This window comes from Blastococcus xanthinilyticus (assembly GCF_008124835.1).
In the GTDB taxonomy this organism is placed as follows: Bacteria; Actinomycetota; Actinomycetes; order Mycobacteriales; family Geodermatophilaceae; genus Blastococcus; species Blastococcus xanthinilyticus.
This window is the reverse complement of sequence record NZ_VNHW01000003.1, coordinates 1-115,343: the sequence shown is the minus strand read 5'-3', so window position 1 is coordinate 115,343 and position 115,343 is coordinate 1. Positions and strand designations below refer to the sequence as shown.

The window sequence follows — 115,343 nt, the reverse complement described above, 5'->3', positions numbered from 1 at the left end:
CCGACCGCGGGCGCGGGCCCGGCCGTGAGCGGCCCGCTGGTCAGCGGCGCGGGATTCCTCGTCCTGCTCGCCGCCGCCGCCGTCCTCGAGCTGCGCGCGCGCCGGAGCGGGAGCCCGGCACGCGCGGCCGAGGCCCTGGGTGCCGCGATGCGCACGACCGGCGGCCGGCTGACCGTCCTGGCGGTGTGGTTCTGGCTGGGCGTGCACTTCCTGGCGCGCTGATCCCCGCTCCGGCGACCCGGCGGCCGGGTTCCTACGAATCGATGACATCGCGCGGCCGGGCCGGTCCGGGTCCACCTCCGTCGTCGGTCGCAGCGTAGACAAGGGCTGCCGACGACGAGGAGGACCATGCCGTCCCAGGAGCTGCCGCCCCAGGAGCTGCCGTCCCAGGAGCTGCCGCCCCAGGAGCTGCCGTCCCAGGAGCTGCCGCCACGCCGCCCGCAGCGACGCCGCGGCCCGCGCGCCCTGGCCGGCGCCGTGCTGAGCCGCCTCCTGGCCCGGCGGATCCGCCGGAAGGGCATCGACCTGGCCGCGCTGGCGCTGCTGCCGGAGGCTGCCCGGCTGCCGCTGCTGCGCTCCGGCACCGATCCGGTGCCCGAGCTCGCCGCCGTGCGCGCCGCCGCGCCCGTGCACCGGCTCGACGTGCCGTTCGGGTTCGGGGTGCACCTCGTCACCGGCTACGAGCAGGTCCGCACGGTGCTCGCCGACCGCATCTCCTACAGCAACGACGTGCGGCACCTGTTCCGGGACGCCGGCCCCGGCACGGTCGCCGACGTCGGCGGGCTGGGCCAGACCGATCCGCCGCTGCACACCCGGCTGCGCGCGCTGGTGGCCCCGGAGTTCACCCGGGCCCGGGTGGAGCGGCTGCGGCCGGCCGTCGAGGCGATCGTGGACCAGCGGCTGGACGAGCTGGCCGCGGCCGGCTCACCGGCGGATCTCGCCGAGCACGTCTCCGCGCGGGTGCCCATGGACGCCATCTGCGGCCTGCTCGGCCTCGAGGATTCCGACCACGACGCCTTCCTGCGCCTGGGCACCCAGCGGTTCGACGCGACCGGTGGCGTCGCCGCCGCGTTCGGCGCGGTCTCCGCGCAGAAGGAGATCCTCACCGACGTGGTGGCCCGCCAGCGCCGCTCCCCCGGCCCCGGTCTCATCGGCCGGATCCTCCGGGCCGAGGGCGACGCGATTCCCGACGACGAGCTCGCCGGCCTGGTCGACGGCATCGTCACCGGCGGCTACGAGACGACGGCCAGCACGATCTCCCTGGGCACCGCGGTGCTGCTGCGCGACCCGGCGCACGTCGCGCTCGCCCGGGACGGGTCGCCGGCCGACCTCGACCGCCTCGTCGAGGAGCTGCTGCGCTACCTGACGGTCGTGCAGGTCGCCTTCCCCCGGTTCGCCACCCGCGACCTGGAGCTGTCCGGGTGCCCCGTCCGCACCGGCGACGTCGTGGCCGCCTCCCTCAGCGCCGCCGACCGCGACCCCGCCTGGGCCGGCCCGGCGCCCGACGAGTTCGACCCGTTCCGCTCCCCCACCCCCGGGCACCTCGCGTTCGGCCACGGCGTGCACCGCTGCGTCGGCGCCGAGCTCGCCCGCATGGAGCTGCGCGTGGTCCTTCCCGCGCTGTTCCGCCGGTTCCCCGACCTCGCGCTCGCCGTCCCGGAGGCGGACCTGCCCTGGCGCGGCCTGTCGTTCGTGCACGGCGTCGAGGCGCTGCCGGTCACCTTCTGACCGGGCGCCGGCGCTCAGCCCGCCGGCTCGGGGGCCGCCGGGCCGGCTCCCTCCCGCGGCAGCCGGCCCATCAGGAAGAACTCCGGGTTCGGCGAGATCGCGGCGAAGTGGGCCAGCCGGTTGGACAGCGCGAAGAACGAGGTGATCATGCCGACGTCCCAGACGTCGTCCTCGGTGAGGCCGTGCCCGGTGAGGGCCGCCAGGTCCTCGGCGGTGACGGCGGCGGGCTCGGCGGCCAGCCGGGTGGCCACCGCCAGGACGGCGTGCATCCGCGGCGACAGCGGGGCCTTGCGCCAGTCGACGGCCACCTCGTCGGCCAGGTAGGGGTCGCGGGAGCGGATCCGCGCGACCGCGCCGTGGGCGACCACGCAGTACAGGCAGTCGTTGCCGGCGCTGGTCGCGACCACGATCAGCTCCCGGTCGGCCTTCGACAGCCCCGGGGTGTCCTTGTCCATGAGCGCGTCGTGCATCGCGAAGAACGCCCGGGCCTCGTCCGGCCGCCAGGCCAGCGCGGCGAAGACGTTCGGCAGGAAGCCCGAGCGCTCCTGCACCTCGGCGTAGCGCTCGGCGAGGTCGGCCGGCAGCTCGCCGGCCGGCCGGAGGGGGAATCGGCTGATCGGGGTACGGGTCACCGGCCCACTCTGGCAGCGGGGGCGCCCGGCCGCACCCGTCCCGGCGCCCGCGCCGGGCCGCGCCGGGAGAGACTGCACCCGCAGACGACCAGCCGCGCACGGAAACCGGAGACGACTGACATGTGGGCCCAGGTCCTGGACGGACCCTTCCGCTTCCAGCAGGTCGACGTCGAGGCGCCCGGCCCCGGCGACCTCGCCGACGGGCAGGTGCTCGTCGCCGCGCGGGCCGGGGGCATCTGCGGCAGCGACCTGCCCTTCTTCAAGGGCGCGCCGTTCCAGCAGTCGGCGTCCCCGGCGGGCGGGACGACGGCCCCGCCGGGCTTCCCGCTGCACGAGATCGTCGGCGAGGTGGTCGCCAGCCGGCACCCCGCGCACTCCCCCGGCGAGCTGGTCGTCGGCTGGGCGTCGGCATTCGACGGCATCGCCGAGTTCGTGGTCAGCGACGGCGAGGGGCTGGCCGGCTACGACCCGGCGCTCCCGGCGACGACCGCGGTGATGCTGCAGCCGCTGGCGTGCGTGCTCTACGCCGTGGAGCAGCTCGGCGACGTGGGCGGCCGCACGGTGGCCGTGGTCGGCCAGGGGCCGATCGGGCTGCTGTTCAGCCACGTGCTGAAGCAGCGCGGGGCCGGCCGGGTGGTCGGCGTCGACCGGGTGGACCGCAGCGGCTCCGCCCGGGTGTTCGGGGTGGACGAGGTGGTCACCTCCGGGGCCACCCAGTGGGCGGCCGGCCTCGCCGAGGCCGACCGCCCCGCGCTGGTCGTCGAAGCGGTGGGCCACCAGGTGACGACGCTGCGGGACTGCGTGACCGCCGCCGCGCCCGGCGGCGAGATCCTGTACTACGGGATCCCCGACGACCCGGTCTACCCCCTCGAGCTGTACGCGATGGTGCGCAAGAACCTGACGCTGCGGGCCGGGGTCACGCGCGACCGGCGGCGGGTGCTGCACGAGGCGGGGAGCTACCTGGCGGCGCACCCGGAGCTGCGGGACGGCTACGTCAGCGACGTCCACCCCGTCGGGGACGTCACGGCGGCGTTCGCCGCGGCGATCCAGCCACGCGCCGGCCAGTTCAAGATCGTGCTCGAGCTGACCTGACGCGCAGCCCGGGCGCCGCCGTACGCGCGGCGCGGACCGCGCCTAGCCTCGGCCCGTGGTTTTCACCGTTCACGATGCGCACCTGCTCGCCCTGGATGCGCACGACGGACAGGTGGACGAGCTGGGCCGGGACCACTACCTGGCCCGCCTGCGGCCGGTCGCCGAGGCGCTGCGGCGGTTCGGGCCGGTCGCGGAGATGGCCGGGGTGCTGCGCGACATCGTCGAGGACACCCGCGACCACCCCGACCCCGAGCGCCGCTACGACGTCGACCGGCTCCGGCTCCTCGGCGTCCCCGAGGACGTCGTCGCGGCCATCGACGCGCTCACCCGGCGCCCGGGCGAGCCGTACATGTCCGGGCTGATCCGCCGGGCGGCCGCCGATCCGCTCGCCCGGCTGGTGCAGCTGGCCGAGAACAGCCACGACCTGGCCGCCAGCGCCGCGCTGGCCGGGCACGACCCGGCGAAGGCGCGCAGCCTCCGCGAGGGCCACATCCGCCCGGCCCGCCGGATGCTGCTGGCAGCCGAGGCCGGCGACCGGGCGCACGGCTGCCGCATCCTGTTCTGACCGGGCGGCCGGCCGACCCCGGCCGGGGGTCAGCCGGGGATGACGTCCAGGCGGATGGTCTCGGGCAGCCCGCGCAGCCGGTCGGTGACGTCGGTGCCGAGCGTCCCCCGCACGTCGGTGACCGCGTACCCGACCGTGCCGGCCGTGGTGAGCAGCTGCTGCTCGACGTTCAGGCCGCCCTCGGCGAGCACGCCCGCGAGGTGGGCGAGGGCGCCGGGCTGGTTCCGGTGCAGCAGGAGCAGCCGGATGGCGCCGCCCAGCCGCGGCAGCTGCACCTCGGGGAGGTTCACCGACAGCCCGGTGACGCCGGCCCGCAGGTAGCCCACCAGCTTGCCGGCGACGAAGTCGCCGATGTCCTGCTGCGCCTCCTCGGTGGAGCCGCCGATGTGCGGGGTGAGGATGACGTTGGGCAGCCCGCGCAGCTCCGACTCGAAGGGGTCGCCCGCGCCGGCGGGCTCTTTCGGGAAGACGTCGACGGCAGCACCCGCCAGGTGGCCGCTCACGATCCGCTCGCGCAGGGCCCCGTGGTCGACCAGGAAGCCGCGCGAGAGGTTGAGGAAGATCCCGCCCGGGGGCATGAGCCCGAACTGCGCGTCGCCGAACATCCCGCTGTTGCCGGGCCGGCCGTCGACGTGCAGCGAGACGACGTCGGAGTCGCCCAGGAGCTCCTCGAGCGTCGCGCACCGCCGGGCGTTGCCGAGGGCGAGCCGGTCGGCGGTATCGTAGAAGCGCACGTGCATGCCCAGCGCCTCGGCGAGCACCGAGAGCTGGCTGCCGATCTTGCCGTAGCCGACGATGCCGAGCCGCCGGCCGCGCAGCTCGTGGCTGCCCTTGGCCGACTTCCGCCACTGACCCGCGTGCATCGCGTCGTCCTGGACGGTGAGCCGCCGGGTCAGCGCGATGATCTCGGCGATCGCCAGCTCGACGACGCTGCGGGTGTTGGAGAACGGCGCGTTGAACACCGCGATGCCGCGCGCGGTGGCCGCCTGCAGGTCGATCTGGTTGGTGCCGATGCAGAAGGCGCCGATGACCCGCAGGTCAGGAGCCTGCGCGAGCACCTCGGCGGTCACGTGCGTGCCGGAGCGGATGCCGAGCACCTGCACCCCGGCGAGGCGGGAGACCAGCTCGTCACCGCCGAACGCCCGGCTCTCCCGCTCCACCTCGATACCCGAGGTGGTGAGCAGGTCGGCCGCGACGGGGTGGATCCCCTCGACCAGGAGCGCCTTCAGGCCAGTCACCAGTTCTCCCTCGCTGAGCTGCGCGGACGCCGTCCGCCTGCCGCCCGGTTCCGCGGCGATGCCTAAGCATGCCTGGCCGCCGCGGCCCGGCGACGGCTGCCCCCGCGCTAGTCGCGGCCGGCCGGTCCCGCGGGGCGCCGCGGACGCCGGCTCGACCGGCCGTCCAGCCAGGCCTGCCACTCCGACCGCCCCGTCCGCGCGGCGCCGGCCGCCAGGAGGACGACGAAGACCAGGGCGCTGAGGAGGACGACGACGACCACGACCAGCAGCGACTCCCAGCCGGCCAGGAACGGAACGGTCATGTTCCCCGGCGGCGGGGTGGAAGGGACGGGCGCCATGCGACGAGGGTGCGCGCCGCCGGGCGCCCTGGAACGCCCGGAACCGGTGCGCTCACCCGCACGAGCGAGTGACGCCCGGTGACGGGGCGGCGGCCCGCTCCCCGCACCGGGCGGGCCGCCGCCCCGGACGGGTGAGGCCGCCCCCGCGACCGGGCGCCGCCGCCCCACCCGGCCCGTAGCGTCGCCGGTTCGCGATCGACGCACAGGAAGGCAGGTGGCATGACGCTGCAGCTGGACACCGACCACCGGCCGGACTCCGGGTCCCGCCGGGCCGGGGAGGAGACCGACGCCGGGCTGGACCGGACGCGGCCCAACGTCTCCGGGGACCTCTCCACCATCTTCGAGGCCGCACCGATGTTCCGCCGCGTCGTGCTCGGCTACGACCGATTCCAGGTCGACACCTACGTCCAGTGGGCGGAGGACCAGCTCGCCACCGCCGAGCGGGAGCGCGACCACCTGGAGGTCCGGCACCTGCGCACCTGCACGGAGCTCGACGAGGCACGGGAGCTGCTCACCCACTCCTCCGGGGGCGGCGAGCTCCTCGACGTCTCCCGCCAGGTCGGCTCGCTGCTCGCCGCGGCCGCCGACGAGGCCGAGGGCATGCGGGCCGAGGCGTCCGCGCACCGGTCCGCCGCCGCCGCGGAGGCCCAGCAGGTGCTGGAGCTCGCCCAGCAGGTGCTCGAGGACGCCCGCGCCGAGGCCGCACGGACCACCGCGCAGGCGGTCACCGAGGCGCGGGAGACGACCGCGCGCGCCGGCCGGGTGCTCGAGGAGGCGCAGCGGACGCGCGCCGCGGCGCAGGCCGCCGCCGAGGCGCGGCTCGCCGGCGCCGCGGAGACCGAGCGCCGCGCCGCCGAGCAGGCCGAGGCCGTGCGGCAGCAGGCGGCCGAGGACGCCGTCGCCGCGCGGGAGCGGGCCCGCGCCGAGATCGTGGCGATGCTGGCCACCGGCCGGGACCAGCGGCGGGCGGCCGACGAGGCCGCCGGGGCGGCCCGCGACCGGCTGGACCGGGCGGCCGTCGTCCTCCGGGCCGAGATCGAGGCCCTCGAGCACCGGCGCGCGGCGCTGCGCGCGGAGGCCGGCGCGTCCCAGGGGCCGGACCCGGCCGCCGGCCGGTCCGCGAGGTTCCGGGACCGGCTGCGCCCGCGGGCCCGCTGACCGCGGACTGTCACACAAGCGTCGTGCCTGGTCCGGGCGCCGGCGGGTAGCCGTTGCAGCATGACCTCCTCCGACCAGCGCGACACCGCCACCCGCGACGAGCTCCTGCGCCTCGCCCGGAAACAGGGCATCCCCGGCCGCAGCCGGATGACCCGGGCCCAGCTGGCCGCGGAGCTGGCCGAGCGCGACGGGCCGGCCGCCCGTCCCGACGCCGACCAGCAGGCCCCCGACCAGCCGGCCCCAGAGCAGAAGGCCCCCGACCAGCAGACCGACGGGCAGCCGACCGCCGGGCAGCGGCCCCATGGGCGGGCGATCGCCTCGCGGGTGGAGGCGTTCCGGCGGATGGCCGAGGCCCGGGCCGCCGGCGAGATGGTGCTCATCCCCCGCATGCTCACCGGGAACGACCGCCGGGTCCACGTCCGGCAGACCGTCCGCGAGGACCACGAGATGCGCATCGCCGGCCACGCGATCGAGGCCCAGGAGAAGTTCGACAAGCTGGCCGGCTCGGTCTACCACTTCTTCCGCGGCACGAACCTGCTCTTCTACCGCGACCTGGTCGGCGAGGACGCCCGGCTGCCCACGGTCCTCGCCCTGGGCGACGTCCACCCGGGCAACTTCGGGGTGATGCCGAGCGCGGACAACGTCCCGATCTTCGGCGTCAACGACTTCGACGACGCCTACTACGCCCCGTTCACCTGGGACCTCAAGCGCGGCGCCGTCGGGTTCGTGCTCGCGGCCGGGGAGAAGGGCGGGCACGGCCCGGACAAGCAGCGGGCCATCACCCGGCGGTTCCTGACCGGCTACGTCGAGGGCATGGCCTCCTACGCGGCCGACGCCACCGAGGACTCCGAGCAGCTCCGGCTCGACAACGCCCCGCCACTGATCGCCGAGCTGATCGCCGGGGCGCTGGAGACCACCCGGTCGGAGTGGCTGGCCGGGCTGCTCGACGAGACCCGCGGCGGGTTCCGCACGAACGACGAGGTCGTCCCCGTCAGCAGCCGCCGCGCCGAGTTCCAGGACGTCGTCGAGCGGTTCGTGGAGGGCAACCAGGTGCCCGTGCCGGAGCGCGCCGGGCGCATGCGGGTGAAGGACGTCGCCGAGCGCAAGAGCGCCGGGACGGCGTCGCTCGGCCTCCCCCGCTTCTTCGTGCTGATCGAGGGCCCGCGCGCCGACGGGACCGACGACCTGCTGCTGGAGTTCAAGCAGGCCCGGCGCTCCGCCCTCTCCGGCCTCGTGCCGCCGTCGGAGTACCAGATGGACGGCATGGCCGACCGGATCCGGCACGCCCAGCGGGTGCACCTGGTCAACGGCGACGTCTTCTACGGCAGCGTCGACATCGACGGCCGCAGCTTCATGGTGCGGGAGCGGGCGCCGTTCCGGGACTCGATCAGCCTGGGGAAGCTGTCCCGCCGGGAGTGGAAGGAGTACGCCGAGATCTGCGGCCGGGTGCTGGCGCACACCCACGCCATGTCCGACGACAGCGGCAACGTCGACTACGACGTGGAGCCGGCGATCCTCGAGGCGATCGGCAGCCGGGAGCTGTTCGTCGACGACGTCCTCCGGTTCGCCGAGGAGGCGGCCGCCCGGGTGCGCCAGGACCACGAGTACTTCGTCGCCGACCACGCGCTCGGAGCCTTCCGCAACGTCGACGTCGTCTACCGCTGACGCCGGCCACGACCGCGCATCCCGGCCGGCGCATCCACCGGCCGGTTCCCGTACGAACACTCCCGGGCACCCGGGGCGGGCGCCGATGGGAGGTCGGGGTGTTCCTCCTCGTGCTGGCGGTCCCGGCGTTCCTCACGGTCGTCGGGGGCTACGTCGTCGGCCATGCGCTGTGGTCGTGGTTCGCCGGGCTGGTCGACGCCGCCGCCGGGACGTCGCTGTCCTCCGGCGCCGAGGCGGCCGGCTGGGTCACCGGCGCCGTCGGGCTGGTGGTGGTGCTGGCGGTGGTCCGGTGGCGGTGGCGGCGGGCGAGGCGCCGGGCGGCCCGCGACCGCTGGTAGCCCGCTCAGCTCCCCGCCGTCACCGCCGCCACCACCGCGGGGTAGACCTCCTCGGCGACGGCGCGCAGCTCGGCGTCGGTGCGGTCCTGCACCGGGTGCGGCACCAGCACGTAGGGCGCGGGGAAGCCGAGCGCCACGCCTTGCATGCTGGCGGCCTCGGCGAACACGGCGCTGGCGAGGAACACCCCGACGACGCCGCGGCGCTCGAGGTCGGCGATGTCGTGCACACTGCACGACGTGCAGGAGCCCTAATCGGCCAGCGCCTCGATGACCACCTCGCACTGCTCGGCGATCTCGTGCCGCAGGTCCACCGGGGCGGTGCGGGCGAAGGTCGGCTTGCGGTAGCGGCGCACCAGCGCCCCGTCGGCGGCCAGCAGCTCCGCGAGGCGGTCGAGCACGACGTCGCCGCGCGCCTTGCTGATGTCGAGCAGGCCGACGGTGCGGCCGTGCAGCGCGGGTGGGCGGGGCAGCAGGGCTCGGACCGCCGGCTGCCGCTCCCCCGTGGGGTCCAGGACCGTCTTCACTGCCGTACCTCCCGTGTCACCGGAACGCTGCCGGTCTCCCCCGCCACCCAACCACCCACGATCGCGCTGAACAGCCCGGCGTCGCCGCCGGCGTGGGCGATCAGCAGCCCGCCGGGGCGGAACTTCGGGAGGGTGCTCCCGGCCAGCGCCTCCGGCACCCCCTCGACCATCCCGGCGGCGCCGCGGACCAGCTCGGCGCCGGGCAGGGCGAGCAGCCCGTCGAGCTCGGCCAGCAGGCGGCGGCGGTCCCACCCGGCCTCGCGGAACACCCGGCCGTGCTCCGGGGAGACGACCAGCATCGCGTCGAACGCCATCGGCAGCTTGGGGTGGGCGTTCACCCGGAGGCACACGGCGAAGGTGCGGGCCAGGGACTCCGGGTCGCGGCTGAGCTGGTCGACCACCGGCTGCACGCCCGAGCCGGCGACGAGGGTCACCGCGTCGCCGGGCACCCCGCGGTCGGCGGCCAGGGGCGGGAAGGGGCTGTCGTGCTCGCGCTCGGCGAAGCAGAAGGTGAGCTTGCCTGGGTTGCCCATGGTCGCGCGGTCCACCTCGCCGGGGCGTCCCCCGCCGACGTTGCGGATGACCAGCTGCAGCGCCCGGCCGATGGTGGCGTTCGCCCGGTTGCCCTGGCCGAGGGCGTTGACGCCGGCGTTCATGCCGATGCGGGCCGCGACCGGCCCGTTGACCACCACGACCGGGCCGGCGAAGTACGTCGTCGCGAGCAGCCCGTGCAGCGCGAACTCCTCGGCGGTGGCGGCCTCCAGCGCGGCGAGGACCACCGGCAGGTGCTCGGGCAGGCAGCCGGCCATGACCGCGTTGACCGCCACCTTCTCCACGGTGCACTCGACCAGGTCCGGTGGCACGACGGCGACCACCTCCCCGGGGTCGCGGGTCGTGCCGCGCAGCATCCGGAGCACCCGCTCCGGCGTCGGCGGGACCACGGGCAGGCCGTCGGTCCAGCCGCGGTCGAACAGCGCCTCGTGCTCGTCCTCCAGCTCGGCCAGCTCCACCCGCCGGCTGGCCAGCCCGCTCCCGCCGTACCGCGCCTCCAGGGCATCGACGCGGGACGGGTCCACCGACAGCGAGCCGCAGCCGGGCCGGTGCTCGGGCAGCTCCTCGCCGAGCCCGGCGACGCCGGTCAGCTCCTCCCACTGCGGCCTGCTCCAGCCGACCACCCGCGCCCGCTCCTCGCCGTCGGCCACCCGGAGGAGCGTCGGGACGGTCTCGATCCCCAGCCGGTAGGAGAGCTCCAGGTCGGTGTCGTCCCCGTCGAACCACCCGGCGTCGTCCTGGCACCACACGGCCGCGCCGAGCCGCCGCAGCACCGGCTCCACGAGGACGCAGGTGGGGCAGTCGCGCTTGACCACGGCCACGAGACCGTCGGGGAGCCGCACGGACCGGACCGTAACCCACCCGCCGGCCGGCGGCGGCCCGGTGCGATCCGGTGCAGCCCGGCGGCTCAGCCGGTGAAGGCGCGGATCTCGGCGAGCCGGGAGGGGGTGACGGTCTTCAGCCGGGCGACGGCGCGGGCCAGCGGCACCAGCTCGATCTCGGTCCCGTGCAGGGCGACCATCTGCCCGACCTTGCCCTCGTGCGCGGCGACGGTGGCGTGCAGGCCGAACCGGGTGGCCAGCACCCGGTCGAAGGACGTCGGCGTCCCGCCGCGCTGGACGTGGCCCAACACCGTGGCGCGCACCTCCTTGCCGGTGCGCCGCTCCAGCTCCTCGCCGAGCTGCTGGGCGACGCCGGTGAACCGGCGGTGGCCGAACTCGTCGAGCCCGCCCACCCGGAAGGCCATCTGGCCCGGCAGCGGGGTCGCGCCCTCGGCGACGACGCCGATGACGTGCTTGTCGCCCCGTGCGAAGCGCTCGCACACCAGCCGGACGACCTCGTCGACGTCGAACGGCTCCTCGGGCACCAGGGTCAGGTGCGCCCCGGCGGCGAGGCCCGCGTGCAGGGCGATCCAGCCGGCGTGCCGGCCCATCACCTCCACGAGCAGCACCCGCTGGTGGGACTCCGCGGTGGTGTGCAGCCGGTCGATGAGCTCGGTGGCGATGCTGACCGCGGTGTCGAAGCCGAAGGTCAGGTCGGTGCCGTCGATGTCGTTGTCGATCGTCTTGGGGACGCCGACCACCGGGACGCCCGCCTCCGACAGCAGGTGCGCTGCGGTCAGCGTGCCCTCGCCGCCGATCGGGATCAGCACGTCGATCCCGTGCTCGTCCAGCGTGCCGCGCATCTCGTCGATGCCGGCGTGCAGCTTCTCCGGCGCGACGCGGGCCGAGCCCAGGATCGTCCCGCCGCGGGTGAGCAGGTTGTCGACCGCGGGGACGTCCAGCGGCGTCGACCGGTTCTCCAGCAGGCCCCGCCAGCCGTCGCGGAAGCCGACCACCTCGCTGCCGTAGTGGCAGCCCGCGGTGCGGACCACCGAACGGATGACGGCGTTGAGGCCGGGGCAGTCCCCGCCTCCGGTCAGGATTCCGATGCGCACCGGCTGGCTCCTCGCGCTCGTGGGCCGGAACGCTCCCGACCATACGTCATGACGTCTAGACGATCATGGACCCGACGCGCGACCGGCCGGGCCGGTCAGCGCCCCGGCCGGAACGGGTTGCGGCCGGGCCGGAACAGCGTCTCCTGGGCGAAGCTGGCGACCAGGGTCCCGCCGGCCGTGGAGATCGAGCCGGTGTACCAGCCCCGCCCGCCGGAGACGGTGCGCGGCACCATGTCCATGAGCACCCAGTCGTCCAGCCGGGCGTCCCGGTGGAACCACAGCGCGTGGTCGATGGTGGGCCCGGGGCTGGCCTCGTCCTCCGGCAGCGCGGAGAGCCCGGTGCCGATGTCGGACAGGTAGGTGAGCACGCAGGCGTGCACCAGCGGCTCCGCCGGCAGCGGCACGGTGGCGCGCGCCCAGAACCGGGTCGGGAAGTGCCCGTCGTAGGGCTGCGGCGGGCGGCGGCTCTCCATGGAGAACAGCCGCGGCAGCTCCATGACCGGCAGCGTGCCGGCCGGCTCCACCTGAGGGGTCTCGTGCACCTGCTGGTCGGGTCCGGCACCCGGCACCTGGAAGGACGCCGACATGCTGAACACCACCTCGCCGCCCTGGAGCGCGACGACCCGGCGCGCGGAGAACGACCCGCCGTCCCGGTCGCGGTCGACCCGGAACACGGTGGGGCGCGCCGCGTCGCCGCTGCGCAGGAAGTAGCCGTGCAGCGAGTGCGGCAGGCGGTCGGGGGCGACGGTGCGCCCGGCCGCGTACAGGGCCTGGGCGGCGACCTGCCCGCCGTACAGCGGGAACGGGTCGGTGAACACCAGCGTGCTGCGGTAGAGATCGCGGTCGATCTCCTCCAGCGCGAGGACGTCGAGGACCGTCGGCCTGCGCTCCCGGCGTCCGTCGGGATCGGTCGCCACGGTCTCCACGCAGGGCACCCTAACCGGCTGCCCGGACCGGCTTAGGGTGCCCTCTGTACCGTCGCCAGTCGTGATGAGCGAGCCACGACCGGACGGCGACCGGCGACCGCGGCGCAAGCGCACCCCACGGGTGGGCGAGGTGGTCCGCACCGAGCGGCTCACCCCGCACATGATCCGGGTGGTGCTCGGCGGCGACGGCCTGACGGGCCTGGGGGTCGGTGAGTTCACCGACCACTACGTGAAGCTCATGTTCCCGCCCCCGGGTGCGGCCTACGGCGCGCCGTACGACGTCGACCAGGTGCAGGCCGAGCTGCCGCGGGACCAGTGGCCGGTCACCCGCACCTACACCGTCCGCGCCTGGGACCCCGCGGCCGGCGAGCTGACCATCGACTTCGTGCACCACGGCGACGAGGGGGTGGCCGGACCCTGGGCCGCGGCGGCCCGCCCGGGCGACCGGATCCAGTTCATGGGCCCCGGGGGCGCCTACACCCCCCGGCCGGACGCCGACTGGCACCTGCTGGCCGGTGACGAGTCCGCGCTGCCGGCCATCGCCGCCACGCTGGACTCCTTTCCCGCCGGCGCCCGCGCGATGGTGTTCATCGAGGTGGCCGGCCCCGAGGAGCAGCAGGCCGACCTGGTGGCGGGCCCCGGGGTGGACCTGAGGTGGCTGCACCGCGGGGACGCCGAGCCCGGCGCCCTCCTGGTCGAGGCCGTGCGGGCGGTCCCGCTGCCGGCCGGCGACGGCCACGTCTTCGTGCACGGCGAGGCCTACGCCGTCCGGGAGCTGCGCCGGCACCTGCGTGCCGAGCGCGGCCTGGACCCGGCGTGGACGTCGGTGTCCGGCTACTGGCGCCGCGGCGACACCGAGGACCGCTGGCAGGCCGGCAAGCCCGAGTGGAACGCCGCCATCGAGGCCGAGGACACGGTCGCCTCCTGACCGGGCCGGGTCGGCACGGTAGGAAGGCGGGGTGACCGACTCCTTCCCCTCCCTCGCCGAGCTCGCCGCGGACGAGCAGGAGCTGCAGTTCGACTCCTTCGGCAACGACGACGCCTGGTCCCTCGGGTCCTCGCTGGTCGCGGCTGCCCGGCGCGACGGCGCACCGGTCGCCGTGGAGATCTCGCGCAACGGCTCCCGCCTGTTCGCCGTCGCGGTGACCGGCGCAGTCCCGGACAACTGGACCTGGATCGAGCGCAAGTCACGGGTGGTCCACCGGTTCGGGCACAGCTCGCTGCACGTGCGCCAGGCCAGCATCGAGCGCGGCACCACCTTCGAGGAGGAGTTCGGCCTCGACCCCGCCCGGTACGCCGCGCACGGTGGCGCGTTCCCGCTGCTGGTCCGGGGCGTCGGCCCGGTGGGGGTGATCGCGGTGTCGGGGCTTCCCCAGCTCGAGGACCACCGGATGGTCACCGCCGCGATCCGGGAGCACCTCCGCCGCTGAGGCCGCCCGGCGGATCAGAACGGCGGCGGGTCATCCGCCGGCGCGAACGGCGGCGGTCCGGCTCCGCGGAGTCGCAGGCCCGGTGGCCGGGTGGTGCGGGTGACCCCGGACGGGCTGGTGACGTGCAGCGTGCCGTCGGGGTCCATGCGGAATCCCCAGCCGCCGGCGAAGGTCTTCAGCCGGTGGTGGGAGCGGCACAGGCAGCACAGGTTGGTGCAGGTGGTCCGGCCGCCCTGCGCGTGCGGAACGACGTGGTCGTGGTCCGCCCACCCGGCGCGCTGTCCGCAGTTGGGCATGCGGCAGCGGCGGTCGCGGGTGTCGACGAACCGGTGCTGGCGGTCGGTGGGCCGGTAGGAGCCGGTGGCGGGTGGCATGCCGGCCACCGGGCAGCCGCACTCGGCGCCGGGGTGCCGCCGGCATCCCTGCTCCGCCAGCCGGGCGAGTTCGCCGGCGCTCAGGGTGGCCAGCAGCCGCCCGTCCTCGTCGGTGACCGCGAAGGTCAGCGTGCCGCCGTCGGGAGTGCTCAGGCCGAGGGCGCCGACCCGTGCCAGCAGGGCGCGGAGCTGGCCGGCGGTGATCGGCGCCCCCTCGACCTCTCCCCCGCCCTCGCCGTTCGCCAGCCCGTCGAGGGTGGTGGTGACGGCCAGGTGCACGTGCACCCCGCCGCACCCGGAGTCGGCCGGCCGCAGGATGAGCATCGAGTGGATCGCCGCGCGGATGGCGCCGATCGGCCGCTCGTCGCCGTCGGCCTTCGCCATCCGGGCCAGCGAGTCGATGACGGCGAAGCAGGCCGCGGCGTCATCCGCGGGCAGGTCACCGGTGAGGGTGGCCATCCCGTCGCCGGCGTCGGCGACCCGCACGTCGGCGGCCTTCCTCGCCTCCTCCTGCCGCTCCTCCATCGCCGCACCGTCGAGTGCGGCCAGCAGGGCCAGCGCGCGCCGGCGCAGGGCGGCCAGCGACAGGTCGGGAGCCTCCGGGAGCAGCGCCGTCTCGACCTCCGTGGCGAGGCCGGCCGTCGTGTGCTGCAGGACATCGGCCAGCACCCCGGCCCGCCGGTCGTCGAGCTCGCCGCGGCGCAGCGCGACGAACGTGGCCGGCAGCTTCTCCCGCCAGGTGCAGGCCCGCCGGGCACGGAAGACGGCGGTGCCGCGGCCGAGATTGATCGCGTGGGCCAGCTCGTCGGGGAAGAACTCGCTGACCCCGGCGAACTCCGGGTCGGTCGTCCGCCAGGTCCGGCTGCGGGCGCCCGGCGTGCCCGGTGGCGGGTCGTCGACGTCGGGGCGCAGCTCGGCCAGCCGGAGGATCAGGTCCGCCTCCCGCGCGGTCTCCCGGGCGCGGTTGCGCTGCAGCCGGGCCAGCTCGGAGGCGACCTGCCCGGCGTCCAGCAGCTCCACCGGCGGCCCCGCCACGTCCTCGTCGGGGAGGCGGTAGACCCAGTCGACGAGCAGGCTCTCCACCACGGAGGTCCCTCGCATCGGCTGCATGGACCGAACGTACGTTCGACCCCTGACACTTTCTGGGCGCCGGCCCTCGCGACAGATAACCCGCGCTCACGGACGCTGCCGGGCGTCCTCCGATGCGCCGTCCACGGCAGCTCCGTCCGGCGACGGGGCGTCCTCCGGCACCGGGTCGCCGGCCGCGCCCGGGGCCCTCTCCGGCAGCGACTCGCCCTCGGGCGCCGGGTCCGGGGTCGCGTCGGGGTCGCCCTCCGGCAGCGACTCGCCCTCCGGTACCGGGTCGCCGGCCGCCTCCGCCTCGTCCTCGGCCACGTCACCGGGGAAGCCGTCGGCCGGCGGATCCACCGGGGCGTCCTTCCGGAACGAGGTCTCCACGCGCTCGAAGCCCTTGTACCGCTCGCTCTGCGCGTAGCCGGTGTAGACGCGGATGTCCGCCGGGGTCAGGTCGACGTCGTCGGTGAACGGCGTGAGCAGCGAGCGGGGGTACAGCCGCCGGTGGCGGACCACGTTGATCTCGGCGGCGAGGACCACGACCAGCGCCTGCAGGTAGATCCACACCACCAGGCCGAGGATCACGCCGAAGACGCCGTAGACGTCGCTGGAGCGCAGCACGTAGGACCCGAAGTAGTAGACGCCCAGCAGGTGCAGCAGCTCCCACAGCACGGCGGCGATCGCCGCGCCCACGGCCACGTTGCGCCAGCCCAGCCGTCGGGCCACCAGCACCTGGTAGAGCACCAGGAAGATGCCCACGTTGATCGAGAAGCTGAGCAGGGTGCCACCGGCGGTCACGACCGCGTCGGGCACCGGCAGCAGACCGGAGAACGTGGACACCACCGCGGTGAGCGCGGTCGAGGCCACCGCCCCCATCCCGAGGACGACGACGAGCAGGAGGCTGCGCGCCCGGGACAGGAACGGGTTGGGCTGGGCGAAGCGCGGGACGGCGTAGATCCGGTTGAGCGCCGCCTGGGCCGCCTGCATCACGCCCAGGCCGCCGTAGAGGGTGCCGAGGATGCCGACGACGAGCGCCCCGCCGCTGCCCTGGAAGCTGCCGATGTTCTCCGCGAGAACAGTGCCCAGCAGCGGGAAGTCCGACAGCGCCGACTCCAGGATCCGCTGCTGGAGGGCGGGGTCGCCGTCGAGCAGGAAGCCCAGCGCCGAGGTCAGGATCAGCAGCAGCGGGAACAGCGAGACGAAGCCGTAGTAGGTGATCAGCGCGGCCAGGTGCGGCCCGCGGTCGTCGAAGAACTTGTAGGCCACCCCCAGCGGGAGCGCGGCCGCGGGATGCCGTGCCTGGAAGGCGTCGAGCCGTTCGACGACCGACATGCGCGCCTCTCCTCCCGTCTCGCGGTGCCCACCCTTCCTCGCGGTGCCCGCATGCCCTACCCGGCGCACCCGCCGGAGGCACCCGCGTCCGGGCCGGCTCAGCCCGGGCGGCCGGCCGCGGCGTGCAGCAGCTCGGCGACGCCGGGGGCCGCCGCGTGCACGCCCGCCGTCAGGAACGACTGCTGGACCACCTCGTCCAGGCGGGCGCGCGACATCATGTCGTTGCCCATGACGAGCTGCTCGTCGGGGCCGGGCGTGAAGACGACGGTCCGCACGCCCTCGGCCTCCAGCGCCTTGACCTCGCGCTGCAGCAGGCGGTCGGAGTACCGGCGGGCCGCCGGGAAGACGCCGGGCCGCCAGCCGGTGGGGCCGCTCATGGGGGCGATGACGATCACGATGTCGAGGCCCTGCCCGCGCAGGACGGCGGCGTTGGTCGGCGAGTGCACGCCGCCGTCGAGGTAGCTCTGGCCCCCGATGGTCACCGGCGCGAAATAGCCCGGCACGGCGCACGACGCCCCGATCGCCAGGTGCAGGGGCGCCTCCGGCGCGCCGCTGCGGCCGAACACCACGCGGCGGCCGTCCCGGCGGCGCACCGCGCAGATCCACAGGTCCGGCTCCGGCCACCCCGGCCCCTCGAGCTCCCGGAGAGCGGCCAGCTGCTCGAGGATGTCGTGCCGCCCAGGCGCCATCAGCGCCATGCCGGCCGCCATCGGCCGGAACTGCAGCGGCCGGGTGACCGCGCGCTGCACCATGTGCCGCCCGGGCAGCCGCAGCGGGCGGCGCAGCAGCTCCCAGGGGCGGAACGGCGCGAGCTCGGGCACCGGCGCCTCGGCCATCTGCCGGAGCACGTGCTCGGTGCCCGACAGCGGCGCCCGCACGGTCCACGCCGCCAGGTTCTCCGCGGAGACCCCCAGCCGCAGCAGCGCGCCGGTGATGGACCCGGCCGAGGTGCCCACGACCACGTCGGCGGTGCGGGCGTCGAAGCCGACGTCGTGCTGCAGGACGGCGAGCACCCCGGAGTGGTAGGCCTGCCCGACGACGCCGCCGCCGCCGAGCACCAGGCCCACCCGAGTCACGGCCCCGAGCCTGCCACGGGCGGCACACGCAGGCAGTTCGTCCCCGACGCGGTACCGGCGGTGCTCGTAGGCTTCCTCGTGGTGGCCCGCCGATGATGGGCACGGCCGCCGCGACAGCCCTTCGCCCGCCGGCAATCCGCCGGGCGCCGCAGCGACACCGAGGAGCTCGGATGACCGTCCTGGTCGGTTACCTCCCCACCCCCGAGGGCGAGGCCGCCTTCACCGCCGCGCTGCAGGAGGCGCGGCGCCGGTCCGAGCCGCTGGTGGTGCTCAACTCCGCCCGCGGTGGCGCCCCGGTCAGCGTGGAGGTCGCGCCGGACGACGCGATCGCGCAGATCACCGCCCGCGCGGCGGCCGACGGCGTCCAGCTCGACCTCCGGCAGGAGGAGCACTCCGGTGACGCCGCCGACGAGGTGCTGCGGGTGGCCCGGGACGTCGACGCGTCGGTGATCGTCATCGGCCTGCGGCGGCGCTCCCCCGTCGGCAAGCTGCTCATGGGCAGCAGTGCCCAGCGGATCCTGCTCGACGCCGACCGCCCGGTGCTCGCCGTCAAGCCTTGATCCCCGACGGAGCCGGCGCGGGAGGGGCACCCGTCCCGCGCCGGCTCCGCGGCGTCCCCGCGTGCGGTCAGCTCCCCCAGCGCAGGCCCAGCAGCACCGTGTCGTCCCGGCCGCCGTCGTCGACGGGCAGCTGCATGAGCCGGTCCAGCATCGCCGGAAGGGGCTGACCGGCCGCGGCGACCGCCGCCGACCGCAGCCGCTCCAAGCCGGTGTCGAGGTCCTCGCCGCGGCGTTCCACCGCCCCGTCGGTGAACGCCAGCAGGGTCGCGGGGCCCGCCACCCGGGTCTCGGTCACGACCGGTGCACCGGTCGCGACCCCGACCGGCGGACCGACGCGGCAGGGCAGCTGCGCCGCTCCCGCGGGGCCGAGCAGCAGCGGCGGGAAGTGCCCCGCGGAGACCACCCGGACCACGCCGTCGTCCGGGGCCAGCTCGCCGAGCAGGACGGTGGCGAACTGGTGGTCGGTGTGCACGTCGAGCAGCGCGCCGAGTTTGTGGACGACGACGTCGATGTCGTCGCCCTGCGCGACGTAGGCGCGCACCGCGTACCGCAGCGAGGCCATCGTCGTGGCCGCCGGCAGGCCCTTCCCGGAGACGTCGCCGACGACGAACACCCACCGGCCGGACGGGCCCCGGATCACGTCGTACCAGTCCCCGCCGACCTGGAGCTCGTCGATCCCGGCGACGTAGCGCGCCGCCAGCTCCAGGCCCGCGACCTGCGGCACCTCGGGCAGCAGGGCGTGCTGCAGGGTGCCGGCGATCCCGCGCTGGCGCCGGTAGAGCTGCGCGTTGTCGGCGGCCAGCCGCTCGGCGACCGCCCGGCGCCGCGACATGGTCTCGACCATCGCTCCCCCGCCGGCGGCCAGCGCCGCGCCGACCCCCAGGACGATCCAGGGCAGCGCCGCCGAGAGCGGTCCGGTCAGGGAGGCGCGCGCAGCCGCCACCACGGTGAACCGGCTGTCGCCGAAGGGCACCTGGCGGGTGGCCGCGTCGCCCTCGATGGGCAGCGGGGCGGTGGTCTGCAGCAGCTGGTCGGGATCCGGATCCGGGCCGAGGAAGACGGCCAGGTCCAGGCCGCCGTAGGCATCACCCTCGGGTACCTGGATGTTGCGGTTCAGCGGCAGCTCGGCGTGCACCACGAGGTCCCCGTCGCCCCCGACCGGCGCGATGGCGTACGCCAGCCGGGGCTCGGGCTCCCCGACGATGCCGGCGACCGCCAGCTCCCCGTTCGGCTCCAGGCCGGCGAGGAACTCCTCGGCGCGCCCGGGCGGGAGCTCCGGTTCGGGGCCCTCGACGGCGATCCGCTCGGCGTCGCCCCCGCTGACCCGCCAGAGCGACAGCGACAGGCCGGGCATCGGGACCGTGGCCGCGGCGAATCGGGTGAAGGCGTCCGGATCGCCCCCGGTCACGACGGCGACCTGCGCGGCGTCGGCGAGCTGGCTCTCCAGGACCGCCACCTGGGTGGACACCAGGGTGGTCACCTCGGCGACCTGCTGGGTCAGCAGCCGCTCGTTGTTGTTCTCGTTGACCTCCGACGTCAGCCACGCCAGCGCGAGGGCGAGCGCCAGGACGCCGGCGGCCACGGCCACGCTCAGCCGCCGCAGCGCGGCCCCCCTCGGGCGCCGGTCGGACGGCGCTCCCGCGGCGGACGGCGGCACGCCCGCGCCCCCGGGGGCGGGGGCGGCAGGCGCGGCAGCAGTGGCATCCGGCGGGCCGGGTGCCCCGGCCGGTGCGGCGACGTCCACCCGCGCCCACACCACCTTGCGGCCGTCCCCGTCGGGCACCCAGCCGTGGGCGCCGGCGAGCTGCGCGACCAGGTACAGCCCCAGCCCACCGCGGGCTGCGTCCCGGCCGACGGCCGGTACCGGCGGGACCTCCCCGGAGGCGTCGCCCACCTCGAGCAGCCAGCCCCCGGCGACCTCGGTGACGGTCACCTCGACCGGTGACCCGCCGTGCCGCAGGGCGTTGCTGACCAGCTCCTCGAACACCAGCAGGAGGCGGTCGAGGTCGTCGGCGTCCGCACCCGCGGCCGGGCCGTCGTCGGTGGCCGACGCGCGGAGAGCCAGCCGGAGCGACCGGAGCTCGGCCACCGTGGTGGGCACGGCCGTCAGCACCGGGCGCGCCGGGAGGTCGGGCTGCGGCCGGGGCCGGCAGGCCCACAACACCTCGGTCATGACCCTCTCTCCGGCGACTGCGCCTGGCCGCGGCAGGGATCGGCAACCGGGAACGGAAAGCAGCGGCCGAGGCGGAGAGGCCAGGGTACTCAGCGGCCTCCGGCCCCGCCGCCGGGACCGCGGTGGCGCGCCGACGGCGGCGTCCCGGCCCCGGCGGACCCCGGCGGACCCCCGTTGCTCCCGCCTGCGCTATGTCGTGGGTCACGGAAATGTTCGACTTTTCGTTGACGCGCGTCAGAGCGGAGCCCTAGCGTCCTGGTACCCCCAGCCCTCGTCGTGAGGATCTCCCATGTCCCCTCGTTCCCTCGTCACCGGCCTGACGTGCGCACTGGCCGTCTCGGTCGTGGCCGCCCCTCCTGCCGCCGCCGATCCCGCCCCGACGCACGTCGAGGGCACCATCCCGGGCGAGCCGACGACCTGGGTCGCCGACGTCCCGGCCGCCTGGAACGGCACCGTGATCCTGTACAGCCACGGGTACCGCCCGTCCTTCCTCGGCATCCCGAACACCGCCCAGAACGCTCCCGACGAGGAGACGGCGCAGGCGCTGCTCGCGCGGGGCTACGCGCTCGTCGGCTCCTCCTACGAGCGCACCGGCTGGACCCTGGACACCGCCGCGGTGGACCAGCTGCAGACGCTCGCCGCGTTCGGCGAGCGCTTCGGGGAGCCCGACCGGGTCCTCGCCCTCGGGACGTCGATGGGCGGCCTCTTGACCGGTCAGCTGGCCGAGCGCGGCGGCACCGGCATCGACGGGGCGCTGGCGACCTGCGGCCTCATGCACGGCGGCGTGGACCTGCTCAACTACCAGCTCGACGGCGCCCACGCGGTCGCCCAGCTACTGGTGCCCGAGGGCCAGTCGGTGCAGCTGGCCGGGTACGGCGGGGACTTCGCGGCGGTCGGCTCGGCCGTGGACACGATGGTCGCCGCGGTGGAGGCCGGCCAGGACAGCCCCGAGGGCCGGGCACGGATCGCGCTCGCCGCGGCGCTGTACCACCTGCCCCGCTGGGCCGAGGGCCAGCCGGAGCCGGGGCCGCGCGACCACGTCGCCCAGCAGCAGGCGCAGTACGAGCAGCTGCTCGGCGGGCTCGCCTTCACCTACCCGGCCCGGGTCGATGTCGAGAACACCGTCGGGGGCAACCCCTCGTGGAACGTGGGGGTCGACTACCGGGCGCTCCTGGGCGCGGCCGACGAGCGCAAGCAGGTGGAGATCCTCTACCGGGAGGCCGGGCTTGACCTGCAGGCCGACCTCGCCGAGCTGACCCGCACCGCTGACGTGGCACCGGACCCGGCCGCGCTGGAGCGCGCGCGGGCGACGTCGGAGCTGACCGGGGACCTGGAGATCCCGGTGCTGAGCATCCACACCACCCACGACGTCCTCGCCCCCGTCCAGGTCGAGGAGGAGTACGCGGAGACGGTGCGCGACGCCGGCCGGCACCAGCTGCTGCGGCAGGCCTACGTGCACCGGCTGGGGCACTGCGGCTTCACCCCGGCGGAGCTGGTCGCCGCCGTCTCCGCGCTGGACGAGCGGGTGGAGCTCGGCCGCTGGACCGGCGCGGCGAGCCCGCGCGGTCTGGACGCCGCGGCCGAGCGGCTGGATCTGGGCGCGGCCGACTACCTGCACGCCTACCGGCCGGCCGAGTGGCTCGGTGACCGCGGCGGCGCGCTGGGCGGCCCGCGCTACTGAGACCGGGCGCGGTGCTCCCCGCGGCGGATGCCCGCCGCGGGGAGCACCGGACCCCAGCCCCTCAGTGCCTCAGTCCCTTCAGTGCCTCAGTCGCCCAGCGGCGGGTCGATCGGCCCCGCACCCGGCCCGGCCGGCTCCACCACGCCGGCGCTGCCACCGCCGCGCCGCTCGGCCTCCGCGGCGGCCAGCATCAGCCCGCCGGGCAGGTACTCGATGCCGGTGGCCGCGCCCAGCTCCGGTACCGACGTGAACTCGTGCCCGAGGGCCCGCAGCGGCTCGCCGTAGGCCTCGATGAACGCCGGCTCGGCGCTCACCTGGGCCGTGTTGCGCTGGCTGGCCCGGGGTGCGGCGATCGCCTCGGCGAGGTCCAGGTCGCGGTCGATGCGGTTCACCAGCGTCTGCAGCACCGTGGTGATGATCGTGCTGCCGCCCGGTGAGCCGAGGGCCAGCACCGGTGCGCCGTCGTCCAGGACGATCGTCGGCGCCATGGAGCTGCGCGGGCGCTTCCCCGGCGCCGGCAGGTTGGGCTCGGGCCGCGTCGGGTCGGCGGCCTGGAACGTGAAGTCGGTCAGCTCGTTGTTGAGCAGGAACCCGCGGCCGGGCACGGTGATCCCGCTGCCGCCGGTCTGCTCGATGGTCAGCGTGTAGCTGGCGATGTTCCCCTGCGCGTCACCGACGGTGAGGTGGGTGGTGGACGGCCCCTCCGCGCCCTCCCCCACGGTGGGCCCCTCCCCGGCCGGGCACGGCTCGTACTCGCCGTCCGGGTTGCCGGCGGCGGTCGGCTTCTCGAACGCCGCGTCCGGGGAGAACGTGCAGGCCCGCTCCGCGGCGAACTCATCGGAGAGCAGCTCGGCCAGCGGGACCTGGCTGTACGCCGGGTCGCCGACGTAGGCGTTGCGGTCGGCGAAGGCCAGCGCGCTCGCCTCCAGGTAGGCGTGCAGCACCGGCACGTCGGGCAGCGAGTCCAGCGGGAACGGCTCCAGGATGTTCAGCGCCTCGGCGACGGTCGAGCCCCCGCTGGACGGCGGGGCCATGCCGTAGACCTCCAGGCCGCGGTAGTCGATCTTCGTGGGCTCCCGCAGCGGCGCCTCGTACAGCTCGAGGTCGATCTCGGCCAGGAGACCCGGCCGGACGTCGGCCACCCCCGCCGCCTCGGGCGGGTCCTGCGCGGTGCGCACGATCTCCTGGGCGAGCCTCCCGCTGTAGAGCTCCTCCACCCCGTGGGTGGCCAGCAGCCGGTAGGTGCGGGCGAGGTCGGGGTTGCGGAACACCGAGCCCACCTCGGGGAGCGCGCCGCCGGGGAGGAAGAGCTCGGCGGTCGGCGCGAAGGTGCGGAACTTCTCCTCGTTCTCGGCGGTCTGCTCCCGGAAGGTCTCGTCGACGACGAACCCCCGGGCGGCCAGCCGGGCGGGAGCCCGCAGGGTCTCCGCCAGCGACCAGGTGCCGAACTCCTCCAGCGCCGTCACCCAGGTGGCCGGCGTGCCCGGCGTCCCCACGGACAGCCCGCTGGCCACCGCCTCGCCGAACGGGATCGGCTCCCCCGCCTCGTCGAGGAAGGCGTCCGCGCCCATGGCCAGGGGGGCGGTCTCGCGGCCGTCGATCGTGGTGACCGTCCCGGTAGCGGCGTCGTAGTAGACGAAGAAGCCACCCCCGCCGATCCCCGCGGAGTAGGGCTCGGTCACGCCCAGCGCGGCGGCGGTCGCCACCGCGGCGTCCGCGGCGTTGCCGCCGGCGGCCAGCACCTCCAGCCCGATCCGGGTGGCATCGGGGTCGACCGTGGCGACCGCTCCCCCGGTGCCGACGGCGAGCGCGGCCTTCTCCGGCGGCTTGCCGACGGCCGGGGCGGTGTCGGCGGGGGCGGTGTCGGCGGGGGCGGCACCGGCGGGCCCGCCGGCCGCCAGGGCGCCGCCGGTCAGGACGGTGACCGCCAGCAGCGTGGTACGCGGACGCGGCATGGAAACTCCTCGGACGTCGTCGGTGCGAGGGGGTCATCGGACACCCCGGGCAGCCGGCGCGCCAGGCACTCCCGAGCGCCCGTGGCGGAGGGTGCGCGCACCGTCACGGAGGCGGCCAGCGCCCGGTGCTCCCGACCGAGCGGCCCGGCGGGCTACTCGAAGTACCGCCGCGGCGTGTCCACCAGCAGCTGCCGGACCTGCTCCTCGGTCATCCCGCGCTCGCGGAGCATGGGCAGGACGTCCCGGCTGATGTGGGTGTAGTTCCAGTTCGGCGCAATCTGCTGCTTGGCCGCCTGGGCGTCCGGGCCCGGAAGTAGTCGAGGTAGCAGCTTTTCGATGACGACCTTGGTGAGGTCGACGCCCTCCTCACCGACGACCCTCACCGCCGGCCGGCCGGCGCCGGTGTGCGAGGAGGTGTGCACGGTGATGGGGGCGCCGGACCGACAACGGCGGCCTCCTCTGCGATGGGGCCGGGATACTGCACCGAACGCCTGGAACTCCGCAACGGCATGACGCGAACGGCGGCGCGCCGCCACCCGAAGAGGCCACAAGAGGGCACCACGGTTGTGCCTGCCGAAGCGCTAGGTGCGCTGCGCTCGGGACGTCGACGATGCAATGCGGGTTCTGCGACCCCTTAGTCGAGCGCGCCTTTACCAAGTGGACATAAAGCGCAATCCTCACACTGCGAGTACGCACGAAGTCGGCTCCTCACGCGCTCCGTTCCTGTTCTGCAGTCGCCCTGTACCCTTCCGACCGTGCCGAGACTATGGCCGAAGCGGCCGGCGGACCAATGGCTTGTCCCCGCTGGTGCAGCGGCTCTCTCCGTGACGATCCTCTCGGACGTTCCTGAGCGTTTTTCCTTCGGTCATGAGCTCGGCATCGGAGCCAGTGGCCTCGGTTTCGCCTATCTCACCGGTTGGATCTTTCACTGGCTAGCCGTTGAACTGCCTCGCAGGCAAGCCCTTCAACGGCTGTATTCGGCCGTCGCGCTCGACGTGACGAACATCTCTCGACTCGGCGATGTCTTTGCACACTGGATTTTCTTCCACGGCAACGCCACAATGCCGACTCTGCACGATGACGGCGACGTGGGGCACGCCGTCAACGTGTACGGGCCGGAGGGAGAACTGTTCATCGGACTCCGGGAAGCATTCAATCAGATTCTGTCTTCCATAGGCACGATCGCGACTATCACGACCCTGCTCGAAGAGACAGGAGTCAAAACGGACCACAGCTATGAGGCTCTTCGTCCATTCCTGTCACTGATGGAGCCGGAGGTTGCGGCAGCGCTGGCGGAGACTCACGCCGCCCTGTCCATCATCCGGAACAAGCTCAGTCAGGCACCTATCCGAAGCGGGACGATCGAGCTGGCGAGGCGTGATCTCATCCCTGAGCTCGCCGCTGATTACCGGACCTACTTTGCGGCGGCGGATCGTCTGCATCGGGCAATACGCGAGTCACCCTATGAGAGCCACATACTCGGCTGGCGCCCGGCTTAGGCGTACTGATCTCGCCTGGCCTCACGCGCGTGCTGAGTTCCATCACCTGCTTGACCAACCTGTCCGGTGAGTCCAACTAGTCGAGCAGCGGCCGGAGGTTCTCCGTCCACACGTCCCAGCCCAGCCGGGTGATCAGCGCGGTGACGACGACGAGGAAGACCACCCGGATGAAGCCGCTCCCGCGGGTCGTCGCCGTCCGGGAGCCCAGGTAGCCGCCGAGCATGTTGGCCGCGCCCATGAGGATCCCCAGCCCCCAGAGGACCGCTCCGTGCGGGGCGAAGAAGAGCAGCGCGCCCAGGTTGGTGGCGACGTTGACGATCTTGGCCTTGGCGCTGGCGTGCAGGAAGTCGTAGCCGAGGGTCAGGACCATGGCGAAGACGAGGAAGGAGCCGGTACCCGGGCCGAGGATCCCGTCGTAGAAACCGATGGCGGCCCCGACCACCGCGGCCGTGCCGTAGTGGCGCCGGCCGGAGTGCCGCAGCGCCGTGACCTCTCCCAGCGACGGGCGGAGCAGGGTGAAGGCGGCGATCGCGATCAGCGCTACGACGATGACCGGCTTGAACACCGCGGCCGGCAGCGCCGCGGCCACCGACGCGCCGGCGAAGCTGCCGACCAGGGCGATCACGGCCATCGGCAGCGCGGTCCGCAGGTCGGGGTGGACCCGGCGGTAGTAGGTGACCGCGCTGGTCGTCGTCCCGAAGATCGACGCCAGCTTGTTCGTCGCGAGCGCCTGGACCGGGCTCATCCCCGGGACGAGCAGCAGCGCGGGCAGCTGGACCAGCCCCCCGCCACCGACCACGGCGTCGATCCACCCGGCGGCCAGCGCGGCCAGGAGCAGCAGGACCAGCACGCCGGGGCCTAGGCCCTCGGGAAGCAGCCCCTCGGGCAGCAGGTCGCCGGAGAAGACGTCTCCCATCCGGCTCCGAACCCCCCGTCCCGAGCCCACCGCGGGCACGCGCGCCCACGGTAGGGGCCGCGCCGGGGAACCCGTCACCGGGGGCATGCCGCGCGGCCCCTTGCCCCGGCGGGAGCCCGACCGCGAGGGTGGGCCCGTGCGCCGACGAACCTTCCTCGCCGCGGCCGGGGCCGGCCTGCTCGGCGCCTGCTCCGCCCCCGGCGCCGACCCGGCGGCTCCCCCGACGAGCCGCAGCTCCCGGCCGCCGGCCCCCGACCCGGCGCCCCCGGCCGCGCCGCCGTCCTCCAGCGCGCCGCCGACCCCCGCGACGGCGCAGGAGGTGCTGGCCCGCTCCACCGTGCCGGTGCTGTGCTTCCACCAGCTGCGGGAGCCCCGCGCCGACGACAGCGCCTACGCCCGCACGATCATCACGCCGCCGCCGGTGTTCCGCGCCCAGCTGCAGGCGCTGCGCGACGGCGGGCGGACCGCCATCGGCGTCCCCGACCTGCTGGACCACCTGCAGTTCGGCGCACCGCTGCCCGACCGGCCGGTGCTGCTCACCTTCGACGACGGCTCGGCGACCCACCACTCGGTGGCCCTCCCGGTGCTCCGCGAGTTCGGCTGGCCGGGCGCCTTCTTCCCGATGACCGTGGTCCTCGGGAAGACCGACTGGCTGAGCGCCGACCAGCTGCGCGAGCTCGACGCGGCCGGCATGACCATCGGCGCGCACAGCTGGGACCACCAGCGGGTCGACCAGCTGACCGGGGACGCGTGGGCGGTGCAGCTGGACCAGCCGCGCGCCGAGCTGGCCGGGATCCTCGGCCACCCGGTGGACGTCATGGCCTACCCCCACGGCATGTGGTCGCCGGAGGCGCTGCCGCGGGTCGAGGCGGCCGGCTACCGGGCGGCCTTCCAGCTGGCCGATCCGCAGGACCCGGCGTACCCGCTGCTCACGATCCGCCGGATCATGCCCCCGCCGACCTGGGACGGGCCGGCGCTGCTCGCCGCGCTGGAGTCGGCGTTCTGACCGGTCAGGCTCCTGCGGCCAGGTCCTCGAGGGCGCCGAGCACCGCCGGCCAGGCGGCGCTGCGGGGGTCGATGACGGCGAAGTGCCCGCCGGGGACCTCGGTCAGCACGGCGGCGGGGTGCCGCCGGGCGTAGGAGCGGCTCACCTCCGCCGGGACGACGCCGTCGCCGTCGCCGTGCAGGATCCGGACCGCACCCGCCGGGGCGGGCAGCCGCGCCGGGTCCAGGTCGGGGCGCGTCGCGGCGTCCCCGCCGAGGAACGCCACCACCGCGTCGCCGTCCAGGCCGAGTTCCTGGGCGCGCACGAGGTCGGCCACCGGTGCCAGCGCGAGCACCCCGGCCGGCGCCTCCGCCGGCTCGGGGACGGCGGCGGTCAGGAGTGCGGCGGCCAGGAGCGCGAGGTGCCCACCGGCGGAGTGCCCGGCCAGCAGGACCCGCCGGCCGCGGGTGAGGTCCGGCCGGCCGGCGACCGCCCGCACCGCCGCGAGCACGTCCTGCACCGCCAGGCCGGGGTGGCCGGGGACCCGCCGGTACTCCGGCGTCACGGTCGGCCAGCCGGCCGCGGCCAGCGCCTCGGCCATCGGCCCCAGATGCGCCCGGTCGTACTCGGGCCGCCAGAAGCCGCCGTGCACCAGCACCACCACCGGCCGGTCGCCGGCGGGCCCTCGCGCGAGTCGCACGTCGGCCACCTGCTCGGCGTCCGGGCCGTGCCGGAGCACCTCGTCGGGCGCCGACGCCGGACGGGTCAGCACGGAGCGGTCCTCGGGCGAGGGGTGCGAGAGCATGGGCGCGAGCATCGCAGCGCGGCGGCCGGCGGCCGCCGGGGGTGCGGTGCCGCGGGCGGAGGAGGGTGGCATGGCGATCGAGGAGAACAGGGCGATCGAGAAGAGCAGGGCGATCGAGGACGGCGTCCGCACCGTGGAGGAGGGGGTGCGCACCGACTTCCGGGCGGAGATGGACTACGGCGGCTACCTGGCGCTGGACACGCTGCTGTCGGCGCAGCGGCCGATCAGCGACCACCACGACGAGCCGCTGTTCATCATCCAGCACCAGACCACCGAGCTGTGGCTGAAGCTCTCGCTGCACGAGTTGCGCGCCGTCCGGGCGCACCTGGACGCCGACGACGTCCCCCGCGCCCGCAAGGGCCTGGCCCGGGTCAAGCACGTCTTCCGCACCCTCACCGAGCAGTGGTCGGTCCTGGCCACCCTCACCCCCAGCGAGTACGCGGAATTCCGTGGCGTCCTCGGTCACTCGTCGGGCTTCCAGTCGTTCCAGTACCGGGCCGTGGAGTTCATCCTCGGCAACAAGGACGAGCGGCTCCTCCAGGTCTTCCGCGGCCGCCCCGTGGCCCAGGAGCTGCTTGCCGAGCTGCTGGACTCCCCCACGGTGTACGACGCCTTCCTGCGCCACCTGGCCCGCGCCGGGCACGCCGTGCCGCAGCACGTCCTGGACCGCGACGTGCGCCGGGCCTGGGTGGAAGATCCGGCGCTGGTGCCGGTGCACCGGGCGATCTACGAGGACACCGCGGCGCACTGGCCGCAGTACGCCACCTGCGAGGACCTCGTCGACCTGGAGGACGCCGTCCAGCTGTGGCGGTTCCGCCACCTGCGCACGGTGCAGCGGACCATCGGCTTCGCGACCGGGACCGGCGGCAGCTCGGGCGTCGACTTCCTCAAGCGGGCGCTGGACCTGACCTTCTTCCCGGAGCTGTACACGGTGCGGAGCGGGATCGGTGCCTGAGGACGTCGTGCGCGCCCTGCCGGCCGAGGTCGTCGCCCGCGCTGCCGACCTCGACGCGGCCGACCCCCTGGCCGCCTTCCGCGCCGAGTTCGTGCTGCCCGAGGGCGTGGTCGCCTACCTCGACGGCAACTCGCTCGGCCGTCCGCTGGCGGCCACCCGCGAGCGGCTGGCCCGGTTCGTCGACGGTGAGTGGGGCGAGCGGCTGATCCGGGCCTGGGACGAGCGGTGGATGGAGCGCCCGACCGTCGTGGGCGACCGCATCGGGCGGGTCGTGCTCGGCGGGGCACCGGGGCAGACCGTCGTCGGCGACTCGACGACGGTGCTGCTCTACAAGCTGCTCCGCGCCGCGGTCGACGCCCGGCCCGACCGCCCGGAGATCATCGCCGACACCGAGAACTTTCCGACCGACCGCTTCGTGCTCACCTCGGTCGCCGCGGAGACCGGCCGGACGATCCGCTGGATCGAGCCGGACCCCGCGACCGGGGTGCAGCCGGCCGAGGTCGCGGCCCTGCTGTCGGACCGGACGGCGGTGGTGCTGCTGAGCCACGTCGCCTACAAGTCCGCCTACATCGCCGACCTGCCCGGGATCACCGCCGCCGCGCACGCCGCCGGCGCCCTGGTGCTCTGGGACCTCAGCCACGCGGTCGGAGTCGTCGACCTGCGGCTGGACGACGCCGGCGTCGACCTCGCGGTGGGCTGCAGCTACAAGTTCCTGAACGGCGGCCCCGGCGCGCCGGGGTTCGGCTACGTCGCCCGGCGGCTCCAGGCCGAGCTCACCCAGCCCATCAGCGGGTGGATGGGGCACGCCGAGCCGTTCGCGATGGGGCCGGACTACGTCCCGGCCGAGGGCATCCGCCGCTTCCTCAGCGGGACGCCGCCGATCCTCGGGATGATCCCGGTCGAGGACATGCTGGGCCTCATCGAGCGGGCCGGGATGCCCGCCGTCCGGGCCAAGTCCGTGCTGCTCACCGAGTTCACCGTGGCGGTCGCCGACGAGGTGCTCGCCCCGCTGGGCGTCGTCGTCGCCTCACCGCGCGACCCCGAGCGGCGCGGCGGCCACGTGACCCTGGAGCACGACCGAATGCGCGAGGTGGTCGACGAGCTGTGGCGGCGGGGGGTGATCCCCGACTTCCGGCGGCCGCGCGGGCTGCGGATCGGCCTCTCGCCGCTGAGCACCAGCTTCACCGAGGTCGCGGCGGCGCTCGGGCACGTCGCGGAGCTCCTCGGGCGCCGGCGCGACTGACCGGCGGGCACGCCCGGCGGCCCCGCGGCATCCCGCGGGGCCGCCGGCCGGTCAGTGCGCGGCGACCGGGCTCCCTGACCCGACCGGGCGCAGCAGGCGGACCCCGACGGCGACTGCCAGGGACACCGCGCCGAGGACGGCGATCGCCGGGCCGAGGCCGCCGATGGCACCGGTGAGCGCGAGGACGAGGAGCGGGCAGACGAACTGGCCGATGAAGAAGACCGACGTCCAGGCGCCGGTTCCGCGGCCGCGCTGCTCGAAGCCCAGCGAGCCCAGCGCCCAGGTGAGCAGCGAGGGAAGGATCAGCCCGTTGCCGAAGCCGGTGACCACGGCGAACCCGATCACGGCGGGGACCGTCGAAAACAGGCCGAGCCCGATGATGCCGATCCCGGAGAGGCCGAAGGCCAGCGGCACGAGGACCGCCGGACCCCGCTGGGCGAGGCGGGCGAACAGGATCCCGCCGACCGCGGTGCCGAGCGAGGCGATCGCGCTGGCGGCGCCGATGACCGCCGTCGACTCCACGCCGATGTCGTCGAGCTTGAACGACAGCTGGACGATCAGCACGTAGAAGACCAGCCCGCCCAGCAGGGACACGCCCAGTGGCGCGGCGAGCCGGTGCCACGGCAGACCCGGCAGCGTCGAGGCGCGCGCCGCCGCCTGGGCCCGCGGAGCCGGCTGCCAGATCAGCTTCGCGGCCGCGACCGCGAGCGGCAGGCTGACCACGTACAGCCAGAACGGCGTCCGCCAGTTCGCCGCGCCGAGAGCACCGCCGACCGCGAAGAAGATGGTCGCGGCGACGGTCGTGAAGACCACCTGCAACCCGAAGTACTTCTCCCGCTGGGAGCCGTGGAAGTAGTCGGCCAGCAGCGTCGTGCAGCACGTCATGATCGCCGCCTCGGTGAGCCCGAGCAGCACGCGGCTGGCGACGACGAGCTCCAGCGACGGCAGCCAGAGCGGCGCCGTCCCGACGACGGCGTAGACCACCAGCGAGCTGACGAGCAGGCGCTTGCGGCCGACCCGGTCGACGATCCGGCCGGCGATCATCGCCGTGAGGCCGATGACCAGCGCCGGGGCGGTGAGCACGATCGGTGCCAGCGCCTCCACCCCGGGGGTGTCGGCGAAGGCGTCCTGGATGCGGGGCAGCACCGGCGCGAGCAGCACGGCGCCCAGGACGGCCAGGCAGCTGGACAGCAGCAGGACCAGCGCCTGCGCGCGGCCGGCCGGGCGGCCGGTGGCGGGATCGACGGCGACCTCGCCGACGAGCGGCTCCTCGGCCGGGCGCTCAGGGCTCAGGACGTTCTCCGACACGGGCGTCTCCATCGACGGGCGTGCCGGTCCGGGTGACCGGCATCACTGGCGGTGAAGTGTCGGGACGCCGGACGCCGAGCGGAAATCACTTCTCGTGCTGGCCACCATCAGTCGGGTCTATAGCGACCGACCGCTCCCCCACCGCCAGGTCGGCCGCCCGCGCGACGAGGTCGCGGAGGTAGCCGTGCTCGGGGTCGTCGTCGAAGACCGGGTGCCACCACATCGCCTCGATGAGCGGGCCGGCGTCGAACGGGCACGGCAGCGCCCGGATGCCGGTGTTGAGCGGCAGCAGGTCGACGAGCCTGCGCTGCAGCAGGGCGATCCGGTCGCTGCCGGCGATCAGGGCCGGCACGGTCAGGAAGCTCTCGACGACGACCTGGACGTGCGGCTCGATGCCGAGCATGCGCATCTGGCGCGCGGCCGGCGTCGACGCCGTCGGCCCGTGGTAGGTGGCCACCCACGGCAGCGTCTCCAGGTCCTGGACCGTCAGGCCCACGTCCGCGACGGGGTTGTCGGCGGCCACCACGCAGACCCACTCGTCGCGGTACAGGTCCCGGCGGGACAGGTCGGTGAGGAAGCCGGGCGGCAGGAAGAGCAGGTCGGCCGAGAGCAGCGCCTGCTCCGCCCGGTCGACGACCGCCGGTGAGTGCGTGCTCAGCCGCAGCCGGGTGTTGGGCGCCTCCTCCGCCAGCAGGCCGGCCACGGTGTCGCCGAGCACCGCAACCAGGTAGTCGCTGACCAGCAGGGTGAACTCGCGGGTCGAGGACGCCGGGTCGAACTCGGGTTGGGCGGAGAACACCCGCTCCACCCCCGACAGGGCGATCCGGGCGAGCTCCTTGAGCTGGACCGCCAGCGGCGTCAGCCGGTACTCGTTGCCGACGCGGGTGAGCAGCTCGTCGTCGAAGTGGCGGCGGAGGCGGGCCAGCGAGGCGGAGAGGGCCGGCTGGCTGAGCCCCATCTGCGCCGCGGCCCGCGTGACGCTGCGCTGCTGGAGCAGCGCGTCCAGGGACACGAGCAGGTTGAGGTCCAGGCTCGCGAGGTTCACGAGCGGCACCGTATCCATCCCGTCGATGGCCGTCATCAGGCATTCCGTCTTCCCTCACCCGTGTGGGCTGGCCCACTGTCGAGGACGTGCCCGAGACCCCTCCCGACCTGGACCGCACCGACCCCGAGGGCGCCATCGCCGCCGCCGCGAAGCGCTGCTCGAACTGGGGTCGCTGGGGCGCCGACGACGTGCTCGGCACGCTGAACTTCCTCGACGAGGCCAAGCGTCGCGAAGGAGCGGCCCTGGTCCGCCGGGGGGCGAGCTTCTCGCTGTCGCAGTCCTTCGACGAGAACGGCCCGCAGAAGGGCTGGCGGCGGCGGAACAACCCGGTCCACACGATGACCGACACGGGGGTCGATGCCGAGCGCGGCGTCCAGGGCTTCCCGCACGGCATCGGCGGGGCCGACGACTACATCGTCATGCCGCTGCAGGCCTCCACCCAGTGGGACGGCCTCGGGCACATCTTCGACCACGGCCACGCCTGGAACGGCCGTCGCGCCGGTGACGTCGTGAACAGCTTCGGGGACTCGGTGACCGGCATCGAGACGGTGGCCTCGCTGATCGCCGGCCGCGGCGTGCTGCTCGACGTCGGCCGAGTCGTCGGTGCGGCCCTCGGGACCGACGGCGAGCTGCCCGACGGCTTCGCGATCACCGCCGAGCACCTGGCGGCCACCATCGCGGCGCAGGGCGGGTCCTCCCGCGTCGGCCGCGGCGACCTCCTGCTGGTGCGCACCGGGCGGCTGACCCGTGCGCGGCGCGACATCGCCGAGGGACGAGGCTGGGGCGACTACGCCGGCGGCGCCGCTCCGGGGCTGTCCTTCACCACCGCCGACTGGCTGCACACCAGCGAGATCGCCGGCGTCGCCACCGACACCTGGGGCTTCGAGGTCCGACCCAACGAGTTCGACGTCGCCTTCCAGCCGCTGCACCAGGTCGCCATCCCGAACATGGGCCTGTTCATCGGCGAGATGTGGGACCTCGACGCCCTCGCCGCCGACTGCGCCGAGGACGGCCGCTACGACTTCTGGCTCACCGCGGCCCCCCTGCGCGTCACCGGCGCCGTCGGCGCCCCGGTCAACCCGATCGCCGTCAAGTGAGGAGCACGCCGTGCCTGCCGTGAACACCGTCCTCGTCGTCGGAGCCGGGTTGGCCGGCGCCGCGACCGCGATCCACCTGGCCCGCGCCGGGGTCGCCGTGGACATCCTCGAGATCAAGCCGGACATCGCCGCGATCGGCTCCGGGATCACGCTGCAGGGCAACGCCCTGCGCGAACTGCGCTCCCTGGGGGTGTGGGACCAGGTGCAGGCGGCCGGCTACGCCTTCGACGTCACCGGCATCCGTGCCCCCGATCCGTTCGGCACGGTGGTCGCCGAGATCCCGGACGCCAGGACCGGGGGCCCGGACCTGCCCGCCGCCATGGGCATGCCCCGGCCGGAGCTGGCCCGCATCCTCTGCGAGCGGGCCACCGAGGTCGGCGTGAAGCTGCGGTACGGCACGACGCACACCGGCCTGGCCCAGGACGAGGCCGGCGTCGACGTCTCCTTCGGCGACTCCTCGACCGGCCGGTACGACCTGGTCGTGGGCGCCGACGGCGTCCGCTCCTGGACCCGCCGCGCGCTCGGCGTGAACCTGGAGACCAGGTCGGTGGGCATGGGCATCTGGCGGGCCTTCGGGCCCCGCCCGGCGTCGGTGACCCGCACCGACCTCTACTACGGAGGCCCGTCCTACATCGCCGGCTACTGCCCCACCGGCGAGGACTCGCTCTACGCCTACATCGTCGAGGACGCCCAGGACCGCAGCGCGCTCTCTCCCGACGAGCAGCTGGCCACCATGAAGCAGCTCTCGCAGGCCTACCACGGGCCGTGGGACGAGATCCGCGAGACGCTCACCGACCCGTCCCGGGTGAACTACACCTGGTTCGAGACCCACGTCCTGAACGAGCCGTGGAACCGCGGCCGGGTGGTGCTGATCGGCGACGCCGCGCACACCTGCCCGCCCACCATCGCCCAGGGCGGCGCCATGGCCCTGGAGGACGCCGTCGTCCTCGCCGAGCTGCTCGTCGAGCGCGACGTCCTCGACCAGGACCTGTGGGAAAGCTTCACGGCCCGCCGCTTCGAGCGCGCGAAGACCGTCGTCGACGCCTCCAACGCCCTCGCCCAGTGGCAGCTCGACCACGTCCAGGGCGACATCCCGGGCCTCATGCGCTCCATCGCCCAGCTGACCAGCCAGCCCGCATAACCGGAGAGACATCCCCCATGACACAGCGCCTGATCACCCACCTGCGGCACGTCGACCTCGCGGTGCCCGACTTCGCCAGGCAGCTCGACTTCTACGCCGGCACCTGGGGCCTCACCACCGAGCACACCGACACCGGGCTGGCCTTCCTGGCGGCCGAGGGCTCACCGGAGCAGTACATCGTCCGGCTGCGCGAGGCGACCGACAAGCGGATCGACCTGGTGTCCTTCGGCGCCGCGAACGCCGCCGACGTCGACACCCTCGCCGGGCAGCTCGCCCGCGACGGCGTCCAGCTTGTGACCGAGCCGGGCACGCTGCAGACCCCCGGCGGGGGCCACGGGTTCCGGTTCTTCGACAACGAGGGCCGCACGATCGAGATCAGCTCCGACGTGGCGGTGCGGCAGCACCGCGCGATCGAGGCGGGCGAGTCGATCCCGGTGCGGCTGTCGCACGTCGTCCTCAACTCCACCGACCCCGAGGGAACCGTCGCCTTCTACGACAAGCACCTCGGCTTCTCGCTGTCGGACACGCTGATGCACCCGCGCATGGGCAACATGATGTGGTTCCTGCGCACCAACGCCTGGCACCACAGCATGGCGGTCGCCCGCGGCCCGCACGCCTCGCTGCACCACGCCTCCTTCGAGATGCGCGGCGTCGACGAGTACATGCGCGGCACCGGCCGGCTGCTGCGGGCCGGCGTCGAGAAGATCTGGGGCCCGGGCCGGCACCTGGCGGGCAACAACACCTTCAGCTACTTCCTCGACCCGCACGGCAACACCGTCGAGTACACGACGGAGCTGGAGACCCTCGACGAGGACACCTGGCACCCGCACCTGTACGACATCAGCAACCCCGAGGTCTCCGACCAGTGGGGCACGGCGAACGCGATGAACGAGTTCGTCGCGCAGAAGTCGTTCAACGACCCCGACAAGGGTCTCTTCGTGGCCCCGCCCGTCTGATGCGCTTCGCCACCTGGGAGTCCCAGGGCCGGGTGTCCGCGGGCGTCGTCTCCGACGCCGGACTGCACGAGCTCCCCCCGCGGACGACGGTGCTCGACCTCGTCCGCGCCGGGCTGCCGGCAGCGCTCGAGGCCGGGGCCGCGGCCCTCGACGGGCCCGCCGTGCCGGTGGAGTCGGTGCGGCTGCTGCCACCGCTGGAGCCGCCGACGGTCCGCGACTTCGTCGCGTTCGAGGAGCACGTGGAGGGGATGGTGGCGCCGGGCGGCGAGAGCGTGCCGCCGGAGTGGTACCAGGCGCCGACCTTCTACTTCACCAACCCGTACGCGCTCGTCGGTGCCCACGACGACGTCGCGGTGCCGCCGGGCTCGCAGCGCTTCGACTTCGAGCTCGAGGTCGCCGTCGTCGTCGGGCGGGACGGCGCATCGCTCAGCCCCGAGCAGGCCCGGGACCACGTCTTCGGCTACACGGTGCTCAACGACTGGTCCGCCCGCGACCTCCAGATGCGGGAGATGGCGGTCAAGCTCGGCCCGGCCAAGGGGAAGGACTCCGCGACCACGCTCGGGCCGTGGCTGGTGACCGCCGACGAGCTGGAGCCCTACCGCGATGCCGACGGGTTCCTCGCCCTGGACATGCGGGTGTCGGTCAACGACACCGAAATCGGCCACGACCTGCTCTCCAACATGGGCTGGCCGTTCGAGGAGCTCATCTCCTACGCCTCCCGCGGCACGGAGGTACGGGCCGGCGACGTGCTCGGCTCGGGCACCTGCGGCAACGGCGGCTGCCTGGCCGAGCTGTGGGGCATCCGGGGCGACGCCGCTCCCCCGCCGCTGCGGCCCGGCGACGTCGTCGGGATGACGGTCGAGGGCCTCGGCACCATCCGCAACCGCGTCGTGCCCGGCATCGACCTCCCGCCGGTCGCGCCCGCGCGCCCACGACCCCGCACGCGCACCCGCTGACTCCTGCACCACCGCACCCGCGAGAGGAACCACCCGTGTTCGAGTACTTCCCCACCGGCCCCTACACCTGGAACCTCGGCGTCGTCGCGACGCTGAACTCCGGCGGGCTGATCGACGAGGTCGACCGCGCCTGCCGGCCGATCAAGGACGCCGCGAACGCCGGGGAGGACGCCGGGACGCCGGACTTCCTGCGCGCCTGGCGGGCCCTGACCGACCAGCTGGTCGGCCAGGCCGAGGACGCCGAGAAGGCCGGGCACATCCGCACCGCGGGGCAGCTGTACTTCCGGGCCAGCAACTACCTGGCCCAGGCCGAACGGATGCTGGCCCACTCCAGCCCGGACCGGGTGCCCACCTACCGGCGGATGCTGGAGATCGCGGAGGAGGCGTTCGAGACGCACAGCCCGCGGGTCTCACGGGTCGAGATCCCCTACGAGGGGACGACGCTGCCGGCGTACTTCAGCGCCGCGCCGGCCACGGACGACGGCCCCGCCCCGGTGGTCGTGCTGGTCAACGGGCTGGACTCCACCAAGGAGCACATGTACGCCTCGAACCACTGGGCGGAGCTGGCCGCCCGCGGCATCTCCTGCCTGATGCTGGACCAGCCCGGCACCGGCGAGTCGCTGCGCCTGCAGGGGCTGACCGCGCGGATCGACGCCGAGGCGTGGGCCGGCGCGGCGGTCGACTGGCTGGAGACCCGCGACGACGTCGACGCCGCCCGCATCGGCATCGTCGGCTGGTCGCTGGGCGGCTACTACGCGCCCCGCGCGGCAGCCTTCGAGAAGCGGTTCGCGCTCTGCGTGGCGTGGGGCGCCAACCACGACTGGGGCTCGGTCCAGCGCCGCCGCAAGGAGCGCGAGGGCGAGCGCCCCGTTCCGCACTACTGGTCGCACGTGCTGTGGGTGTGGGGGCAGCCCGGCGACGAGAACGACCTCGACGCGTTCCTCGACTTCGCCGACGCCGTCACCCTCGAGGGCGTGGTCGAGCAGATCACCGTGCCGTTCCTCGTCGCGCACGGGCAGAACGACCGGCAGATCCCGCTGGAGATGGCGCACCGCTCCTACGACCAGGCGGTGAACTCGCCGAAGCGCGAGCTGCGGGTGTTCACGCCCGAGGAGGGCGCGACCGAGCACATCGGCCTGGACCACCTGCCGCACGTCAGCAGCTACGTCGCCGACTGGGTGGCCGACACCTTCGCCGAGCTGAGCCGCTGACCGGTGCGCACCCGGGCGCCCGCCTCCGCCGAGGGCCGGCCCGCCGGCCGGCCCTCGGTCCCGGCGCTCAGAGCCACCCGCGCCGCGCGCCCAGCTGCCGCACCGCGGCGTCCAGTCGGGCGGCGACCGCGGCCACGTCGGTCTCCTGGTGGGTCAGCCGCAGCCGGCCGCCGACGTCCCGGCCCTCGCTGAGCAGACCGCCGCGGCGGTCCACCTCCAGGACGACGTCGGTGCCCTGCGGATCGGCGAGGAAGGTCACCTCGAGCTCGTTGATCCGGCCCCGCAGGTCCCGCGGCGGCGCGAACTCCACCTCCTGGTAGAACGGCAGCTCGCCGCCGCCGATCCGCCCCTTCTCGACGTCGGCGCCGCGGAACGCGAAGCCCAGCCGGTCGAGCGCCTCCAGGACCGTGGCCTGCACGGGCAGCGGCCGCACGTGCACCGCGTCGAGGTCGCCGGGGTCCACCCCACCGGGGATGTCGACGCGGGTGCGCAGCCCCACCCGCATGCCGCGCAGGTGCCACTGGCCCACGGCCGTGAACGGGCACTGCCAGGGGACGCCGAAGCCGAACGGGATGCTGCGCTGCTCCCCGGCCTCGATGGTCGAGGCCTCGGCCACCGCGGCGGCACCGAAAGTGACGTCCTCGTGCCAGGAGTGGTCGCGCCCCTCGACCTCGACCGTGGCCACCAGCTCGACCCGGACCTGGTCGAACTGCTGGGCCACCGAGCCGCCGGTGAGGGTGACGGTGCCCGCCACCGAGCCGCCGGGTGTGGTGTCGGGCGAGGTCAGGACGGTCTCCACCTGGGCGCTGCCGGCACCGAGCCGTGCCATGACGTTGCGGAAGGCCATCGCGGCGCTACCTCCTGGGATCGGGGACCTCCACCCTGGCAGGCGGTGCGGCCGTCGGGAACCACCGTGCACGTGTGAGCAGGTACACCGACCGGATCGGTCGGCCCTCCGACCGAACCGGTCGGTGCGCACGTACTCTGACCGCGTGGCACGACCGTTCCGGCAGCAGGTGGACGAGGGCATCCTCGACCGCGCCGCCACCCTCTTCGCCCGTCGCGGCTTCGCCAAGACCTCCGTGCAGGACGTCGCCGACTCCGTCGGCCTGTCCAAGGCCGGGCTGCTGCACCACTTCCCCAGCAAGGAGGCGCTGCACGGCGCGGTCCTCGCGCAGGCGGGCGCGCTGGGCCGGCGGGTGCTCGACTCGGTCGCCGGCCTCCCCGACGGGCCGGTGCGCGACCGGCACGCCCTCGAGGTCCTCGTCGACGTCGCCGTGGCCCATCCCGGCCTGGTGGCCCTGCTCCTCGCCCCGGTGATGCAGGGCGACCCGGCTCCCGAGGTGGACGCCGCGAGCGCCGCCGCCCTCGGCGCCTTCGGCGTCGAGCCCGGCGGGCCCGTCGACGAGCGGACCGTCCGCGTGGTCGGCGCGCTCAGCGCCCTGGCCGTCCTCACCCTCGCCGCCGGGCACCAGGACGGCGCGGCCACCTGGCGGCCGTTCATCGTCGCCACCTGCTTCGACGCGCTCGGCCACTCAGCGCAGGGCCATCAGGGCCCGGGCGCCGCTCTTCCCCGTCCCGACCAGGTGGAGGCCTGATCCCCCATGGCTGTTCTGTTGTCCCGGCTCGGTGCGTTCTCGCACCGGCACCGCCTCCCGGTGATCGCCGTCTGGCTCGTCCTGCTGGTGGGAGGCGGCGTCGGCGCGGTCACGCTCGCCGGTGAGACCTCGAGCAGCTTCTCCATCCCCGGGCAGGAGTCGACCACCGCGCTGGAGCGGATCGGCGAGGAGTTCGGCGCCACCGGCGAGGGCGCCACCGCCCGCGTGGTCGTGGCCGCGCCGGACGGCGGGACGCTCACCACGCCGGAGAACGCCGCCGCGGTGATCGGGCTGGTCGCCGAGCTCGGCGAGCTGCCCGGCGTCGTGAACGCCACGAACCCGCTGGACCCGGCCGCCCCGTCGGTCAACCAGCAGCAGGACACCGCCTACAGCACGGTCACCTACGACGCCGCGCCCGGCGAGGTCACCCCCGCGCAGCAGGAGGCCCTGCTCGAGGCGCTCGACGACGCGCGCGAGGGCGGGCTGACCGTCGAGGCGTCCGGCGAGGCCACCCAGGAGCCGCCGCACGTCGGCGGGCCGTCCGAGGTCATCGGCGTCGTCGTCGCCCTCGTCGTCCTCGCGGTCACCTACGGCTCGCTCGCCGTGGCCGGGATGAACCTGCTCACCGCGGTCGTCGGCGTGGGCATCGGCGTCCTCGGCGTCACGATCGCCACCGGCTTCATCGACCTGTCCTCCACCACCCCCACGCTGGCGGCGATGCTCGGCCTGGCGGTCGGCATCGACTACGCCCTGTTCATCGTCACCCGTCACCGGCAGGAGCTGCGCTCGGGCGCCGACGTCGGCACCGCCATCCGCACGGCGGTCGGCACCGCCGGGTCGGCCGTGGTCACCGCCGGTCTCACCGTGGTCATCGCGCTGGCCGGGCTGTTCGTGGTCGGCATCCCGTTCCTGACGCAGATGGGTGTCGCCGCCGCGCTGACCGTCGTCATCGCCGTCCTCGTCGCCCTCACCCTGGTGCCGGCCGTGCTGAGCTTCCTCGGCTCCCGCGCCCTGCCCAAGAAGCAGCGGGCCGCGGCGCAGGGGGCAGGCGGCGGGGCGACGGCGCACGGGGGCGGGCGGGGCTTCCTGGCCGGCTGGGCGACCACCGTCACCCGCCAGCGCGTCCTGTCCCTGCTGCTGGCGATCGTGGCGCTCGGCGCCATCGCCATCCCGTTCTTCTCCATGCAGACCACGCTGGTCCAGACCCCCGCGGAGGACTCCACCCAGGCGCGGGCGCAGGAGCTGCTCTCCCAGGGCTTCGGCGAGGGCTTCAACGGGCCGATCACCATCCTGTTCGAGGGCGACGACGCCGCCGGCGCCGCCGCCGGCGAGAGCGCCACGATCTCCGGGCTGGACGACGTCGCGCTGGTGACGCCGCCGACGCCGAACGCCGACGGCAGCGCCGCGCTGCTCACCGTCATCCCCGAGTCGGGCCCGACCGACCCGGCGACCGAGCAGCTCGTCGCCGACCTGCGGGCGCAGCTCGCCGACCTCGACGGCGTCGAGGCGTCGGTGACCGGCCAGACCGCGGTCAGCGTCGACGTCGCCCGGAGCCTGGACGAGGCGCTGCCGGTCTACCTGGCGCTGGTCGTGGGCCTGGCGCTGGTGCTGCTGGTGCTGGTCTTCCGCTCGCTGCTCGTGCCGCTGGTCGGCGTGCTGGGCTTCCTGCTCACCATCGGCGCCTCGCTCGGCGCCACGGTGGCGGTGTTCCAGTGGGGCTGGCTCGCCGACGCGGTCAACCTGGACACCACCGGGCCGCTGATCAGTCTCACGCCGATCCTGGTGATCGGCATCCTGTTCGGCCTGGCGATGGACTACCAGATCTTCCTCGTGTCGCGGATGCACGAGGCGCACAGCCACGGCGCCTCGGCGATGGACTCCATCCGCACCGGGTTCCGGCAGGCCGCCCCGGTCGTCGTCGCCGCGGCGCTGATCATGTTCTCCGTGTTCGCCGGGTTCGTCCCGGCCGGCGAGGCCACGATCAAGTCGATCGCGTTCGCCCTGGCCACCGGCATCCTGTTCGACGCCTTCGTGGTCCGGATGGTGCTGGTGCCGGCGGCGCTGGCGCTGCTCGGCGACCGCGCCTGGTGGCTGCCGCGGTGGCTGCGCTGGCTGCCCACCCTGGACGTCGAGGGCGCCGCCCTGGAGAAGGCCGAGCCCGCCCACGGCCGGCACCGGCAGCCGGTCGGCACGCCCCGCTGACGCCCCGGTCGGCCCGGCCGCACCGGCCGGGCCGACCCCCGCGGGCATGGATCGGCGCTCCCCCGTGTTGGGTGGAGGGACGGTCCGCCGCCCCCGCGGCGTCGACCCCTTGTGCCTGAACCACCTGTCGTTGCACCCCGTTGCCTGCTGAAGGATCACGCTTGCCCGAGTCCCCCGCCCACTCCGCCGCCCCGCGCCGCCGGGAGCGCTCCGCCGCCCGCCAGTCCGCGGCCCGCGAGACCGACCGCGCCGCCGCCCGCGAGGAGAAGCGGGCCCAGCAGAGCTGGGTGGAGGGCGCCGCCCCGGAGCTCCCCGTGCGCGCCGTGCGGCCGGAGAACGTGGTGTTCCACCTCGGCCCGACCAACTCCGGCAAGACCTACGAGTCGCTGCAGGCGCTGGCGGCCACCGGCTCCGGCGTGTACGCCGCACCGCTGCGCCAGCTGGCCCACGAGGCCTACGCCAAGCTCTCGGCGCAGCTGCCCGAGGGCACCGTCGGTCTCTCCACCGGCGAGGAGGAGATCGACCCGTTCGCGCCCATCGTCTGCTGCACCGTCGAGAAGGCTCCCGACCGCGGCGAGATGCTGGTGCTGGACGAGGCGCACTGGGTCACCGACCCCGACCGCGGCCACCACTGGGCCCGGCTGCTGCTCACCGGCGAGTACCGCCAGATGCACCTGATCTCCGCGGCCGAGGCCTACCTGGTCCTCAAGCCGCTGGTCTCCGACGCCGAGCACGTCGAGGTCGTCAACCACAAGCGGCTGTCCCGGCTCGACGTCCTGCGGGCACCCGTGCGCTCCGACGCCGTCCGCCCGCAGACCCTCGTGGTCGCCTTCTCCCGCAAGGCCGTCTACGCCGTCGCGGCCGAGCTCGACCAGCACCGCCCCGGCAAGGTCGGCGTCCTCTACGGCGCGCTGCCGCCGGCGACCCGCCGCGAGGTCATCGAGCGGTTCACCAGCGGCGAGCTGGACGTGCTGGTCACCACCGACGTCATCGGGCACGGCATCAACGTGCCGGCCACCACCGTGCTGTTCGCGGAGACGACGAAGTTCGACGGGCAGGAGCTGCGCCCGCTGCGCACCTGGGAGGCCGCCCAGATCGCCGGCCGGGCCGGCCGCTACGGCCTGACCGGGCACGGCGCCGTCGGCATCCTCATCGGGGTGAGCGGGCTCAAGCCCGTGGCCTCCCTGGTCGGTGCCGGTGCCGCCGTCGCCCGCGGTGACGAGATGAGCGACCTGCCCAAGCGGGCCCCCCGCCTGCGGCCGGAGCTGGAGGACCTCGGCGCCTTCGAGGCCGTCGACCTGCCCGAGGCGCTCACCCGCTGGATGGCGTGGGCCCGCGCCGCCACCCGCGACCAGGCGATGACCGCCGACGACGTCACGAGCCTCGTCCTCCGGGTGCACGCCCTGCTGCCGCTGCTGCGCGGCCCGCTCGGGGCGGCCGGCGACCTGAACACCGTCTGGCGGCTGGTCAACCTGGCCATCGACTACAACCCGCCGCGGCGCACCCGCTGGCTGGTGCTCGCCAAGGCCGCGCTGCAGCACGCCGTCGGCCTGCCGGTCCCGCCGGAGACCGTGCTGCCCGACGTCCCGCGAGGCGGCACGGTCGAGGAGTACGAGCAGGCCGCCGCCGCCGCGCGCGACGCCCAGACCCTCCTCCGCCAGTTCCCGGGCGTCGCCGGGCTGGACAGCGAGGACGCCGCCTGGGTCGAGGAGGAGTGCGCGGAGATGATCACCGAGCTGCTCCCCGACGCGATCGCGCTCGGCCGGTCGGGGACGTGCACCGGCTGCGGCCGCGCCATCGCCCCGTGGTTCACCACCTGCCGGCCCTGCAGCGCCCCCGCCGGGCGCGGTGGCGGCGAGCGGGACCGCCGTCCCGGGCCCGGCGGCCGCCGGACCGCCGGGCGCGCGGAAGGCCGGGCCCTCGGTGGGCGGCAGGGCGGACCCCGCGGCCGGGCCCGCCGGGGCTGATCACCGCGGGCCGGTGACCCGGCTCGGGGAGGGCCGGGCACCGACCCCGGGCCTCGCCCACCGGCACGTCGGCGCGGCGCCGCCACGGCAGGACCTTCCAAGGGGACCGGACGGTTTCGGACGTTTTGTGCCGATGTGGACGCGGTTCCGTATCCGTATCGTCACTGACAGCAAGCACGCGGCGCCCGGAAGGGCGGCCGGCCGTGCGCCCCCTGTCTTCACGAGGAGCTTCCCGTGCCGTCCTTCTCCCGCCCGTCCCTGACCCTGCTCCCCGGCCTCGACGCCGAGCCGGGCATGCCCGAGGCGCTCGCTCCCGGCGAGTGGCGGCAGCCGTTCGACGCCCAGGAGTGGGCTGCGGTCGAGGCCGACGCGGAGTGGCGGCTCGACGCGCTGTGCGCCGAGACCGACCCCGAGGCGTTCTTCCCGGACAAGGGCGGCTCCACGCGGGACGCCAAGCGGGTCTGCGGCGGCTGCCCCGTGCGCGCCGAGTGCCTGGAGTACGCGCTCGCCAGCGACGAGCGGTTCGGCATCTGGGGCGGGCTCTCCGAGCGGGAGCGTCGCCGGGTGCGCCTCCAGCGCCGGGGCACGATCAGCGCCTGACCCCTCCGCGGGCCGGCCCGCCGGTCCCGGGTGCGACGGCCCTCCGGCCGTGCGCCAGAGTGGGGCCGCGACCCGGCGCGCCGGGTCGGACCAGGTGTTCCCGCCCCCGGAGGAGACGTCGCCGCACATGGACGGGCACCCCCCAGTCACCTCGGCGCCCGTCCGGCAGTCCGGCGCCGGCCCGCGGGGCTCGCAGGACTCCTCGACCTGGCCCCGGCCGGGGACGGTCGCTTCCGCGCCGGCCCGCGCAGCACGGTCGCCGGGCACGCGTTCGGCGGGGCCGTGGCCGCCCAGTCGCTGCTGGCCGCGGGGCGCACGGCGCCACCGGGCCGGATCGCCCACTCGCTGCACGGGCACTTCCTGCGGCCGGGCGACGTCACCGCGCCCACCGACCTCACCGTCAGCACGATCCGCGACGGCGGGAGCTTCTCGACCCGCTCCGTCGTCGCCGAGCAGCACGGCGCCGCCGTCTTCACGCTGACCGCGTCCTTCCAGACGCCGGAGGACGGGTGGCAGCACCAGCTGCCCGAGCTCGACGCCCCCGCGCCGGAGGAGCTGCCCCCGCTGGAGGAGGTGGCCGCCGCGGCCGACGGCCGGGTCCGGCAGTGGCTCGACTGGCTCGCCGAGCGGCACGCCTTCGACTTCCGGTTCGCCGGCGACCTGCCCAGGCTCGCCGCGGAGCGCGGCGAACCGGCCGCCCCGCGCCAGGGCTTCTGGCTGCGCAGCCGCGAGCCGCTCCCCGACGAGCCCCTCGCGCAGAGCTGCGGGGTCGCCTACGCCTCGGACATGCTGCTGCTCGGCACCTCGCTCGCGCCGCACGCGACGGCGGTCGGGGCGCCCGGGGTCGCCGCGGCGAGCCTGGACCACGCGGTCTGGTTCCACGAGCCGGTGCGGATCGACCAGTGGCTGTTCTTCGACCAGCAGAGCAGCTGGGCCGGCGGCGGGCGGACACTGTGCCGTGGCCGGCTGTTCGACCGGGCCGGCCGGCTGGTGGCCACCGTGGCGCAGGAGGGCATGATCCGGCGCCGCCCGCGCTGACCCGCCAGGCGCGGGTGCGCCCACGTACCCTCGATGCGGTGACCGTCGCACCGCCCCCGACCGTCCTGCTCGGCAACCGGTTCGCCCGCGAGCTCGGCGAGCTGGCCCTCCCCTGGCAGGCCGAGGATGCGCCCGATCCCCGGCTGCTCGTGCTCAACGAGCCGCTGGCCGGCGAGCTGGGGCTGGACGCCGCGGCCCTGCGCAGCCCGGCCGGACTGCGACTGCTGGTCGGCACCGCGGTCCCCGAGGCGGCGACGCCGGTCGCGCAGGCCTACGCCGGGCACCAGTTCGGCGGGTACAGCCCGCGGCTGGGCGACGGACGGGCGCTCCTGCTGGGTGAGCTCGAGGACGCCGAGGGACGCTTGCGCGACCTGCACCTCAAGGGCTCCGGCCGGACGCCGTTCGCCCGCGGCGGCGACGGGCTGGCCGCGGTCGGCCCGATGCTGCGCGAGTACGTGATCAGCGAGGCGATGCACGCCCTCGGGATCCCCACCACCCGTTCCCTCGCCGTCGTCGCGACCGGGCGGCCGGTGCGCCGGGAGACCCTGCTGCCGGGCGCCGTCCTCGCCCGGGTGGCGAGCAGCCACCTGCGGGTGGGCAGCTTCCAGTACGCCCGTGCCACCGGCGACACCGACCTGCTGCGCCGGCTCGCCGACCACGCGATCGCCCGGCACCACCCGGCGGCGGCCGACGCGGAGCACCCCTACCGCGCGCTGTTCGAGGCGGTCGCCGCCGCCCAGGCCGACCTGGTGGCGCAGTGGATGCTCGTCGGCTTCGTGCACGGGGTCATGAACACCGACAACATGACCATCTCCGGGGAGACGATCGACTACGGCCCCTGCGCCTTCCTCGACGCCTTCGACCCGGCCACCGTCTACAGCTCCATCGACACCGGCGGCCGGTACGCCTACCGCAACCAGCCGCTCGCGGCCGAGTGGAACCTCGCCCGGCTCGCGGAGGCGCTGCTGCCCCTGTTCGCCGACGACGAGGAGCGGGCCGTCGCACTGGCGGTGGAGTCCCTCGGCACCTTCCGGCCGCGGTACGACGCCGCCTGGGTCGCCGGGCTGCGCGCCAAGCTCGGGCTGCCCGCCTCGACCGACGACGCGGCGGTCACCGCGCTGGCCGACGACGCCCTCGCCCTGCTGCAGCGCGACCACGTCGACCTCACGTCGTTCTTCCGTGCGCTCTCAGCGGCCGCCCGGGGGGACGCCGAGCCGGTCCGGCTGCTCTTCCTCGACCTCGCCGGGATCGACGGCTGGCTGGACCGCTGGCGCGCCCTGACCCCGGATGCCCTGAGCCCGGATGCCGCGATGGACCGGGTGAACCCGGTGTACATCCCGCGCAACCACCTGGTCGAGGAGGCGCTCGACGCGGCGACCGAGGGTGACCTGGCTCCCCTGGAACGGCTGCTGGCGGCCGTCGCCGCGCCGTACGACGAGCGCCCGGGGCTGGAGCGCTACGCCGCCCCGGCACCGCAGGACTTCGGGGCCTACCGCACCTTCTGCGGCACCTGACCGCCGGTCCGGCGACGTTCGGCCGCCTCCGCTCCGGGTAGTCGACCCCCCGTGGCGCGCGAGATGGACCCCAAGGACCCCGACACCCTCTACGCCGAGGGGCCGGTCGCGCCCGAACCCCCGGACGACGACGTGCCCGAGACCTCGCCGCTACCCGACTCCGGTGGCACCGGGCCGGGCCCGGACGACCTGGACCGCCTGCTCTGAGGCGGCGCCAGGCCGCCGGCGAGGCGTACGCCGCGTCGGCGGACGCCGACGAGGCCGGGGATCAGACCGAGGCGGGCGTGGTCGGGTCCGTCGGCTCGGTCGTCGGGTCCGTCGGCTCGGTCGGCGGGTCCGTCGGCTCGGTCGTCGGGTCCGTCGGCTCGGCCGTCGGGTCCGTCGGCTCGGCCGTCGGGTCCGTCGGCTCGGCCGTCGGGTCCGTCGGCTCGGCCGTCGGGTCCGTCGGCTCGGCCGTCGGGTCCGTCGGGTCCGTCGGCGGGTCCGTGGGCTCGGTCGGCGGGTCCGTCGGCTCCGGAGGGACGGTCGGGTCGGCCGGCGTCGGGTCGGCAGGCTCCGAGGGCGTCGGCGGTTCCGTCGTTCCCTCGGCCTCGGTGGGCGACGGCGTGGTCGGGGCCTCGCCCGCGGGCGGGTCCACCGGGTTCGGGTCGGCCCCCGGCACGGGCGCGGGCTGGTCCGGCGCGGGGGCGGGCTCGTCCGACGGGCGTGCGGCGACGCGCACCAGCACCTCGGCGCCGGGGGCCAGCTCGACCCCGGTCGGCGACACCCGGGTCACGGTGCCCGGCGCGCGGGCGGCGGTCACCTCCGTCTCCTGCCGGACGGTCAGGCCGAGGGCGGTCAGGTCGTCGACGACGTCGGCCACCGGGCGGCCCACGTGGTCGCCTGCGACCAGCCGGATGCCGGCGGGCGTGGAGACCGCGGTACCGGCGCCACCGGCGTCCTCCGTCGCGGAGTTCCCCAGCACGACTATCCCTCCGGCCCCCAGACCCAGGAGCGCCAGCACCGGCAGCGCGACCAGCGCCGCACGCGGGGAGCGCCGGCGCGCGGCGGGCGGGCGGGCACGGGTCGCGGCGGCCACCGGGCGGGTGCTGGGCGCGGGCCCGTCGAGGGTCTCCTCGACGGCGTGCAGGAACGCCGCGCCGTCGGGCAGCCGCTCCCCCGGGTCCTTGACCAGGGCGGCGTCGATGATGGCGCGGACCTCGGGCGGGAGGTCGGCGGGGAGCGGCTCGGGGTGCTCGCGCACCTGCTTCAGCGCGACGGTGACCGGGTTGTCGCCCTCGAAGGCGGTGTGCCCGGTGAGCGACTCGTAACCGACCATGCCGAGCGCGTAGACGTCGCTGGCCGGGCTGACCGCCTCGCCCATCGCCTGCTCGGGCGACATGTACTGCGCCGTGCCGATCACCTGGCCGGTGCGGGTGAGCGGCACGCTCCCCGCCGACCAGGAGATGCCGAAGTCGGTCAGCTTCACCGCGCCGTCCGGGCGGACCAGGATGTTGGCCGGCTTGACGTCGCGGTGCACCACGCCGGCGCGGTGCGCCTCGGCCAGCCCCGCGGCGGCCTGGCGGAGCACCGACAGCGTGGTGCCGGTGTCCAGCGGCCCCTCCTCGGCCAGCCGGGCCGACAGCGGCTCGCCCTCGACCAGCTCCATCACCAGGTAGGCCAGCTGCTCGCCGGTGCCGGCGGCCGTCGTCTCCCCGTAGTCGAGGACGGCGGCGATGTTCGGGTGGCTCAGGGCGGCCGCGTGCCGGGCCTCGATGCGGAAGCGGGCGATGAACACCGGGTCGCCGGCGCAGTCGCTGCGCAGCAGCTTCACGGCGACGGGCCGGTCGAGCAGGGCGTCCCGCCCGCGCCAGACCTCACCCATGCCGCCGACGGCGATCAGCTGGTGGAGCTCGTAGCGGTCGTCCAGGCGCCGGTGGCTCGTCTCGACGGTGGTCACTGCCGGTCCCCCCGTGCTGGTGGTGCGGGCCGCACCCGCCACGTCGTCTGCTCCCGTGCGCATCGAGAGGAGTGCCCGCGCCGCGCCGTCCTGAACCGTCGGCCGCACACTGGACCGGTGGCCGCGCCCCTTCCCGCTCCCCCGGTCCGGGGCATCGTGCGGCTGCTCAACACCGCCGGCGGGCCGGTCCTGTGCCTGGCCGGCGACGTCGACGCCGGCGCGGTGGCGTCGTTCCGGCAGCGCTACGGCGCGGAACCTGTGCCGGTCAGCGCGGTCGACGCCGGTTCGGTGACGGCGCTGTCCGTCGCCGGCCGTGACCTGCTCCAGGACCACCTCGACGTCGCCCGCCGCGGCGGCCGGCAGGTGCCGGTGCGCCACCCGGAGCCCGCGGCGGCAGCCGCCGGCTTCCGCGGCGACGCGCGACCCGGAGCTCAGCCCCGGTAGTTCACGTGCACGTGGTCGTAGTGGTTGGCGGTCGCGCTGCCCCGGTTCTCCATCCCCTTCCAGGAACCGTCCGGGGAGGACAGCATCCGCTGCTGCCAGATCAGGTAGTCCACGCCCAGCTCGTTCCAGTGCGCCCGGTGGTAGGCGACGATCGCGTCGCCCAACGCGGCATTGGAGAGGACCATGTAGTCCAGGGCCAGCCCCGAGGGGTGCCCGTTGGGGTCCGCCGCGCTGGGCCGGGTGCCGCCGAGGGTGATGCCCGCGGCCCCGGACACGTTGCTCACCACGGCGTCGGCCGCGGCCTGGACCTGCGAGCGCACCGACCCGGAGCTGTTGCTGATCCGGGCGACCGCCGTCGCGGCCACCGAGGAGGCGGCGGGAGCGGCCTCCCGCGCCTGCGTGCGGCCGGCGGGCGCCGGCGCGGCCGCTGCCTCGGCCTGGGCGGCGGCCTCGGCGGCGGCCTCGGCGGCGGCGGCCTCCGCCGCGGCCTTGGCCTCGGCCTCGGCGCGGGCGGCCGCCTCGGCCTCGGCCTTCTGCCGGTCCAGCTCCGCCTGGTCCGCCGCGGCCTGGACCTGCTGCGCGGCGGTCTGCTCGGCCGCCCGGGCGCTGCGGCTGACCGCGAGGTCCTCCAGCGGCTCCAGGTCCTCGGTCACGTCGATCGGGGTGGCCTGGGCGCTGAGGCCGAGCTGCTCGGCGACGCTCACCGACTGCAGCGCCTCGCCCTCGGCCTGGGCGGTGGGCTCCACGCCGACGAAGGCGTTGACCAGGATGGCGCCGGCGGCGGCCACCCCGAGGTAGAGGGCGGGACGGCGGACGGTCGCCGGGGGGCGACGGCGGGCACGGGGCGCCGCGCCGCGGCGGCCGGTCGTGGTGCGGGGGTTCACGGGTTCGTCTGCTCCGGGGAGATCGCGCGGCCGGCGGGGCACGGCTGCGGCGGGGGTGCGGGACTGCGGGGACGGCGCCACGGCGGGGCGCGGCCGGTCGGGGGCCACCACGGAACGGCGATCAGCCGGTCGAGCGGGTGTGCTCGGTGTGGTGGGCCGCCGGCGGCGGACCCGGGCGGCGGGCGGTCAGCTCCGCGGGCGGACCCGGATGCGGCGGCGCGGGGTCGAGCAGGGTCGTGCGGCAGGGCAAGGGCGCGCCATCCGGCGGCTCTCCGTTCTTCCGTGTGCCGCCTACCGGGTTAGCTGACGGATTCGGGCGGGAAGTGGCCCTACCCGCGTCGGGACGTGCCCGGCGCAGGATTCACCCCAGTGCTGCGGTGGGTCCCCGGCCCACCCGCGGCTGGAAGGCTCTGGGTGACTCGGCGGCGCCCGCCCGGACTCCCCGGATGGGGAGGTGCGACCGAACGGACCCCGCCACGGTAGCCGCCGTTATGCAGACGTGACAATTGTGCGCGACGAATTCGCGGGCGTGATGCGTGTCGCGGCACCCCGGGAGGTCCCGCCCCGGTGTACCTCGACGGCGCGGTCAGCCGGCGTCGGCCCACGACCGGACGACCGCGACGTCGAGGGGGAAGTCGACCGGAAAGGTGCCGAACAGCAGCCGCCCGGCCGTCGCGGCGGCGGCCCGCACGGCCGCCGCCACGTCGTCGGCGAGGTGCTCGGGAGCGTGCACCACCACCTCGTCGTGGAGGAAGAACACCAGGTGCGGCCGCTGGTCGAGCGGCCCGGTGCCACCGAGCCGCCAGAGCCGGTTGCGCAGGTCGGCCAGCCAGCACAGCGCCCACTCCGCACCCGTCCCCTGGACGACGAAGTTGCGGGTGAACCGGCCCCAGGCCCGGCGGGCGCGGTCGCGGTCCTCGCGCGGGACGCCGTCCGGATCCCCATCGTCCGTCGCCTGCCGGGCCCACGGGCCGGCCGGCCGGGGCGAGCCGCGGCCGAGCAGGGTGTGCACCACCTCGCCCCGCTCGCCCTCGCGGGCGGCGTCCTCGACCAGGCCGACGGCGCGGGGATAGCGGCGGGCCAGCCGGGGCATCATCCGGCCGCTCTCGCCGCGGGTGCCGCCGTACATCGCGCCCAGGATGCCGAGCTTGGCCTCCGCCCGGGTCGCGACCACCCCCGCGGCGACCATGCCCGCGTAGAGGTCCGACGCGCGCGCGGCCTCCGCCATGGCCGTGTCACCGCTCATGCCGGCCAGGACCCGGGGCTCGAGCTGCGCGACGTCGGCGACCACGAGGCACCAGCCGTCGTCGGCCACCGCGGCCGGCCGGATCTGCACCGGCACGGACAGCGCCCCGCCGCCGTTGGACGCCCACCGCCCGGTGACCACCCCGCCGGGGAGGAAGGTGGCGCGGAAGCGGCCCTCCCGCACCCAGCTGTCCAGCCAGCTCCAGCCGTTGGCGGTGAGCAGGCGGCTGAGCTTCCGGTACTCCAGCAGCGGCGGCACCCCGGGGTGGTCGAGCTGCTCGAGCGTCCACGAGCGGGTGTCCTCGACCGGCAGGCCGGCCCCCCGCAGCACCCGCAGCAGGTCCGCCGGCGAGTCCGGGTTGAGGGCCGGGGCGCCGAACGCCTCGCGGATCTCCCCGAGCAGCCGCTCGAGCACCACCGGCCGGCCCCCGCCGGGCGGCCGCGGCCCGAGCAGGTCGGTGAGCAGCCGGGAGTGGACGTCGGCGCGCCACGGCAGGCCGGCGTGCGTCATCTCCGCCGCCACCAGGGCACCGGCGGACTCCGCGGCGAGCAGCAGCGCCAGCCGCTCCGACCGCGGTGCGGCGGCCAGCGCGGCCTGCTGGCGGGTGTGCTCGGCGACCGGGTCGAGCCGGTCGGCCGGGTCCTCCGGCGGGAAGAGCGCGGGGGCGACCGGCCCGACCGGCTGCAGCTGGTCCCAGCCGGCGGTCTCGTCGCAGGTCAGCAGCGCCTGGTCGGGGAACGGCGACCGCCGCAGCACCGCGTGCGCGAGGCGCAGGTCGGTGCAGCGCTCGATCCGGACGCCGGCCGCGAGCAGCGCCGGGTACCAGCGGGTGGTGTCGTCCCACACCCAGCGGATCCCGGCCGCCTCCCGCTCCCGGACGTGCCCGGCCAGCTCCTCGGCCGGGAACCGCGTGACGGCCGACGTACCGCCGTCCACGGCGAGCTCGTGCGCCTCCACGACGGCGTCCCGCCGCCGGAGCACCACCCGGTCCACCGCCGCAGTCTCGCCGACCGGGCCGACGGCGCGGCGGCCGCCCCGCTACCCCGCGAGCAGCCGGCGCAGGTGCTCCACCGACCAGACGGTGATCCGGGCCGGGGCGACGGCGAGCGCGCGGGCGACGTGCACGCCGAGGCGGAGCAGGTCGGCGTAGTCCGGGGGCCGGACCGGCGGCGGAGCGTGCTCCGGGCCCGGCGCGGCCGCCGGGAACCGGATCGTGGGCGGGGCCGGGACCGGGGTCGGCGGCGACGGGACGGCGGGCTCCTGCGGCGCAGGGGCGTCGGGCAGCAGCAGGTCGACCGCCGACCGGCGCCGCGGACCGCGCAGCGAATCGAACGACGGGATCGCCGGGGACGGCGGGAACTCGTCGTCGTCGGCGCCGGCCCCCGGCTCCTGCGCCGCGGCGCGCGGCAGCACGGCCGGCGGCTCGGGCACCACGGCCCGGATCGCGGCGACCATCCCCGGCCCGACGCCGGGGACCTCCGCCAGCTCCCGCCGGGTGAGGGCGGCCAGGGCCGCGGCGTCGGTGATACCGGCGCGGGTCAGGGCCGTCACGGCCCGCGCGGGGAGACCGAGCTCCCGGACCGTGCGCACGGGTTCCTGCGCTGACCTGGTGGGCATGACGGGACACCCTAGTGCGGGCACCGTGGACGCCGCCGCCGCGCCCGGCCCCGGCGCCGGGCCGGGCCCGGCGACACGCCCGGGCTGATCTCGGAGGACTCGAATGCCGATCTCCGGGTAGCGGTCGTCGAGCGGAACGTCACCGCGCCAGCGGGGGGCTAGTCGACTGGCAAGGAGGCCACGTGCTCTCTGATCGATCCCGTCCTGTCATCGAGGCGACGCTGCCGGTGGTGGCGGACAACATCGAGGAGATCGCCAAGCGGTTCTACGCGCACCTGTTCGACGCGCACCCGGAGCTGTTCGACGGCGTCTTCAACCGCGGCAACCAGGCGGAGGGCACCCAGCAGGTCGCCCTGGCGGGGTCGGTGGCCGTCTTCGCCAGTGCGCTGGTGAAGACGCCGGAGCAGGTCCCCGAGCACCTGCTCGCGCGGATCGCCCACAAGCACGCATCGCTCGGCGTCACCCCGGAGCAGTACGACGTCGTCCACGACAACCTCTTCTGGGCCATCGTCGACGTGCTGGGCGACGCCGTGACGCCGGAGGTCGCCGCCGCCTGGGACGAGGTCTACTGGCTGATGGCCTACGCGCTGATCAACCAGGAGCGCGGGCTGTACAGCGCCCGCGGGGTCCGGCCGGAGTCGGTCTGGCGCGAGTGGGGGGTGGCCGAGAAGGTCCAGGAGTCCCCCGACGTCGTCACGTTCCGGCTGCGCCGGGTGGACAACCGCCTGGTGAAGACCTCGCTGCCCGGCCAGTACGTGACCGTCCAGGTGCCCATGCCCGACGGCGTCCGCCAGCCCCGGCAGTACAGCCTGACCCGCGCCGACGACGGGGAGCACCGCCAGTTCTCGGTCAAGCGGGTGCACGGCGGCGGCAAGCCGGACGGCGAGGTGTCCAACCACCTGTGCGACCGGGTCCAGGTCGGCGACCGGCTGACCATGTCGGTGCCCTTCGGCGACGTGGTGCTCGACGACTCCGGGCGCCCGGTCGTCTTCGCCAGCGCGGGCATCGGCATCACGCCGATGGCGGGCATGCTCTCCCACCTGGCCGCCGCCGGCTCGCGGCTGCCGGTCACCCTGCTGCACGCCGACTCCGACGAGGAGTCCTTCGCGCTCCGCGAGCAGGTGCTGGCCGATCTGCGCGCGCTCCCCGGCGGCACCGCGCACGTCTGGTTCGAGGACGGCGGGCAGAGCAGCCTGCCGGCCGAGGTGCACGCCGGGGTGATGGACCTGGGCGCCGTCGACCTGCCCGAGGGAGCGGTCTACTACCTCTGCGGGCCGCTGCCGTTCATGCAGGGCGTGCGCAGCGCGCTGATCGACCGCGGCGTCCCCGCGCGGGACATCCAGTACGAGGTGTTCGGCCCCGACCTGTGGCAGGCCGACCTCGCCACCGAGGACAGCCCGGGCGCCTCCGAGCGCACCGGCCGGCACGCCGCCGCCGGGGTCTGACCGGCGCACCGACCCGAGGAGATCCGCGTGGACATCCCCGCGATGCGGGCGAACTTCGCCAAGGCGGCCGCCACCGGTGACGAGGCGCCGCTGTACTTCTACTCGCACCTGTTCCTGAGCCACCCCGAGACCCGGGAGATGTTCCCCGTCTCCATGGCGCACCAGCGGGACCGGTTCTTCACCGCGCTGGGCGACGTGGTCACCCGCGTGGACGACCTCGACGCCCTGGTCCCGATCCTGCGCCAGCTGGGCCGCGACCACCTCAAGTTCGGCGTGCTGCCGGCCCACTACCCGGCCGCGGGCGCCAGCCTGCTGGCGACGCTCGAGCACTTCGACGACGAGTGGACGCCGGAGCTGGCGAAGACCTGGGCCGAGGCCTACGACGTCGTCGCCACCGTGATGATGCAGGGCGCCGAGGAGGCCGCGGGGCAGCCGGCGTGGTGGGACGCCGACGTGGTGGGGCACGAGCGCCGCACCCTCGACGTCGCCGTACTCCGGATCAGGCCGCAGGTGCGCTACGACTACCTGCCCGGGCAGTCGCTGTCGCTGGAGAGCGAGCTGCGGCCCCGGCTGTGGCGGTACTACTCCCCCGCCAACGCGCCCCGGCCCGACGGGCTGATCGAGCTGCACGTCAAGGCCCGCGACGGCGGCCCGGTCAGCTCGGCGCTGGTGCGCAGCATCGGGGTCGGCGACGTCCTCCGCCTGGGGCCGCCGCTGGGCCACCTCGCCGTGGGCGAGGACTCCGACCGCGACCTGCTGCTCGTCTCCGGTGGCATGGGCCTGGCGCCGCTGAAGGCGATGGTCGACGACGTCGCCCGGCACGGGCCGCCGCGACGGGTCGATCTGTTCGCCGGGTTCCGCACCGAGGACCAGATCTACGACCGGGCCGAGCTGGAGCAGCTCGCCCGGGAGAACTCCTGGCTCAACGTCACCTTCGCCGTCTCCGACGACGCCTTCTCGTCCCTCGAGCACGGCGACGTCGCCGACGTGGTGCGGCGGGCGGGTCCGTGGTCGAGCCGGGAGGTCCGGATCGCCGGGCCCGAACCCATGGTGGCCGCCACCGTGGCCGGGCTCCGGGAGGACGGCGTCCCGGAGCAGCGCATGTCCAGCGAGGTCTTCGCCCCCAGCCGACCGGGGCCCAGTGTTGACGGAGAGGTGACCGAATGACCAGCGCACCGAGCGGCCACGGCGACGGCGGCCGGGGGCTCACCCCGGCCGATCTTCAGCAGGTGCGGTTCTCCCGGGCCTCGATGCTGCACCCCGGCTACGTGGAGTCGGAGGTGGACCGGGTGCTGCACCGGGCCGCCGAGGAGCTGTCCCGGCACGTCGCCGAGAAGGCTCAGCTGCGCGAGCAGGTCCGCACCCTGCAGTCCCAGCTGAACGGCGCGCCGGCGCACGTGCCGCCCAGCGAGCAGGCGGTGCGCATCCTGGCCAGTGCGCAGCAGACGGCCGACAACTACGTGGCCGAGGCAGAGAAGTTCAGCCGGCAGGTGACCGGCGAGGCCCGGGCCGAGTACGAGGAGGCCGTCCGGCTCGCGCGGGAGAACGCCGGGGCGATCATCCAGGCCGCCCAGGAGGCGGCCGCCCGGCTGACCGGCCCGGCCCCCGACGGCCCCGCCCAGGGCGGCGGCCGGAGCGTGGCCGAGCTGGAGGAGCAGGTGGCCTACCTCAAGGCCTTCGGGCAGGCCTGCCGGGTGCAGCTGCGCTCCTACCTGGAGGCGCTGCTCAGCGACGTGGAGAACGAGTGGGGCCAGGCGGACCCGGGCGCGCTGCCCACCCCGCCGCCCGCGCGGCGTGCCGCGGCCGACACCGACGCGGACCGGTCGACGACGTTCGACTCGAACACCGCCTCCGACCAGCGCCCCGAGCAGAACGAGGGAGTCCCCGCGGGCTCCAGCGCCCGGCCGGCGTCCTGAGCTCCGGCGGCCGGGCCGGCGCCGGCCCGGCCGCCGAACTCGGACCCGCCCCGTGGTGCCGGGCGCCCCGATTCAGGCAGCAGCGGCCGCGGCACGGCGGAACTCGCTGGGGCTGACTCCGCGCACCCGCTTGAACGCCGCGCTGAAACCGAAGGGATCCGAGTAGCCCACGCTGCGGGCGACCTCGCCGATGGTCGCGTCCGGCTGGTCGAGGAGCAGGTCCGCGGCCAGCGTCATGCGCCAGCGGGTCAGGTAGGTCAGCGGCGGCTCGCCCACCAGGTCGGCGAACCGCTTGGCCAGCGTCGCGCGCGACACCCCGGCCCGCTCCGCCAGCGCCGCGACCGTCCACGGTGCGGCCGGCTCGGCGTGCAGCACCCGCAGCGCCTCCCTCGCCACCGGGTCGCGCTGGGCGGCCCACCACGCCGGCGGCCGGGCACCTGGGCGGTCGAAGAACTCGCGCAGCGTGCAGACCAGCATCCAGTCCAGCAGGCGGTCCAGCACGACCTGCTGTCCGGGGGCATCGACCGCGGCCTCGGCGGCGAGGTGGTCCAGGACGGGATCAGCGCTACCGCCGGCGCCCACGTACAGCAGCACCGGCAGCGCCTCCACCAGCTGGCGGCTGATCTCACCGCGCACCGGGTACGCCCCGACGACCAACGTCGTCGCAGCGGCTGCAGACCCAGCACGCCCGCTGCCCACGCCTTCGCTCTCGCGGGGCTCGCCGGGATCGTGCCAGCCCAGCCGGTAGCGGGTGCCGCCCTGATCAGGAGTCGCGCACGCCACCCCGCACTCGATCGGGACCGCGCCGGTGCCGACCTCGTCGACGAAGCCGAAGGTCCCCGGTCCGCGCACCAGGACGGTGTCGTAGGCGCCCATCCGCTGCGGCGGCGCACCCTCGGGCACGATCCACCCCGCGCCGGACACGAGGGTGCACAACGTCAGGGGTGCCCCGTCCACGAACTGCAGCGACCAGGGCGGGGTCAGGATCGAGTGGCCGAACAGCGAGCCGGAAGCCCGCACCCCGCGCAACACGTCGCTGAAGGCATCCACTCCCCCAGGCTAGACGCTCACACAGGTGTCTCGGCGCCTGAGCCATGTACTCGTCCACGTGGTGGGCGTGGACTGAGGCCATGAGCAGTCACACCACCACCCACGACACCGGCGCCGACCCCACCCTCGTCCTCGGCGCCAGCGGCAAGACCGGGCGCCGGGTCCTGGCCCGGCTGCGCCTGCGCGGCACTCCCGCGCGCGCCGCCTCGCGCACCAGCGCCACCCGCTTCGACTGGTCCGACCCCACCGGCTGGGACACCGCCCTGCAGGGGATCGGGACCGTCTACCTGGTGCCCCCGCGCGAGCCGGGGACGGCGCAGTCGTTCGTGGCCCGCGCCGAGGCGGCCGGGGTGCAGCACCTGGTCCTGCTGTCCGGGCGCGCGGCGGACACCTGGGGCGACTCCACCTTCGGGCTGGACATGCGCTCCGCCGAGGACGCCGTGCGCGCCTCCTCCCTGCCCTGGAGCATCCTGCGCGCCTCGAACTTCGCCCAGAACTTCGATGAGGACCTCTTCCACCCCTCCCTGCTCGCCGGCGAACTGGCCCTGCCGGCCGGAGCCGTCCCCGAGCCGTTCATCGACGTCGAGGACGTCGCCGATGCCGCGGCCGCGGTGCTCAGCGAGCCTGCTCGCCACGTCGGGCGGATCTACGAGCTGACCGGGCCGCGGGCCCTTACCTTCGCCGACGCCGTGGAGCTGATCTCCCGGGCCGCAGGACGGTCCATCAGCTACCGCCGGATCTCGCCCGCGCAGTACGCCGCGGACCTGGTCGAGCAGGGCGCGAGCACGGACGACGCCGAGCACGTCGCGGAGATGTTCGTGCTCATGGAGCGAGGTCTGCTCGCGACCCCCACCGACGACCTCGCCGCGCTCCTGGGGCGACCGCCGCGGACCTTCGAGGACTACGTCGTCCGGGCCGCCGCCGCCGGGACCTGGCACCGGCCCTGACCGCCGACCCCTGCCGCACGAGAGGTGAACCAGTGACCATCACCCACCCCCCGACGCCGGGTACCGCCCTGTGGGTGCATGCGCACCCCAGCCGCCGGTCCCTGAACGGCCGGTTGTTCGAGGAGGGGGTCCAGGAACTGTCCGGGCGCTACGACGTGACGACCTCCGACCTGTACGCCCAGGGCTTCGACCCCGTCCTCGGCGAGCGCGACTTCGGCGCGGGCGTCGAGGAACCCCGGAACATCGCCGAGCTCGTCGGCGCGGCGTACTCCGGGGGGCGGCTGCCCACCGACGTGCGCGCCGAGCAGGCGAAGCTCGCCGCCGCGGAACTGCTCGTTCTCCAGTTCCCCCTGTGGTGGTACGGCCCACCGGCCATCCTGAAGGGCTGGATCGACCGGGTCCTCACCGCCGGCTTCGCCTACGGCGACCTCGACCCCGACCTCGGCGTGCCGCGACGCTACGGCGACGGCGGCCTGGTGGGGCGCACGGCGCTGGTGGTCGTCACCGCGGGAGAGGATGCCCGCTCGATCGGAGCGCGCGGCATCAGCGGCGACCTGGAGTCACTGCTGTTCCCCCTCACCCACGGGGTGCTCTGGTACGTCGGCATCGAGACCCTCGACCTGCACGTCGTCCACGACGCCGACGCGCTGGATGCCCGCGAGGTGGAACGCGAGGTCGACCGCTTGCGCGAGAGGCTGCGCGGCGTCGAGGCGGAACCGGTCCGCCGGTTCCGGCGCCTGCGCGACGGTGACTACCAGGGAACCCGCGCCCTGCGCGCCGACCTGCTGCCCGGCCGCACCGACCTCGGCATCCACGTCCTCCCACCCGGGTGATCCCGGCGGACCGCACCCGGGAACGGCGTCAGACGGCGGTGACCTCGTAGGTGTGCCCGGCGGCGCGGAGCCGCTCGACCAGCACCTCGCCGAGCGCGGTCGCCGGCGTGAGGGAGCCGGCCCGGTCCGGCAGCCGGTCCCCGTCCAGGGTCAGCGCGAGCGCCGACTCGCCGAGCATCACCGACGTCGCCGCGTAGCCGGGGTCGCCCGGGCCGGCGGCGGTGGCCCGGTACCGGCGGCCGTCCTCGGTCTCGGCGTCGACGACCATCCGGAACCATCCCTTCTGGCGGACGGCGGCGCTGGGGCCGGTGCCCGGCGCCGGGAGGACCCGGTCGAGCAACGCGCGGGTGGGGGCCAGGCTCATGGCGGACACGGTGGCGACCAGGCCCGCGGTGATCCCGGCCGCGGCGACGGCGCCGAGCGGCCCGCGTCCCACTCCCATGACCTCGCCGTAGCGCAGGTCCCGCCCGTACGCCCAGTTCTGCAGCGCGTTGCTCCGCCGCACGATCCGGGTGTTGAACGGCGCCATCACGAAGGCCGCCGTCCAGCGCCCGTCGTCGGTGCGCACCGGCATGGCGCCGTCGCGAGGCTGTCGGGTGCTCGGCTCGGCGGCCCGGTCGGGGCTGAGTGCGAACGGGTCGCCCACCACGCGGCGCAGCGCCGGGTCCTGCTGCAGCGCCTCCACCTGGGCGCGCATCGAGTCGATCGTCCCGCCGCTGAACCCACCCCGCATCGTGGCGACCAGCCGGACGTCGCGCAGGCCCCCGGCCCCATCCTCCCGGGCCCGCCGCGCCAGCAGCATCGTGCTCAGGTCCGAGGGGATGGAGTCGAAGCCGCAGGCGTGCACGATGCGGGCACCGGTCTCCTTCGCGAGGGCGTCGCAGCGGTCGATCGCGTCGCGCACGAAGAGCACCTCGCCGGTGAGGTCGGCGTAGTGGGTGCCGGCCCGGGCGCACGCCTCCACGACCGGCAGCCCGTACCGGGCGTACGGCCCCACGGTGGTGACCAGCACGCGGGTGCCCTCGGCGAGCGCGCGCAGCGACTCGGGGTCGGTGGAGTCGGCCTCCACCAGCGCCCAGTCCCGCCCCGCCGGGGGCAGCGCCGCCCGCACCTCCTCCAGCCGGTCGCGGGACCGCCCGGCCAGGGCGATCCGCGTCCCCTCCGGGGCGTGCTCGGCCAGGTAGCCGGCGAGCAACCGCCCGACGAAGCCGGTGGCTCCGTAGACGACCAGGTCGTGGGCGCGCACGGTCTCTGCCATGTCGCCATCCTGGACTGCCGCACCTCGGCCGTCAGCCGGCGCCCCTCTCGCCGAACGACATCACGGATGCATCACGGCCCGTCACGCGGGTCACTCGGTGCGCAGGCGTGCTCACGTCCGCGACCGGTCCTGCCGATGGAGGTCGCATGGCGATGCGGCTCGCAACGGTGCGGACCACGACCGACGAACAGGTCGCGGCCCAGTCGGCGTCCCCCTGGTGGCGGACGGCAGTGGTCTACCAGGTCTACCTGCGCTCGTTCGCCGACAGCAACGGCGACGGCATCGGTGACCTGGCGGGGCTCCGGTCCCGGCTGCCGTACCTGTCCTGGCTGGGCGTCGACGCGGTGTGGATCAACCCGCACTACCCCTCCGGCGGGGCCGACGGCGGCTACGACATCTGCGACTACCGGGCGGTCGACCCGGAGTACGGCGACGTCTCCGACCTCGAGGCGCTGGTCGCCGACGCCCGCGACCTCGGCCTGCGCGTCGTCCTCGACGTCGTCCCCAACCACACCTCCGACCGGCACCCGTGGTTCCAGGCCGCGCTCGCCGACCCGGACTGCCCCGAGGCCGCCCGCTACCACTTCGCGCCGCCGTCGGAGGAGCCGCCGAACAACTGGCAGTCGCTCTTCGGCGGGCCGGCCTGGTCGCGCACGCCCGACGGCCGGTGGTACCTGCACCTGTTCGCCCCCGAGCAGCCCGACCTGAACTGGCGCGACCCCGCCGTGGCCGCCGACTTCGAGCGCACGCTGCGCTTCTGGCTGGACCGCGGGGTCAGCGGGTTCCGCGTCGACGTGGCCTACGGCCTGTTCAAGGACCCCGGCCTGCGGGACAACCCCGGCGCCTACTCCCCCACCCTGTTCGGGCACGGCCCGGAGCAGGCCATGACCTGGAACCAGCCCGAGGTGCACGACGTCTGGCGCCGCTGGCGGTCGATCTGCGACGAGTACCCGGAGACCATGCTGGTGGGCGAGGTGTGCCTCGCCGACCCGCAGGAGGTGGCCCTCTACTCCCGCCCGGACGAGATGCACCAGTCGTTCTGCTTCCGGCTCCTGAAGTCGCCGTGGAGCACCGCGTCCTTCGCCGACGGCGTCCGCTCGGCGCTGGACGCGTTCGGCCGGGTCGGCGCGCCGGTGTCCTGGGTGCTGGGCAACCACGACAAGGACCGCCAGGTCACCCGCTTCGGCGGCGGCGCGGTGGGCACCGCCCGCGCCCGCGCGGCGGCGCTGCTGGTGCTCTCGCTGCCCGGCTCGGCCTACCTGTACGCCGGCGACGAGCTCGGGCTGCCGCAGGCAGACGTGCCCGACGAGGCGAAGCGGGACCCGATCTTCTTCCGGAGCGGCGGCGCCCGCTCCGGGCGCGACGGCTGCCGGGTGCCGATGCCGTGGAACACCGAGCCCGGCGTCGGCTTCTCCCCGGCCGGGACGGCGCAGCCCTGGCTGCCGATCCCCGGCGACTGGGACCGGTATGCGGTGTCCCGGCAGACCCGGGACGGCGGCTCGGTGCTGACCCTCTACCGCCGGGCGCTGGCCCTGCGCGAGGCGCACCCCGCCCTCGGCTCCGGCGACGCCACGGTGAGCACCCGCGGCGACGTCCTCACCGTCCGGTGCACCGGCGCCGACGGCAGCGTCATCCGCTGCGTGGTGAACATGGGCTCGGGCACCGCGCTGGTGCGCTCGCGCGGCACCGTCCTCCTGGCCTCCAGCACGACGGTGCGCCGGTCGCCGGCCAGCGTGGCCCTGCCCCCGGACACCGCCGTCTGGCTCGCCGACTCCTGAACCGGCCGCCTGGACCGACCACCGGCGTCCCGGGTCAGCTCGGCTGCACGCCGAAGACGTTGGCCAGCCGCTCGATCTTGCGGGCCCGGCCCAGCCGCGGCAGGTCGCTGCCGTCGCGGATCACCTGACCGCGGGCGTCGAAGTCGGCCAGGAAGTCCCGGGCCCAGGCGACGTCGGACGGCGTCGGGCTGATCACCTCGTTGATGACCGGGAGCTGGTCCATGTCCAGGCACAGCTTGCCGGTGAGCCCGAGGGAGACCGTGACGGCGGACTGTTCGCGCAGCACCGGGTGGCTGCTGCTGACGGTGGGCCCGTCGATCGGCCCGGGCAGCCCGCCGATGCGGCTGGCCACCACCAGGCGGGTCCGCGGGTAGGCCATCGCCAGGTCGTCGGCGCTGGTGCCGGTGTCCCGGCGGTAGTCACCGCTGCCGAACGCCAGCCGGAACGCGCCGCGGGCGCGGGCGATGTTGACGACCTCCTCGATGCCGAGCGCCGACTCCACCAGCGCCAGCACCGGGGTCGCCCCGCCGAGGCGGTCGTAGGTCTCGGTGACGTGCTCGGCGGCCTCGACCTTGGCGAGCATCACCCCGAGCAGCCCGGGCAGCCCGGCGAGGCCGGCCACGTCGTCGGCCCAGAACGGGGTGGAGCGGTCGTTGATCCGCACCCAGGCGCTGCGGTCGGAGCGCGAGAGCCACTCGACCACCCCCGCCCGCGCCTCGTCCTTGTGCCCCGGGTCGATGGCGTCCTCGATGTCCAGCACGACCTGATCGGCCCGCGACTCGTACGCGACGTCGAAGAGCTCCGTGCGGGCGCCGTTCACCAGCAGCCAGGAGCGCGCGTCCTCGGGTCCGACCTTCCTGTTCTTCACCACGTGCCCATCCTGGTACGGGACGGGCCCCTGGCGCGCGCCGGGGTCGCGGGCCGCCTCGGATCAGCGGCCTGCAGGTCCTCCCTGTCGGCCCCGGCTGCCACGATGGCCGGTGTGCTGCTCGCCTCCGTCGTCGCCGCGTCCACCGCCGTCGCGGCCACGCGGGGCCGCACGTCCAAGGCCGGCCTGATCGCCGACGTGCTGAGCCGCGCGGACGTCGACGAGGTGCCGGCGGTGACCGCGTGGCTCGCGGGTGACCCCCTGCAGCGGCGTCTCGGCGTGGGCTGGCGGTCGCTGGCCGGGCTGACCGGCGGAGCGGCTGACGAGCCCACCCTGACCGTGGCCGGCGTCGACACGGTCTTCGGCGAGCTCGCCACCACCACCGGCGCCGGCTCCACCACCCGGCGTGACGCCTTGCTGCGCGGCCTCCTCGCCGCCGCGACCGCCGAGGAGCAGCAGTTCCTGGTGCGGCTGCTCACCGGCGAGCTCCGCCAGGGAGCGCTCGAGGGGGTGGTCCTGGAGGCGGTGGCCGCCGCGTCCGGCGTGCCCGCGGCCGAGGTCCGGAGGGCGTTCATGCTGTCCGGCAGCCTCCCCGGGACGGCGGTGACAGCCCTGTCCGGCGGTGCCTGGGCGCTGGCCGAGGTTGCCCTCCAGGTCGGCCGACCGGTGCGGCCGATGCTCGCGAGCCCCGGCTCATCGCTCGACGCGGCGCTCGCCGACCTCGGCGCGGCGGTGACGGTGGAGTTCAAGCTCGACGGCGCGCGCATCCAGGTGCACCGCGACGGCGACGACGTCCGCGTCTGGACCCGGACGCTGCGGGAGGTCACCGACGGCGTCCCGGAGGTCGTCGAGCGGGTCCGGGCGCTGCCGTGCCGGACGGCCGTCCTCGACGGCGAGACCCTCGCGCTGGACGACGACGGGCGGCCGCGGGCCTTCCAGGACACGATGAGCCGCTTCGGCAGCGCCGGGGCGGGTGACGACGCCGGGGTGCTGCTCAGCCCGTTCTTCTTCGACCTGCTGCACCTCGACGGCCTCGATCTGCTCGACGAGCCGCTGTCGGTCCGCCTCGACGCGCTGGCGGCGCTGCTGGCCGACGACGGGCACGCGGCGCTGCGCATGCCCGGCGTCCGGTCGCCGGACCCGCGGCAGGCGGCGCAGGTGCTCGACGACGCCCTCGGGGCGGGCCACGAGGGGGTCGTCGTGAAGGCCCTGGACGCGCCGTACGCCGCCGGCCGCCGCGGCAGGGCGTGGCAGAAGGTGAAGCCGGTGCACACCCTCGACCTCGTCGTCCTCGGTGCGGAGTGGGGCTACGGCCGCCGGGCGGGGAAGCTCTCGAACATCCACCTCGGCGCCCGCGACCCCGACGGCGGCGAGCCGGTGATGGTCGGCAAGACCTTCAAGGGCATGACCGACGAGCTGCTCGCCTGGCAGACGGCGACGTTCCCCGCGCACGCCCGGGAGAGCCCGCCGTGGGGCGTCCTGCTGCGCCCGGGGCTGGTGGTCGAGATCGCCGTCGACGGCGCCCAGCGCAGCCCCCGCTACCCCGGCGGCGTCGCCCTCCGGTTCGCCCGGGTGCTGCGCTACCGGCCCGACAAGACCCCGGCCGAGGCCGACACCATCGACACCGTCCGGGCGCTGCTGGCCGCCACCTAGCTCCGCGACCGGCGGCCGCGCGCCCGGTGCCTACGCGCGGGCGACCCGCGGCACGACCTCGGTGCCGAGCAGCTCGATGCCCCGCAGCAGGTCCTCGTGGGCCAGCCGCGGGTTGGTCATCTGCAGGGCGATCCGGTCCACGCCGCCCAGCTGCCCCGAGATCCGGACCAGCTTCTCGGCCACCGCGTCCGGGTCGCCCATGAAGAAGGCGCCGTCGGGGCCGCTGGTCGCGTCGAACTGGGCGCGGGTGGGGGCGGCGAACCCGCGCTCGCGGGAGACCTTCGTGAACATCTCGTGCCAGCCGGGGTAGATCGTGTCGGCGGCCACCTCCGTGCTGTCGGCGACGAAGCCGAACACGTGCAGCCCGACCTGCAGCTGCTCCGGCGGGTGCCCGGCCTGCGCACCGGCGCGGCGGTAGAGGTCGACCAGCGGCGCGAACTGGCGGGGCTCCCCGCCGATGATCGCCACCATCAGCGGCAGCCCGAGCAGCCCGGCGCGCACGAAGGACTCCGGCGTCCCGCCGACGCCGACCCAGATCGGCAGCGGGTCCTGCAGCGGCCGGGGGTAGACGCCCTGGCCGGTGAGCGGCGGCCGGTGCCGGCCGGACCAGGTGACGTGCTCGGACTCCCGGATGCGCAGCAGCAGGTCCAGCTTCTCGGCGAACAGCTCGTCGTAGTCGCGCAGGCTCAGCCCGAACAGCGGGAACGCCTCGGTGAACGAGCCCCGGCCCACGACCAGGTCGATGCGCCCCTTGGAGATCAGGTCGAGGGTGGCGAACTGCTGGAACACCCGCACCGGGTCGGCGGCGCTGAGCACGGCGACGGCGCTGCCGAGCCGGATCCGCTGGGTGCGGGCGGCCGCGGCGGCGAGGATCACCGGCGGGGCGGAGTCGTAGTACTCGCTGCGGTGGTGCTCCCCGATGCCGAAGGAGTACAGCCCCACCCGGTCGGCGAGCTCGATCTCCTCGAGCAGGTGCGCCATCCGCTCCTCCGGCCCGATCACCCGCTCGGTGCGGGGATCGGTGACGGCGGAGACGAAGCTGTCGACGCCGAGGTGCATGGCCGTCCTCCGGGGAGCTCGGGTGCGGGCCGGCCGTACGGCGACCCCGCGGCAGTCAACGCCGCGCGACCCGGCGCATTCCCCGCTCGCCCGCCGCGGCCGACAGCGTGCCGGCCCGCCGGCTCCACCGGGCGACCGGCCAGGCGATGACGGCGGTGACCCCGGCCAGCGCGGCGATGCCGACGACCGCCGTGCGCAGGCCCGCAGCCGCGGCCAGCACTCCGACGTACACCGGCCCCAGCACGAACCCGAGGTAGGCCGTCGTCGCGACGGCGGAGGTCGCCCGGCCGCGCATCTCTGCCCGAACGCCCCGGAGCGCCTCCCGCAAGAGGGTCGGGAAGAGCACCGAGGTGCCCGCCGCGGCCAGCGCCAGCCCCGCCAGCGCGACGACCGGGGTCGATGCGGAGGCGAGCAGGAGGGAGCCGGCCGCCGCCGCCGTCGCACCAGCGGTGAGCAGCGGCCCGGCCGGGAGCCGGCCGGAGGCACCGACGGCGAACCGGGTGGCGGCGGCGACACCGGCGAAGATCGCCGGTGCGGCGGCCGTGAGGCCACTGCCGACGGAGAGCTCGTCGGCCAGGAACACCGCACTCCAGGACTGGTGGGCGTTCTCCACCGCGAAGGCCAGGGCACCGACCAGCCCGATCACGACGAGCGGCAGCGCCCAGGACCGGCCCTGCAGCGTCCCGGGTCCGGCCGCGGCGTCCGGCTCGTCCCCGGTGGCCAGCCGTACCCGCCACAAGGGGCCCGCGGCGACGAGGGCGGCGACGACGGCCAGCCCGAAGGCCACGGCCACGGGCAGTCCGGCTCCCTCGATCGCACCGGTGCCGAGGGCCCCGGCCACCACCGCGGTCGAGAACACCCCGTGCGCGCGGGTCAGCACCGGCCGGCCCGCAGCGCGCTCCGCGGCGCCGGCGACGGCGTTGATGCCGACGTCCGCCGCCCCGGACGTCGCGCCCAGCGCGAGCGCCAGGACGGCCAGTGAGAGCAGGTCGTCGGCCGCGGTGGCCACGGCCACGCCGGCGACCGCCATCAGCGTCAGCGCGAGCGCCACCACCCGTCCCTGGAAGCGGTCGACCGCGCGCCCGGTCAGCAGCATCGCCGGCAGGGCCCCGGCTCCGATGCACAGCAGCGCCATGCCCAGCTGCCCCTCGGTCAGCCCGGCCGCGTCGCGCAGCGCGGGCAGCGCGGCGCCCCAGATCCCCCAGAGCGCACCGAAGGCGGCGAAGCCCAGGTAGGCCGGCCGGGCAGCGACCGCAGGCGTTGCTCGCGTCATGCATTTTATCGTTACACAGACCGGCTACGCTGGTACCCGTGCCCCGCCGGACGACGATGCCCGACGTCGCCCGCGCCGCGGGCGTCTCGGTCATGACCGTGAGCTACACCTACAACCGCCCCGACCGGGTGGCGCCCGCCACCCGGGAGAAGGTCCTTCAGGCGGCCGCCGAGCTCGGGTACGCCGGCCCGGACGCGGCCGCCCGGAACCTCCGTCGGGGCCGCACCGGCAACCTCGGCGTCGTCCTCGGGGAGCGCCTCACCTACGCCTTCGCCGATCCGCAGGCCACGGCCTTCCTCGCCGGTATCGCCGAGGTGTGCACCGAGCACGGTCTCGGGCTCACGCTCATCCCGGTCACCGGGAGCGGGGACGACAGCGACGAGACGCGGGTGCGCGAGGCCGCCGTGGACGGCTTCGTGGTGTGGACCACCGTGGACGAGGACCCGGTCCTGGCCGCGGTCGCGGCCTCGGCGCGCCCCGCGGTGGTCCACGGTGGACCGCAGGTGGAGGGCCTCGGGCTCGTGACGATCGACAACCGGGCCGCCGCGGCAGCCATCGGCGCGGTGGGCCTGCGCGGCTCCCGCCGGCCCGCGGTGCTCTCCTTCCCCGTGGACCGCCGCAGGGAGCCGGCGCTGGTCACCGGCCCCGACCCGGCGGCCGCCGCCTTCCCCGTGACCCGGGACCGTCTGGCCGGCTACCGCGATGCCGTGGCGGCCGCCGGGCTGGACTGGGCCGGCGTGCCGGTCGCGGTGCTCGCGCGCAACGACCCGGCGGAGGCCGCGCAGGCGCTGCGCCGGCTGCCCACGGACACCGACGCCGTGCTCGCCATGGGCGACGAGCTGGCGCTCGCCGCGCTGCGCGCCACGACGCGGAAGGTCCCCGAGGAGCTCGCCGTGACGGGCTGGGACGACACCCCCGCCGCGGCGGGAGCCGGGCTCACCACCGTCGGCCAGTCGCTGCAGGACCAGGGGCGCCGCTGCGCCCGGCTGCTGGTCGGCGACCCGCCGGGCGCCGAGCCCTCGTGGGTCGTGGTCGAGCGCTCCACCACCCGCTGACGCGTCAGCCGGCCGGCACCACCCGGTCGAGCCAGCGCAGCAGGTCCGTGACGACCTCGGCGCGGTTGGTCTCGTTGAACACCTCGTGGCGGGCGCCCTCGTAGACCGCCAGCGTGACGTCGGTCAGGCCCGCCCCCTCCAGCCGCTGGATCAGCCCGTGCACGAGGGCGAGCTGGCCGTTGACCGGGTCCTGGTCGCCGACGGCGATGTACACCGGCAGGTCGCCCGGTACCCCGGCGAGCCGTTCCGGGTCGGCGAGCTGCCGGGCCGAGACGAACATCTGCCGGTTGTCGGGCGCGGAGAGGCCGAACCCGCACCGCGGGTCGGCCACGTAGGCGTCCACCTGCGCCGGGTCGCGGGAGAGCCAGTCGTAGTCGGTGCGGGCCGGGGCGAACGGGGCGTTGAACGCCGACAGGTCGGTGGGCGCGTCCAGGTCGAGGGCGGGCTCGAGCAGGTCGAGAGCGGCCGTGCCGGTGAGCACCAGCCCGGCGAGCCCGGCACCGGCGTCCATGACGTGCTGCTGGGCGGCGAAGGAGCCCATGCTGTGGCCGAGCAGCACCAGCGGCAGGCCCGGCAGGTCGGCGCGCAGCGCGTCGCCGACCCGGCCGATGTCGCGCACCAGCTCGTCCCAGCCGCCGGGGCCGAGCGCCCCCCGCTCGCCGTCGCCCACCGTCGCCCCGTGGCCGCGGTGGTCCTGCCCGGCGACCACCCAGCCCGCGGCGGTGAGCTCCGCGGCCAGCGGCTCGTAGCGCAGCAGGTGCTCGCCCATGCCGTGGGCCAGCTGCACGATGCCCCGCGGCCGGCCGGCGGGGTCCCACCGGTAGACGGTCACGGGGACGTCGTGGGCGGAGGTGATCGAGAAGGTCCGGTCCGGCATGCCGGCAGGCTACGGGTGCCCGGGGACGTCCGTCGGTGGGGCCGCCGGGCTGCCGGCGGCGGGGGCTTCCCGGGCCGGCGCGAGGCCGTCCCGGATGGCGGCGCGGGTGCGCACGAGGTGGGCGACCAGCAGCTCGCCGGCGTGCCGGATGTGCTGCTCCATCGCCGTGCGGGCGGCGTCGGGGTCACGTCGGTGCAGCGCCTCGATCAGCGCGGCGTGATCGTGCGCCGCCGCCTCCTCCCAGCCGGCGATGGAGGTGAAGAAGCGGGTGGGCACGTACCGCACGGACACCCCGAGGAACCAGTTCAACTTCGGCGCCGCCGCGACCTGGTTGATCTTGCGGTGCAGCAGGTGGTTGCAGCGGACGACGACGTCGCCGTCCCCTGCCCGGGCTGCGCGCGCCAGCTGGTCCTGGAGGTGGTCGACCTCGGCAAGGTCGGCGTCGCTGAGCCGGCGCGCCGCGCGCGCGGCGAGCTCCCCGGCGATAGTGGCCTGGACGAAGAAGAGATCGGCGACGTCGTCCGGGGACAACGGGGCGACGACGAATCCCCGGCGGGGCTCGGAGACCACGAAGCCCTCGCCGCGCAGGAGCAGGAGGCCCTCCCGGGCGGGGGTCACGCTGATGCCCAGGTCGGCCGCGATCCGGTCGAGCCTCACGAACTCGCCCTCGCGCAGCTCCCCGGACATGATCAGGGCGCGGACGTAGCTGGCCGACTCCTCGCTGAGCGCCAGCCGCCCGCGCCCGGGACGGGGCGGCTCGAACCCGTCGATGCCTGGTGTCTCGACCACCTGAGCATGGTAGGTGGCCGACCCCGCTCCGTACTCGACGTGCCCACCAGGGCGGGGGGCGGTGGTCACCGCGCCGGCCGCCCGGCGGGCGGCGGCCCGAGGCCGGTCACCGGTCGGCCGCGACAGGGGCGAGCACCCCGTCGTCGTGCAGCCGGCCGATCTCCGCGCTCCCGAGGCCCAACACGTCGGCGAGGACGGCGTCGGTGTCCGCCCCCAGGACCGGAGCCGGCCGCGGCGGGTCGGCGGTCCCGCCGGCGCGCAGGGGGCTGCCCATGGCCAGCATGCGGCCGATCCCCGGCTGCTGCACCTCCACGAGCGGTGAGGCAGCGGGGTCGGCCTCGTGGTCCCGCACCACCTGGGTCGGGGTCCGGTAGGGGCCCCACAAGACCCGGGCCGCCTCCAGCTCCCGGCTGACGGTCGTGACGTCCCGGGCGGCGAACCAGCCCCGGAGGACGGCCTCGATGGTCTCCCGGTGCCGGTACCGGCTCACCTCGTCCTCGAGATCCACGCCGAGGGCCTTCTCCAGCGCGGCGAACACCTCCCCGGTCCCGGTCACCCGGCACAACGACCGCCACTGGCCCTCGGTCAGGGCCACCACCATCACCCGGCCGCCGTCGGCGGTCGGGAAGTCCACCCCGAAGCTGCCGTACACGTGGTTGCCGTGGCGCGGCCGGTCGGTGCGGGACAGCTGGGCATCGGCGTACCACCCCAGCGCGGCCACCCCGGCGAGCGCCACGTCGGCGAGCGCCACCTCGAGGTGGCTCCCCTCCCCCGTCCGGTCTCGGTGCCGCAACGCGGCGAGCAGCCCGACCACCGCGGTCTGCCCGGTGAGCAGGTCCCACGCCGGGAGCACGTGGTTCACCGGCGCGCCGCCGGCCTCGCTGCCGGTCATGTCGGGGATTCCCGCGGCGGCGTTGACCGTGTAATCCACCGCCGGCCGGCCGTCGCGGTGCCCCTGCACGTGGACGTGCACCAGGTCCGGCCGGCGGGCCGAGAGCGTCGGCCAGTCCATCCACGAGCGGGCGACGTTGTTGTCGAGGAAGACCCCGCTGTCCGGGCCGGGCGCGGTGATCAGCGCCGTCACCAGCTCCCGCCCGACCGGCGAGCGAAGGTCCACGGTCACCGAGCGCTTGCCCTTGTTCAGGCTGTGCCAGTAGAGGCTGGCCCCGCCCGGGGCCAGTGGCCAGCGGCTGTTGTCGGTGGCCCCGCCCAGCGGGTCGACGCGGATCACGTCGGCACCGAGTTGGGCCAGGGTCATCCCCCCGGACGGGCCGGCGACGTAGGTGGCGCACTCGACGACCCGCAGGTTCGCCAGGGGCCGGCCGGCGGTCGCCACCGTCACGACGCTGCCGGTGCCGACGCCGGCACGGTGGCACCGGCCGGCTGGTGGAGGAGCACCCGGGCGACGTCGGAGGTCATCTCGCTCAGCGTCGGATGCGGGTGGATCGACGCCAGGAGGTCCACCGGCGACGCGGCCATCTCGATCGCCAGCACCCCCTCGGCGATCAGCTCCGACGCGTGCGGGCCGACGATGTGCACCCCGACCACGGCGTCGACCGACCGGTCCACGACGAGCTGGGTGAACCCCTCGACGGCGCCCATGGTCGCGGCCCGCCCCGAGGCGCTGAGCGGGAGCCGCGCGACGGCGACGTCCATGCCCAGCGCCCGCGCCTCGTCGGCCGAGTACCCGGCCACGGCGATCTCCGGGTCGCTGAACACGACGGCGGGGATGGCCGCCGGGTCGAACGCCGCGGGCCTGCCGCACAGCGCCTCCGCAGCCACCTCGCCCTCCGCCGTCGCCTTGTGCGCCAGGGCCGGGCCGGCGGTGATGTCCCCGATCGCCGCGACGTGTGGTGCCGCCATGCGGTCCGGCCCCACGGGGATCAGGCCACGCTCGTCGGGCGTGATCCCGATCCTGGCCAGGCCGAGCCCGTCGGTGTTGGGCCGCCGGCCGATCGCCACGATCACCTTCTCGGCCGCCACCCGGACCTCCCCCGAGTCCCCGGTCGCGGTCAGCACCCCGTCGGCGAGGCCCTCGACCCGGTGGCCGAGGAGGACTTCGACGCCCACTGCCCGGAGCCGCTGGCGCACCGGGCGGAGCAGCGCCGCGTCCACCCCCGGGAGCAGGCGGTCCGTCGCCTCGACGAGGGTCACCGTGGCGCCCAGCTTGGCGAAGGCCGTCCCCAGCTCCAGGCCGATGTAGCCGCCACCCACCACCGCGATGCTGGCCGGCAGGCTGCTCAGCGCCAGGGCGTCGGTCGAGCTGAGCACCCGCTCCCCGTCCCGGGGCAGCCCCGGCAGCTCCACCGGCCGGGAGCCGGTGGCGAGCACGACGTCGGTGTACTCCAGGTGCCGGGGTGGGCGGTCGTCGGCGGACTGCAGCACCCCGGAGCCGGGCCGGGTGAACCGGAACTCCCCAGCCGCGACCTCCACGCCGGCCCGGCGCAGCAGCTCCGCCACGCCCCCGGTGAGGCCACCGACCTTCACCGCCTTCCACTCCTGGAAGCGCGCCAGGTCGACCGACACCTCGCCGACCGTGAGACCGGCGTCGGCGAACCCGGCGGACCGGTGGGCGACCTCGGCCACCTCGATCAGCGCCTTGCTGGGGATGCACCCCACCTGGAGGCACACCCCGCCGATCCCGGCGTCCCCCAGCCGGTCGACCAGGAGCACGCTGCGGCCCAGCGCCGCCGCCCGCAGCGCGGCCGTGTACCCGCCGGGCCCCGCGCCGACGACGAGCAGGTCGACGCCCTCGGCCACCTCTCCGACGACCATCACTCCCCCGCGAGCAGGAGGATCGGGTCGGCCAGGTACTCGGTCAGGGTGGCCAGGAACCCGCCCAGGTCCTCCCCGTCGACGAGCCGGTGGTCGGCGGAGACCGAGAGCGGCAGCGTCGGCCGGACGACGGGCACGCCGTCGACCGCCACGACGGCGTCGCGGATCCGCCCGAAGCCGGCGATCGCGGCCTCGGGCGGCCGGATGATCGGGGTGGCCAGCCAGCCGCCGTAGCTGCCGAAGTTGGTGATCGAGAAGGTGCCCTCGGACAGCTGCGCCGGGGTGACGCTGCGGTCCCGGGCGGCCACGGCCAGCTGGTCGATCTCCCGGGCGAGCTCGCCGAGCGACTTGCCGTCGGCGTCCTTGACGACCGGCACCATGAGCCCGGCGCCGGTCGCGGTGGCCAGGCCGATGTTGCGGCGGCCGTGGTACGTGATGGTCTCCGCGCCCAGGTCGATGCTGGCGTTGAACACCGGGTGCTCGGCCAGGGTCGCGACAACGGCCTTCACCAGCAGCGGCAGGAACGTGAACCCCACGCCGTCCCGCTCCAGGCGCGGCCGGAGCCGCGCTCGGGCCTGCACCAGCGCGGTCGCGTCGACCTCGCGGAACTCCGTGATGTGCGGGATCTCCTGCCAGGAGGCCGTCATCGACCGGGCGATCGACCGCCGCAGACCGCGCAGCGGGACGGTCTCGTCGGCCAGGCGGCGCACGGTCCGCCGCGGCTCAGCCGCCCCACCGGCCCGCCCCGCGGGCGCCGGAGCGGCCTGCGGGACGGCGTCTTCGGCCACGGCGGGGGCAGCGGCGACCGCGCGGACGTCGTCCGCCGTCACCCGGCCGCCGGGGCCGGAGCCGCGCACGACGGCCAGGTCGACCCCCAGCTCGAGCGCCAGCCGCCGGGTGGCCGGCGCGGCCAGGACGCGCCCCGGCCGGGCACCGTCCCCGTCCGCGGTCGTCCCGGGCTGCGCCTGCTGCGGGGCTTGGGCGACCGCGGCGGGCGTGGGCAGTGGCGGAGGCGCCGCCGGCTCCGGCGCCGCGGCCGGCGGTGCGGCGACCGCCGGTGCCGTGGCCGGGGCCGTCTTCCCGTGGCTGCGGATCTGCACGGCCTCCTCGGTCTCGAGGACCACCAGCAGGGCGCCGATCTCGAGCACGTCGCCGACCTCGCCGCCCAGCCGCAGCACCGTCCCGTTCACCGGCGACGGGATCTCGACGACGGCCTTGTCGGTCTCCACGTCCGCGAGCACCTGGTCGCGGACCACGGCCGACCCGGGCTGCACGTGCCACTCGACGATCTCGCCGGCGTCGAGGCCCTCCCCCACGTCGGGGAGGTGGAACTCCAGCTCGCTCACGGGCACTCCTCGCTGACGCTCGTCGGCCGCGTGCGCGGCAATGCTGCATCCACCCGCGAGCTCGCACGCTCGCTCACTTGGCGTCCACCGTCCGGCGGACGGCGTCCACGACCCGCTCGACGCTCGGGATGTAGTAGTCCTCGATCGAGGCGATCGGGTAGGGCGTGTCCGGCGCCGCGACCCGGGCGACCGGGGCCTCCAGGGAGTAGAAGGCCTCCTCCTGCACGGTGGCGACCACCTCGGCGCCGAACCCGGCGGTCAGGGGTGCCTCGTGCACCACGACGCACCGGCCGGTCGACTCCACGGCCGAGACCAGGCCGGCCACGTCCAGTGGGACCAGCGTGCGCAGGTCCAGGACCTGGGCCTCGATGCCCTCCTGCGCTAGCCGATCGGCGGCGCGTTCGGCGAGCTGCACGGCGGCGCTCCAGGCCACCAGGGTCACGTCGGTGCCCTCCCGGGTCACCCGGGAGTGCCCGAACGGGACGGTGTAGTCGCCCTCCGGGACCTCACCCTTGACCAGCCGGTAGCCGCGCAGCGGCTCGCAGAAGAGCACCGGGTCGGGGTCCCGGATCGCCTCCAGCAGCATGCCCTTGGCGTCGTAGGGGTTGGACGGCATCACGACCTTGATGCCGGGGCTCTGCACGAACTGCGCCTCCAGGGCGTCGGAGTGCAGCTCCGGCGTCCGGACCCCACCACCGAACGGCGTCCGGATGGTGACCTGCGCGTTGTACCGGCCCTGCGACCGGTAGCGGTAGCGCGCGAGCTGCGGGGCGATCTGGTGGAAGGCCTGGTGGGTGAACCCGAGGAACTGGATCTCCGCCACCGGCACCAGCCCGGAGACCGCGAGCCCCAGCGCGGATCCCGCGATCACCGCCTCGGCCAGCGGCATGTCGAAGACCCGGTCGGCCCCGAACTCCTTGAGCAGCCCGTCGGTCGCCCGGAACACGCCACCGAGCTGGCCGATGTCCTGGCCCAGGGCCACGACGCTTTCGTCGCGGGCCATCTCCTCGCGGAGGGCGGACCGGATCGCCTCGATCATCGTCATCGTCGCCATGTGATCGCTCCTGCGCTCAGTGGGGGTCCAGCGCGGCACGCTGCTGCGCCCGGAGGCGCTCGGGCGGGTCGGCGTAGACGTGGGTGTAGATCTGCTCGGGGTTCGGCGGCGTGAAGGCCTCCGCCGACTCGATCGCCTCGTCGACCTGCCGGTCGATGCCGGCCTGCATCTCCCGCTCGGCGTCGTCGTCCCAGGCGCCCTGGGCGCTCAGCCAGGTGGTAACCCGGCGGATCGGGTCCCGCTCGTCCCAGCCGCTGAGCTCCACCGGCTCCATGTAGCGGGTCGGGTCGTCGGCGGTGTTGTGCGCGCCCATCCGGTAGGTCTGGGACTCGATGAGGGTCGGGCCCTCGCCCCGGCGGGCGCGCTCGACGGCCTGCCGCGTCGCTTCGTACACGGCGAACAGGTCGTTGCCGTCGACGATGACCCCCGGGAAGCCGTACCCCTCGGCCCGGCTGGCGAAGTTGGAGGCCGCGGTCTGCTTGGTCCGCGGCGTGCTGATCGCCCAGCCGTTGTTCTGCAGGAAGAAGACCACCGGCGCACGGGTCACGCCGGCCAGGTTCATGGCCTCGTGCGTGTCACCCTCGGACGAGGCACCGTCGCCGAAGTACGTCGTCACCACGCTGTCGCTGCCCTGCAGCCTGAGCCCCCAGCCCAGTCCCACCGCGTGCGGCAGCTGGGCGGCGAGCGCGATCTGCAGCGGCAGGACCCGGACGCCGTCGGGCACCCGCCCGCCGGCCGGGTTGCCCATCCAGTACAGCAGGTACCCGTCGAGCGGGAAGCCGTGCCGGACGACCCCCGGGAGCTCGCGGTACTGCGGGACGATCCAGTCCCGCGCCGGGTCCAGGGCGAACGAGGACCCCACCACCGAGGCTTCCTGGCCGCGGACGGCCGAGAAGGTGCCCATGCGGCCCTGCCGCTGGAGGCTGATCGCCCGGACATCGACGGTTCGCGACAGCATCATCCAGCGGAGCGCGTCACGGACCTGCTCGGTGCCGAGCGGGACCTCCGCGCCCGGACGGACGGTGCCGTCCGGGGCCAGGATCTCCAGACGCTCCCCCGGGCCGGCGAAGCTCTCCTCGACCTCCTCCTTCTTCCTGTCGAGGTCCAGTTCGGCCTCGGTCTTCCGGTCGTCGGCTGACGGCTGGTCGGTCATGGCAGCCACTCCTTGTGCGCTGGTCGGCGGTGGCGAGCGGGGCGGGGGTCGAGCGGGGCTAGCCGATCTGGCTGGGCAGCCAGGTCACCAGGTCGGGGACGAGGAACAGCAGCGACGTCGTGAACAGCTCCGCAGGGAGGAACCAGGCGATTCCGCGGAAGGCGTCCTCGAGCCGCACCCCCGGGGTGCCGGCCAGGACGTAGACGTTGAGCCCCACCGGTGGCGTGATTAGCCCGATCTCGATCATCTTCACGGTGAGGATGGCGAACCAGATGCCGTCGTAGCCGAGGCCCGTGACGACCGGGTACGCCAGCGGCAGCACGATCAGCATGATCGAGATCGGGTCGAGGAACATCCCGAGCGGGATCATGATCCCGAGCAGCACGATGATCAGGACCGCTGGTGGTACCGGCAGGTCCAGCGCCCAGTTCGCGAACGAGTTCGTGATCCCGGCGCTGACGAGGAAGAACGTGAACAGGCTCGCCCCGACCAGGATCGCGAAGATGAAGCTGGTGACCGAGGCGGCCTCGGCGAAGCTGTTCTTCAGGTTCACCGCCAGCTGGCGCGGGCCGTACCGGAACACGTCGGCCAGGAGCATGAGCAGCGCGGCGAGCGCGCCCAGCGACGCCGCCTCGGTGGCTGTGAAGAACCCCGCGTAGATGCCGCCGATCACGATCGCGAACAGCACCGCGATCTTGACCAGGCCGGCGTAGCCCTTCCCCTGCGGCCGGTCGCCCGCGAGGGTCGGACCGTCGTCGACGGCCGCCGGCGCCTGGTTGAAGCCACCGATCGCCGGCCGCAGCCGCACCCGGATGATCACCAGGGTCATGAACACCAGCGCGGACAGGATGCCCGGGATGATCCCGGCGGTCAGCAGCGCGCCGATGGACTCACCGGTGATGATCCCGTAGATGACCAGCACGATGCTGGGCGGGATCAGCACGCTGAGGGTGCCCGCCGCGGCCACGATGCCGGCGGCGAAGGACACGCTGTAGCCGTACTTGCGCATCTCGACGATGGCGACCCGGCCGACGGTCGCCGTGGTGGCCACGCTCGACCCGGACACCGCCCCGAAGCCCGCGCACGCCGCGATCGAGGCCAGCCCGAGGCCGCCGGGCAGCCGGCGGAGCAGTCGGTGGCTGATCCGGAAGACGTCCTCGGCCACCCTCGCATGGGCGGCCAGCACCCCCATGAGGATGAACATGGGTATGACCACGAGCGTGGCCTCGGCGGTCGCCTGGTAGGGCAGCGACCCGAGCGTGCTCGACGCGATGTCGGCGCCGCGGAGCACGACCAGGCCGAGCACGCCGGCCGTGGCCAGCGCGAACGCCACGGGCACGCCGGTGCACAGCAGGACCAGCAGCACGAGGACGGCGAGGACGGTGACCAGGCCGGCGGTCACGACCGGGGACCGTTCTCACCCGGGACGACCGAGGAGTCCGCCTCGGGGTGCTCGTGCCGGGTGGTCGCGGCACCGGTGCGCGCGCCGGTGATCTCGTCGTACGTGGTCAGGGCCAGCTCCAGGACGAGGGCCACGAGGCCGAGCGGGATCACCATCCGGACCGGCCAGATGGGCACGGGAACCAGGCCGAAGCGGAACTCGCCGACCTCGAAGGAGCGGATGGCCACGACCGTCGTCTCGTAGGTGGTCCACAGCAGGACCGCCAGGACGACGACCAGGCCGATCGCGCGCACGACGTGCGCCGTCCGCACGGGCAGGCGCTCGGTGACCAGGTCGACGCCGATGTGCGCCCCGGTGCGCTGCGCGTAGGCCAGGCCGAGGAAGACCAGGCCGGCGAGGAGGACCTCGCTGTACTCGACCACGCCGGGGATGGAGGACCCGGTGAGCTGGCGGACCAGCACGTCCAGCGCGGTGCTCAACATGATGCCCACGATCAGCAGCGCCGCCAGGACGCCGAAGGCGGTCGCCAGCGCGTGGATCGCCCTGCGGACCGGACCGCCCGGGCGGTCCGCCGGCGTCCCGGCGATCGGCGGCACGGAGTGCGTGTCACCGATCAGCGCGTCGGGGGACAACGGATCGTTGTCCCCCGACGCCCCCATCGGTGTGGAACCGCTCAGTTGCCGTTCCGCTCGGCGCAAGCCACGAGGCCGGGCGTGTAGGAGGAGTCAGCGGCGTACTCCTCCAGGGCTGCCTGGTAGTCGTCCAAGAACCCGTCGACCTGGTCCTCGGCGACCCCGGCGCTCACGGCCTGCTCCTGCCAGGCCTGGAGCACGCTGTCACCGACAAGGCCCTCGAACTCCTCGACGTCGGCCTCCGGAAAGACGCCGGGCGTGCCGCCGGCCTCGAGGAAGGTGTCGCAGGTCCTCTCCTCCTCCTCGGCCAGCAGGGCGATGGCATCGGTGACGTACTGGTCGATCTGCTCGTCCATGAACTGGCGGGTCTCCTCCGGGAGCCCGTCCCAGAGGCTCTTGGTGATGACCAGCGCGCCCAGGTTGTAGAGGCCGGTGCCCGGATCGGTCATGTTCGAGGCCACCTCGTTGAGGCTGTTGGCCACCGCGACGTCGAACGGGTACGAGGTGAAGCCGTCGATCACGCCGCGCTCCACGGCCTCGTAGACCTCCGGCGCCGAGAGGGCCACCGGGCTCGCACCGGCCTGCTCGATCGCCTGGCTCAGCAGGCCGACGGCCCGGATCTGCCTGCCCTCGAGGCCGGCGAGCCCCTCCAGCGGCTCGGCGGTGGCGATCATCGTGGGCGCTAGCGGGACGAAGCTGAGCACGTGGACGCCCTGGTCCTCGTACTCGGCGCGGAAGGCCTCGTTGTTCTCGTACAGGGCGTTCATCGCGCGGACCTGGGCCTCGGCGTCGTCGGTCTGGAACGGCACGCCGACGACCTGCGACAGCGGCAGCTCGCCCGGGTAGTAGAGGGCAATCATGAAGCCGAGGTCGGCCCGGCCCTGCGCGACACCGGGCAACGTGTCCGTCGCCGACAGCAGGGACTCCTGGTAGAACTCCTCGACCGTGATGTCGCCCTGCTCCTCGATCGAGTCGAAGTAGTTGGCGATCCCTGTGCTCAGCGACGAGTTCGGCGGCAGGTAGTTCGAGTACTGCCAGTCGAAGGACTGCCCCTCGGCGCCACCCCCGCCACCGCCCCCGCCGCCGGAGTCCCCGCCGCAGGCGGCCAGCGTGGCCACCAGCACCGTCGCCGCGCCTACCGCAGCGGCCCGCTTCGTGCGTTGTGAGCTGTGCACGCCATCTCCTCGATAATCGGTGCTCGGCGGCCCGCCCGACCTCGACGGCCTCTGTGGCGCAGACCACACCACATACGATATATGCGGGTCAAGTAACGAATGTGCGACCGTGATCGACGTGCCGGGACGGGCTCGCACGGATCGGGTGGCCCGTCACGTTCGCCCCGGCTCCGGAGGGCGGCCGAGGTGGGCGGCCGCCCGTGCCGGGGTTCGTGACGATCCATTCCGCGCATCGATACCTGTGACTGCGATCACGACGCTAGGAGACCCGGGGCACCGGATGCAGGGAGAGGATCTCCACCGCGCACCGGCCCGAGTGGCGGATCCCTCCGTAGGGCGGCAGCCGGAGGGGCCCTCGGCCCGCTGCGGCCGGAGCTGGGTGGCCGGACGTGCTGCAGCCCGGACGCACGGTCACCGCCGCGGGGCGGTGAGGACCTTCCCCGGGTTGAGGATCCCGTGCGGGTCCAGCGCCGCCTTGACCGCCTGGTGCATGGCGAGCACGGCGGGCGACACCTCGGCGACCAGCCCGTCGCGCTTGAGCAGCCCGACCCCGTGCTCACCGGTGACCGTGCCGCCGAGCTCCAGGGCGGCGGAGATGATCTCGTGGAACGCCAGCTGGGCGCGGTCGCGGGCGGCCTCGTCGCCGGGCGGGGTGATCAGCAGGGGGTGCAGGTTGCCGTCCCCGGCGTGGGCGATGTTGGCGATGACGATGTCGTGGACCGTGCCGATCCGCTCGATGCGGGCCAGCATCGCCGGGACCGCCGCCTTGGGCACGCACACGTCCTCGGTGAGCACCGGTCCCAGCCGCTCGAGGGCCGGGTAGGCGAGCCGGCGGGCGGCGAACAGCGCGTCCGCCTCCTCCGCGTCGGTGCTGACGGCCGCCCAGGTGGCCCCGGCGCCCTCGAACGCGGCGAGCATCCGCAGGGCCTCGGCGTCCCCGGCCGCCCCGGGGGTGTCCACCCGGCCGAGCAGCACGACCTCGGCGTCGTCGGAGAGCCCCATGTTCTTCCAGGCGTCGACGGCGGCCAGGCAGTGCCGGTCCACCAGCTCGAGCGCCGAGGGGGTGAGCCCGGCCGCGGCGACGGCGGTCACGGCCTCGCCGGCGGACACCACGGAGTCGAAGTACCCGGCCACGGTGCGCTCCGGGTCGCGCAGGGGGCGCAGCCGCACGGTGACCTCGGTGACGATGCCGAGCGTGCCCTCACTGCCGACCATCAGCCCGGTGAGGTCGTACCCCGCGACCCCCTTGGCCGTTCGCCGGCCCAGCCGCACCAGCTCACCGGTCCCGGTGACCACCTGCAGGCCGAGCACGTAGTCACGGGTGACCCCGTACTTCACGCAGCAGACCCCCCCGGCGTTGGTCGCCACATTGCCGCCGATGGTCGACCACGGGGAGCTCGCGGGGTCGGGTGGGTACCAGAGCCCGTGGCCGGCGACGTGGGCGCGCAGGTCGTCGTTGACCACCCCCGGCTGGACGACGGCGAAGCGCTCGAGCTCGTCCACCTCCAGGACGGCGTCCATCGCCTCCAGGGAGACCACCACGCAGCCGGCGGTGGCGTTGGCCCCGCCGGACAGCCCGGTGCCGGCACCCCGCGGGACCACCGGCGTGCGGTGCTCGATGCACTCGCGGACGACCGCCTGCACCTCCTCGGCCGTGCGCGGGCGGACCGCGGCGACCGGGAGCACGTTCTCCGCCCACTCGGCCTCGTCGTGGGCGTAGGAGGCCAGTACGTCCGGGTCGGTGACGACCCGGTCGCCCGGCAGCGCCGCCCGCAGGGACGCCACCAGGCCGGGGGCCGCGCCGCCAGGTTCCCCCGTCGCGGATCCGCTCGTGCCGCTGATGGTGGGGGTCCCCGTCGTCATCCTGACGAGAGTAGGTGTGGCGCCTGACACACTCAACGGACGATGTGTCCACAGCCTGCCGCGGCAGGTGGCCCGACCGTCCACCCGGGGAGGGAACCGGCCGTGACCGACCGCTCCGCCACGTGGCTGCACCTGCTCGCGTCCGACGCCCCCGCCGAGGACCTCGGTGCCTCCCGGGCGCGATTCCTGGCCGACCCGGCCGTCCCGCCGGCGGAGCGCGCCCGGATCGAGGAGGAGGCGTCCGCGGCGGGCCGGGTCCGCGAGCTGCTGACCGCCGGCCGCCGCCACTCCCGGGAGCTTGTCGTGCTCAACGACCTCGCCCGACGGCTGGGGTCGATGCACGACCCGGGTGAGGTGCTTCAGGAGGTGGCCGCCCAGTCCCGTCGCCTACTGGACGCCGACGTGGCCTACCTGATGCTGCGGCGCCCCGAGGGGCTGCGCATCGAGGTCGTCGACGGCTCCATGGGCGGGGCGCTGCGCGGGATCACGCTCCGGGAGGGGGAGGGCATAGGTGGCGAGGTGCTGCGCACCGGTCGGCCGATGTGGACCGAGTCCTACCTCACCGACCCGCGGGTCCGGAAGCTCGCGCACATGCACGTGGCGGCGCGCAGCGAGCAGCTGGGCGGCATCCTCGGCCTGCCGCTCCAGGTCGGCGGCGAGACCATCGGTGTCCTCCTGGCCGGCGATCGCCGCGCGCGCCGCTTCGCCGACCACGACATCGAACTGCTGGCCGGGCTCGCCGCGCACGCCGCCGTCGCCCTGCGCAACGCGCAGCTCATCGACCAGCTCCGCGGGACCGCCGGAGAGCTGGAGCGGCGCAACGCCGAGCTGCGCCGCTCGGAGGAGCAGCGCGAGCGCGCGGCCGCGCTGCGCGACCTGGTCACCACCGCCGTCATCGGGGGCGGTGGGGTGCCCGCCGTCGCCCGGGCGCTGGAGCGGGCGGTCGGTGGCGAGGTGCAGGTCTGGGACCTCACCGGCCGGCGGCTGGACGCCGCTCCCCCGCCGGGTGGGCCGGGCATCGATGCAGTGGGGCCGGCCGACAGGGCCTCCGTGGCGGACTGGCTGGCCGTCCCCGGGCCGCGCGCGGTCCGGGCCGGCGGCCGTCCCGGGATGGTTACCCCGGTGGCACTCACCGACGGGCCCGCCGGTTGCCTGGTCGTCTGGGACGTCGACGGGACGGATCCGGAGCTCTCCGGCCTGCTGCAGACGGCAGCGACGTCACTGGCGCTCGTCGTGGTCACCGAGCGGGCGGTCGCCCTCGCCGAGCTGCGCAGCAGGGGTGAGTTCGTGCAGTCCCTCCTCGCCGGCGACGGGGACGATGCGGCCGCGCGGCGGCGGGGGCGCTCGGCCGGGGTCGACCTCGACGCGGTCACCTCCGTGGCGGTGCTGGACCCCGGCCCGGGCGACCTACAGCCCGCTGCCCGGGCCGCGGCCCGGCTGGCCGAGGGGGCGCGCGGCTGGTCCGCGGAGCACCAGGGCCGGGTCGTGGTTCTCCTGACCGGCCCCGACGCGGAGGATGCCTGCGACTGGCTGCACGCGCCGGGCGCGCCGCTGCCCGCCGCCGTCGGGGTGGCGCCGTGCAGCGGCGGCGCCGCGGCGGTCCGGGCGGCGCACGAGGAGGCCCGGCAGACCGCGACCCTGCTGCACGCCCTGGGGCGCCCGGACGTCGCGGCCACCTCGGCGGCCTTCGGGGTCTATCGGGCGCTGCTCAGCCCGGCCGGCCGAGGGGAGCTGCGGACCTTCATCCGCGCGACGCTGGGGCCGGTGCTGGACTGGGACGAGCAGCGCAACCGGAACCTCGTCGACACCGTGGCCAGCTTTCTGCGCAACGCCCAGCACCACGCCCGCACGTGCGCCGAGCTGCACGTGCACGCCAACACGCTGTACCAGCGGCTGGACCGGGTGACCGAGCTGCTCGGCCCGGACTGGCGGGACCCCGACCGGGTGCTGCAGCTGCAGCTGGCGCTCGTCCTCCGGTCGCTCGCCGCGGCCGTGCCCCAGGCGGGCTGAGCCGCGGCGGCTCAGCCGCGGCCGAGGCCCAGCACGTGCCCGGCGATGTGGTCGAGGATCAGGTTGTTGGAGACCGGCGCGACCAGGTACAGCCGGGACTCGCGGAACTTGCGCTCGACGTCGTACTCGGCGGCCATGCCGTAGCCGCCGAGCGTCGTCATCGCCGCGTTGGCGGCCGCCCACGCCGCCTCCGAGGCGAGCAGCTTGGCCACGTTGGCGTCCGTGCCCCGGGTCTCCCCCCGGTCGAAGAGCTCGGCCGCCCGGTCGCGCACCAGCGAGGCTGCCTGCATGTCCGCCCAGGCCCGGGCCAGCGGGAACGACACGCCCTGGTTGTCGCCGATCGGCTTGCCGAAGACGACCCGGTCGCGGGCGTAGGCCGACGCGGTGTCGAGGAACCAGCGGGCGTCGCCGATGCTCTCGCTGGCCAGGAGGATGCGCTCGGCGTTCATCCCGCTGAGGACGTGCCGGAACCCCTGCCCCTCGACGCCGACCAGCGCGTCGGCCGGCAGCACCAGGTCGTCGATGAAGACCGCGTTGGTCTCGTGGTTGACCATGGTGTTGATCGGCTCGGCCCGGACCGCGGAGCCCGCTGCGCGGAGGTCCACCAGGAACAGGCTCAGCCCTTCGGTGCGTCTGGCCACCTGGTCACGGGGCGTGGTCCGCGCCAGCAGCAGCATGAGGTCGCTGTGCTGCACGCGGGAGATCCACATCTTGCGACCGTTGACGACGTAGCCCTCGGGGGTCCGGCGGGCGAACGTGGTGATCCGCGTGGTGTCCGACCCGGCGTCGGGCTCGGTGATGGCGAACGCCTGCAGCCGTAGCTTGCCCGCGGCGATCTCCGGCAGGTAGCTGCGCTTCTGCGCATCGGACCCGTGCCGCAGCAGCGCGCCCATCGTGTACATCTGCGCATGGCAGGCCGATGTGCTGGCCCCCGTGCTGTTGATCTCCTCCATGATCACCGACGCCTCGGCCAGGCCCAGGCCGCCGCCCCCGTACTGCTCGGGGATGAGCACCGAGAGCCAACCGGCGTCGGTGAGCGCCCGGACGAACTCCTCCGGGTACTCGCGGGCGGCGTCGCAGCGGCGCCAGTACTCCGCCGGGAAGGAGGACGCCAGCTCGCGGACGCCGGCGCGCAGGTCGTCCAGGTCGGTCTCTGCCATGGTCAGCCCCTCGTGGTGGTCTCGAGCGGAGTCACCGGCGCGGTGAACCGCCGCAGGGCCTCGCCCTGGTGCTCGTGGTAGCGGGCAACGTTGCCCATCTTGATCTCCTCGTACCCGCGCACCATGTCCGGCAGCCCTGCGAGCTCGACGGCCACCCGGTGGTTGGCCGGGGTGAGCTCCTCCGCCAGGCGGTGCACCAGCTCCTGGTACTCCTCGATCAGCGCCCGCTCGGTCCGCCGGACCTCGGTGTGGCCGAACGGGTCCAGGACCGTCCCGCGGAGCCGGCGCAGCCCGTAGAGGGTGCGCAGCACCGGGCGGGCGGCGCGCGCGTCGACCGCCACCTTGTCCCTGCGGCCGAGGTAGCGCAGCAGCGGCGGGTGCAGGCGGTAGCTGTAGCGCGCCCCGCGGCCGAAGCGGGCCGTCACGTCGGCCTCGACGGCGGGATCGATGCAGAGCCGTGCGACCTCGTACTCGTCCTTGTAGGACATGAGCTTGTACAGCCCGAGCGCGACCGCCTCGGCCAGCTCCCCGCTGCCGGGCACGACGCGGTCCTCGGCCACCCGCACGCGCTCGACCAGGTCGGCATAGCGGCGCGCCCAGGCCAGGTCCTGGTAGCCGACGAGGTCGGGCACCCGGGCGGCGACGACGCGGGCCAGCTCCGACCCCGCCGGCGCCTGCACCTCGCCCACGACCGCCGCCACCTCGGGTGCGAGCGGCCGGGGCCCGGGCGCCGCCGGGGACAGCTCCGCGACGTCGGCCGCGAGCCGGTCAGGGTCGGCCACGGCCTGCCGGCCGCGGCGGAACGCCTGCACGTTGGTCTCCACGGCGGCGCCGTTGACGGCGATGGCCTCCTCGATCGCCGCAGCCGGCACCGGGAGGGCGCCGGCCTGGTAGGCGGCGCCGAGCAACAGGACGTTGGCCGACTGGTCGCTGCCGAACAGCTGCTGGGTCAGCCGGTGCGCGTCGAGGAAGACCGCGGCCGCACCCCGGGTCGCCGCCCGGATCCGGTCCTGCAGGTCCGGCTGGGACGGGAAGGAGACGTCGGGGTGGGTGACCATCGCCCCGGTGGCCACCTGGGCGGTCGACACCACGGCGACCGTGCGGGCCGGGTCGGTCACCGCGAGGTTCTTCGGCTCGGCCGCCACCAGGATGTCGCAGCCCAGCAGGAGGTCGCACTCCTCCCCCGCCACCCGTGCGGCCTGTACCACCGGGCCGCGCGTGAACTTCAGGTCCGACACGACGGCACCGCCCTTCTGGGCCATGCCGGTCTGGTCCATGCCGCGCACGTGCAGTCCGCCGAGCTGCGCGGCCGTGGCCAGGACCTGGGCGACCGTGACCACGCCGGTGCCGCCGATCCCGACGATGCGGAGGCTGAAGTCCTCGACCGCCACCCGTGCCGCCGGCTCCGGCAGCGTCGCGGGATCGAGCCCGGCGGCGACCGGCCGCCGAGCGGTCACGCCGGGCACCACGGAGAGGAAGGAGGGGCAGTCGCCGGCCAGGCAGGTGTAGTCCTTGTTGCAGGAGGCCTGGTGGATCTGGGTCTTGCGGCCGAACTCGGTGTCCACCGGGACGACCGAGAGGCAGTTGGACTTCTGCCCGCAGTCGCCGCACCCTTCGCAGACCCGCTCGTTGATCAGCACGCGGGTGGCCGGCTCCGGGAGCAGCCCGCGCTTGCGCCGGCGCCGCTTCTCCGTGGCGCACTCCTGGTCGTGCACCAGCACGGTGACGCCGGGTACGCGGGCCAGCTCCTCCTGCGCCTCGACCAGCCGGTCGCGGTGCCAGACCGTCGTCGTGCCGGGGAGGCGGACCCGCCGATACCTCTCGGGCTGGTCGGTCGTGACGATGATGCGGGCGACGCCCTCGGCGGTCAGCATCGCCGCCAGCGCCGGCACCGTCATCCCGCCCTGGGCGCTCTGCCCGCCGGTCATGGCGACGGCGGAGTTGTAGAGCAGCTTGTAGGTGATGTCGACGCCGGCGGCGACCGCCGCGCGGACGGCCAGGCTCCCGGAGTGGTGGAACGTGCCGTCCCCGATGTTCTGCACCATGTGCGGCACGTCGACGAACGGGGCCATGCCGATCCACTGGCTGCCCTCGCCGCCCATCTGCATGAGCACGCTGACGTCGCCTACCGTCTCCGGATCCATCAGCACGGCTAGGGAGCTGCAGCCGGTGCCGGTCCCGATGAGAGTGCCCTCCGGCGCGGCCATCGACGTGCTGTGCGGGCAACCGGAGCAGTAGTACGGCGTCCGGCTGAGCAGCGGGAGGAGCGCCGGCCGGCGCTCCTCCCGCGCGGCCCGCTCCCCGCGGGCGATCGACCAGGCCTCGACCGACGGCAAGCCGCCCAGAGCCAGCAGCCGGCGGGCCAGCACCCCGGCCAGCAGGTCCGGCTCGAGCTCCCCCGAGACCGGCACGAGGGTGCGGCCGTCGGGCCCGGTCTTGCCGTGCACGGCCGGGGCGCCGGGGCGGCCGTAGAGGACCCGCACGACGGCGGTCTCGATGAACGACCGCTTCTCCTCCACGACGACGATCTCGCGGAGACCCTCGGCGAAGGACCGGACGATGCCCGGCTCGACCGGCGCCACCATGCCGAGCTTGAGCAGCCGGACGCCCCGGCGCCGGCACTCCGCCTCGTCGAGGCCCAGCGCCGCCAGCGCCTGGCAGACATCGAGGTAGGTCTTGCCCGCGGCGACGATGCCGATGCGGTCGTCGGGTCCCGAGCGCTCGATGCGGTCCAGGCCGTTCGCCGCCGCGTACCGTTGGGCGATCAGCGGGCGCTGGTGGTAGAGGGTGGCCTCCAGCTCACCCGAGGTCGGCTGCAGGAGCATGCCGCGGACCTCGTGCCGGAACGCCCGCCCGTCGATGGTCGTGTCCGGCCGCACCGGCACGATCCGGTCGGGGTGGACCTCCACGGTGCCGGAGCCGTCCGCCACGTCGGTGACCACCTTGACGCCGACCCACAGACCCGAGGCGCGGGACAGGGCGATCCCGTGCAGCCCCAAGTCCAAGGCGTCCTGCGCGTCCGCGGGGTAGAGCACCGGCATCCCGACGGCCGCCAGGGTCGCCTCCGAGGCGTTCGGCATGGTCGAGGACTTCGCCGACGGGTCGTCGCCGACGAGGGCGAGCACGCCGCCGTCCGGCGCGGCGCCAGCCATGTTGCCGTGCCGGAGGGCGTCGACGGCGCGGTCGACGCCGGGCGCCTTGCCGTACCAGATCCCGGTCACCCCGTCGTAGCGCCGCTCCGGGCGGGTCTGCGCCAGTTGGCTGCCGGCCACGGCGGTGGCGGCCAGCTCCTCGTTGACCCCCGGGCGGAACACGATGTCGTGCTCCTCGAGCAACGTGCCGCGGCGCCCGAGCTCCAGGTCGAGGCCGCCGAGCGGCGAGCCGGGGTAACCGGAGATGAACCCGGCCGGCCGGCGGCCACGCCGACGGTCGGCCCGGACCTGGTCCAGGGCGACGCGGACGAGCGCCTGGATGCCCGTGACGTGCAGGAGTCCCGCCGCCTGGCGGTAGCGGTCCTCGACCTGTGCAGCGGTGCTCATGTCGCTCCTAGGAAGGCGGCCGCACGGCGGTCAGCCGTGCACCAGCAGGCCGCGGATGGTCGTCCCCGCCGCCTGGTCGGCGTACCCCTGGCGCAGCTCCTCGATCGAGTAGCGCCGAGTGATCAGCGAGTCCAGCTCGAGCTGCCCGTCCTGGTGCATGCGCAGCAGCGCGGGGATGTCGTGGAAGGGGTTGCAGCCGCCGAACAGCGAGCCCTGGATCCGCTGCTCGAAAACGGTGATCGGGTTCCCAAGGAGGGACAGGGTGGTCTCGGTCGCGATGCCGGCGAGCGCCGTCAGGACCAGGGTCCCGCCCTTGCCCACGCAGCGCACCGCTCCCTTGGTGGTCTCCGCGTCCAGCTCGCCGGTGGTCAGGACCACGACGTCGGCCCCCACCCCGTGCGAGAGCTGGTGGGCCAGGTCCGCGGCGGTGCGGGTGTCCTCGGCCGTGTGGGTCGCACCGACCGTCGTGGCGAACTCTCGCTTGAACGGGACGGGGTCCACGGCGACGATGTGCGCCGCCCCCACGTGCGCCGCGCCCTGGACGGCGTTGACGCCGACGCCGCCGGTCCCGATCACGACCACCGTGTCGCCGGGCTTGACCCCGCCGGCGTACACGGCCGACCCCCAGCCGGTGGGCACGCTGCAGGAGAGCAGCGCCGCCGTGTCCATCGGCACCCACGGCTCGATGCGCACGCAGGAGTACTCGCTCAGCAGGGTGTGCCGGGCGAAGGCGCCGACCATGCAGTAGCCCCCCAGCGCCTCGCCGTCCAGGGTGAACGGCCAGGTCCCGGTGGGCAGCTGCCCGGTGGCGATCGTGGCACCGACGTCGCAGAGGTTGGAGCGCCCGGAGGCACACCACCGGCAGTGCCCGCAGGCGGGCAGGAAGCTCGTGATCACGTGATCGCCGGCCTGCACCCGGGTGACCCCGGCCCCGACGGCCAGCACCGTGCCCGAGCCTTCATGGCCACCCACGATCGGGTACCGCCCGCCCGCGTTGGCCTTCCGCAGGTGCTCGTCGGAGTGGCAGAGCCCGGCGTAGGCCATCTCGACCAGCACCTCACCGGGCCCGGGCTCCGCGACCTCCAGCTCGACGACTTCGTAGTCCGTACCGGCGTCCCGCAGCACGGCCCCATGGGTCCTCACGCGTCGTTTCCCTCCAGTCGGTCGGGGCGGGGGCCGGTACCTGCGACACCCGCCCGGTGCACGGTCACCGCAGTGGTCCAGGAGGTGCCGCCGCCCGGGCGCGCGACGGCGGCCGCGGCCCGCCGGCCGTCCAGTCCGAGGTGCACCCGACCCCCTCCCGCCGGTCAGGGCGAATCCGCCCAGCGACCGGGCGACGCTAACATATTTTTTGTACGGAACGAGGCGTCGACGAACTGTCAGGCGTCGACCGCCTCGTGGGTGTTGACGCCGGGGATCCGGCGCACCGATCCCCAGCCGAACCGCGCCCAGGCCACCAGCAGCGCGGCGCCGATGAGCGCGCCGAGGCTGTCCCGCACCAGGTCGCCGTTGGTGTCGTCGTTGCCCTCGGACAGGTCGGTGCCCAGCCACGCGTCCGAGCGCCACTCGTAGATCTCCCACAGCGCCCCGACGGTGATCCCGAGCGCCGCGGTGACCACGGCGATGCCCACGTAGTGCCGCAGGTGCGTCTCGTCCCGCGGGTCCGGGACGACGTCGGCGCGGGCGAGCGCGATGTAGACCACCGGCGCGGTGAGCATCGGGAGCGTGAGGTGCACCAGGTCGTCGAAGCGGACGAACCGGTCGTAGAGCCCCCACACCTCCCCGAAGCCCTGCAGCGCCATGCCGACGACGACCGACAGGTCGTAGACCCGCGGCAGGTTCACCCCGCGGGCCACGAGGGTGACCGTGCCCATGACGGCGAGCACCGCGGCGGCCCCGGCGTCCCCCGCGACGGCGTACCAGAGGGCTCCGCCCAGGATCGCCAGCCGGAGCAGGTCGATGCCGTCCCGGACGACCGGCGTCCAGTCCCCGAGCAGGAGGCGGCGGGCGTCCACGGCGGTCAGCCAGACTCGGCGATCCGCTTGATCGCCGCCAGGGTGACCGGGATGCCCTCGTGGGCCTGGCGGGTGCGCTGGGCGATCTGCTCCTCTGCGGCGTCGCCGTAGCGCTCGGCGAAGAAGGCGAGCCCGGCCGGGAGGAACGCCCAGGACTCGGTGAGCTCGGTGCCGCCGTCGGCCGGCCGCATCGCGAAGGTCCAGCGAACGAACCCGTCCCCGACCTCCCAGGCGAACTCCCGGCCGCGGTCGGCCACCGCCACCTCCGAGCGGGTCTCCCAGGTCCGCTCGGGGGTGACGTTGCGGCCGGTGAACCGGTCCCCCACCCGTCCGGTGGCCCCCTCGTCCCACCAGCACGCCGCGCAGATCGGGCTCCACTCGCCGGTGCGGGTCACGTCGGACACGAGGTCGTAGAGGGCCTCCGGGGACGCCGCGACGGCGACCGACCCCGAGTGGCGCAGCTCGCTCATCGGGGCAGTCTCGCAGTTGTCATGCGTGACCGCGGATCGGCCGGGGGTAAGCCCGCCGCCGTGGAAGAGCTGCTGCAGCACGTCGTCAACGTGCTGGTCGTCATCGTCGAGGCGTGCGGCGCGGCCGTCATCATCATCGGCGCCGTGTGGGCGTTCCTGCTCTTCGTCTGGGTCGGCCTGCGCGACCGGAGCACGCGGGCGTTCGTCCCCGTCCGGCTCACGCTGGGCCGCTTCCTCGCGCTCGGCCTGGAGTTCCAGCTGGCCGCCGACGTCCTCAAGACCGCGGTGGCGCCGAGCTGGGAGGAGATCGGCCAGCTGGCGGCGATCGCGGCCATCCGGACGGCGCTGAACTACTTCCTGGGCAAGGAGATCGCCGAGGAGAAGCGCCAGATCGCCGAGGACGAGGACGAGGACGACGACGAGGACGACGACGGGGACGACGACGAGGGCGACGACGACTCCTCGACGGACCCGACCGACCACCGGCGCGCCGGGCGGACCGTGTGAGCTCGACCTTCGCCGCGGTCACCGGTGTGATGTCCCAGGTCGTCGCCGGGATCGCCCTGGTCTCCGGCGGGCTCGCGCTCGCCGTGACCCGCCGCCCGGCCCTGGCCCTGGGCATCCTGCTCGACCTGCTCGTCGCCGCCGGCCTGCTCCGGCTCGCCGGCGACCCGGACTGGCGCGCCATCCTCTCTACGGCGGCCGTCGTCGCCCTCCGCCACCTGGTGAGCTACGGGCTGCGGCTGGGCGCCGTTTCGGTGCACCGTGGCCCGGCCGGCGGCGGCGCGGGCCACCGGCCGCTGCCCCGGCGGCTGCAGGACCTCGCACACCGGGCGCTCCGCCCGGCCTGGCGGCCCTGAGCCGGAGGGACCGGTGGGCCCCGGTCCCCGGGAGTTGCGCCGCTCCACCAGACGGGCGAGGTCGTGGACCGGGCCGTCCCGGCGCTGCTGATCGGCCTGGCCCGGGTACGCGGTGACCGACCAGGCGGCGTTCGCCGTCGTCGCCCACCTCGGCACCCCCGTCGGTCCGGAGCGCCCCGTGCGCGGCCGGCGCACCGGTTCCCGGGAGTGCGCCGCTCCGCGGCCGGGTACCGGGCACGCATGGCCGACACCCAGGACGGACCCGAGCTGCACCCGGTGACGCGCGAGCTGGCGAACGGCGCCAACTACGCCGCGATCAGCACGCTGCTGCCGAGCGGTCGCATCCAGACCCAGTACATCTGGGTGGGCACCGACGGCGACCGGCTGTACGTCAACACCGAGCCGCACCGCCAGAAGTTCAAGGACCTGGAGCGCGATCCGCGGGTCACCCTGGCGATCCGGGACGAGTCCAACCCCTACCGGTACGCCGAGGTGCGCGGCCGGGTGGTGAGGACCGAGCGCGGGCAGGCCGCCCGCGACCGGATCGACGAGCTGTCCCTGAAGTACGAGGGCAAGCCGTACCCGGCCGACCAGATCAAGACCGAGCGGGTCACTGTCTGGATCGAGCCCGAGCGGCAGACGATCGCGGGCTGACCGCCCGGCGCACCGGCACGACCGACCCGACGGGCACCCCACCGTCCGGGCGCCGCGCAACCAGCCGGGCACCGCGAGCTGCGCCGGCCGCACCGCTGGTCGGACGACCCGGTCGCGGGTGACCACGCAGGCAGCGGGTAGGGGCCGACCGCGGCGCGAACGATCGAGACCAGGTCATCAGCGCGGGAGCGCGGCGCCGCCCATGCGAGGAGGACACGTGAAGGCAGTGGTGTGGCACGGCGTCGGGGACATCCGGCTCGACGACGTCCCCGACCCGACCATCCAGGACCCGACCGACGCGATCGTCGAGATCACCGCGAGCGCCATCTGCGGCACCGACCTGCACTTCGTGCGCGGCACGATGTCGGGCATGGTCGAGGGCACGATCCTCGGTCACGAAGCGGTGGGCGTGGTGCGCGAGACCGGCCCGGGAGTGCGCAACCTGCGCCCCGGTGACCGGGTCGTCATCCCGTCGACCATCGGCTGCGGCACCTGCTCGTACTGCCGCGCCGGCTACTACGCGCAGTGCGACAACGCGAACCCGAACGGCGCGTCGGCCGGCACCTGCTTCTTCGGCGGGCCGCAGACCACCGGCCCGGTCGACGGCCTGCAGGCCCAGTACGCACGCATCCCGTTCGCGAACGTCGGACCGGTCTGGCTGCCCGAGGAGGTGGGCGACGACGCCGCCATCATGCTGTCGGACATCTACCCGACCGCCTGGTTCGGTGCCCGCCTGGCCGAGGTCGCCCAGGGCGACACCGTGCTGGTGCTCGGTGCCGGCCCGGTCGGCCAGTTCGCGGTCACCAGCGCCTTCCAGCAGGGCGCCGGCCGCGTGCTGGTCGTGGACGGCATCGCCTCCCGGCTCGACCAGGCCCGTGCGCGCGGTGCCGAGGCGATCGACTTCAACGCCGAGGACCCGGTCGCCGTCGTCAAGGACCTGACCGGCGGCATCGGGGTGGACCGGGTCATCGACGCCGTCGGCGTCGATGCCCAGCGGCCGAAGCGCGGCCCGGCCGCGGAGGCCGCCGAGCAGCAGGCAGGGCAGTTCGACCAGGAGCGGTCCCAGGTCGCCCCGGAGCAGAACCCGCACGGCGACACCTGGGTGCCCGGTGACGCGCCCAGCCAGTCGCTGCAGTGGGCGGTGGAGTCGGTGGCCAAGGCCGGCAGCATCGGGATCATCGGCGTCTACCCGCCGCAGATGACCAGCTTCCCGACCGGTGCGGCGATGAACAAGAACCTGACGGTGAAGATGGGCAACTGCAACCACCGCCGGTACGTGCCGCACCTGCTGGACCTGGTGCGCACCGGCGCGATCGACCCGTCCACCGTCCTGACGCAGGCGGAGGACATGCCCACCGTGCTGGACGCGTACGAGACGTTCGACCAGCGGCAGAGCGGCTGGACGAAGGTCGTGCTCGCGCCGTCCTGACGGAGCGCCCGGCACGGGACCGGCCCGGTCCCGTGCCGGCGGGGCGTCGCGGTCGCCGTGGCGACCGCGACGCCCGGTCAGGCGGCCAAGCGGTCAGGAACCGCCGGCCCCGGCTGCCGCCGGTGTCCCCCCGCCCTCCAGGTCGCCCTCGGTGTCCAGGTAGGCCTGCTGCAGCTCGGCCAGCAGCGCCGGGTCGGGCTCCGCCCACATCTTCCGGTCGACCGCCTCCAGCAGCCGCTCTGCGATGCCGTGCAGCGCCCACGGGTTGGACTTCTCCATGAACTCGCGGTTCTCGGGGTCCAGCACGTAGGTCTGCGCCAGCTTCTCGTACATCCAGTCGGCGACCACCCCGGTGGTGGCGTCGTAGCCGAACAGGTAGTCGACGGTCGCGGCCAGCTCGAAGGCGCCCTTGTAGCCGTGCCGGCGCATGGCGGCCAGCCACTTGGGGTTGACCACCCGGGCGCGGAACACGCGGGAGGTCTCCTCCACCAGCGAGCGGGTGCGCACCTGCTCCGGGCGGGTCGAGTCGCCGATGTAGGCGGCCGGCGCCGTCCCGGTCAGCGCGCGGACCGTGGCCACCATCCCGCCGTGGTACTGGAAGTAGTCGTCGGAGTCGGCGATGTCGTGCTCGCGGGTGTCGACGTTCTTGGCCGCGACGGCGATCCGCTCGTAGGCCGCCTCCATGTCCGGCCGTGCCTGCACGCCGTCGAGGTCGCGGCCGTAGGCGTAGCCGCCCCAGACGGCGTAGACCTCGGCGAGGTCGGCGTCGCCCCGCCAGCTGCGGCTGTCGATCAGCGACAGCAGGCCCGCCCCGTACGCGCCGGGCTTGGAGCCGAAGACCCGGGTGGTGGCCCGCCGGCGGTCGCCGTGCCCGGCCTCGTCGGCGTCGACGTGCGCCTTCACGTAGTTCTGCCCGGCCGGCTCGTCGAGCCCGGCGACCAGCGTGACGGCGTCGTCGAGCATCGTCACCACGTGCGGGAAGGCGTCCCGGAAGAACCCGGAGATCCGCACCGTGACGTCGATCCGCGGCCGGCCGAGCTCGTCGAGCGGAACCGGCTCGAGCGAGGTGACCCGGCGGGACGCCTCGTCCCAGACCGGCCGGACGCCGAGCAGCGCCAGCACCTCGGCGACGTCGTCCCCGGAGGTGCGCATCGCCGAGGTGCCCCAGACCGAGAGGCCCACCGAGCGCGGGTACTCCCCCGTGTCGGCCCGGTACCGGTCGACCAGCGACTCGGCCATCGCCTGCCCGGTCTCCCAGGCCAGCCGGGAGGGCACCGCGCGCGGGTCGACGGAGTAGAAGTTCCGCCCGGTCGGCAGCACGTTGACCAGCCCGCGCAGCGGTGAGCCGGAGGGGCCGGCCGGCACGTAGCCGCCGTCCAGGGCGTGCAGCGTGGCGTCCAGCTCGTCGGTGGTCCGCTCCAGCCGCGGCACCACCTCGTCGACGGCGAACCGCAGCACGTCGGCCACCCGGTCGTTCGTGGTGCCGAGGACGCCGCCCACCACGTCCGCGACCGCCTCGGCGCGCCAGCCGCGCTCCTCCATGCCGCTGACCAGGGCGTCGGCCAGCGCCTCGACCGCGTCGGTGGCCGCCAGCCCGGCGGTGCCGTCCTCGGCCAGGCCCAACGCCTCGCGCAGCCCGGGCAGCGCCACCGCGCCGCCCCAGATCTGCCGGGCGCGGAGCATCGCCACCACCAGGTCCACCCGGGCCCGGCCCGACGGCGGGGTGCCCAGCACGTGCAGGCCGTCGCGGATCTGGGAGTCCTTGATCTCGCAGAGCCACCCGTCGACGTGCAGGATCATCTCGTCGAAGTGGTCGTCGGCCGGCCGCTCGTTCAGGCCGAGGTCGGCATCGAGCTTCGCGGCCTGCAGCAGGGTCCAGATCTGGGCGCGCACGGCGGGCAGCTTGGCCGGGTCCATCGCGGCGATGTTCGCGTGCTCGTCGAGCAGCTGCTCCAGCCGCGCGATGTCGCCGTAGGACTCGGCGCGGGCCATCGGCGGCACCATGTGGTCGACCAGGATGGCGTGCGCCCGGCGCTTGGCCTGGCTGCCCTCCCCCGGGTCGTTGACCAGGAACGGGTAGACCAGCGGCAGGTCGCCGATCGCGGCGTCGGGCCCGCAGGAGGCCGACAGCCCCACCGTCTTGCCCGGCAGCCACTCCATGTTGCCGTGCTTGCCGACGTGCACCAGCGCGTGCGCGCCGAAGGACTCCCGGAGCCACCGGTAGGCGGCGAGGTAGTGGTGCGAGGGCGGCAGGTCGGGGTCGTGGTAGATCGCGATCGGGTTCTCCCCGAAGCCGCGCGGCGGCTGCACCATCACCACGACGTTGCCGGCCCGCAGGGCGGCGAAGACGACGGCCTGGTCGTCGCCGGAGCCGTCCACGAACAGCGAGCCGGGGGCCGGGCCCCAGTGCTCGGTCATCGCCTCGCGCAGGTCGTCGGGCAGGGTGTCGAAGAAGGCGCGGTACTCGGCGGTACGGACGCGCACCGGGTTGCCCGACAGCTGCTCCTCGGTCAGCCAGTTCTCGTCCTGGCCGCCGGCCGCGATGAGCGCGTGCACCAGCGCGTCGCCGTCCAGGTCGGCGACGCCGGGCAGCGCGTCGGGCCCGTCGAACGGGCCGATGTCGTAGCCCTGCCCGTGCATGGCGGCCAGCAGCCGCACCACCGAGGCGGGGGTGTCCAGGCCGACGGCGTTGCCGATGCGGGCGTGCTTGGTCGGGTAGGCCGACAGCATGATCACGATCCGGCGCTCGGCCGGCGGGGTGTGCCGCAGCCGGGCGTGCGCCACGGCGGTGCCGGCCACGCGGGCGGCCCGCTCGGGGTCGGCGACGTAGGAGGTGAGGCCGTCGGCGTCGGTCTCCTTGAACGAGAACGGGACGCTGATCAGCCGGCCGTCGAACTCGGGGATCGCGACCTGGTTGCCGACGTCGAGCGGGGAGAGCCCGTCGTCGTCGGCGAGCCACTCGGCGCGGGAGCGGGTGAGGCAGAGCCCCTGGATCACCGGCACGTCGAGCGCGGCCAGCGCCCCGACGTCCCAGGCGCCGTCGTCGCCGCCGGCCGAGGCGGTCGCCGGCCGCGAGCCGCCGGCGGCGAGCACGGTGACGACCAGGGCGTCCGCGCCGCGCAGGGTGGCGAGCAGGTCGTCGGGCACGCTGCGCAGCGAGCTGACGAACACCGGGAGCGCGCGGCCGCCGGCGGCCTCGACGGCAGTGCAGAGCTCCTCGACGAACGCGGTGTTCCCGGCCAGGTGGTGCGCCCGGTAGTAGAGGACGGCGACGGTGGGCCCCTCGGTCCGGCCGGGAGACCGCTCCAGGAGGCCCCACTCGGGCGCCACCGACGGCGGCTCGAACCCCTCGCCGGTGAGCAGCACGGTGTCGGAGAGGAACCGGTGCAGCTGGGTGAGGTTGTCCGGCCCGCCCTGCGCCAGGTAGCCGTGCGCCTCGGTGGCCACGCCCATCGGCACGGTCGAGAGCTCCATGAGCTCCGCGTCGGGCACCTGCTCCCCGCCGAGGACGACGACCGGCAGGCCGAGCGCGAGCAGCGGGCGCAGCTGGTCCTCGTACTGCCGGCGGACGCCGAGGATGCGCACCACGACCAGGTCGCTGCCGGCGGCGAGGGCGGCCATGCCCTCGGCGCCCAGCCGGGCCGGGTTGCCCAGCCGCCAGCCGGGGGCGCTGGCCCGCGCCGAGAGCAGGTCGGTGTCGCTGGTGGAGAGCAGGGTGAACACGGCCGCGCCGCCTCCCTCGGGGTCCGCGCCCCGGTTCGCTGGGCACGGCAGCCGGAGTGTCTGGCTCGCCCCCGCCACCATCGGCCGGGGCTCACAGTGGCGGGACCGCACCGGATTTCCACCGGTTTCCTCGCTGCACTGCCGTGATGTGGCCCGGACGCTACCGGGCTGCGTGCCCAGCACGCGGCGGCACCCACCGTCCGCATCCGACCGGTGTACCGGTGGCGAAGAGCGGGTACCGACCGATTCTCCGAGGGAGTCGTCATGGCACTGCGCCCACACCTCCACCGCACCCGCACCCGCACCGCAACCGTCACCCCACCGGACACCCCGCCAGTGCCTTCGGGGCCGGCCGCCCCGCCGGCACGAGCCGGCTCGCCGGCGCGCTCCGAGCGGCTCGAGCCCGCGCGCTCCGGCCGACGGGGGCCGGACGGCGCCCCCGCCGGCAGCCGGGTGCCGGCCGTGCACCGCATCGGCGCGGTGGTCGTCGCCGCGGTGATCGCCGTGTTCGGCATCCTGGGCTTCGCCGACGGGCTGGACTTCTTCTCGACCGAGGGCGAGCGGGTCCTCGGCCTGTCGTCGAACGGCTTGCTGTCCACCATCTCCGTCGTCACCGCGGCGGTCCTGATCGCGGCCGCGCTGCGGGGGCCGCGGATCGCCTCGACGGTGATGATCGTCGTCGGGGTGCTGTTCCTGGTCTCGGCGCTGGCCAACCTCGCGGTGCTGCGCACCGATCTGAACTTCCTGGCGTTCCGCTTCGCCAACGTCGTGTTCTCCGTCGTCGCCGGCCTGGTCCTGCTGCTGCTGGGCGCCTACGGGCGGGTGAGCGGCAACCTGCCGCCCGACAGCCCGTACGCCCACCCGACCGACGACGCGGACGACACCGACGACGCCGACGACGGCGTCCCGACGACGCCCGCCGAGGTTGCCGCCGAGCGGGCGATGCGCGCGGCGGAGGTGGCCGTCGTGCAGCACACGGCGACCCCCGACCAGCAGCGCCGGGTGGCCGCCATGGCGCAGGCGCGCGGCCGGGCCGAGCGCCGGCGGGTGTGGAAGTCCTTCGACGGCGGCGAGCCGCACGCCGGGAAGTAGCCCGCCCCACCGTGGCCGCAGTGGCTGCTCTCCGGCGCTCCAGGATGTGCGCGGCCCGGCAGCACCTGGCGGCGACCCGACCAACTTCTCGGGTCCGGCCTCCCGTGCCGCCGCTGGGCGTGGTGCGGTGCCGGGCGCCGGCACGCGGCTGGCATCCAGCGGCTGAACTGGTCGTTCGCGCGAGCGGCGGACCGGCGCGCCGGCCGGTGCGCCGTCCCGGTTCTCCGCGTCGAGCCGGAGCGCCGCCAGCAGCCGCACCCCTGTCGCTTTGACGTCCTCCGGGCCGGGGCGCAAGCTCGATCCGCGCCCGTCGTCCTGCCGTGGCGTACCCGCGCCGAGACGCTGCGCGACGACAAGCGCCCGAGGAGCCCCGATGACGCCACGCACCCGCGTGACCTACCGGCTACGCCCCCGCACCACCGCCGCCGCCGCTGTTGCGGCAGCAGCCCTGACCGTCGCCACGGCCCCGGTCCTGGCCTTCCCCGCCTCGGCGGCCCCGGGAGACGCCACCCTGACCGCGAGCAGCCCGATCGTGACCACCCCGGACGGGGGCACGGCCACCGTCACGATCCGGCTCGAGATCGAGGGCGGCGGCGCGCTCACCGAGCCCGTGACGGGCCAGTGGGCGACCGGGGCCGGCAGCGCCACGGCCGGCGACGACTACCAGCCGGCCGGCGGCACGTTCACCTTCGCCGCCGGCACCGTCTCCGGTGCCACCCAGGAGCTCACCGTGCCGACCACGACGTCGGCCGGGGGCGAGACGGCCGAGACGATCTCGATCGACCTCGCCACCGATGACGCCGGCGTCGGCACCAGGCCCACCGTGGTCATCGACGCGCACGACCTGCCCTACCTCGACGCGGCGCTGCCGGTCGACCAGCGGGTCGAGGACCTGCTGTCCCGCATGTCGCTGGCGGCGAAGGTCGGGCAGATGACCCAGGCCGAACGGGCCAACGTCGATGACAGCCCCGCGCAGATCGCCGACCTGATGCTCGGTTCGCTGCTGTCGGGCGGTGGGTCCGCTCCCGAGGAGAACACCCCCGAGGCCTGGGCGGACATGGTCGACGGCTACCAGCTGTGGACACGGCTGACCCCGCTGCAGATCCCGCTCATCTACGGCGTCGACTCCGTCCACGGGCACTCGAACGTGGTCGGCGCCACGGTCTTCCCGCACAACATCGGCCTCGGCGCGACCCGCAACCCGGCGCTGGTCCAGGAGACCGCGCACGTCACGGCGGAGGAGACCCGCGCGACCGGCATCCCGTGGACCTTCGCACCGTGCCTGTGCGTCGCCCGGGACACCCGCTGGGGGCGCACCTACGAGTCCTACGGCGAGGATCCCTCGCTCGTGATCGAGATGGAGACGTCCATCACCGGCTTTCAGGGCGAGGACATCAGCGCGTTGGACGACCCCGACCGGGTGCTGGCCACGGCCAAGCACATCGGCGGCGACGGCGACACCGAGTACGGCAGCGGGGACGACCTGGGCTCGGGCCCCAGCACCTACCCCATCGACCAGGGCATCACGGTGACCAGCCGCGAGGCGCTCGAACGGATCGACCACGCGCCGTTCATCCCCGCCGTGCAGCAGTACCACGTCGGCTCGGTGATGCCGTCCTACTCCAGCATCGACTACACCGAAGACGGCCTTGGCAACCCGATCAAGGCGCACGCCGACGCGAGCATCCTGCAGGAATTCCTCAAGGACGAGGTCGGCTTCGACGGGTTCGTCATCAGCGACTACCACGGCATCGACCAGATCCCCGGTGAGCGGGCGAGCGACGTCCGCACCTGGGTGAACGCCGGCGGTGACATGGCGATGGAGCCGGACGACTTCGCGGCCTTCGAGCTCACCCTGATCGACGAGGTGGAGGCAGGCCGGGTCTCGCAGGACCGGATCGACGACGCCGTCCGGCGCATCCTCACCAAGAAGTTCCAGCTGGGCCTGTTCGAGCAGCCCTTCGCGGACCGCACCAACCTCGACCAGATCGGATCGGCCGAGCACCGCGCGGTGGCCCGGCAGGCAGCGGCCGAGTCGCAGGTGCTGCTGAAGAACGAGAACGACGTTCTGCCGCTGGCCGACGACGCTCCGCTGTACGTGGCCGGCCGGAATGCCGACGACCTGGGCAACCAGATGGGTGGCTGGACCATCACGTGGCAGGGCCAGTCCGGCCGGCACACCGAGGGCACGACGATCCTCGAGGGGATCCAGGAGGTGGCGCCCGCGGCGGAGGTCACCTTCAGCGCAGATGCCTCCGCGCCCATCGACCCGGCGTCCACCGGCGTCGTCGTCGTCGGGGAGACGCCGTACTCCGAGGGCTTCGGGGATGTCGGCGGCCCGCTGTGGGCCTACGACCCGGTCGACGAAGGCATGCCCCGTGAGCCCAAGACGATGGAGCTCAAGGAGCAGGACCGGCAAGTCATCGAGCGGGTGTGCGCGGCCGTGGCCGAGTGTGTCGTCCTGGTGGTCTCCGGTCGGCCGCTGGTGCTGAGCGACCAGCTGGGTGACATCGACGCGCTGGTCGCGTCGTGGCTCCCCGGCAGCGAGGGAGCCGGTGTCGCGGACGTCCTGTTCGGCCGCACCCCGTTCACCGGGCAGCTGTCGCAGTCCTGGCCGCGCACGGTGGAGCAGGGCGAGCTCAACGTCGGGGACAGCAGCTACGACCCGCTGTACCCGTTCGGCTGGGGACTGACCGCGCAGGCGACGTCCTCCCCGCTGTCGGAGGCGCAGACCCGCGAGCTCGTCGAGACGCTCACCGGCGCTCACCCGGAACGGCTCACCGGCCCGCTGGCCGCGCTGCAGCACGGCCGGGGGCTCGACGCCGACGACCCGCGGGTGCGCGAGCTCGTCGGTGCCCTCCGGCAGGTGGTGCAGGCCCTCGTCGCGGACCCGGTGACCGGGGTCCCCGCTCGGGCGGCGGACCGGATCGCCCGGTCCGACGTCGCCCTGCTCCAGGGTGACGTCGCCGGGGCCGTGCGACTGCTGATCGAGGCCCTGCGGTAAGGAGGCGGGCACCGTCGACCGGGGACCCGCGGAGGCACTGCCTCCGCGGGTCCCCGGTGCACGGGCGGTCGATGGTGCGCTGAGACCGTTCGGCGTCGTCGGTGAGCAGGTCGGCGGCCGGACAGCCTCGCGCGCTGCCGGACCGCTGCGGCCCGTACCGCCGCGGGCGCGGCGTCAGCGCTCGGCGAGCTCCGGCGGGAGGGTGCCGACGTCGCCGTGCAGGATGCAGGCGACCCGGCGATCCGGCTCCGCGCCCGCGAACGCCGTCGGCCCGAGTTCGGGGTGGATGCGACTGCACTCCGGGGTGGAGAACCCGCACCGGGGCGTGAACGTGCAGCCGGTCGGGAGCAGCCGCAGGTCCGGCGGTGAGCCCGCGATGCCGGTCAGCTCGCGTCGCGGCCCCCGCAGCGGGGGGAACGAGCGGAGCAGGCCCCGCGAGTAGGGATGGCGGGGACGGCGGTAGACGTCCTGGGCAGCGGCGTCCTCGACGATCTCGCCGGCGTACATGATCGCGATGCGGTCGGCGATCTCGATGAGCAACGAGACATCGTGCGTGATGAAGACGACCGAGAAGCCGAGCCGTTCGCGGAGCTCGGCGATCTGCTCCACGATCTGACGCTGCATGACGACGTCGAGCGCCGTCGTCGGCTCGTCCATGATGAGGACCTGCGGTTCGAGCGCGAGAGCCATCGCGATCATCACCCGTTGGCGCATGCCACCGGACAGCTGGTGGGGGAAGGCCGACAGCCGGTCCGGGGAGATGCCGACCATGTCCAGCAGCTCGGCGGCCCGGTCGAGCGCCTGCTTCTTCCGGATGCCCGGCGTGTGCGCCGCGATGGCGTCGGCGATCTGCCGGCCGATGCGGAAGACCGGGTTGAGGGAGTTCATCGCGCCCTGGAAGACGATCGCCACGTCCTGCCAGCGCGAGGCCCGCAACTGGGCGTCGGACATGGTGAGGATGTCCCTGCGCTCCCCCGATCGATCGGTGAGGACCACCTCGCCCCCGGTGATGAGCCCGGGTGGCGGCAGGAGCCGGGTCGCCGCATAGGCCAGCGTGGACTTGCCGCACCCGGACTCCCCGGCCAGTCCCAGCACCTCACCGCGGTTCAGCGTGAGGGACACCTGACGGAGCACGTGCGTCGGGTCCTGGCCGAACCCGTAGTCGACCGACAGGTTCTTGATCTCGAGAACGGGCTCGCGGACGGCGGCGTCGGCGTGCCGCCCAGTGCCCGACGTGGTGGAAGCACTCATCTCCGGATCTCCTCGATCGCGTTCTGCTCGGCCGGGCGCGGCTCGGCCGGCTGCTCTTCGGCCGGCGGCCGGTGGACCGGCGTCGTCTCCGCTGTGCGGACCACCGGGGTGAAGCCGATCCGCGGTCGGATCCGTCGCTTGCGCAGGGATCGGGCGTGCAGCCCCGTGCTGCGCAGCCGCGGGTTGATGAACTCGTCGATGCCGAAGTTGATGAGCGTCAGCCCCATGCCGAGCAGGGCGATGCACAGCCCGGCGGGAACGAACCACCACCAGGCTCCCCGTTGCAGCGCCAGCTGGTTCTGGGCCCAGAACAGGACGGTCCCCCAGTTCCAGTCGCTCACCGGCGTCACGCCGATGAAGGCGAGCGTCACCTGCGAGAGCACCGCGAAGATCACGGTGCCGACGAAACCGGCCGCGATGATCGCGGTGAGGTTCGGCAGGATCTCCGCGACGATGATCCGCGGCGTGCTCTCCCCGCTGGCCCGGGCGGCCTCCACGAAGTCCCGGCGGCGCAGGGAGAGTGTCTGCGCCCGAAGGACGCGCGCACCCCACGCCCAGCCCGTCGCTGCGATGACGAGGGCCACGGTCACGCCACCGGCCGAGGGGACCTGTCCCGCGATGATGATGATGAGCGGCAGCTGCGGGATGACCAGGAAGATGTTGGACAGTCCCGACAACACCTCGTCGCCCACGCCGCCGAGGTAGCCCGCGGTCACCCCGACGAGCACTCCGACCACCGTCGCACCGAGGCCCGCGATGAGCCCGACGACCAGCACCCCGCGAGTGCCGATGATGATCTGCGACAGGACGTCCTGGCCGGTGTGCGTGGTACCGAGCCAGTGCGCCGCGGACGGTGGCTGCAGGATGTCCCGGCTGACGGCACTGGGGTCGTACGGTGCGATGAACGGCCCGATGACGGCCAGGATCCCGAAGAAGACCAGGATCCCGAAGCCGATCATCGCCTTCGTGTTGCGCAGGAACAGGAACCGGTGGCCTGCCTTCGTGGCTGCGGTCTCGTCGACGGACTCGTCGGGAGCGTCGTCCGGGTCGTCCTGCAGGACAGTGACGTCGGCGGTCATGGATCAGCCCTCCTGCCGGGTGCGCGGGTCGAGCGCGGCGTAGACGAAATCGGCCAGGATGTTGGCGACCAGGACCGACAGCGTGATGACGAGGAACACGCCCTGCATCAGCGGGTAGTCGTGGGTGTTCACCGCCTGGTAGAGCACGTAGCCGATGCCCTGGTAGGAGAAGACCATCTCCATGATCAGGGTGCCGCCCACGATGAAGCCCAGCGACAGGGCGAAGCTGGAGATCTGCGGGAGGATCGCGTTGCGCGCGGCGTAGCCGAACATGACCTTCCGCTCGGGCAGCCCCTTTGCCTGGGCGACGGTCACGTAGTCCTCCGAGGACACGGTGACCATCATGTTGCGCATGCCGAGGATCCAGCCGGCGATCGAGGCCAGGACGACCGTCAGCGCCGGTAGGAAGCCGTAGTAGAGGACCGAGCCGAGGAACTCCAGGTCGAACGAGGGCAGCAGCGAACGGTCGTAGCTGCCGTTCGAGGGGAACCAGCCGAGCTGCACCGCGAACACGGTGATCGCGATGAGGCCGAGCCAGAAGTACGGGACGGCCGAGAAGAACGTCGAGATCGGCAGCAGCCCGTCGGCCCAGGTCCCGCGCCGCCAGCCGATCGCCGTCCCGACCAGCGTGCCGAGGACGAAGGCGATGACCGTGGCGATACCGACGAGCCCGACGGTCCACGGCAGGCTCTGCCAGACGATGTCGCTGACCGGCGTGGGGAAGAACGTGAACGACAGCCCGAGGTCACCCCGGAAGAGCAACCCCCAGTAGTCGATGTACTGCTCCAGGAAGGACTGGTTGCTGTCCAGGCCGAACAGGACGCGCAGCGACTGCTCGGCGTCGGAGTCGATGCGGCCCTGGTTGCGGGCGATCAGCGCGGTGACCGGGTCGCCCGGCATGAGGCGCGGGATGAGGAAGTTGATCGTGACGGCGGCCCAGGCGGTGATCAGGTAGAAGATGATCCGCCGGCGGAAGAAGCTCATCGCTGGTCCTTCCCGGCCGCGGTGGCACCGGCGGGCGTGGAGGTGGCTGCTGCTGCACGGTGGCCCCCGTACGTCTCGAGGATCGATCCGAGCGACGGGCGATCGGCGCGCTCGGCATAGCCCCAGCAGGCGGCGGTCCGGGCCGCCCCGACCTCGAGCAGCGGGGGTACCTCGGTGCGGCACAGGTCCACCGCGAACGGGCAGCGGGGGTGGAACCGGCAGCCGGACGGGGGCGTCACCAGGCTCGGTGCCTCGCCCCGGGCGCCCAGGGCGCGATCCTCCATGCCGTCGGGGTCGGGCGCGGAGCGCACGAGCAGCTGGGTGTAGGGGTGCTTGGGGTCCTGCGTCACCGCCTCGCTGTCGCCGGTCTCCACCACCCGACCGGCGTACATCACCATCGTCCGGTCCGCGAAGTACCGCGCCGAGGCGATGTCGTGGGTGATGTAGAGGATGCCGATGTCCAGCCGGGTGCGCAGGTCCTGCAGCAGGTTGAGGATGCCGAGGCGGATGGACACGTCGAGCATCGAGATGGGTTCGTCCGCGAGCAGGACCTCGGGCTCGGCGGCCAGTGCGCGAGCGATGGCGACGCGCTGGCGCTGACCGCCGGAGAGCTCGTGCGGGAACGCGTCGACGTAGCGCTCGGGCGGACGCAGCTGCACCCGGTCGAGCAGCTCGGTGAGTGCCTGCTCGAGCGCGGGCCCGCGCAGCCGGCCCCGGTGGATGCGCAGGCTACGGCTCAGTGTGTACCGGACGGTGTGCACCGGGTTCAGCGAGGCGAACGGATCCTGGAAGATCATCTGCACGCGTCGCACGTACCGCCGGAAGGCCCGGCGACCCCGGACCGTGGCGTCCGACCCGTGCAGCAGGAGCCGGCCCTCGGTGGCAGGCATCAACTGCGCGAGCAGCCGGGCGATCGTCGACTTGCCCGACCCCGACTCGCCGACCAGGGCGAGGACCTCACCCCGGTGCAGCCGGAGGTCGACGTCCTCGACCGCGTGCACGACGGCACCTCGGCCGCCTCGGACGGGAAAGTACTTGCGCAGCGCCTGTGCCTCCAGGACGGGCGTTCCCGGGTCCTGCGAGGAATCACCGTCGTGGGGGTGCGGATCGGAGGACGTCATCGTCGGCTCGGCCACCTCGGGGCGTGGAATCGGTAGGTCAGGGAGAACCGCCGCGGCGGGGAGAAATGCTCACCCGCCGCGGCGGTGGACTCACTCAGAGGCAGGCGTCAGCTTCATGACGATCTGCGCCGCCTGCTGCCCCGTGGGCTGCGGCTGGTTGTACGGGTCCTCCTCCGTCGGCCAGCCCACGTAGTTCTCCGTCGAGTACTGGGCGGTCCACGGACGGACCCACACCGGGATCGCGGGCACCTGCTCGGCGAAGACCCGCTGGACGGTCTCCAGCGCTGCCGCACGCTCGGCCTCGTCGGTAGCGCTGGCGTAGGTGGCCAGCGCCTCGGTGGCCTCCTCGTTCTGGAAGCGACCGAAGTTCCAGTTGGCCGTCTCCCCCAGGGGCACGAACTGCGCTCCGTCCATGATGTTGGAGTACATGTCCCACGGAGTGGCGCCGGAGTCGGTCCAGTGCAGCGAGGCCTGGAAGTCGCCGGCCGGCATGAACTCGAACCAGCCGTCGGCGTTGGCCGGCTGCACCTCGGCAGAGGCACCGAGCTGCGCGGCGGCGTCCTTGATCAGGTCGAGGGCGGTGAGGTAGTCGTTCCAGCCGGCCGGGTTGGTCAGCGTGAAGGACACCGGCTGGCCGTCGGGGTCGACCAGCGTCTCGCCGTCCCAGGTGTAGCCGGCGTCCGCCAGCAGCGCCCGGGCACCCTCGACGTCCACGGCGAACTCCTCGCCGGTGTACTCGTCGGCGAGGAACTCCTCACCGACCGGCAGCGGCAGGCCGGTGACGCTCGCGACCGGCGGGTTGACCCCGGAGGTGGCGAGCTCGCTGATCTGCTCACGGTCGACGGCCATGTTCAGTGCCTGGCGGAAGGCGGGGTCGTCGAACGGCTTGGTCTGGTTGTTGAGGAACAGCGCGTCGATCGCAAGGGCGGATGCGGCGTACTGGTTGTGGTGCTCGGGGTCCTGGGCGATGTAGACGTCCTCGTAGTCGGCGATGAACGTCCAGCCCCACTGGGCCTCGCCGGTGGCGAGCGCCGTCGTCAGCGCGTTGTTGTCGTTGTAGGAGGAGTAGCGGAGCTGCTCGACCTCCGACTCGCCGCCCCAGTAGTCCGGGTTCGGGTCCAGCGTGGCGGCCTGCGGTGTCCACGAGGTGAGGGTGAACGGCCCGGTGCCGACAGGCTCGGTGTTCTCGAAGGTGGTCGGGTCCTCCACGTCGGCCCACAGGTGCTCGGGCACCATCAGCAGGTCGGCGAGCTTCGCCTGGTTGACGAACTGCGGCGCGGTGAAGCCGACCGTGACCGTGTCGCCGTCGACACTGACGTCCCCGAACGGCAGCGCCGAGGTGTTGAGGGCCTCGAAGTCCTTGCGGAGCTGGATGGAGAAGGCGATGTCCTCGGCGGTGAAGTCCTCACCGTCGGACCACTTCACGCCCGAGCGCGCCGTGATCGTCGCCTCGGTGAAGTCCTCGTTCCACTCGATCGACTCGGCGAGCCACGGCTCGGGCGCTTCGGTCGGGACCGCTTCGTTGACCATCATCAACGGCTCGTAGATCACGAAGGCGTAGCCGAGCGAGAGGGCCGACGAGCCGCTGGCGAACGGGCTCTGGTTGTTCGTCTGCGTGCCGTTGGGCATCCCCACGGTCAGGACACCTCCCCCGTCGGCGTCGCCGCCTCCTCCTCCACCGGACGTGCATCCTCCCGCCAGGAGGATGCTGCCGACCAGGACGGAGCCGAGCCAAGCTGTTCTACGTGTTCTCACGGGAGTGCTCCTTGCACCGGGGGATATGGGTTGGCGGGTCGAACGGGGAAGCGGTCAGATCTCGCGACGGCGTAGCGCCGTCCCATCGAGCCGGAGGTCACGGATCGACCGGCCGACGCGGAATCGGTACTCGCCCGGCGGCACCGTCCAGCGGCGCCGTGCCGGGTCCCACACCTGCAGCGCGCGCAGCGGGATGTGGACGGGGACCTCCGTGCGCTCTCCGGCCGGCAGCTGGGCGACGGAGAAGCCGGCGAGCCAGCGAACCGGCCGCTCGGGGCCACCGGCGGGCGGCTCGAGGTAGGCCTGCACGACCTCGGAGCCGGTGCGGGGCCCGGTGTTGCGCAGACCCACCGTGAGGGTCAGGCCGCCGTCGGGCGCGTCGGTGCAGTCCACCCGCTCGTACTCCCAGGTGGTCCAGCCGAGGCCGTGGCCGAATGGCGCGGCAGGTGTCCGCTCGAGGCGCTCCCACGAGCGGTATCCGACGTGCAGCCCTTCGATGTAGTCGAGCCGGTCGTCGGGGCCGGGCACGGCGGAGGGCACGGGCACGTCCGCCTCGGCGGCCGGCAGCGTCCAGGGCAGCCGGCCGGCGGGCTCGGTGCGGCCCAGCAGCACGTCGGCGAGCGCAGCTCCGCACTCCTGACCGGGGAACCAGGTCCAGAGCACCGTGCGGGCACGCTCTAGCCACGGCAGCACGCACGGTGCACCTGCGTTGACGACCACGACGGCGTCCGGTGCGACGTCGAGGACCCGGTCGACGAGTTCGTCCTGCCGACCCGGCAGGGCCAGCGACGGCCGGTCGTAGCCCTCGGACTCCACTTCGTCGTTCGTGCCGACCACCAGGACCACGACGTCGGCACGTGCCGCGAGCCGGACGGCCTCGACGATCTCGTCGTCGATCGACGGCCCCGGCGGGCGGTGCCGCAGCGCGGCCCGCGCGAAGCTGCCGTAGCCGTCGGTCACGACGTTCTGGACGACGGCCTCGAGCAACACGGTGCGCGCCTGGTCGACGGAGATCGTCAGCCCCCGGTCGTCCGGGCTGTTGACGCTGGAGTCGAGGATGACCTCTGCTCCCACGCGGCGGGACTCCTCGGCGAGGACCTGGCCGTCGAGCACGAGACGGCACGCGCCGACGGTGCCGATCCCCAGCCAGTGCTCCCCCGGCGCGTCCAGGCGGATCTCTCCGCGCAGTCGGACGGCCGCGGCGTCGGTCTCACCGCGCAGCCAGCCGGACCACGCGCCGGTGTGCCGGTGGGAACGCAGGACCGCTCCGGTGGCGTCGAGGACCTCGACGAGGAGACCGGGCTCCTCCGCGCCGGGCACGGTCACGAGCGCGTCGATGTCGAGGTCCGGGGCGTGCCGTCGGGCGTCGCCGCCCCGGAGCACCGTGACCTCGGCCTGCGGCAGCGCCGTGCGGAGCCCCTCCTCGGGGCTGACGACGTGCTGCGGGGTCACGTGCGCGCTGCCGCCACCCTGCACGAACGCGTCGACGGCGTTCGGGCCGAGGAGGGCGATGCGGACAGCTGCGCCGTCGGCGCGGGGAAGGTCCAGCGGCAGGGCGCCGTCGGCGTTCCGGAGCACGACCGTCGACCGCGCCGCCAGCTCTCGCAGCAGCGCGGCGCCACCCCCCGTCGGGACGGGGCCCGCATCGGAGCCCGGCGCGGGTTCGACCGCTGCACCCGTCGGGCCGGCCGGCTGCTGCAGCGCTCCGACGCGATCGGCCAGGCGCAGGAGCCGGAGGACCTTGTCGTCGATCACGGCCTCCGGGACCGCGCCGGCGCGGACGGCGTCGAGCAACCCGGCGGCCCAGGGGCCACCTGGTCCCGGCATGACGAGATCCAGGCCGGCGGCGGCGGAGCGGACGTCGGACTTGGTGGCCAGCCAGTCGCTCACGACGACACCGTCGTAGCCCCATTCCTCCTTCAGGATCCGGCGGAGCAGGCCGTGGTGCTCGGTCGCGGTCGCGGCCTCGGTGCCGTCGTCCAGGCCGTTGTAGGCGGCCATGACCGTCCAGGCGCCGCTGCGCAGGAGGGTGTGCTCGAACGGGGCCAGGTAGACCTCGCGCAGCGTGCGCTCGTCCATCCGGGCGAGGTAGGTCGTGCGACCGGTCTCCGACTCGTTGCCCACCAGGTGCTTGACGCATGCACCGACGCCGGCCGCCTGCAGGTGCTCGACCAGCGCCCCTGCCACGTGGGCGGTGAGCAGCGGATCCTCCGAGTAGCACTCGAAGTGGCGCCCGCCCGCAGGTGTCCGCTGCAGGTTGACCACCGGGGCGAGCACGACGTCCACGCCGTGCGCCCGCGCCTCGGACGCGAAGAGCTCACCCAGGCGGCCGGCCAGCGTCACGTCCCACGTCGCGGCGAGCGCACTGGGGGCCGGGAAGGACAGCGACGTCTCCCCGGCGATCTCGCCGATGCCACGGACGCCGGCGGGGCCGTCGGACAGCGCCATCGAACGGAGGCCGACCTGCTCGAGGGGGTGCAGGCGCCACGCCGTCGCGCCGGTGAGCAGCCGGACCTTGTCGGCCAGCCCGAGCGCGGACACCCGGGAGGCGAGATGAGCCTCGTCGGAGGTCGCCTCGAGGGGGGCGGCGGGGGCGGTCCCAGCTGCGGACAGCGTCGTCACGGGTGAGAGCTCCTTGCGGATCGGTGCGTGTGGCTGTGAAGTGAACCACATAGTTACTAAGTGGTCAGTAGGTGTTCAAGTCACAGTAAGGTGACGAACATGACGACAGCAGGGCGGAAGCGCACCGTGCCGCCGCCGGGGTCGCCGTCGACCCCGGCCGCAGGGGTGATGGCGCCCGACGTGGTGCGACCGCGCGCACACCGTCCCCGGGCGGCCACCGTCGAACGCCGGGAGAAGATCCTGCAGGCCGCCATGGAGACCTTCGGGGCGCGGGGATACCACAACGGCTCCCTGGCCGAGGTGGCCGAACGGGTCGGCATGACGCAGGCCGGCGTCCTGCACCACTTCGGTTCCAAGGACCTGCTGCTGCTCGAGGTGCTCGAGTACCGGGACCGCTCCGACGTCGAGCACCTCGAAGGGCGACGACCACCGGGCGGCCTGGGCCTCTTCCGGCACCTCGTGAAGACCGCGCGCATCAATGCCGGCCGACCCGGCATCGTCCAGACGTACGCGGTCCTCTCGGCCGAGGCCGTCACGGACGACCATCCAGGTCAGGACTGGTTCCGGGCGCGCTTCTCGACCCTGCGGCAGACCGTGAGCGACGCGCTGATCGAGGTCTGCGATGCGGACGACCTCCCCGACCCGGCCGACGTCGACGCGGCCGCGGCCTCCGTGCTCGCCGTCATGGACGGGCTGCAGATCCAGTGGCTGCTCGCCCGCGACGTCGTGGACCTCGGGCGGTCCACCGCGTTGGCGATCGAGGCCATCCTGTCCGCCGTCGTCGCGGGTCGGGAACGCCGCCGGTTGCTCTGACGCGGTCGTGCTCGGCGGCGGGCGCCGCCTGGAGGACGAGCACGCGGCCGGGAGCGGGTCGGTGCTGCACGACGCCGGGCGCTTGCTGCCGTGGGCACCCGTGACGCCTCGCACGCGACGCTGCGCGCGAGCCGGGAGGTCGACCGGCCGCTCCTCGGCGCCCGCCGGCCGGCCCCCGGATCGACCTGCGCTCACGACCAGGGCCGCGACCAGCGGTACCCGCCGTCCGGACTGGTCAGGGCCGGATCGGCCCCCTACCGTGGCCCCGATGCAGCGGGGAGGGCAGGACGACCGGCGAGGAGCCGGTCCCTCCGGGGCTACCCCGGGGTCTCGCAGCAGAGCTGGGCGATGCGCCACCCGCCGGACGGCGCGCTCCGCGCACGTCCCGGCACCTCCGTCAGGGAGCGGCTGCCCTCCCCGCTGCGTTCTCCGGCGGTGCTGCGTTCTCCGGCGGTCCGGACGGTGACGGCCGCTGGGCCGCTGACGACGGGCCGGCCGTGACGGCCGGCCGCCGCGCCGAGGTCACCGCGAACGGCATCGCAACGGCGTTGCTGGCGGGCGCCTGGCGGCGCCCGCAGATGGTGCGCCGGGTCGCGGTCGCCCTCGGGTACGCCCGGGCGCCGCGCTGGGTGGGCACCCTGGTCACCGAGGTGCTCGCCGCCTACTGGCACCCGCCGGCCGACCGGCCCCGGGAGCTCGCCCTCTTCGTGCGCACCACCGCGAGCTGGGCCCGCGGCACGGCGTCCGGACCACCTCCCGGGGTGGTGCGCTGGGAGCCGGTTCCCACCTCCGTCGTCCGGCCCCGGCTCCCCGGGGTCGAGCTGTCCGACCTGGGCGCGCTGGCCCGGCTGCTCGACCTGGACCAGGGCGAGCTCGCCTGGTTCGCCGACGCCCGCCGGCTGGAGCGCACGGCGCCGGAGCCGCTGCGCCACTACCGCTGGCGAATCGTGGACCGCCCGACCGGCGTGCGGCTGCTCGCCGCGCCCAAGCCCCGGCTGAAGGAGATCCAGCGGCGGCTGCTGCGGCACGTGCTCGACCCCGTTCCGGTGCACGGCGCCGCCCACGGGTGCGTCCGCGGCCGGTCGGTGCGGACGGCGGCCACCCCGCACGCCGGCGCCGCCGTCGTCCTGCGGATGGACCTGGAGCACTTCTTCGCGAGCGTGCCGGCGCCCCGGGTCCACGGCCTGCTGCTCGGGCAGGCCGGGTTGCCCGAGCCGGTGGCGCACGCGGTCACCGGCCTGGTGACGACGGTGCTGCCCGCCGCAGTGTGGCGGCGCATCCCGCTGCCGGACGACGTGCGCGCCCGGGAGCGGCACCGGCGGCTCGGCGCGCGGCTCGCGGTGCCGCACCTGCCGCAGGGCGCGCCCAGCTCGCCCGCCATGGCCAACCTGGTCTGCTTCCGGCTGGACCGCCGGCTGGCCGCGCTCGCCGATGCCTTCGGCGCGACCTACACCCGCTACGTGGACGACCTGACCTTCAGCGGCGGTGCGCGGGTCGGTCGCGGCCGGCTGGCCGGGCTCGTCGGCGAGATCGCGCGGGACGAGGGCTTCCGGGTGAACACTGCCAAGACCCGGGCGATCAGCTCGGCTCGCCGGCAGGACGTGCTCGGCGTCGTGGTCAACGACCACCCGGCGCTGCCCCGCCGGGAGCGGGACGCGCTGCGGGCCCTGCTGCACAACTGCGCCACCCACGGCTGGGCCACCCAGCTCCGCGGCCGCGCCCCGGCCAGCTTCCGGGACCACGTGCTGGGCCGGGTGGCGTGGGCGGCGGCGGTCGACCCGGGATTCGGCGCGCGGCTGCACGCGCTGGCCGACCGGATCGACTGGAGCCGGCCGCTGGGCAGCGCCTGAGCCGCGTCGACGGGGCGGGCGCGGGATCTTCCGGCCGTAGGCTCGACCGCACCATGACCACCGCTCCACCGCCGCGCGACCGCGCGGACGCGTGCCCCGGCGCGCTGCAGACCCACGCGGCGGCCGACGGCCGGCTGGCCCGGGTGCGGGTGCCCGGCGGGGCGCTGACCGCCGACCAGCTGCGGGCGCTGACCGCGGCCGCCGGTGAGCTGGGCGACGGCGCGCTCGAGCTGACCAGCCGGGGGAACATCCAGCTCCGGGGCCTGCGGTCGGGGGCTGAGGCTGAGCTCGGCGAGCGGCTGGCCGCCGCCGGGCTACTGCCCAGCCTCACCCACGAGACGGCGCGGAACGTACTGGCCAGCGTGCTCAGCGGCCGGGGAGGCGGGCTGCAGGACGTGCGGCCGTGGGTGCCGGCGTTCGACGCCGGGCTCTGCGCGGACCCGGAGCTGGCCGGGCTGCCGGGGCGCTTCCTCGCCGCGCTCGACGACGGCCGCGGGGACGTCGCCGGAACGGGCGCCGACGTGGGCCTGCTGGCGCTCGACGCGGGCACCGTGGCGCTGCTGCTGGCAGGTTCGGACTCCGGCCTGCGGGCCGGGCCGCACGACGCCGTCCCGCTCGCGCTGGCCGCCACCCGCGCCTTCGTCGCCGAGCGGGCCGCGCAGGGCGGTACCGCCTGGCGGCTGGCGGAGCTGGCCGACGGCCCGGCGCGGATCGCCGGGGCGCTGGGCGGTCCGTCCGCTCCGCCCGTGCCGGTTCCGCCGGCGCCGGTCTCCGGGCCGGCGGGCGCCCTGCCCCAGCACGACGGCCGCACCGCGCTGGTCGCGGTCGTGCCCCTGGGCCAGCTGACCGGCGGGCAGGCCCGCCTCCTCGCCGACCTCGCGGCCGGCGGCCTGCAGCTGACCCCGTGGCGCAGCGTCGTCGTCCCCGACCTGCCGGACACCTCGGCCGCCGGACCCCTCGCCGCCACCGGGCTGGTGCTCGACCCCGGCAGCGCCTGGCTGCAGGTGACCGCCTGCGCCGGCCGGCCGGGCTGCGCGAAGTCACTGGCCGACGTGCGCGCCGATGCCGCGACCGCCGTCGCCGGCCGCACGCTCCCGGCCGGCGGGGCGCGTCAGCACTGGGCCGGGTGCGAGCGCCGCTGCGGACGGCCTCCCGGGGACGTCGTCGACGTCGTCGCCACCGGCTCCGGCTACCGCGTGGATGGCGGCCCCGCCTGACCAAGTCGTACTGATCCCTGCAAGTTGGTGTCGCGGTGTTACCGCCTGTGCGGCTAACGCGGCACGGACCGACTGATCAGGTAGCACGTCAACTACGGTTCCCGCGTGCGGCGGTTCGGAGGGTTCGTCGGTCGATCCGTCCTCGAAGGATTGCGCTGGCTGCACAGCTTCGTGGGCTGGTGGCTGGTGCTGGTCGGCGCCCTCGGCCTCGTCGGCATCGTCATCGCCTTCCAGATCAACGACTGGCCCGCATGGTTGTGGGTTCAAGTCCTCTCCGCGACCATCGTCGCGCTGTTCCTGATCGGCGCGTACCGCGTGTGGGACGCAGCCGACCGCCGCGCTGCACCGGTCACGGTGGAGACGGCTTCCTCTCCGAATCCGCTCACCGTCCTCACCTGGAACGGCAGCGACTACGAGCCTCCAGCCGCCAAAGCCTGGAGCGGTCCGAAGGCCTTCTACGGCCCCGTTCCACCGGACACGGTCGAAGGTGTGGCGTACGGCGACAACGACCTCTGGTACCCGGTCGGTGGGAACAGCGACAGCTAGAGGCGGGTCGCCAAGGCACTCGGTCTGAATGGACCTGCCGATGGACGGCGCCTCACGCCAGTCGGTCTGCGGCAGCAGCTGCATCGCACGCGCAACCGGTCGATCGTCAAGTTCCCCGGATCATGTGTGGAAAGCACGCTGAGCTGGGGATTCGTGCTGCGGCCGTCGATGATCGGCGGTATTCTTCGTACATGCGTTCGACTGGTGGTTCCGAGGCGGTGAGCCGATTGTCGGCTGCCCTGGGCGAGCTGGCCGACGAGGAGATGAGCGGAAAGTTCGGGCCGGAGCTGCTCGACGAACTCCGGGTGCTACTGGTGGCGCAGAACCGGCTGGCCGCCCGGGTCGCGCGGGTGGTGCGGGAGTGCGAGGTCACCGGCGCCGCGGAGCACGACGGGCAGAAGACGATGGCCTCGTGGCTGCGCGGGCACGCCCGGT

General features: G+C 74.7%; 97 protein-coding genes, 2 pseudogenes and 2 riboswitches (1 of these 101 running past the window's edge). Of the genes and pseudogenes, 49 read left to right on the top strand and 50 right to left on the bottom strand.

Annotated features, from left to right (window positions below):
• The 3 genes from BD833_RS05735 to BD833_RS05725 form a co-directional block, all read left to right on the top strand.
• Positions 1-28 carry the 3' end of a hypothetical protein gene (locus tag BD833_RS05735; protein ID WP_166532171.1) on the top strand. The gene continues 371 nt to the left of window position 1, outside the view, so the window shows 28 of its 399 coding nt (coding positions 372-399); its start codon lies beyond the left edge, outside the window; the stop codon is at positions 26-28.
• Positions 25-222 carry a DUF6186 family protein gene (locus BD833_RS05730; RefSeq protein WP_243737468.1) on the top strand — a complete coding sequence of 66 codons (198 nt, stop codon included), beginning with the start codon at positions 25-27 and terminating at the stop codon, positions 220-222. Before BD833_RS05735 ends, BD833_RS05730 begins: the two co-directional genes overlap by 4 nt.
• Positions 223-348: 126 nt before the next feature.
• Positions 349-1,728, top strand: a complete 1,380-nt coding sequence (locus tag BD833_RS05725; protein ID WP_166532170.1) for a cytochrome P450 — start codon at positions 349-351, stop codon at positions 1,726-1,728.
• A 14-nt stretch (positions 1,729-1,742) separates the two neighbouring features.
• Here BD833_RS05725 and BD833_RS05720 read toward each other — a convergent pair whose 3' ends face one another.
• On the bottom strand, positions 1,743-2,360 hold the full coding sequence (locus BD833_RS05720) for a peroxidase-related enzyme (RefSeq protein ID WP_166532169.1): 618 nt from the start codon (positions 2,358-2,360) through the stop codon (positions 1,743-1,745).
• Between the two features lie 120 nt (positions 2,361-2,480).
• On the opposite strand from BD833_RS05720, the gene BD833_RS05715 reads away from it, so the two are divergent.
• Positions 2,481-3,452, top strand: coding sequence for a zinc-binding dehydrogenase (locus BD833_RS05715; RefSeq protein WP_166532168.1), 972 nt, complete (start codon positions 2,481-2,483; stop codon positions 3,450-3,452).
• A 55-nt stretch (positions 3,453-3,507) separates the two neighbouring features.
• The gene (locus BD833_RS05710) at positions 3,508-4,017 is read left to right on the top strand and encodes a phosphohydrolase (protein ID WP_166532167.1); all 510 of its coding nucleotides are present in this window, start codon (positions 3,508-3,510) and stop codon (positions 4,015-4,017) included.
• 29 nt (positions 4,018-4,046) lie between these two features.
• Here BD833_RS05710 and serA read toward each other — a convergent pair whose 3' ends face one another.
• A complete protein-coding gene (gene serA / locus BD833_RS05705) occupies positions 4,047-5,255 on the bottom strand; it encodes a phosphoglycerate dehydrogenase (RefSeq protein ID WP_166532166.1) in 1,209 nt (402 codons plus the stop codon).
• A 107-nt stretch (positions 5,256-5,362) separates the two neighbouring features.
• On the bottom strand, positions 5,363-5,593 hold the full coding sequence (locus BD833_RS05700) for a hypothetical protein (protein ID WP_166532165.1): 231 nt from the start codon (positions 5,591-5,593) through the stop codon (positions 5,363-5,365).
• 219 nt (positions 5,594-5,812) lie between these two features.
• Between BD833_RS05700 and BD833_RS05695 the strand changes: the two genes are divergently transcribed.
• The 3 genes from BD833_RS05695 to BD833_RS05685 all read left to right on the top strand — a co-directional run bounded on the left by BD833_RS05695 (position 5,813) and on the right by BD833_RS05685 (position 8,754).
• On the top strand, positions 5,813-6,751 hold the full coding sequence (locus tag BD833_RS05695; RefSeq protein WP_166532164.1) for a hypothetical protein: 939 nt from the start codon (positions 5,813-5,815) through the stop codon (positions 6,749-6,751).
• A 60-nt stretch (positions 6,752-6,811) separates the two neighbouring features.
• Positions 6,812-8,416, top strand: coding sequence for a DUF2252 domain-containing protein (locus tag BD833_RS05690; RefSeq protein WP_243737467.1), 1,605 nt, complete (start codon positions 6,812-6,814; stop codon positions 8,414-8,416).
• Positions 8,417-8,514: 98 nt separating this feature from the next.
• On the top strand, positions 8,515-8,754 hold the full coding sequence (locus BD833_RS05685; RefSeq protein ID WP_166532163.1) for a hypothetical protein: 240 nt from the start codon (positions 8,515-8,517) through the stop codon (positions 8,752-8,754).
• A 5-nt stretch (positions 8,755-8,759) separates the two neighbouring features.
• Here BD833_RS05685 and BD833_RS23180 read toward each other — a convergent pair.
• From BD833_RS23180 to BD833_RS05660, 4 genes and pseudogenes are all read right to left on the bottom strand, one after another.
• Positions 8,760-9,278: pseudogene (locus tag BD833_RS23180) on the bottom strand (UGSC family (seleno)protein).
• Entirely contained in the window at positions 9,275-10,672 is a 1,398-nt protein-coding gene (locus BD833_RS05670) for a thioredoxin family protein (RefSeq protein WP_166532160.1), read from the bottom strand. Before BD833_RS05670 ends, BD833_RS23180 begins: the two are co-directional and overlap by 4 nt.
• A gap of 65 nt (positions 10,673-10,737) precedes the next feature.
• Complete coding sequence (locus BD833_RS05665; RefSeq protein ID WP_166532159.1) at positions 10,738-11,766, bottom strand: ATP-dependent 6-phosphofructokinase; 1,029 nt, start codon at positions 11,764-11,766, stop codon at positions 10,738-10,740.
• A gap of 95 nt (positions 11,767-11,861) precedes the next feature.
• A complete protein-coding gene (locus BD833_RS05660) occupies positions 11,862-12,692 on the bottom strand; it encodes an acyl-CoA thioesterase (RefSeq protein ID WP_243737466.1) in 831 nt (276 codons plus the stop codon).
• Between the two features lie 64 nt (positions 12,693-12,756).
• Between BD833_RS05660 and BD833_RS05655 the strand changes: the two genes are divergently transcribed.
• Together BD833_RS05655 and BD833_RS05650 are read left to right on the top strand one after the other, a co-directional pair.
• The gene (locus tag BD833_RS05655; protein ID WP_166532158.1) at positions 12,757-13,620 is read left to right on the top strand and encodes a siderophore-interacting protein; all 864 of its coding nucleotides are present in this window, start codon (positions 12,757-12,759) and stop codon (positions 13,618-13,620) included.
• A 31-nt stretch (positions 13,621-13,651) separates the two neighbouring features.
• On the top strand, positions 13,652-14,122 hold the full coding sequence (locus BD833_RS05650; protein WP_166532157.1) for a heme-degrading domain-containing protein: 471 nt from the start codon (positions 13,652-13,654) through the stop codon (positions 14,120-14,122).
• A gap of 14 nt (positions 14,123-14,136) precedes the next feature.
• Here the strand turns inward: BD833_RS05650 and BD833_RS05645 are convergent, their stop codons facing one another.
• The 3 genes from BD833_RS05645 to BD833_RS05635 form a co-directional block, all read right to left on the bottom strand.
• Positions 14,137-15,606, bottom strand: a complete 1,470-nt coding sequence (locus tag BD833_RS05645; RefSeq protein ID WP_166532156.1) for an HNH endonuclease signature motif containing protein — start codon at positions 15,604-15,606, stop codon at positions 14,137-14,139.
• A 66-nt stretch (positions 15,607-15,672) separates the two neighbouring features.
• Positions 15,673-16,902 carry a YihY/virulence factor BrkB family protein gene (locus tag BD833_RS05640; RefSeq protein WP_166532155.1) on the bottom strand — a complete coding sequence of 410 codons (1,230 nt, stop codon included), beginning with the start codon at positions 16,900-16,902 and terminating at the stop codon, positions 15,673-15,675.
• 98 nt (positions 16,903-17,000) lie between these two features.
• Entirely contained in the window at positions 17,001-17,978 is a 978-nt protein-coding gene (locus BD833_RS05635; RefSeq protein ID WP_166532154.1) for a patatin-like phospholipase family protein, read from the bottom strand.
• 170 nt (positions 17,979-18,148) lie between these two features.
• Between BD833_RS05635 and BD833_RS05630 the strand changes: the two genes are divergently transcribed.
• Positions 18,149-18,538, top strand: coding sequence for a universal stress protein (locus tag BD833_RS05630; RefSeq protein ID WP_166532153.1), 390 nt, complete (start codon positions 18,149-18,151; stop codon positions 18,536-18,538).
• 67 nt (positions 18,539-18,605) lie between these two features.
• Here the strand turns inward: BD833_RS05630 and BD833_RS05625 are convergent, their stop codons facing one another.
• A complete protein-coding gene (locus BD833_RS05625; protein ID WP_166532152.1) occupies positions 18,606-20,711 on the bottom strand; it encodes an ATP-binding SpoIIE family protein phosphatase in 2,106 nt (701 codons plus the stop codon).
• A gap of 289 nt (positions 20,712-21,000) precedes the next feature.
• On the opposite strand from BD833_RS05625, the gene BD833_RS05620 reads away from it, so the two are divergent.
• Complete coding sequence (locus BD833_RS05620; protein ID WP_166532151.1) at positions 21,001-22,392, top strand: alpha/beta fold hydrolase; 1,392 nt, start codon at positions 21,001-21,003, stop codon at positions 22,390-22,392.
• An 86-nt stretch (positions 22,393-22,478) separates the two neighbouring features.
• Here BD833_RS05620 and ggt read toward each other — a convergent pair whose 3' ends face one another.
• Both ggt and BD833_RS05610 read right to left on the bottom strand, forming a co-directional pair.
• Complete coding sequence (gene ggt / locus BD833_RS05615; protein WP_166532150.1) at positions 22,479-24,347, bottom strand: gamma-glutamyltransferase; 1,869 nt, start codon at positions 24,345-24,347, stop codon at positions 22,479-22,481.
• Positions 24,348-24,499: 152 nt separating this feature from the next.
• Positions 24,500-24,883 carry a phosphotriesterase family protein gene (locus BD833_RS05610; protein ID WP_279535997.1) on the bottom strand — a complete coding sequence of 128 codons (384 nt, stop codon included), beginning with the start codon at positions 24,881-24,883 and terminating at the stop codon, positions 24,500-24,502.
• 288 nt (positions 24,884-25,171) lie between these two features.
• Between BD833_RS05610 and BD833_RS05605 the strand changes: the two genes are divergently transcribed.
• Entirely contained in the window at positions 25,172-25,846 is a 675-nt protein-coding gene (locus BD833_RS05605) for a hypothetical protein (RefSeq protein ID WP_166532148.1), read from the top strand.
• A 76-nt stretch (positions 25,847-25,922) separates the two neighbouring features.
• Here BD833_RS05605 and BD833_RS05600 read toward each other — a convergent pair whose 3' ends face one another.
• Positions 25,923-26,762 carry a sulfite exporter TauE/SafE family protein gene (locus BD833_RS05600; protein WP_166532147.1) on the bottom strand — a complete coding sequence of 280 codons (840 nt, stop codon included), beginning with the start codon at positions 26,760-26,762 and terminating at the stop codon, positions 25,923-25,925.
• Positions 26,763-26,898: 136 nt separating this feature from the next.
• Here BD833_RS05600 and BD833_RS05595 point away from each other — a divergent pair, with 136 nt between their 5' ends.
• A complete protein-coding gene (locus tag BD833_RS05595) occupies positions 26,899-27,768 on the top strand; it encodes a polysaccharide deacetylase family protein (protein WP_166532146.1) in 870 nt (289 codons plus the stop codon).
• A 4-nt stretch (positions 27,769-27,772) separates the two neighbouring features.
• On the opposite strand, the gene BD833_RS05590 is transcribed toward BD833_RS05595, so the two are convergent.
• Positions 27,773-28,624, bottom strand: coding sequence for an alpha/beta hydrolase (locus BD833_RS05590; protein WP_208092366.1), 852 nt, complete (start codon positions 28,622-28,624; stop codon positions 27,773-27,775).
• Here BD833_RS05590 and BD833_RS05585 point away from each other — a divergent pair.
• Both BD833_RS05585 and BD833_RS05580 read left to right on the top strand, forming a co-directional pair.
• Positions 28,623-29,507, top strand: a complete 885-nt coding sequence (locus BD833_RS05585; RefSeq protein ID WP_166532145.1) for a tryptophan 2,3-dioxygenase — start codon at positions 28,623-28,625, stop codon at positions 29,505-29,507. The genes BD833_RS05590 and BD833_RS05585 overlap by 2 nt on opposite strands.
• Complete coding sequence (locus BD833_RS05580; RefSeq protein ID WP_208092365.1) at positions 29,500-30,750, top strand: kynureninase; 1,251 nt, start codon at positions 29,500-29,502, stop codon at positions 30,748-30,750. Before BD833_RS05585 ends, BD833_RS05580 begins: the two co-directional genes overlap by 8 nt.
• A 51-nt stretch (positions 30,751-30,801) precedes the next feature.
• On the opposite strand, the gene BD833_RS05575 is transcribed toward BD833_RS05580, so the two are convergent.
• A complete protein-coding gene (locus tag BD833_RS05575) occupies positions 30,802-32,058 on the bottom strand; it encodes an MFS transporter (protein WP_208092364.1) in 1,257 nt (418 codons plus the stop codon).
• Positions 32,059-32,143: 85 nt separating this feature from the next.
• Entirely contained in the window at positions 32,144-33,103 is a 960-nt protein-coding gene (locus tag BD833_RS05570) for a LysR family transcriptional regulator (RefSeq protein WP_166532143.1), read from the bottom strand.
• An 86-nt stretch (positions 33,104-33,189) separates the two neighbouring features.
• On the opposite strand from BD833_RS05570, the gene BD833_RS05565 reads away from it, so the two are divergent.
• The 5 genes from BD833_RS05565 to BD833_RS05545 are packed head-to-tail and all read left to right on the top strand — an operon-like array spanning position 33,190 to position 38,464.
• A complete protein-coding gene (locus tag BD833_RS05565) occupies positions 33,190-34,200 on the top strand; it encodes a cyclase family protein (protein WP_208092363.1) in 1,011 nt (336 codons plus the stop codon).
• A gap of 10 nt (positions 34,201-34,210) precedes the next feature.
• Positions 34,211-35,341, top strand: coding sequence for an FAD-dependent monooxygenase (locus tag BD833_RS05560; RefSeq protein ID WP_166532142.1), 1,131 nt, complete (start codon positions 34,211-34,213; stop codon positions 35,339-35,341).
• 17 nt (positions 35,342-35,358) lie between these two features.
• The gene (locus tag BD833_RS05555; protein WP_166532141.1) at positions 35,359-36,297 is read left to right on the top strand and encodes a VOC family protein; all 939 of its coding nucleotides are present in this window, start codon (positions 35,359-35,361) and stop codon (positions 36,295-36,297) included.
• Positions 36,297-37,253 (top strand): fumarylacetoacetate hydrolase family protein, encoded by a 957-nt coding sequence (locus tag BD833_RS05550; RefSeq protein ID WP_166532140.1) that lies wholly within the window; start codon positions 36,297-36,299, stop codon positions 37,251-37,253. The genes BD833_RS05555 and BD833_RS05550 overlap by 1 nt, the downstream gene beginning before the upstream one ends.
• A gap of 35 nt (positions 37,254-37,288) precedes the next feature.
• Positions 37,289-38,464: an alpha/beta hydrolase family protein gene (locus tag BD833_RS05545; RefSeq protein WP_166532139.1), complete on the top strand. Its 1,176-nt coding sequence runs from the start codon at positions 37,289-37,291 to the stop codon at positions 38,462-38,464.
• Between the two features lie 67 nt (positions 38,465-38,531).
• On the opposite strand, the gene BD833_RS05540 is transcribed toward BD833_RS05545, so the two are convergent.
• On the bottom strand, positions 38,532-39,311 hold the full coding sequence (locus BD833_RS05540) for a sporulation protein (RefSeq protein ID WP_166532138.1): 780 nt from the start codon (positions 39,309-39,311) through the stop codon (positions 38,532-38,534).
• A 145-nt stretch (positions 39,312-39,456) separates the two neighbouring features.
• Between BD833_RS05540 and BD833_RS05535 the strand changes: the two genes are divergently transcribed.
• The 7 genes from BD833_RS05535 to BD833_RS05505 all read left to right on the top strand — a co-directional run bounded on the left by BD833_RS05535 (position 39,457) and on the right by BD833_RS05505 (position 47,590).
• The gene (locus BD833_RS05535; protein WP_166532137.1) at positions 39,457-40,062 is read left to right on the top strand and encodes a TetR/AcrR family transcriptional regulator; all 606 of its coding nucleotides are present in this window, start codon (positions 39,457-39,459) and stop codon (positions 40,060-40,062) included.
• A 6-nt stretch (positions 40,063-40,068) separates the two neighbouring features.
• Positions 40,069-42,264, top strand: coding sequence for an MMPL family transporter (locus BD833_RS05530; protein ID WP_166532136.1), 2,196 nt, complete (start codon positions 40,069-40,071; stop codon positions 42,262-42,264).
• A gap of 161 nt (positions 42,265-42,425) precedes the next feature.
• Positions 42,426-44,231 (top strand): helicase-related protein, encoded by a 1,806-nt coding sequence (locus BD833_RS05525; RefSeq protein WP_166532135.1) that lies wholly within the window; start codon positions 42,426-42,428, stop codon positions 44,229-44,231.
• 234 nt (positions 44,232-44,465) lie between these two features.
• A complete protein-coding gene (locus BD833_RS05520; RefSeq protein ID WP_279535996.1) occupies positions 44,466-44,831 on the top strand; it encodes a WhiB family transcriptional regulator in 366 nt (121 codons plus the stop codon).
• Positions 44,832-44,861: 30 nt separating this feature from the next.
• Positions 44,862-45,869 carry an acyl-CoA thioesterase gene (locus BD833_RS05515; RefSeq protein ID WP_279535995.1) on the top strand — a complete coding sequence of 336 codons (1,008 nt, stop codon included), beginning with the start codon at positions 44,862-44,864 and terminating at the stop codon, positions 45,867-45,869.
• 38 nt (positions 45,870-45,907) lie between these two features.
• Positions 45,908-47,383, top strand: coding sequence for a protein adenylyltransferase SelO (locus BD833_RS05510; RefSeq protein ID WP_166532133.1), 1,476 nt, complete (start codon positions 45,908-45,910; stop codon positions 47,381-47,383).
• 51 nt (positions 47,384-47,434) lie between these two features.
• A complete protein-coding gene (locus BD833_RS05505; RefSeq protein WP_166532132.1) occupies positions 47,435-47,590 on the top strand; it encodes a hypothetical protein in 156 nt (51 codons plus the stop codon).
• Positions 47,591-47,651: 61 nt separating this feature from the next.
• Here BD833_RS05505 and BD833_RS05500 read toward each other — a convergent pair whose 3' ends face one another.
• Complete coding sequence (locus BD833_RS05500; RefSeq protein ID WP_243737465.1) at positions 47,652-49,322, bottom strand: serine/threonine-protein kinase; 1,671 nt, start codon at positions 49,320-49,322, stop codon at positions 47,652-47,654.
• Positions 49,323-49,439: 117 nt separating this feature from the next.
• On the opposite strand from BD833_RS05500, the gene BD833_RS05495 reads away from it, so the two are divergent.
• A complete protein-coding gene (locus tag BD833_RS05495) occupies positions 49,440-49,766 on the top strand; it encodes a hypothetical protein (RefSeq protein ID WP_166532130.1) in 327 nt (108 codons plus the stop codon).
• Here the strand turns inward: BD833_RS05495 and BD833_RS05490 are convergent.
• The 3 genes from BD833_RS05490 to BD833_RS05480 all read right to left on the bottom strand — a co-directional run bounded on the left by BD833_RS05490 (position 49,754) and on the right by BD833_RS05480 (position 53,513).
• Positions 49,754-50,650 (bottom strand): VldE C-terminal domain-containing protein, encoded by an 897-nt coding sequence (locus BD833_RS05490; protein WP_166532129.1) that lies wholly within the window; start codon positions 50,648-50,650, stop codon positions 49,754-49,756. The two genes, BD833_RS05495 and BD833_RS05490, sit on opposite strands and share 13 nt — an antisense overlap.
• Positions 50,651-50,923: 273 nt before the next feature.
• A riboswitch (cyclic di-AMP (ydaO/yuaA leader) is annotated at positions 50,924-51,070 on the bottom strand.
• A gap of 166 nt (positions 51,071-51,236) precedes the next feature.
• Positions 51,237-52,889 (bottom strand): bifunctional 3'-5' exonuclease/DNA polymerase, encoded by a 1,653-nt coding sequence (locus tag BD833_RS05485; RefSeq protein ID WP_166532128.1) that lies wholly within the window; start codon positions 52,887-52,889, stop codon positions 51,237-51,239.
• Positions 52,890-52,934: 45 nt separating this feature from the next.
• The gene (locus BD833_RS05480) at positions 52,935-53,513 is read right to left on the bottom strand and encodes a DNA-directed RNA polymerase subunit alpha C-terminal domain-containing protein (RefSeq protein ID WP_166532127.1); all 579 of its coding nucleotides are present in this window, start codon (positions 53,511-53,513) and stop codon (positions 52,935-52,937) included.
• A 182-nt stretch (positions 53,514-53,695) separates the two neighbouring features.
• Between BD833_RS05480 and BD833_RS05475 the strand changes: the two genes are divergently transcribed.
• From BD833_RS05475 to BD833_RS05465, 3 genes are read left to right on the top strand one after another with little or no spacing between them, the layout of a single operon-like run.
• Positions 53,696-54,958 carry a globin domain-containing protein gene (locus BD833_RS05475; RefSeq protein WP_166532126.1) on the top strand — a complete coding sequence of 421 codons (1,263 nt, stop codon included), beginning with the start codon at positions 53,696-53,698 and terminating at the stop codon, positions 54,956-54,958.
• Between the two features lie 27 nt (positions 54,959-54,985).
• Positions 54,986-56,125 carry a globin domain-containing protein gene (locus BD833_RS05470; protein WP_166532125.1) on the top strand — a complete coding sequence of 380 codons (1,140 nt, stop codon included), beginning with the start codon at positions 54,986-54,988 and terminating at the stop codon, positions 56,123-56,125.
• Entirely contained in the window at positions 56,122-56,874 is a 753-nt protein-coding gene (locus BD833_RS05465; RefSeq protein WP_166532124.1) for a DivIVA domain-containing protein, read from the top strand. The genes BD833_RS05470 and BD833_RS05465 overlap by 4 nt, the downstream gene beginning before the upstream one ends.
• Before the next feature lie 72 nt (positions 56,875-56,946).
• Here the strand turns inward: BD833_RS05465 and BD833_RS05460 are convergent, their stop codons facing one another.
• Positions 56,947-57,924 carry a cupin domain-containing protein gene (locus tag BD833_RS05460; RefSeq protein ID WP_166532123.1) on the bottom strand — a complete coding sequence of 326 codons (978 nt, stop codon included), beginning with the start codon at positions 57,922-57,924 and terminating at the stop codon, positions 56,947-56,949.
• An 80-nt stretch (positions 57,925-58,004) separates the two neighbouring features.
• Between BD833_RS05460 and BD833_RS05455 the strand changes: the two genes are divergently transcribed.
• Positions 58,005-58,871 carry an NmrA family NAD(P)-binding protein gene (locus tag BD833_RS05455; RefSeq protein ID WP_166532122.1) on the top strand — a complete coding sequence of 289 codons (867 nt, stop codon included), beginning with the start codon at positions 58,005-58,007 and terminating at the stop codon, positions 58,869-58,871.
• A gap of 32 nt (positions 58,872-58,903) precedes the next feature.
• On the top strand, positions 58,904-59,704 hold the full coding sequence (locus BD833_RS05450) for an NAD(P)H-dependent oxidoreductase (RefSeq protein ID WP_166532121.1): 801 nt from the start codon (positions 58,904-58,906) through the stop codon (positions 59,702-59,704).
• 28 nt (positions 59,705-59,732) lie between these two features.
• Here the strand turns inward: BD833_RS05450 and BD833_RS05445 are convergent, their stop codons facing one another.
• Positions 59,733-60,962, bottom strand: a complete 1,230-nt coding sequence (locus tag BD833_RS05445; RefSeq protein WP_166532120.1) for a saccharopine dehydrogenase family protein — start codon at positions 60,960-60,962, stop codon at positions 59,733-59,735.
• A gap of 146 nt (positions 60,963-61,108) precedes the next feature.
• Here BD833_RS05445 and BD833_RS05440 point away from each other — a divergent pair, with 146 nt between their 5' ends.
• Complete coding sequence (locus tag BD833_RS05440; RefSeq protein ID WP_166532119.1) at positions 61,109-62,740, top strand: glycoside hydrolase family 13 protein; 1,632 nt, start codon at positions 61,109-61,111, stop codon at positions 62,738-62,740.
• A gap of 34 nt (positions 62,741-62,774) precedes the next feature.
• Here the strand turns inward: BD833_RS05440 and BD833_RS05435 are convergent, their stop codons facing one another.
• Positions 62,775-63,611 carry an HpcH/HpaI aldolase/citrate lyase family protein gene (locus BD833_RS05435; protein WP_166532118.1) on the bottom strand — a complete coding sequence of 279 codons (837 nt, stop codon included), beginning with the start codon at positions 63,609-63,611 and terminating at the stop codon, positions 62,775-62,777.
• Between the two features lie 111 nt (positions 63,612-63,722).
• Here BD833_RS05435 and BD833_RS05430 point away from each other — a divergent pair, with 111 nt between their 5' ends.
• Positions 63,723-65,261, top strand: a complete 1,539-nt coding sequence (locus BD833_RS05430; RefSeq protein WP_166532117.1) for an ATP-dependent DNA ligase — start codon at positions 63,723-63,725, stop codon at positions 65,259-65,261.
• A gap of 30 nt (positions 65,262-65,291) precedes the next feature.
• On the opposite strand, the gene BD833_RS05425 is transcribed toward BD833_RS05430, so the two are convergent.
• Both BD833_RS05425 and BD833_RS05420 read right to left on the bottom strand, forming a co-directional pair.
• Entirely contained in the window at positions 65,292-66,320 is a 1,029-nt protein-coding gene (locus BD833_RS05425; protein ID WP_166532116.1) for an LLM class flavin-dependent oxidoreductase, read from the bottom strand.
• A gap of 55 nt (positions 66,321-66,375) precedes the next feature.
• Complete coding sequence (locus BD833_RS05420) at positions 66,376-67,593, bottom strand: MFS transporter (protein ID WP_166532115.1); 1,218 nt, start codon at positions 67,591-67,593, stop codon at positions 66,376-66,378.
• Positions 67,594-67,631: 38 nt separating this feature from the next.
• On the opposite strand from BD833_RS05420, the gene BD833_RS05415 reads away from it, so the two are divergent.
• Positions 67,632-68,648 (top strand): LacI family DNA-binding transcriptional regulator, encoded by a 1,017-nt coding sequence (locus tag BD833_RS05415; protein WP_208092362.1) that lies wholly within the window; start codon positions 67,632-67,634, stop codon positions 68,646-68,648.
• A 4-nt stretch (positions 68,649-68,652) separates the two neighbouring features.
• On the opposite strand, the gene BD833_RS05410 is transcribed toward BD833_RS05415, so the two are convergent.
• The 11 genes from BD833_RS05410 to BD833_RS05360 form a co-directional block, all read right to left on the bottom strand.
• A complete protein-coding gene (locus BD833_RS05410; RefSeq protein ID WP_166532114.1) occupies positions 68,653-69,525 on the bottom strand; it encodes an alpha/beta fold hydrolase in 873 nt (290 codons plus the stop codon).
• Between the two features lie 9 nt (positions 69,526-69,534).
• Positions 69,535-70,314, bottom strand: a complete 780-nt coding sequence (locus tag BD833_RS05405; protein WP_208092361.1) for a GntR family transcriptional regulator — start codon at positions 70,312-70,314, stop codon at positions 69,535-69,537.
• A 106-nt stretch (positions 70,315-70,420) separates the two neighbouring features.
• Entirely contained in the window at positions 70,421-71,650 is a 1,230-nt protein-coding gene (locus BD833_RS05400; protein ID WP_166532113.1) for a CoA transferase, read from the bottom strand.
• Between the two features lie 2 nt (positions 71,651-71,652).
• A complete protein-coding gene (gene lpdA, locus BD833_RS05395) occupies positions 71,653-73,089 on the bottom strand; it encodes a dihydrolipoyl dehydrogenase (RefSeq protein ID WP_166532112.1) in 1,437 nt (478 codons plus the stop codon).
• Positions 73,089-74,435 carry a dihydrolipoamide acetyltransferase family protein gene (locus BD833_RS05390; protein ID WP_208092360.1) on the bottom strand — a complete coding sequence of 449 codons (1,347 nt, stop codon included), beginning with the start codon at positions 74,433-74,435 and terminating at the stop codon, positions 73,089-73,091. Before BD833_RS05390 ends, lpdA begins: the two co-directional genes overlap by 1 nt.
• 73 nt (positions 74,436-74,508) lie before the next feature.
• A complete protein-coding gene (locus BD833_RS05385; protein WP_166532111.1) occupies positions 74,509-75,489 on the bottom strand; it encodes an alpha-ketoacid dehydrogenase subunit beta in 981 nt (326 codons plus the stop codon).
• A 16-nt stretch (positions 75,490-75,505) separates the two neighbouring features.
• Positions 75,506-76,642 carry a pyruvate dehydrogenase (acetyl-transferring) E1 component subunit alpha gene (gene pdhA, locus BD833_RS05380; protein WP_166532110.1) on the bottom strand — a complete coding sequence of 379 codons (1,137 nt, stop codon included), beginning with the start codon at positions 76,640-76,642 and terminating at the stop codon, positions 75,506-75,508.
• Between the two features lie 58 nt (positions 76,643-76,700).
• Positions 76,701-78,044 (bottom strand): TRAP transporter large permease, encoded by a 1,344-nt coding sequence (locus tag BD833_RS05375; protein ID WP_166532109.1) that lies wholly within the window; start codon positions 78,042-78,044, stop codon positions 76,701-76,703.
• Positions 78,041-78,676 (bottom strand): TRAP transporter small permease subunit, encoded by a 636-nt coding sequence (locus tag BD833_RS05370; RefSeq protein ID WP_166532108.1) that lies wholly within the window; start codon positions 78,674-78,676, stop codon positions 78,041-78,043. The genes BD833_RS05375 and BD833_RS05370 overlap by 4 nt, the downstream gene beginning before the upstream one ends.
• Positions 78,677-78,717: 41 nt before the next feature.
• Complete coding sequence (gene dctP / locus BD833_RS05365) at positions 78,718-79,851, bottom strand: TRAP transporter substrate-binding protein DctP (RefSeq protein WP_166532107.1); 1,134 nt, start codon at positions 79,849-79,851, stop codon at positions 78,718-78,720.
• Between the two features lie 411 nt (positions 79,852-80,262).
• Positions 80,263-81,714 carry an FAD-binding oxidoreductase gene (locus tag BD833_RS05360; RefSeq protein ID WP_166532106.1) on the bottom strand — a complete coding sequence of 484 codons (1,452 nt, stop codon included), beginning with the start codon at positions 81,712-81,714 and terminating at the stop codon, positions 80,263-80,265.
• Between the two features lie 102 nt (positions 81,715-81,816).
• Between BD833_RS05360 and BD833_RS05355 the strand changes: the two genes are divergently transcribed.
• The gene (locus BD833_RS05355) at positions 81,817-83,724 is read left to right on the top strand and encodes a helix-turn-helix domain-containing protein (RefSeq protein ID WP_166532105.1); all 1,908 of its coding nucleotides are present in this window, start codon (positions 81,817-81,819) and stop codon (positions 83,722-83,724) included.
• Positions 83,725-83,735: 11 nt separating this feature from the next.
• Here the strand turns inward: BD833_RS05355 and BD833_RS05350 are convergent, their stop codons facing one another.
• From BD833_RS05350 to BD833_RS05330, 5 genes are all read right to left on the bottom strand, one after another.
• Positions 83,736-84,884 carry an acyl-CoA dehydrogenase family protein gene (locus tag BD833_RS05350; RefSeq protein WP_166532104.1) on the bottom strand — a complete coding sequence of 383 codons (1,149 nt, stop codon included), beginning with the start codon at positions 84,882-84,884 and terminating at the stop codon, positions 83,736-83,738.
• 2 nt (positions 84,885-84,886) lie between these two features.
• The gene (locus tag BD833_RS05345; RefSeq protein ID WP_166532103.1) at positions 84,887-88,423 is read right to left on the bottom strand and encodes an indolepyruvate ferredoxin oxidoreductase family protein; all 3,537 of its coding nucleotides are present in this window, start codon (positions 88,421-88,423) and stop codon (positions 84,887-84,889) included.
• 30 nt (positions 88,424-88,453) lie between these two features.
• Entirely contained in the window at positions 88,454-89,566 is a 1,113-nt protein-coding gene (locus BD833_RS05340) for an NDMA-dependent alcohol dehydrogenase (protein WP_166532102.1), read from the bottom strand.
• A gap of 236 nt (positions 89,567-89,802) precedes the next feature.
• The gene (locus tag BD833_RS05335) at positions 89,803-90,438 is read right to left on the bottom strand and encodes a DUF2238 domain-containing protein (protein ID WP_166532101.1); all 636 of its coding nucleotides are present in this window, start codon (positions 90,436-90,438) and stop codon (positions 89,803-89,805) included.
• A gap of 5 nt (positions 90,439-90,443) precedes the next feature.
• Complete coding sequence (locus BD833_RS05330) at positions 90,444-90,908, bottom strand: SRPBCC family protein (protein WP_166532100.1); 465 nt, start codon at positions 90,906-90,908, stop codon at positions 90,444-90,446.
• Positions 90,909-90,968: 60 nt separating this feature from the next.
• Here BD833_RS05330 and BD833_RS05325 point away from each other — a divergent pair, with 60 nt between their 5' ends.
• The 4 genes from BD833_RS05325 to BD833_RS05310 all read left to right on the top strand — a co-directional run bounded on the left by BD833_RS05325 (position 90,969) and on the right by BD833_RS05310 (position 93,851).
• Complete coding sequence (locus BD833_RS05325) at positions 90,969-91,415, top strand: DUF1622 domain-containing protein (protein ID WP_166532099.1); 447 nt, start codon at positions 90,969-90,971, stop codon at positions 91,413-91,415.
• Complete coding sequence (locus tag BD833_RS05320; RefSeq protein ID WP_208092359.1) at positions 91,412-91,768, top strand: DUF1622 domain-containing protein; 357 nt, start codon at positions 91,412-91,414, stop codon at positions 91,766-91,768. The genes BD833_RS05325 and BD833_RS05320 overlap by 4 nt, the downstream gene beginning before the upstream one ends.
• 240 nt (positions 91,769-92,008) lie before the next feature.
• Positions 92,009-92,422 carry a TIGR03618 family F420-dependent PPOX class oxidoreductase gene (locus tag BD833_RS05315; protein WP_166532098.1) on the top strand — a complete coding sequence of 138 codons (414 nt, stop codon included), beginning with the start codon at positions 92,009-92,011 and terminating at the stop codon, positions 92,420-92,422.
• 217 nt (positions 92,423-92,639) lie between these two features.
• A complete protein-coding gene (locus BD833_RS05310) occupies positions 92,640-93,851 on the top strand; it encodes a zinc-dependent alcohol dehydrogenase (protein ID WP_166532097.1) in 1,212 nt (403 codons plus the stop codon).
• A gap of 93 nt (positions 93,852-93,944) precedes the next feature.
• Here BD833_RS05310 and cobN read toward each other — a convergent pair whose 3' ends face one another.
• The gene (gene cobN / locus BD833_RS05305) at positions 93,945-97,574 is read right to left on the bottom strand and encodes a cobaltochelatase subunit CobN (RefSeq protein WP_166532096.1); all 3,630 of its coding nucleotides are present in this window, start codon (positions 97,572-97,574) and stop codon (positions 93,945-93,947) included.
• A gap of 54 nt (positions 97,575-97,628) precedes the next feature.
• A riboswitch (cobalamin riboswitch) is annotated at positions 97,629-97,706 on the bottom strand.
• 330 nt (positions 97,707-98,036) lie between these two features.
• On the opposite strand from cobN, the gene BD833_RS05300 reads away from it, so the two are divergent.
• Both BD833_RS05300 and BD833_RS05295 read left to right on the top strand, forming a co-directional pair.
• Entirely contained in the window at positions 98,037-98,666 is a 630-nt protein-coding gene (locus BD833_RS05300) for a DUF4383 domain-containing protein (protein WP_243737464.1), read from the top strand.
• Positions 98,667-99,039: 373 nt separating this feature from the next.
• Positions 99,040-101,670: a glycoside hydrolase family 3 N-terminal domain-containing protein gene (locus tag BD833_RS05295; RefSeq protein ID WP_166532094.1), complete on the top strand. Its 2,631-nt coding sequence runs from the start codon at positions 99,040-99,042 to the stop codon at positions 101,668-101,670.
• A 174-nt stretch (positions 101,671-101,844) separates the two neighbouring features.
• Here BD833_RS05295 and BD833_RS05290 read toward each other — a convergent pair whose 3' ends face one another.
• From BD833_RS05290 to BD833_RS05265, 6 genes are all read right to left on the bottom strand, one after another.
• Entirely contained in the window at positions 101,845-102,921 is a 1,077-nt protein-coding gene (locus BD833_RS05290) for an ABC transporter ATP-binding protein (RefSeq protein WP_166532093.1), read from the bottom strand.
• The gene (locus BD833_RS05285; RefSeq protein WP_166532092.1) at positions 102,918-104,000 is read right to left on the bottom strand and encodes an ABC transporter permease; all 1,083 of its coding nucleotides are present in this window, start codon (positions 103,998-104,000) and stop codon (positions 102,918-102,920) included. Before BD833_RS05285 ends, BD833_RS05290 begins: the two co-directional genes overlap by 4 nt.
• A 3-nt stretch (positions 104,001-104,003) precedes the next feature.
• Positions 104,004-104,984 (bottom strand): ABC transporter permease, encoded by a 981-nt coding sequence (locus BD833_RS05280; RefSeq protein ID WP_166532091.1) that lies wholly within the window; start codon positions 104,982-104,984, stop codon positions 104,004-104,006.
• On the bottom strand, positions 104,981-105,985 hold the full coding sequence (locus BD833_RS05275) for an ABC transporter ATP-binding protein (RefSeq protein ID WP_243737463.1): 1,005 nt from the start codon (positions 105,983-105,985) through the stop codon (positions 104,981-104,983). The genes BD833_RS05280 and BD833_RS05275 overlap by 4 nt, the downstream gene beginning before the upstream one ends.
• A 210-nt stretch (positions 105,986-106,195) precedes the next feature.
• Positions 106,196-107,734 (bottom strand): ABC transporter substrate-binding protein, encoded by a 1,539-nt coding sequence (locus tag BD833_RS05270; RefSeq protein WP_243737503.1) that lies wholly within the window; start codon positions 107,732-107,734, stop codon positions 106,196-106,198.
• Between the two features lie 180 nt (positions 107,735-107,914).
• On the bottom strand, positions 107,915-110,482 hold the full coding sequence (locus BD833_RS05265; protein ID WP_208092357.1) for a beta-glucosidase family protein: 2,568 nt from the start codon (positions 110,480-110,482) through the stop codon (positions 107,915-107,917).
• A 99-nt stretch (positions 110,483-110,581) separates the two neighbouring features.
• Here BD833_RS05265 and BD833_RS05260 point away from each other — a divergent pair, with 99 nt between their 5' ends.
• From BD833_RS05260 to BD833_RS05240, 5 genes and pseudogenes are all read left to right on the top strand, one after another.
• Positions 110,582-111,295, top strand: coding sequence for a TetR/AcrR family transcriptional regulator (locus tag BD833_RS05260; protein WP_208092356.1), 714 nt, complete (start codon positions 110,582-110,584; stop codon positions 111,293-111,295).
• A 497-nt stretch (positions 111,296-111,792) separates the two neighbouring features.
• Positions 111,793-113,145, top strand: coding sequence for a reverse transcriptase family protein (locus BD833_RS05255; RefSeq protein ID WP_208092355.1), 1,353 nt, complete (start codon positions 111,793-111,795; stop codon positions 113,143-113,145).
• Positions 113,146-113,198: 53 nt separating this feature from the next.
• On the top strand, positions 113,199-114,362 hold the full coding sequence (locus BD833_RS05250; protein ID WP_166532087.1) for a nitrite/sulfite reductase: 1,164 nt from the start codon (positions 113,199-113,201) through the stop codon (positions 114,360-114,362).
• Positions 114,363-114,467: 105 nt separating this feature from the next.
• Positions 114,468-114,908 (top strand): hypothetical protein, encoded by a 441-nt coding sequence (locus BD833_RS05245; RefSeq protein WP_166532086.1) that lies wholly within the window; start codon positions 114,468-114,470, stop codon positions 114,906-114,908.
• Between the two features lie 191 nt (positions 114,909-115,099).
• Positions 115,100-115,343 (top strand): annotated as a pseudogene (locus BD833_RS05240) (hypothetical protein); the annotation flags it as partial.

Coding starts and splice junctions, on each gene's coding strand:
- pdhA (WP_166532110.1), bottom strand. CDS start 76,642: ATGACCGACCAGCCGTCAGCCGACGACCGGAAGACCGAGGCCGAACTG.
- BD833_RS05480 (WP_166532127.1), bottom strand. CDS start 53,513: ATGCCCACCAGGTCAGCGCAGGAACCCGTGCGCACGGTCCGGGAGCTC.
- BD833_RS05590 (WP_208092366.1), bottom strand. CDS start 28,624: ATGCCACCCTCCTCCGCCCGCGGCACCGCACCCCCGGCGGCCGCCGGC.
- BD833_RS05360 (WP_166532106.1), bottom strand. CDS start 81,714: ATGACGACGGGGACCCCCACCATCAGCGGCACGAGCGGATCCGCGACG.
- BD833_RS05455 (WP_166532122.1), top strand. CDS start 58,005: ATGAGCAGTCACACCACCACCCACGACACCGGCGCCGACCCCACCCTC.
- BD833_RS05695 (WP_166532164.1), top strand. CDS start 5,813: ATGACGCTGCAGCTGGACACCGACCACCGGCCGGACTCCGGGTCCCGC.
- BD833_RS05420 (WP_166532115.1), bottom strand. CDS start 67,593: ATGACGCGAGCAACGCCTGCGGTCGCTGCCCGGCCGGCCTACCTGGGC.
- BD833_RS05425 (WP_166532116.1), bottom strand. CDS start 66,320: ATGCACCTCGGCGTCGACAGCTTCGTCTCCGCCGTCACCGATCCCCGC.
- BD833_RS05250 (WP_166532087.1), top strand. CDS start 113,199: ATGACCACCGCTCCACCGCCGCGCGACCGCGCGGACGCGTGCCCCGGC.
- BD833_RS05715 (WP_166532168.1), top strand. CDS start 2,481: ATGTGGGCCCAGGTCCTGGACGGACCCTTCCGCTTCCAGCAGGTCGAC.
- BD833_RS05550 (WP_166532140.1), top strand. CDS start 36,297: ATGCGCTTCGCCACCTGGGAGTCCCAGGGCCGGGTGTCCGCGGGCGTC.
- BD833_RS05440 (WP_166532119.1), top strand. CDS start 61,109: ATGGCGATGCGGCTCGCAACGGTGCGGACCACGACCGACGAACAGGTC.
- BD833_RS05585 (WP_166532145.1), top strand. CDS start 28,623: ATGGCGATCGAGGAGAACAGGGCGATCGAGAAGAGCAGGGCGATCGAG.
- BD833_RS05640 (WP_166532155.1), bottom strand. CDS start 16,902: ATGTCGGTCGTCGAACGGCTCGACGCCTTCCAGGCACGGCATCCCGCG.
- BD833_RS05260 (WP_208092356.1), top strand. CDS start 110,582: ATGACGACAGCAGGGCGGAAGCGCACCGTGCCGCCGCCGGGGTCGCCG.
- BD833_RS05350 (WP_166532104.1), bottom strand. CDS start 84,884: ATGGCAGAGACCGACCTGGACGACCTGCGCGCCGGCGTCCGCGAGCTG.
- BD833_RS05280 (WP_166532091.1), bottom strand. CDS start 104,984: ATGAGCTTCTTCCGCCGGCGGATCATCTTCTACCTGATCACCGCCTGG.
- BD833_RS05540 (WP_166532138.1), bottom strand. CDS start 39,311: ATGGCCTTCCGCAACGTCATGGCACGGCTCGGTGCCGGCAGCGCCCAG.
- BD833_RS05465 (WP_166532124.1), top strand. CDS start 56,122: ATGACCAGCGCACCGAGCGGCCACGGCGACGGCGGCCGGGGGCTCACC.
- BD833_RS05700 (WP_166532165.1), bottom strand. CDS start 5,593: ATGGCGCCCGTCCCTTCCACCCCGCCGCCGGGGAACATGACCGTTCCG.
- BD833_RS05410 (WP_166532114.1), bottom strand. CDS start 69,525: ATGCCGGACCGGACCTTCTCGATCACCTCCGCCCACGACGTCCCCGTG.
- BD833_RS05655 (WP_166532158.1), top strand. CDS start 12,757: ATGAGCGAGCCACGACCGGACGGCGACCGGCGACCGCGGCGCAAGCGC.
- BD833_RS05270 (WP_243737503.1), bottom strand. CDS start 107,734: ATGCCCAACGGCACGCAGACGAACAACCAGAGCCCGTTCGCCAGCGGC.
- BD833_RS05630 (WP_166532153.1), top strand. CDS start 18,149: ATGACCGTCCTGGTCGGTTACCTCCCCACCCCCGAGGGCGAGGCCGCC.
- BD833_RS05600 (WP_166532147.1), bottom strand. CDS start 26,762: ATGGGAGACGTCTTCTCCGGCGACCTGCTGCCCGAGGGGCTGCTTCCC.
- BD833_RS05620 (WP_166532151.1), top strand. CDS start 21,001: ATGTCCCCTCGTTCCCTCGTCACCGGCCTGACGTGCGCACTGGCCGTC.
- BD833_RS05315 (WP_166532098.1), top strand. CDS start 92,009: ATGGCCGACACCCAGGACGGACCCGAGCTGCACCCGGTGACGCGCGAG.
- BD833_RS05530 (WP_166532136.1), top strand. CDS start 40,069: ATGGCTGTTCTGTTGTCCCGGCTCGGTGCGTTCTCGCACCGGCACCGC.
- BD833_RS05385 (WP_166532111.1), bottom strand. CDS start 75,489: ATGGCGACGATGACGATGATCGAGGCGATCCGGTCCGCCCTCCGCGAG.
- BD833_RS05625 (WP_166532152.1), bottom strand. CDS start 20,711: ATGACCGAGGTGTTGTGGGCCTGCCGGCCCCGGCCGCAGCCCGACCTC.
- BD833_RS05555 (WP_166532141.1), top strand. CDS start 35,359: ATGACACAGCGCCTGATCACCCACCTGCGGCACGTCGACCTCGCGGTG.
- BD833_RS05445 (WP_166532120.1), bottom strand. CDS start 60,962: ATGGCAGAGACCGTGCGCGCCCACGACCTGGTCGTCTACGGAGCCACC.
- ggt (WP_166532150.1), bottom strand. CDS start 24,347: ATGCCGCGTCCGCGTACCACGCTGCTGGCGGTCACCGTCCTGACCGGC.
- lpdA (WP_166532112.1), bottom strand. CDS start 73,089: ATGGTCGTCGGAGAGGTGGCCGAGGGCGTCGACCTGCTCGTCGTCGGC.
- BD833_RS05345 (WP_166532103.1), bottom strand. CDS start 88,423: ATGAGCACCGCTGCACAGGTCGAGGACCGCTACCGCCAGGCGGCGGGA.
- BD833_RS05645 (WP_166532156.1), bottom strand. CDS start 15,606: ATGCAGCCGATGCGAGGGACCTCCGTGGTGGAGAGCCTGCTCGTCGAC.
- BD833_RS05295 (WP_166532094.1), top strand. CDS start 99,040: ATGACGCCACGCACCCGCGTGACCTACCGGCTACGCCCCCGCACCACC.
- BD833_RS05690 (WP_243737467.1), top strand. CDS start 6,812: ATGACCTCCTCCGACCAGCGCGACACCGCCACCCGCGACGAGCTCCTG.
- BD833_RS05725 (WP_166532170.1), top strand. CDS start 349: ATGCCGTCCCAGGAGCTGCCGCCCCAGGAGCTGCCGTCCCAGGAGCTG.
- BD833_RS05330 (WP_166532100.1), bottom strand. CDS start 90,908: ATGAGCGAGCTGCGCCACTCGGGGTCGGTCGCCGTCGCGGCGTCCCCG.
- BD833_RS05285 (WP_166532092.1), bottom strand. CDS start 104,000: ATGACCGCCGACGTCACTGTCCTGCAGGACGACCCGGACGACGCTCCC.
- BD833_RS05290 (WP_166532093.1), bottom strand. CDS start 102,921: ATGAGTGCTTCCACCACGTCGGGCACTGGGCGGCACGCCGACGCCGCC.